A 115,343-nucleotide genomic window follows, 5' to 3' on the forward strand; every position below is an offset into this window, starting at 1 on the left:
AAACCGAAAACTATCCAAATCGATTAGTGATGCGAGCTGGTCGATGTTCACGTCTATGCTCGAATACAAAGCAGAATGGTACGGAAAACAATTGATACCCGTATCGAAAATTTTTGCGAGTTCGCAACTGTGTTCCTGTTGTGGATACCAAAACGGTGAGGTGAAGAATCTCGCTGTTCGAACGTGGGATTGCCCGAATTGTGGCAGCCACCACAACCGCGATCTAAATGCGAGCTTCAATATATTGAAGGAGATTCAAAGGATCCTTCCCACCGTCGGTGCAACGGGGCTAGCCTAATCATTTGAACGAACCGTTAGGTTCGTGCTCTTAGGAATCCCCCAACTTCAAGGAGCGTCAGCGAGTAAGTGGGGTAGTTCAAGAAATCTCAAACTCGCTTGAAGCAAGAAATATTGTTAAACTTATTAATGGTATTTTTTGCTGCAAGCATGATCGATGTTTTTTGCCAGAGCTTTTATCCCCAATTCCGACCTTCACTCGTGAGCGGTTTTAAGGGAATACGATTACATCCATTTTAGATTTTAATATGTCCATCTTAGGAGGAAACTGTACGTGATTATTGCTATTATCTTTTTGTTATTTGTCTCACTCTTCTTTTCGGGGAGCGAAACAGCTTTAACAGCTGCTAATAAAATGAAATTACAATCAAGAGCAAATAATAATGACAAGAAAGCAGAAAATCTGCTCCAGCTAATCTCAAGACCGAGTGAGTTCATTACCACTATTTTAATCGGGAATAACATTGCGAACATTTTATTGCCCACTCTTGTTACAACCCTTGCGATTCAATATGGGTTCAGTGTAGGGTTAGCTTCAGCTATTCTGACGGTGACGATTATCATCTTTTCCGAAGTCATTCCGAAATCTATAGCAGCTGCATTTCCTGATCGTATTTCTTTACTGGTGTCACCTGTGATTCGTTTTTTTGTATTTGTATTTAAACCAATTACCATTGTACTTAATAAACTGACAGGTGTGATCACTAAGGCACTTGATAAAGGTCAATCTAATGAAGTTTCCATCTCTAAGGAAGAGTTGAGAACTATGGTTGATATTGCAGACTCTGAAGGAACCTTTAACGAAGAAGAATCTCTTCGTATCAAAGGTGTATTGGATTTTTATAACCTGAATGTAAAAGACGTCCTGAAGACCCCGAGAGTAGACATGATTGCTCTTCCCGCAGATGCTTCTTTTGAAGAAGTCAGAGATATCGTAATTCAGAACCCTTACACACGATATCCTGTGTATAGAAAAGACATGGATGACATCATAGCTGTTTTCCACTCGAAGTATTTGACCTCCTGGTCCATGGATCCTGAAAAACCATTGGAGACTTTTACTTACAAGGAACCATTAATCATTTACGAGTTCCAGAAAATTGAGTGGGTATTTAAAAAGATGACGAGAGAACAAAAGCACATGGCTATTGTGCTCGATGAATATGGCGGAACCGAAGGAATTTTAACACACGAAGATGTTATTGAAGCTATGATTGGGCTGGAAATTGAAGATGAGATGGACACCCAAACGGATACGATTATTGAGAAAGTTTCAGAAAATGAGGTTATCTGTGATGGAAAAATAACTCTGCGCCGATTGAATTCTATCTTCGATACTGAGATACCTGAGGAAGAAGATGTACTAGCAGGATACTTATTAGAGGAGTTTAACGTGTTTCCAGAAGAAGGAGCTGTATTGGAGAGAAACGGCATTTCATTTAAAATACTTGAGATTCAAGGCAGGAAGATCAAAAAAGTTCAGGTAGTTAAATAACTTTGTGAACCAGGGAGTTCAGAAGATACTGCACAATGATAAACTTGCCCGCTTACAATGGTGGTCTCTAAGATTTAGAGGAGCGATCTTATAAGGTCGCTCCTTTTTGTTTGCTTAACCCAGCTTTCTTTAGGCCATTCTTGGATTCATTGGCATAAGATGAATCTTTTTATGCAAACTAAGGGAATCAAGAATTCTTTGGAGGTGTCTGCGTATGAATATAGCAATTATGGGAGCCGGTTTAGCAGGACTTTCGTGTGCATTAACCCTTGAAAAATATGGATATCAAGCGGATATTTTTGAACGACGGGAAGAGGTAGGGGATCGATTTGTCATAGCGGAAGCCATGTTTTCCATGTTTCACACTCCTTATGATGATGCGATTAAGTTTCTTTCGGAAACACATGATATTCACTTAAAGCCTTCAAGCAACCTGCAAAAAGTCCATTTTTATTCAAAGAATGAGTCTTCCTTTATCGATGGACATCTTGGTTTCACCAACATGAGAGGGAAGCACCCGGATTCTTATGAAAAGCAAATGGAAAGTCAGCTGAAAGGAAAAATTAAATATAACCAGAATGTTACTTATGAGGAACTCTCAAAGGAATACACGCATATCGTTTTAGCCACAGGTGATCCACTGGATACTAAAAAAATCCAGGCCTATGACGTTGCTTTTAAAGCAAGTTTTAAAGGAGCAGTCGTCAGGGGTGATTTTAATCAGACAGAGGCCTATGTGTTTTTTAATCACGATTATGCTCCTAAAGGAATGGGTTATTTACTGCCCCATTCTGATTGTGAAGCTTCGCTTGTACTGGTTTACCCGCAATATCCTGAGAATGAGCATCTGGATAAGGAAAAGTTATGGAAGATGTGTCTGGCAGATTGTTGTAAACGATTGGATCAAGAATTTGCAATTATCAATGAGTATTCCATAAAGGATTATCGCATTGGAAAGTCAGAAACCGATCGAATTGGAAATACATTTTTTATCGGAAATTGCTGGGGATCAATTACGCCTGTATTTGGCTTTGGGCAATTTGAATCGATCCTAACGGGGATTTATGCCGCACATGATATCGCAGGTGTAGGGAATTACACTAAGCTCGTTAAGCCGCTTTCTCAGAGTTACCACGACTCCCTCACTTTGCGTAGAACTATGGAGAAATTTGATAATAATAAACTGGATCTGATTACGAAGTCGATCAACATTCAGTTAATCGAAAGTATGATTACGAATAAAAACTTAAATTTAATGAAGATCTTGAGCCGCATCATTCATCCATTTAGTCGAAAAGCATAGCACACCGCTGAACCATGCCCCTCGTCTTAGTAACTAAAAGTATCGGACGACTCCAGTTCTCCTGGAACAAAGGAGCCGATGCTTTGGCATTTGTGTGAGCGGATTGAATAAATGATCATTCCCCTGAGACAAAGTTGAATGTGATAAGCTATGAATAACAGAGGAGGGGAATAAGAATGAGTGAACGAACAGCTGCAACCGTGCAATCTGTAGACCGGGCTTTAACTATTCTTCAGCTTTTACAGGAGAATTCCGAGGGGCTTGGAGTTACAGAAATTGCTCACCGTTTAGATGTGGCGAAAAGCACGGTTCATAGACTACTGGCTTCATTAAAGCAAAAAGGGTATGTAAGACAAGATGACATGCTTGAGAAGTATCGTCTAGGATTAAAATTGCTTGAACTTGGCGAGACAGTCTCGGAAAACCTGGATATACGAACAACGGCAAATCCTTTTTTAGTGAAGCTTGCCCAGGAGACAGGTGAGACCATTCATTTAGGAATTAGAGAGGAGGCAGAAGTCATCTACGTCGATAAAGTAGAGCGATATGCACCGATTCGTATGTACTCTTCCATTGGAAAGCGGGCCCCGCTATATTGCACAGGGATCGGAAAAGCACTGCTCGCATTTGTCTCTAGTGAAGTACAAGATCATTTAATGAGTATCCTTAAATTAAAGGAGTACACACCCCATACAATTACGGATAAAGACGAGCTAAAGAGTCACTTGGAGTACATACGTAAACAGGGTTATTCGATAGATAATGAAGAACATGAAAGGGGAATGCGTTGTACGGCAGCACCGATTTGGAATCATCGCGGTGAAGCGATAGCGGCCATTAGTGTGGCAGGTTCCACTTCAAGGATGACAGAAGAAAAGGTTGAAGCTTGTACGGACAGTCTCTTGCGTACATCCCTTGAGATTTCCCGTATGCTTGGGTATTGAAGGAGAGACATACAGTTGACAAAAACAGCTGGAATACTTTAGGTTTTTAGTAGTTGAACTTTTTTTATAATTAAAAAGTGGAACAACGTTCCGTAATAAGGAACATTGTGGAGGGGAGATTTTGATGACAGTACTGGAAATGATCGAAAAAGAAAAGCTGGTAGCCATTCTGCGGCTTCAAGATACGCAAACTCTCGAGTCTATAGTGAAAAGCTTATATGACGGTGGGATTCGTATTCTTGAAATAACGATGAACACACCACATGCACTCGAAACCATTCAACAAGTGAAAGAGCAGTATCCTGATATGATCGTTGGAGCAGGGACTGTACTTGATGGCAGCTCGGCCCGCGACGCCATTCATTCAGGTGCTGACTTCATGCTTGCACCCACTTTAAAGGAAGAAACCATTCAAACTGGAAACCGTTACGGCGTACCAGTTATACCAGGAGTTTTTACACCAACTGAGGTATTAACCGCTTACGAGTACGGAGCATCCCTGGTAAAGGTTTTCCCGGCAACTCAGGTGAATACTGGTTATATTAAGGATCTTAAAGGCCCTATGCCATTTATTAACGGAATGGCTGTCGGAGGAATTTCTACATCGAATTTGGAAGATTACCTAAAAAGCGGGTGGCACTCCGTAGGCCTTGGAAGTTCGCTGGTTCATCCAAAATGGGTGGAGCAGAAGGAATTTCATAAAATTGAAGCAGCGGCGAGAGAGCTGGTCTCCATTCGAGATCAAGTCTTTGAAGATTGAGGAGGGGACTTTATGGCTAAGATAATCATCGATTGTGGAACGACTAACTCTCGTCTGCGACTGGCAGCCGGGGAAAACGATAAGATGACAGATGTTCTGAAAATAGAAGCCGGTATTCGAAATACAGCGATGGATGGAAATACGGATCGTTTAAAATCCTATTTACAAGAGGGGATTCGGAAGCTAATCGAACGAAATGAATTAGAACTATCTGATGTCGATTATATGGCGGCTTCAGGCATGATTACATCGAATATCGGTCTCTTCGAAGTTCCGCATGTAAAGGGTCCTGCTGGAGTGAAGGACTTAGCTGCTCATGTGAAAGTGGTAAGGCTTGAAGAATTTTTTCATATTCCCTGTCTGTTTATCCCTGGTATGAAGAGCACCAGCCTGGAAGGAATGGCAGAAAGTAGTTTCATAGATAAATATGATGTGATGCGCGGAGAAGAGGTGGAATCCATCGGGCTTTGGAACCAGCAGAGGCCAGAAGGGGAAGGACTAATGGTTCTGCCCGGATCTCATACGAAATTTGTTTTTGTTGAAGCGGACGGTACCCTAAAGAGAAGCTATACTACGCTTACCGGTGAACTTTTGAAAGCGGTTCAATCGGAAACGATTTTATCCGGTTCACTTCAGGAGGAGCTGATCGAATCCTTCGCTCCTGACTCTTTTAATAAAGGGTTTGAAGCCTGTGAGAAAGTGGGGGTGACACGTGCCTTGTTCCACGTGAGGCTCCTGGATCTCCAGGGAGAATTGGATGCTAATGGACGAGCCAACTATTTGGCTGGCGTTCTTTTTCATGAAGATTGGAAAGCTATAAAACTCGAACTCTCTAAATTGAAAAGACTTTCCTGGGTAATGGTTGGAGGTTCCAGTCCACTTAAAGAGCTGTTTCTCTATTTACTACAGAAGCTTGAGCAGGACTGGAAAATCCATGAACTGGATGAGAAAAGCAGTGATATGGCCGCGTTTCATGGAGCGTTGGAAATTATAAAAGCTTATGAGGAGGAACAGAAATGAAAATTAGAAGCTATGAACTATTTCAAGTACCGCCAAGGTGGTTGTTCTTAAAGATTGAAACGGATGAAGGGATTGCCGGATGGGGAGAACCGGTGATTGAAGGAAGAGCCCACACAGTAAAGGCAGCCGTTGAAGAATTGATGGAGAATTTAATTGGAAAAGATCCTTTCCGAATTGAGGACCACTGGAATATGCTTTACCGCTCAGGCTTTTATCGGGGCGGACCGATTCTGATGAGTGCTCTTTCCGGAATCGATCAGGCATTATGGGATATTAAAGGGAAGTATTACAATGCCCCCATCTATCAATTGCTCGGAGGAGCCTGCCGTGACTCTATTAAAATTTACTCCTGGATTGGCGGCGACCGTCCTTCTGATGTAGGACAGGCTGCCAAAGAAGCGGTAAATACAGGATTTCAGGCGATTAAGATGAACGGAACAGAGGAAGTACAGTATCTGGATTCCTATGAAAAAATCGATGAAACAGTGGAGCGGGTAGCATCCGTACGGGAAGCGGTTGGCAAAGGAGTAGGAATAGGAATCGATTTTCACGGACGAGTGCATAAGCCAATGGCTAAAGTACTGGCTAAAGAGTTGGAACCCTACCGCCCTATGTTCCTGGAAGAACCTGTTCTTGCCGAAAATAATGAAGGGCTCAGGGAAATTGCGCAGCATACTCATATTCCGATCGCTACTGGTGAACGGATGTTTTCCCGCTGGGACTTTAAGAATCTCTTATCAGATGGATATGTTGATGTAATCCAGCCGGATATCTCTCATGCCGGAGGAATCACAGAAACCAAGAAAATTGCTTCGATGGCCGAGGCGTATGATGTAGCGTTGGCTCCGCACTGTCCACTTGGTCCGATCGCTCTTGCTTCCTGTCTGCACGTGGACGCGACTGCTCATAATGCGACCATCCAGGAGCAGAGTCTTGGTATTCATTACAATAAAGATAATGACCTGCTGGATTATATTAAAGACCGCAGCGTTTTTGATTATGAAAATGGGTTTGTGAAAATTCCTCAAGGTCCAGGACTTGGTATAGAGATTGATGAAGAATACGTACGTGAGCGAGCCAAGGAAGGGCATGATTGGCACAACCCGATCTGGCGCCACGATGACAACAGCATTGCTGAATGGTAAGGCGAAGAGGAAAGCTCAATTAAATTAGAGCTTTCCTCTTTTTATGAAAATTTTTTTATTCCTGCTGGTAATGGGTGAAAATCCTTATTATGGGAGTGAAAGCAGGAGATCAAGGGAGATTTTATGAAAATTAGTTTCACAAACAGGGTTGAATTGAAAAAAATTTTATGTATAATCATTAGTGAAAGAAAAAAATTTCGTTAGTAAATTCAACTTAATTAATATAATTTTTTCTGCGAATTGAAAGCGTTTACCGGTTAAACATATGAATCTAGGATATGTCGTGGAGGAAAATGATATGAAAAGAGAACTTATCGTAGCCATCGATATTGGTACGACCAGTACAAAAACATTAGCTTACGATCAGGAAGGTCGTATTTATGCGGAAGTGGAAAAAGAATATCCGCTCTATTCTCCTGAAGCCGATCGTAAAGAACAGGACCCTGATGAAATCTATGAGGCTGTTATTTATACGCTGACAGAAGTGTCACGTACGGTTAAGCAGAAAAACAGAGAGATTGCAGCAGTCAGCTTCAGCTCAGCGATGCACAGTCTTCTGGCTTTAGACGCAGACGGCCAACTGTTGACCAACGCTCTTACCTGGGCAGACCAACGTTCAGTTAAAGAAGCGGAAGAGCTGAAAGCAGGCAGAGGGCATGAGATTTACTTGCGGACTGGAACTCCGGTTCACCCGATGTCTCCACTTACAAAATTGATTTGGATGCAACGGCATGAACCTGAACTCTTCGCAAAGACAGCTAAGTGGATTTCCCTCAAGGAATACGTTTTCTACAAGTTATTTAACCGTTTTGTTATCGATCATTCCATTGCTTCCGCTACAGGCCTCTTTAACTTAAAGGAGTTGACCTGGGACAAAGAAGCTCTGGAAACAGCCGGAGTATCGGCGGAGCAGCTGTCTGAACCTGTTCCTACGACAGAAATCATTCGCGGACTTTCTAGTGAACATGCTGAGGCACTAGGCCTCGACTCTGGAACACCTTTTGTAATAGGAGCAAGTGATGGAGTGCTCGCAAATATTGGGGTGGGTGCTATTACTCCAGGATCAATCGCATGTACAGTCGGAACGAGCGGAGCGATTCGAACAGTGGTATCCGAACCGGCCGTTGATCCTAAGGGCAGAACTTTCTGCTATGCGCTCACGGAAGACCAGTGGGTAATTGGTGGACCGATTAATAACGGGGGAATTTCATTCCGCTGGGTACGCGACCAATTGTTTCCGGATTTACAGGAAAAAGCAGCCGCAAATGGTGAGAGTGCTTACGATGAATTAACAAGACGCGCTTCCAGTGTGAGTGCCGGTTCAGGCGGATTGTTGTTCTTACCTTATTTAACTGGAGAACGTGCTCCGTTCTGGGACGCAGACACGAAAGGTGTTTTCTTCGGATTGACGCTTGATCATGGAAGAGACCATATGATTCGCAGTGTTCTTGAAGGTGTCATGTTCCAAATGTATTCTGTAGCCCTTGCACTGACAGAAGCAGGTGTGGAACCGGTAGAATACCGCGCAGGCGGCGGGTTTGCACGTTCTGAACTGTGGCGCCAGATCATGACGGATATGTTCGAAACGGACATGATTATTCCGGAGAGTCATCAGGGCTCATGCTTAGGAGCCGCCTGGCTTGCTATGAAGTCTCTGAACTGGATTGATGATCTCTCAAGTATCCAGAACATACTCCAGACGACAGTGAAGCACACGCCGATTGAAGAGAATGTTCACACGTATCGCCTAATGAAACCGATTTATTTAAGATTAGCTCGAAAGCTGCCTGATGAATTCAGTGCTATTTCAGACGTGCAGCGTGAGCTTATGGAACACCATAAATAAACATTAATAAAGAGAGGAGAAGATTTAAATGGAATCGACAGCGGGGTTAGTGATTGTAGCCGTATTAGCGGTTGTAGCCTTATTATTTCTAGTTATGAAAACCAAGCTTCAAGCCTTTGTAGCGTTGCTTACCGTCAGTATTTTAGTTGGTTTGGCCGTGGGAATGAATCCTGGGGATATTATTACAACCATTGAAGATGGAATGGGAGGTACCCTTGGTTACGTAGCCGTGATTATCGGTCTTGGTGCGATGTTCGGTGAAATCCTGCGAGTTTCAGGAGGAGCAGAACGTCTTGCTCTTACACTAATTGATAAATTTGGAGAAAAGAACATTAGCTGGGCTCTGGGTCTGACGGGTTTTATTGTTTCTATCCCGGTTTTCCTTGATGTCGCGCTCGTGATCTTAGTTCCAATGCTTTACAGCTTGACACAGCGTACGAAAAAGTCATTATTATATTTTGGTATTCCATTACTTGCGGGTCTTGCGGTTACGCATAGTTTCATCCCGCCGACTCCTGGTCCGATCGCCGTAGCCTCCTTGCTTGGCGCAGACCTGGGCTGGGTCATCCTATTTGGTTTCTTGGCTGGTATTCCTGCCATGATTCTTGCTGGACCTGTTTTCGGAAAGTATATTTCTAATAAAATTCACGTTGGGGTTCCAGACTACATGCTCGAACAAGTGAAGAATGTGGATTACGACCAGAAGAACCTTCCGAGCTTCAAGAGTGTTGTAGCGATCATTACCCTCCCTCTGGTGTTGATTTTAATCAATACGTTGTCTGGTCTTGTGCTGCCCGATGATAGCACGGCACAGAGCATTCTTACATTTGTGGGTCACCCATTTGTGGCATTAACGATAGCGGCATTGCTGACGTTCTACATCTTTGGAATTAAACGCGGCTATTCTAAAGAACAAGTACAGGAAATTACGACGAAAGCCCTTGAGCCTGCAGGTATTATTATTCTAGTAACGGGTGCCGGTGGTGTGTTCGGTGAAATGCTGATTCAATCAGGAATCGGAGATATTCTTGCCAATGCCATGGAGCAGACGCAGATGCCAATTCTCGTATTCGCCTTCCTAACCGCTACTGTTGTTCGTATCGCGCAGGGTTCTGCTACCGTTTCAATGATCACAGCAGCTGGACTTGTTTCTCCACTGCTTGAGACATTTGATGTAAGTGAACCTATGCTTGGGCTACTGGTAATTGCTATAGCATCCGGTGCTACCGTCGTTTCTCACGTCAACGATTCAGGTTTCTGGCTAGTAAACCGTTATTTCGGATTGACGGAAAAAGAAACCCTTCAATCCTGGACGGTTATGGAAACCATTATCGGTCTTGTAGGATTCGGAGTTGCATTGATCCTGAGCATCTTTGTATAAACCAATGAAGAGGCTTCCGTTATAGGGAGTCTCTTTTTTTGTGTTTTGGCTCTTTTTTAATCTCCATATTGATTTATTACAGTTAAGCTCCCTTAACTGGAAGACTCAGTTTCAAGACTTTTGTGAGAATTAGGTGCTGCGGGGGACGATTTCGCTTTCCGGCCCGTTAGTTAGAGTCTTCTTGGGTGAAAGATCAACCATAACTTTTAACATAGCCTTGTATATTTAATAGACTCCGGTCATGTTAAACGAATTCTATGAACAATCCATTGAATTTTCAGAAAACTATAGATATAGTAAAAGTATTGAAGCTGTTTCACTAAAAAGGAATGGCTTTTTTATTAGCAAACCACATACTATCCAGTTAGTATGTGAATAAATTTCGGAGGTGAATGGGGAAATGGGAATGGTAGAAACTGTCCTTGGATCGTTGGATACAGAGGAATTAGGGAAAACATTGATACATGAGCATTTCTATTTTGGCTATCCAGGGTTTCAGGGTGACCTTACACTCGGAAGATTTGATTTTGAAGAAAAAAGGCGTGAGGGTATAGAAATTGCTAAAATGATCCAGCAGCAAGGTGTCAAAACAGTAGTGGACCCGACGCCCAATGAATGTGGGCGTGACGTTCGGCTGCTTCAAGCTGTATCGGAAGACACCGGGCTGAATATTATTTGTGCGACCGGCTTCTATTACGAAGGAGAAGGGGCAACGCCTTACTTTAAGTTTCGTCAGCAGCTGGGAACGGCAGAAGAAGAAATCTATGAAATGTTCATGGAAGAGATTACTCGTGGAATTGAAGGAACGGGCATCAAACCAGGAATTATTAAACTTGCCTCCAGCAAAGATGAAATTACATCTTATGAAAGCATGTTTTTTCGAGCAGCAGTAAGGGCGCAAAAAGAAACAGGGATTGTACTTTTAACCCATACGCAGGAGGGGACAATGGGACCTGAGCAGGCGGCATTCCTGATTGAAGAGGGAGCGGATCCTTCAAAGATCGTTATTGGACATATGTGCGGAGCAACTGATATGAACCAGCACTTGCAGGTACTTAGACAGGGTGTTTATATGGCGATGGACCGATGGGGATTACAGGGGATTGTGGGAGCACCGATGGACGAAGAGAGAAAGGCTGTACTCGCCGGTTTGCTTGCTTTAGGCTATGAGAAACAACTGTTCCTTTCGCACGATACGGTCAATGTATGGTGGGGGCGCCCTCCTGTTTTACCTGATCCACTGGTGGATCTGCTTCAAAATTGGCAGCCGGACCATTTGTTTAAGCGCATTCTTCCAGAACTTAAAGAGCAAAGGACCATCACAGAAGAACAGGTGAACCAAATCTTTACTTCAAACAGCAAACGTTTATTTTCTTAAATAATAGAAAGAGGGAAAGTTTACTTAGAAACATATCATCCTGCTGAGCACATCCGATGGACCTCGAGCATTGGGGGCACTCTCGTATTTCACAGGGATCTCATGCTACCTGCTAGTTTAATTTTTTGAATTCAATAGGATATGGGTGTTACATTGACATTGTACCAACCGGTTGGTTTTGGTTTGTTGTATTGGGGAATAGAGATAAGTGATACGAACGTCTTGGCTTTTTCTAGCTTAGCACTCAGAAAATAATTACCTTTGTGCTCCTTTTGTGAAATAGAAGAGTAGAGGTGTGACCGCGTTTCAATGCCGGCCAGTAGGTGTAATAATGCTGAGTGGGTGATTTTGTGAGCGAAAAGAGAAGAGAAATTATAAACACTACAGCCGAATTAATTCATACCAAAGGCTATGAGGCTACCAAACTAAGTGATATTTTGAAGGCTTCCGATATAGGAAAAGGTCAATTCTATCATTACTTCGCTTCTAAAAGAGAGTTGGGATTAGCGATTGTCGATCATTACGTTGCCATGTGGAACCACGAATTGATCCAGGGGGTTTTCCTGTCTCCTATTTCATCTAAAGAAAAAATGGATAAAATGCTGGAGTGGGCTGTGAACTACCACGAGAGCATTCCAAGGATTAGTGGTTGTCCTTTTGGAAACTTAGCTATTGAAATGAGCGAACACGACGAAGAGTTTCGCAGTAAAATTAATGGTCTGATTGATCAATGGATCCTGAATCTTGCTGAAGTGATGAAAGATTTACGCGGAGAAGCTCAAGCATTACAACAGGCCCGCGCTATTGTGGCACAGATTGAAGGTGGAATCCTGTTAATGAAGAGTTATCAGGACATTTCAATTTTGAAAGATATTATAGAGGCGATTCGATTAAATTATTTAAATGAAGGAGAATGATTGAAATGGCTAAAATGAATGAAAAAATTTCAGCAGTTTCTAAAGGAATGAAAACGGATAGTACTGCTCGTGAGCATCAGGTAGTTATTGACGAGCCAGAGAAAATGGGCGGAACTGACGAAGGTGCCAATCCTCTGGAAACCTTGCTTGCTTCACTAGCGGGTTGCGAAAATGCCGTAGCCAACTTTGTGGCTAAAGAAATGGATTTCGATCTTCAAGGCATCGACTTTGAAATCAATGGGGAACTGGATTCCAGAGGAATGATGGGAGAAGAAGGCGTACGTCCTTACTTCCAGAAAGTTACGGTAAATGCAACAGTTCACACTAGTGAATCAGAAGATCGCGTGAAAGAATTACAGGAAACAGTAGATTCTCGCTGCCCTGTTTACACTACGCTTAAAGCAGCAGATGTGGAACTTACACCGAATTGGGTTAAAGCATAATTGCAATAAAAAAAGCTGGAGCAGTAAGGTATTTTCTTACTGCCCCAGCTTTTTTAGTGTATTTAATTTTAATGCTCTGCTAAAAAAATTCTGTCCCGAGATGTAGCACTTTAACAATTAATGGTTCCACTTAAACAGCGCAGCGGTTTGGACCTACTTCCATCTCGCGTTTTTCGTCTTGGTCTGGATCTTTTTTGCCCATGTTAATTTGACGGATTTCTTCATGACTGTTTGGCTGTGGAGGAAGTCCATCTGTGACAAGGTGTCTGAACTCCTCATCGTCTTCTACGTTTAAACGGTCATTATGCTCATACAGCTCGGCAAGCTTCGCCTGAACGGTACCGTTTTGATTAATTTCTTTCATAGCACCGAAGTGAGCCGGCAGCACCGTTAAGTCCTGGGAAAGAAGCTGATAACGCTCATATAGAGTTTTGCGAAGATCCTCTACCCAGTCATCTGCTTTTCCAGCCAGATCAGGACGTCCGATAGAGTCTAAGAACAGAATATCGCCTGTGAGCAAGAATTGATTATCTACAACAAAGCTTGTACTTCCTATGGTGTGCCCAGGTGAATAAAAGGAAGAGATTTTTGCGGCATTTCCCACCGTGATCTCGGTGCCGTCCTCAAGTTTGTTATATTTAAACGTTAAGCCTTCATCATCTTTAGGTGGGAAGTAATAGTCAGCTTCGGTTTGGTCAGCTAATGTTTTTCCACCTGAGATGTGGTCGGCGTGAAGGTGAGTATCCAGTACATATTGAATGGATACGCCTTTTTCATCCGCAAAATTCTTATAAATGTCTGTCATGCGGACAGCATCCACTATGGCAGCTTCACCATCAGAAATAATCATATAGGAGAGGCAGCCTTTACCTAGACGAAGGAATTGATAAAGTTCTCCTCCTCCAGAAAGATCCCCGATTTTCATAGGCTCCAGGTGCTCACTCCATGCTGTCATTCCGCCTTCCACGTAAGTGGTGTCTGTAACTCCTGCCTCTTCCAGCATTTCCACGCCTTTTTGGGAGGAGATTCCTCTTGCACAAACCACATAGATGGTCTGGTCTTCAGGAAGTTGTTCTTTTACGGAAGATGGATCGTTTTCCAATTGTTTATAAGGAATGTTGAGATTTTGGACGCTTTCGCCTTCAATGGTCCAATCGTTAAAATCTTCTTCTTTTCTGATATCAAGAATGAATACTTCTTCGTTTGAGAGAATTTTTTGTGCCAGCTGCTTAGTTGTTAACGGTTGTAATGACATTAATTACCCCTCCAATTCAAAATCGTTAGAATAAAATATCTGACCATACTTTAATGGCTGTTCCTGCAATTAATAACGCTAAAATCCATTGCAATACTTTCGTGTTCATTTTTTGTCCTGCTTTAGCCCCAAGCTGGGAAGTGAGAATACTTGCAACGGCAATGACGGCGGCAGGCAGGAGTGGAACATCTCCAGAAAAAAGTTTACCTGTCACCGCTCCTACTGAGGAGATGAAAGTAATTGCCAGGGAAGAAGCAATCGTGACCCTCGTAGGGATTCGAAGCATGACGAGCATGATAGGGACAAGTAGGAATGCTCCTCCTGCTCCCACAATACCGGCCCCTATTCCGACCATGAAGGCGGAACCAGAGGCGAGCCATTTATTAAATGAGATATCTTCTTGCTGTTCATTGCTGGCTTTAGCAGGTACAAACATCATAACGACAGCTATCAAAGCTAATATAGCATAGATCAAGTTAATGATGTGTTCGGATAGAAACTTGGCTCCGAAACCGCCGATCAGACTGCCGATTAGAACGGCAATTCCCATATATAAAATCAGCGGCTTATAAAGATGGTTTCCCTTCCGGTACCCGAGCACTCCTCCAAAAGATGCGGCTAATACCTGTACAGCTACGACACCTGCTGCCGCATGGGCACTGAATCCACTAAACCCAAGTAAGGGCGGGATGTAGAGAAGCATCGGATAATTGACGATGGCGCCTCCTATCCCAACGAGTCCAGATAAGAAGGATCCCGCCAGACCAATTATAAATATTGTGAATAAAAAAGCCGCACTCATAGCAAACATCACCTCGCCAGCAGCATATCTTACATTGGTTAATTTACTTATCCCCTCACATAATATGGGTACCACCATAGGTATGTAGTTAAACGAAAAAATTAAATTGAATTCAGCAGGTGATGGTAGCTCCTTTTTTTTGTCACCTCAGGTCATCCATAAAATGGAGATTAATTTAAGTACTTTTCTAATGGTCTTATTTATTCTTCACCCTCTTTTAAATTATCCATCTTTTTAGAATCAAAATTTCGTACTTAATCATTCTCGCTATTTTAATGCGCAGTGCCTTATTTTAGCTATACTACCAGCCGAACACCGCCCTGATCTCTGAATATGATATAGTTGAACGCCTTCGCGCGTTTCCTATAAGATCCTAAAAGGTGGGAAGATCCCATGAAAAGAGATGCCTTTCAAACAGCCCGAGCGTTTATTGATTCATATTTTCCGGATTGCAAGATTGCTGTACTATCAGGAAGCGTCGTTCGTGGCGAGGAGACTCCTTCATCAGATCTGGATATCGTAGTTATTGATCAGGAACCCTTTCGAAAGTCGTATTATTATTGCGAATGGCCGATTGAAGCGTTTGTCCATAATGAAGATTCCCTGGAAGATGCGTTGTTTATAGAAACTCAGCATGGAGTACCTTTGACGACCCGCATGTGTGCGGAGGGGACGGTCCTCAAAGGGGGCAGTGAAGCTGAAAAGATTAAGGAACAAGCTAAAAGAAGCTTAATAGAAGGGCCTAGTGCTTTATCTCTGAGTAAACTGGATGAATTACGGTACGCGATTTCCGACAAGCTGGATGATCTGGAAGGATCCACCATTCCGGAAGAAGATGTTTATTCGGTCAGTGCTTTGATAGAAAGTCTGCATCAGTTTATTTTAAGATCCAACAAAAGGTGGGTAGGAGAGGGGAAGTGGATGTATCGTTCTCTGAAAAACTATGATGAAGCGTTGGCTGGAAGGTTAACGAAATGTCTTCAATCCTTTTATACTCGTCAGGAAAAAGGGGAATTAATCAGGTTCGTGGATGAAATTCTGGCTCCTTATGGGGGCAGGCTTTTTCATGATTATTATGCCAGGTTTTAATGCAGTAAGAGTGGCTGAAGCAGGTAAGACTTAGACAGCTCAACATACTGTGCTGTTTAAGTTTTTTTAACGGAAGAATACAAGCTTTTACTTACATAAAAATTGATAGCTAGATTTTCATAATAAGATCGGCAAACTAAAATTAATAAAAAATACTTTTAATTCGAAATAAGTTTAAATCTGTATATAAATGGGGAAAAGTTAATAAATTGGAAAATATGCCATGGGCTGTCCGTAAAATTGCCTGCTTTACGTACATAAAGGAGTGGTATTCCCAAACCTTATTTATCATGGATCGACTGTTATTTTTTTGTATTTATATGAAAGCGCTTTACAGAAGTTCTGAATAATAGAGGAGGCTGTAATGATGGGAACCAATAATCGTGCGGTGGCTTACACAGGTAATGGCGGAGTAACGGTAAAGGACATTGATTTTCCGGAATTAGTTTTAAGGGACGGACCAGGAGTAAATCCTCGAAATGTTGGGAGAAAGTGTGAACATGGGGTAATTTTAAAAATAGTGTCTACCAACATTTGCGGAAGTGATCAGCACATGGTACGTGGGAGAACCACAGCACCTGAAGGATTGGTCCTTGGACATGAGATCACCGGGGAAGTCATTGAGACAGGACGGGACGTAGAGTTTGTAAATAAAGGCGATCTGGTTTCGGTGCCATTTAATATAGCGTGTGGACGGTGTAGAAATTGTATCGAAGGAGATACACATATTTGCCTGAACGTAAACCCTGATCGACCTGGTTCCGCATATGGATACGTAGATATGGGAGGATGGGTCGGCGGCCAGGCCGAATATGTTATGGTCCCGTACGCAGATTTTCAAGTATTAAAATTCCCGGATAAGGATCAGGCTATGGAAAAAATGCTTGATTTAACTATGCTTTCTGATATATTTCCAACAGGTTTTCATGGAGCTTACACAGCCGGAGTGAAAATGGGATCAACGGTTTATATTGCTGGCGCTGGACCTGTAGGGCTTGCAGCGGCACATTCAGCACAACTGCTGGGAGCCTCTGTAGTTATTGTTGGGGATCTTATTGAGGAAAGGTTAAAACAAGCGGAAAGTTTTGGGTGTGAAACGATCAATATTAGCAAGCATGATAATATATCTGAACAAATTGAGCAGATTCTGGGAGTGCCTGAAGTTGATGCAGCAGTGGACTGTGTTGGCTTTGAAGCTCATGGCCATAATCATCAGGAGGCTCCTGCTACAGTGCTCAATTCCATTATGGAAGCGACGCGTGCTGGTGGCGGCTTAGGTATTCCGGGCCTCTATGTCACAGAGGATCCGGGGGCTTCCGATGAGGATGCCAGACGAGGTGCCTTAAAACTCGATTTTGGTCTGGGGTGGGCGAAAGCTCAAACCTTTGTAACAGGGCAGACCCCCGTGATGCGTTACCATAGAGGGCTAATGCACTCCATATTAAAAGGTAAAGCGGATATAGCTAAAGCTGTAAATGCAACTGTAATTGGACTCGAAGATGCACCGCGCGGATATGACGAGTTTGACAATGGAGTAGCTAAGAAATTTGTGTTGGATCCCCATGGACTGCTAAAAAGCTAAAGGGATGATAAAACGCAGCCGGCTGGCTGCGTTTTTAATTTTGACGAAAACGTGCATAGCAGGCTCTTTTCAATTATTAAATTATGCGGTACGATACTCTATAATCTTTAGCGTTGTGATAGAATGACACTGCAACGGATGAAAGTGATAAAGTGATGTGGAAGGAGTGGTTGAATGAGCACTGGAATGGGCTCTGGACTATGGAAAGACTGGAGGCTTCATGTTCTTGTATTAATAACTGTGTTAGTAACGGAAGCAATCGGCACGTACAGTTTTACTATTGGCCCGGGTGTGGTTCTACTGCTGCCGATGCTGTATGCGTTAATTATTGGTCTGATCTTGTATTTTACTCCTATTGTGAAGGAAAGGCAGTCTAAGAACGCTGAGCCGATTATCGTTCTCGGTGTAGCCCTTCTTTTGGCTAAGATTGGCGTTATCATTGGTCCGTCCCTGCCTCAGCTGATTGAAGCAGGTCCAGCTTTATTACTGCAGGAGTTAGGGAACCTGGGTACGATTCTTCTCGCTTTACCTGTAGCCGTATGGCTTGGATTAAAACGTGAGTCGATTGGAATGACGCACTCTGTAGCAAGGGAACCAAACGTAGGACTGATTATGGACAAGTACGGCATCAGTTCAGCTGAAGGTCAGGGTGTCATGGCGGTTTACATTTTCGGGACGGTTTTTGGAGCGGTATTTATGGGGCTGATTTCTGGCTTTCTGGCTACAGTGACTCCGCTTCATCCTCTTTCTTTTGCAATGGCCTCCGGAATCGGGAGCGGCAGTATGATGGCAGCAGCAAGCGGGTCGCTCATTGAAGCTTTTCCTGATTTAGAAAACCAGATTGTAGCATTTGCGGGAGCAAGTAATCTATTGTCTCTATCGACAGGACTTTATATTAGTATTTTTATAGGGCTGCCCCTGACTGAAAAGCTGTATAGCGTCATGACTAGAAATCAGAAAGGGTAAAGGAGGAAGCTTGCCATGTTAAAAAATATTCAGGAATGGTCTTTATTATTAATTATTTTTGGCGTAACGTCATTGCTTGGCAACTGGCTTGGATATGACATTATGCCTCTGGCTGCAGCCCCAGGCATGCTTGTTCTGGTGCTTGTCTGTCTGGCAGGATTTATCCTGCACAGGCTTCTCCCCATTGAATTCCCTAGTGTCGCCTACATAGCGATTATCGGTGTACTCATTTCCATGCCATGGATGCCTGGCTCGGATTATATTGTTGCCTGGACGAATGAAGTTCAACTGCTGGCTCTTACCACACCTATACTTGCCTACGCGGGAATCGCGATCGGCCGGTCATGGACAGATTTTGTGCGACTGGGCTGGAGAACTATCGTAGTTGCCAGCCTTGTACTGCTTGGTACTTTTCTTGGATCTGCGTTAATTTCTGAGTTGATTTTAAGTCTTCAAGGTATTATTTAAGAGGGTAATTTAATTATTCTTTAGAATGACACGTTACTGGTCCGAAGATTACGGTCCTTAGAAAATAAAGATAGAATTGTTATGGTTATGAAAGAAGGAAAGTTAAATAAAAATACATTGGAAGGCGAGTGATCGTGTGAGTTCGGAATGGGATTTACATCAAGAACTGATCAAGGATTACGATCATCATAATGATTATAATGGCGTAAGCGGAGAACGTTTGGCCAGGCGCCTGCATCTACTGTCTGAGATCGGATTAACAGATGATGGAGGAAGCATGCGCATTGGCTTCTCTCAAGAAGAAAAACAGGCTAAAGATCTGGCCATCGAGTGGATGAAGGAAGCGGGGCTTGCGATATCTAAGGACGGAGCTGGGAATATATTCGGTCGTTTAGAAGGTAAAGATCCTGAGAAATCCGCCGTTTTAAGTGGTTCACACCTGGATAGTGTACCTAACGGCGGCCACTTTGACGGACCCCTTGGAGTACTTTCAGCTCTTGAGGTTGTTGAGGCGTGGAAAGCAAATGGTTATCAGCCTGACGCCCCTTACGAAGTGGTTATCTTTTCAGATGAAGAAGGAGCGCGCTTCAATAGTGGTCTCACAGGGAGCCGTGCCATGACAGGGACAGCTGATATTGAACTGCAAGGAGAACTTAAGGATCAGGATGGGAAAAGCTTTGAGGAAGTTATGAATGGAATTGGATTGTCTACTGACACTTTTGCCAAGGCTGTTCGGAACTTGGAAGAGATAGAGACGTTTGTTGAAGTCCATATTGAACAGGGAAAGAGACTTGAGCAGAATAATCTGCCGGTCGGCATCGTGGAAGGCGTTGCTGGTCCGAGTTGGCTTGAATTTGAGTTCATCGGAACAGCTGGACATGCGGGCAATACGCCTATGACGGAGCGTCAAGATGCGTTAGTGGCCGCTGGAGAATTCATTCGGAATGTCCACGGCTTTCCACGGGAGTTCAGTGATTCTGCTGTAGCAACGGTAGGGAAGCTGAATGTATATCCGAACGGAATTAATGTAATCCCTGGAAAAGTTGCTTTAAATGTCGATGTTCGTGATATTTACGAAGAAACTAGAAATCAATTGATCGAACGAATTGAGAAAGAAGCGGCAAGGATATCCGAAGAGTTTGGGGTAGAATACCGCTTTCGTCAGACTTTGAAAGTGAATCCTGTTCCGATTCCTGATCACTTAAAGAAAAAGCTGAGGCAGGCTTTGAAGGAGCACGGTATTGAGCCGATGGAACTGCCAAGTGGAGCCGGGCACGATGCATTAATCGTTGGTCACTATCTGCCTGTCGCTATGCTGTTTGTTAATAGTAAAGACGGCGTCAGTCATAATCCCGACGAATGGTCTTCGCTGAATGATTGTGTTCAGGGAGTTCATGTGTTGAAATCGTATATCGAATCATTTTCTTAATCATGTAAACTATGGAAGTTCCCTGAGGGGGACTTCCATTTTTAAAATACAAAATAAAAGCCCCCGTTGGTTGAATCATATACTTTTATTTTTTAACAATCGGTATATAAATGTCAAAGTGCGGATCATTTGGGTCACGATCAACAGGATAATACTCATGTTTGATGGGCATATAAGGATCGTAGTAATCTACACCAGCTTCTCTAAATGCGGTATATTCACTATCCATCAGCCATTGTTGTAAATCCGCATATGTCTTTTGTACATCTTTTCCTTTGTGATGGGTAGTCTTTACATACGTCCATTCAGGAATCCGTATTTCAATCATCCCATCAGGAATCTCCTGCTTCTCACTCACTTCGTAGACAGCGTAATGTACAAACCCATTTTCGATTACATGATAAGATAGCCCTAATTGAACCATGGGATTCACCTTATACTCTAACTCATTTGCTCGCTCTTCACTTTGTTTAATGACGTTTTTTAAATCCGGTATGATTTCAGAAAATGTTCCCTCCCATTTTAATCCTACTGCCCTGTAGGCTGGTAAAGTTAAAATTTCATAACTCACCTTACTCCCTCCCAAATCCATATAGTTTCATAGAATACATTCGCTATCTATGTATGAAACACCTTCTCCAAATGTATTTATACAATAATGTCATCGCGACTTCATTTCTTTAGTGGTGATGGCTCTCTAACACTTGAAAACAGGTGAGGTATTATTCTGTGTTTAACACGATTGCGAATTCAGTTGGTACAAGCAACAGGGAAATTTAATAGAAACAACAATAATAATTTAAACTAAAGTAGATTCAAAATATAGGACAAAAATTCCAATTGATAGGTTGGGATTCCTACGTTATCGTCAGAATTTTGATATAATATCTACTATTAAGATGGAATTTGTCCTATTTTGTCTAGAAGGAGGCAGCTATTGATGAAGTGGCTTAAGGTAATCATTTTTTCCCTTGCATTCATAGGTCTTGCAGGCTGTTCTGAACAGCCGAGTCCGGAAGAAACATTCAAGGCGTATATGGCAGCTTGGGAAAATCAAGAATATGGAACAATGTACGGACTGCTGGGAGAGAATTCAAAAGAGAAGATGAGCGAAGCAGAGTTTACAGAGAGGTACGAAGAAATTTATAAAGATATTAATATGAGTGACTTAGCAGTTACATATAGTCTGCCTGAAGAAGAACAGGAGTATGACCAGGAAGAAGCTCAAACGTTTGCCTATGAGGCAAGCATGGAATCCATGGCTGGAACGATTAATTTTTCGCATGAAGCTGAACTTGTATTTGAAGAAGATGATGATAATGTGTCGTGGGCGATAAAATGGAATCCTTCCATGATCTTTGCTGGAATGGAAGAAGGAGATACGGTTTATCCAGAAACTCTCTCTCCTGAACGCGGAGAGATCGTCGACCAGAATGGAGAAGGACTTGCGGTAAATGGCACCATTCAAGAAGTGGGGCTCGTTCCTGCAAGAATGGAAGGCGAAGAAGAGAAAGCCAAAGAAGGCTTGGCAGAGATCTTGAACGTCTCGGTGGAAAGCATTGATCAGAAGCTAAATCAGTCCTGGGTGCAGGCTGACTCCTATGTACCCATAGGGGCGGTTGCCGATGATGATGAAAGAATTGCTGCGATTAAAGAATTAGCCGGCACGCAGTTTAATGAAATTGATGATGCCCGTGTATATCCTCTGGGCAAAGCTGCCGCTCACCTGACTGGTTACGTGGATGATATCACAGCGGAACAGCTGAAGGAGCGGGAAGGTGAAGGCTATACTTCAAACGATCAGATTGGACAAACGGGACTGGAAAGAGTGAAGGAGCAACAACTGAGAGGTACACCGGGCGGGAAAGTTTCGATATTAAATGAAAATAACGAGGTAAAAGAGGTACTCGCTGAACGGCCTGCTGCAGATGGTGAGGATGTTACTCTTACTATCCAGACCGATGTGCAGACGGCGGTGTACGATCAACTGAAAGGAGACTCCGGTTCTGCTACCGCGATTAACCCTTCCACCGGAGAGGTGAAGGCCCTTGTGAGTGCTCCCTCCTATGACCCCAACCAATTTGTCTTAGGTATGAGCCAGGAGCGTAGAAAAGAGTTGACGGAAAACCCGGATCGTCCTTTTGTAAATAAATTTACTAAAACCTATTCTCCGGGCTCGACGTTTAAACCGATTACGGCATCGATCGGTCTTGAAGCAGGAGCAATTAATCCAGTAACAGAAATGTCGATCCCTGAGAGAACTTATAGCGAGGAAGGCTGGGGCGGATATTCGGTGACGAGGGTTCCAGGAGCTAATGAAGAGAAGCAGGTGAATCTGCGTGATGCGCTTATACGTTCAGATAATATTTATTTTGCGCGTTCTATTCTAGATATCGGCGGTGAAACCTTTTTAAAGCAAGCGAAGGATTTTGGTTTTGGAGAAGACATCCCGTTAGCCTATCCAATAAGTTCTTCACAGATTCTGAATGAAGAATCGTTTGGAAACAATGAACCGCTGCTTGCAGATACAGGATATGGCCAGGGGGAAGTTCAAATGAGCACCCTGCATTTGGCTATGACTTACACTCCGTTTATAAATGAAGGTACGATACTAAAGCCCGTTCTAATGAAGAATGAAGAGAATAGTCAGGCCTGGCATGAAAATATCATGAGTCCGGAAACGGCATCTACCGTACGCGAATCCCTGCAAGCAGTAGTGGAAAATGAAAACGGTACAGGGTACGAGCCGCAGGTGGAAGGGCTTGAACTCGCAGGAAAAACCGGAACGGCCGAGTTAAAACAATCTCTTGATCAGGAAAATGCTCAGGAGAACGGATGGTTTATTGCGTGGGATACCGAGAATCCTGATTTGTTGGTTTCTATGATGATAGAGGACGTCGAGGGCGGCAGCCACTACGTCGTTCCAAAAGTGAAAAATGTATTTAAGGAAATGCGCTAATTTCGGCTGTTTTTTACCTAAGATTCCCTCAAGCTTCAATGTTGAGGGGATCTTTTTTTATTATTAAGAAGCTAGCCAGCAATTAGTCATCGCCGCCACCTGAATCCCCGCCTATTTCAAATTCACCATCCATATCGAAGGAGTCTCCTCCATGAGAAGAAGGGTAGTATTTAGCATTCGGGTTTCCCAGTACCTGGTTTTTTTCTTTGTTCATATGTACGAACGAATCGTAATACAGAGAAACCGATTCCTCCTAATAAAGTGGTCATAATCAGTAAGTCAATTTGAATAAACAAGGAGATGATGAGAGAGATTATGGCTGTAATCAATAAGAGAATCTCTATAATTTTCATAGATTCAATCCTTCCAATCTATCTGCTATCAAACATACGATTAGTAAGTAATTTTGTTTCAGAATTTACAAGTTGTTTAAGGGAAACATTAAATAATTTACGTTCATTAGCTAAAGTGAAGAGAAAAATGTGGTAAATTTATAGTATAGAAAGAAAAAGGCACTGCAGGTCTTTTTACCTTTTTTATGAAATAATAAGGCCTTGAAGTGTATATTACAATGGAGGGCTGGATATGTGGTTATCCAATGCGGATAAGGAACTGCGTGAGGAAGAATGGAATACCACTCTTATGGATTTGGAAAATGACCGGTTTGTTGGTCGCGGTAGAGAACTGCAGCATTTTCGTGACTTTATTGAAAGCAGTAAGGAAACTAAACGAATATTACACATTTATGGGATGGGCGGAATTGGTAAAACCTTCTTGATCCGCGCATTTCAACGGCTGGCAGAATCTCTGGATGGAATGGTTTTCCTGGTGTTAGACAGTGAGGATTTTACTCAGTCCCCTTCAATGCTGGCCGAGCAATTGTTAATTCTATTAGATTCCAAGTTGTCCCTGGAGGTCTCGAGCCAATCTCATGAAACCCCTCTAAACCAGTGCTTGCATGTGTTGAATGAATTTTCTAAAAATCATCGGATTATAATAGCTGTAGATACTTATGAAAAGATAGGTTCACTCGATCGCTGGTTCCGTGAAGTATTTCTCAGATCTCTCCCTCAATCGATTTCGATTATCCTTGCCGGCCGCCATCCGCTCACAGAAGGATGGATGGAGTCACCAGCCTGGCGCTCCCTCATAACACAAATAAAATTAACAGCCTTCACTTATGATCAAACTCGTCTGTATTTGACTAAGGCAGGGGTAACGAAACATTCGGAGATCCAGGACTATTGGCATTTTACGAGTGGGCACCCGCTTACCTTATCACTATCGGCTATGGCCTACGGCAATAAAGAAGAAACAACTCATCATCCCCATAAAAAACAAGAAATTCTCACCTATCTCACCTCTAAATGGCTGAGTGAAGTGAACGACCCAGAGCTTCAGCGCCTGTTAGAAGCTGCCGCCGTGCTGCGTCACTTTGACCAAGCTACCCTTAATTTCATTTTAGATGAAAGAACGACCACCACCGCTTTTACTAGACTCACTTCACTTTCCTTTATTAATCGAACCAATCATGGATGGGGGATCCATGAAATTATCAGATCAGCTATTATATTAAATATTCAGGAGCGGACCCCTGAACACTATCAGTCTTTAAAAAGGCGGAGTGCTTCCTATTATCTCCAGCAAATTAATCGAAATCAGAGTTCTACCTGGGAGATTGCCGAATATTTTTACCATCTTGGTGAAGAGGTGATCCGATCTGCATTTTTTCAGGAAACAGACCAGAAGAAAAAGTATATTGAACATGTTGGGGCTCATAACTTTAAAGAAGTAGAAGAATACTTCAAGAAAAGAAACCGCTACGAACAGGACAGTGTAGCTAATTACTATAACCGGGAGACAGACACCACCCACCACTACTATGTTTCCGCTGAGCATAATAAGAAGGAAAATGATCTGATTGGACCGGAGTATGTAAGAAAACTGGGATTCAATGTAAGCCGGCTCGTAAAGGATGAGGATGGAGAGACGATTGGACTTTCGATTATAGTTCCAATCAATAAGAAAACCATCAAACACTTAAAAAAAGAACCTGTTTCGCGTGCTTATTTCAGGCAGTTATCCAAGGAAGAGGAAGAAGAATACTGTGTAAGTGAAGATTCTTATTCGGGGTGGTTTATTCGAATGCTGGACTGTTTAAATCCGGAAGATAGCCATACACGCTCTTTTCTATTGTACAACTTATTTCCGCTTTTATTGTCCGGGGGCAGAATCATCACTTCTACCCCCATCCCTTTCTTTCAGCAATTAACTCAGGCCTTCGGGTTCGAAAAGCTGCCGGATGCCACTCATTATGATTTTGGCCCTGATCAGCCTTCGCCAACATTTCTGCTTGATGTCAGAGGCCCGCGTTTAATTCAGTATTTAAAACAATTTTCTCAGACCGTTTCTCATGAGAAAGCTCACGTGCTTCATGTGGCTGACCGTCACCGTTTAACGAAACGGGAAAAAGAAATTCTTCTTGGTATTCACGAAGAACTTTCTAATAAAGCCATAGCTGAGCAGCTTCATATTACTGAAATTACAGTTAAAAAACATGTCGGCAGTATTTTGAAAAAGTTTCAGGTTAAAAACCGGACCCAGCTTATGAAAAGAATTATGGAAATGTCTCCTTATCTTTAATGTTTACAACGCTCTGGATTAATGAGATTCCGGAGGCTTGATAATTGTATATTTTCCTATAACAGGAAGGGGTTTTTCTTCCCCTTTAGAGGCATTGATAATTCCCATGATCAAAAGAGCTAGGATTAAGAGGTTTCCAATAGGGAGAATGATAAGCCAGCCGAGGATAGGGACCACGGTTCCCACTGTATTAACGGCTAAAAGCAACAGAAACAAAAGAAAACCCTGGTTTCCATGATACATGGCAAATCTTGATTCTTTAGCGGCTAGAAGGGGGAGGAAAAACACAAGATAAGCCAGGATAGCAATGACCTTATTGTCTTCCACGTCCTTTGCAAATCCGCTGTTATTTTTTACGTTTTGCGAATCCATCATTTCGCCCGCCTTTCAGTTTAATGTAAGTACCGTACTTTTAAAGTAATACGAATGTGAACCAAAAGGAATTATACTTAGGTATAATTTTTTCAGCTGATCCATAGAAACTATACTGGAGTATAATTACTCTTCCTTTCTCTGCCTGGTATGCTGAATGGGAAACAGACCGACTGGTAAATGCAATTAAAAGGAGGGCGTTTTATGAGGGTGTCGTTACTCATCCGTTTTATTTCCATCGCCATGATGTTTATGGTGGTACTCGCTGGATGCGGCGGTTCGGACAGTACAAATGAGCAGGAAAGCAATGATCAAGCCGTAGAAGAAGCCAGTGGTGAAGGTATGGATGAAGAAAACAGTACGGAGGAAGTAAGTGAAGTGTCAGCCACCGACACGGACACCAGTGAAAGCGAAGGTACGGAAACCGAAGCCGAGTGGGATGTAAGCAAACTCCAGCAAATCGAAGGGTTTACAGATATCATGGATAAATTCTCACTTATATCCTATTCCTTTGATTCACCTGGCAGCAGTTTAAAGATTACCATGCAAAGAATTGGCGAAGAAGAAGTGAATGGGGAATTGGCCAACCATATTAAAGTCAACATGGAAGAAGACGGCGGCTCAGGAGAAGTAATAGAGCTGTGGGTAACCAGTGCAGGTGAAACGAAACGCATGGTTGCCGGAGGAGAAAAGATGGAAGGCGAAGTGCTTCAAATGGCGGGGCAGTCTTATGTAATGATGCTCTTAATGCCGTTTAACCTGACAGATCGCACGGAGGTTACGGATATCCTGCAAAACCAGACCCAGTATCCGGGGGTAAAGGTCTCGAAACTCGGCAAGGATCAGAAGACAATTGGCGAGGTTAAAATGAAGACTTACACATATGAAGTGACAAGTGAAGGAGAAAAATCAACCTGGGAAGTCGGTGATTTAGGAGACTATCAAGTTATGACCAGCTGGAAGGTACAACAGGATCAGGGAGAAGCCAGTTTTCAGATTTCAGATTTGGAACTGCGTAAATAAAGAAAATGATCTCCAGAGATGGTGTTAAACCTTCTGAAGAGCTTTTCATGACTGCGAGGTTTCTCAGTGCAGAATTAAAACCGTTCGTACTCTTTAATGCAATGGCTCTGTTAAAGTTTATTCTTGGTTATTCATAAGAGACTTATTACACTATCGGACCGCTTACTGTAAGACTCAGTTTCGAGATATTTTATGAGAAGAAAGGTCCTGTGGGGGACAATTCGCTTTCCGTGGGCATGTGGTAAGCTTCAGCTTCGCATTCCGGGATCTTACCGATCATGTTCATCTCACAGGAGTCTTCATCGTCCCCCTCCGGACCTTGCCAAATCAGCAACTCGAAACCACTTAAGATATCTTCTTGATCCACAAAATGAGCATGTGAATATGAGGCTATTTTCATGCTATAAAGATCTGGAATAGCCTGTCATAGAAGCATTTAAGGCCAGTTAAGAAGGCGAGGATTCTCTCTTCTGGAAGGGTCCGTTATTCTCCCGTGGCTGGGGTGGTGGGGAAATGGCGAGACTCCCATGGGAGAAGGGACTAGGTGAGATCCCGCAGGGAGTGAAACGAGCGAGGAAGCTCACCGTTCCCCCATAGGAAAGTGTTCAAATGTGCAATCGCCCCGAAAGACACGACCAGCATAAGCCGATCATCAAAAGGATGGTGGTTTTTCCGTCCGTTGATGAACGGCTTATGTCTCGAGTGTCTGGGTGATGGAACAAGACGAGTTATTTCCCCACCAACTCTTTTCCATCTAGAGTAACGGGACCATTTATCTCGAAATCAAGCCTTCAAGTAATAGGAGCTTTACCTTTAAATCAACACGGAAGTTTAACAGAACTTAATATAATAAAAACAATATTGTATGAGAAAGAGACTTCCTTCATCAAAAAAGGAAGTCTCTTTTTTTAAGAGCACAAAGACTTATAATTTTAGAATTTAATGAAATCCAATAATAGGTGTTCATATTTTATATAGAAATACGGTGAAAAACGTCCCCGTAACTATTTAAGCCCTTTTTATCAAATTTATATAATTTTTTAAAAATAGTTCTAATAGACTAGATCCCTTGTGTATCAAGGGGTTTCCATTACGTTTTTTTAAAAAACAGAGGATAAGGACTTATGTGGACCTTTGTTAAAGCAATCGACCTAAAAATTACCATTCAGTACGTGTCATCACCTCATTGCTTAATAAACCGCTATTGAGCGGCTTTGACTTATTTACGATCCTTTATTAGTGTCTAATTGTGCACTTGCCAGAACTTTCAGAAAAAATAAGTTTCTTGAGGTGATTTTATTCCAACAACTACAAAGGAAGTAAAAAAATATCAATTTTGTAAACCAGAAAAATCAGATGGAGCAGAAGTGTATGAAATGATTGAGAACATTCCCATTCTTGACTTGAATTCCTCATACAGCTACCTGCTGTGGTGTGAATTTTTCAGCGATACCTCAGTAGTAGTGAAGGATGATGGGGACACGGTTGGGTTTATTTCAGGATTTATCCACCCGGCTTCACCAGATACCTTATTTATTTGGCAGGTAGCGGTAGCTGAAACCGAGCGGGGGCAAGGACTCGCAACAAGGATGATTGATCATATCGTAGATCGTCACGAAGATGTTAGATATATAGAAGCGACAGTTTCCCCTTCAAACAAACCTTCCCAAAAATTATTTAAGGGTTTTGCCAAGAAGAAAGAAGTTCCTTGTGACATCAGTGTTTGTTTTGAGGAAGACGATTTCCCAGGGGAGGACCATGAGCAAGAGAACACATTCAAAATCGGACCACTAAAAAACTAGGAGGACCTACTCTTAATGACTAATTCTAACCAAAACATGGACATGAGTATTTTTGAAAATCTTGAATCAGAAGTTCGCAGTTACAGCCGCAGTTTTCCGACTACTTTTGAAAAAGCCAAGGGCTATCAAATGTGGGACGGGAATGGCAATACCTACATTGACTTTTTCGCGGGTGCAGGGGCCCTGAACTACGGCCATAACGACGATGCTATGCAGCAAAAGCTGATTGAATATATACAAAGTGATGGATTGCTTCACAGTCTTGATATGGCAACAAATGCCCGGGCTGAATTTCTGAAAAAGTTTAACGAAGTTATTCTTGAGCCTAGAAACATGAGTTATAAAATTATGTTTCCTGGTCCTACAGGAACCAATACCGTTGAAAGTGCGCTTAAAATTGCTAGAAAAGTAACCGGCCGTGAAAAGGTGGTTACGTTTACGAATGCATTCCATGGTATGACGATCGGTGCACTTTCTGTTACAGGAAACTCCTTTAAACGTCACGGAGCTGGAATTCCACTAACCTACAGCATGGCGATGCCATACGATGATTACATGGATGGATATGATTCCCTGGATTACCTCGAAAAAATGATTCAGGACGGCGGAAGCGGTATTGATCTTCCAGCTGCTATTATCCTGGAAACCGTTCAGGGAGAAGGCGGAATCAATGCAGCAAGCTTTGAGTGGCTGAAAAAAGTAGAAGAACTATGCCACCGTCTCGATATTATGCTGATTGTAGATGATGTGCAGGCAGGATGTGGGCGCACAGGTACATTCTTCAGTTTTGAAAAAGCAGGAATTTCACCAGATGTAGTGTGCCTGTCCAAGTCGATCAGTGGAAGCGGACTGCCTATGGCCATTACCTTGATCAAGCCTGAGTATGACCAGTGGGGACCAGGTGAACACAATGGTACATTCCGTGGGAACAATCTGGCCTTTGTTACAGCAGCAGAGGCGCTGAATTATTGGAAAACGAATGACTTCAGCGAATCTATTGAAGAGAAGAGTGAACTTTTCCAAAAACGCCTGCATCAGTTCGTGAAGGATTATCCTGAGCTGGAAGGTGAGGTTCGCGGGCGTGGATTAATGCTCGGAATTGCCAGTAAGAAGGAAGGATTGGCGGAGCAAATTGCCGGTGAAGCCTTTAAGAAAGGTCTAATTATTGAAACATCAGGACCGGACGATGAAGTTCTTAAGATGCTACCTCCTTTAGTAATCGACAAAGAAGGTATCTCTAAAGGTTTAGATATTATTGAAGAAAGCATAAAAGCCGTGCTAGGCAAGGAGGAAGCAAAAGTATGAATGTAGTAAAACTCGAAGATCTAATCGGAACAGAACGCGAAGTAAAAGATGATAACTGGAAAAGCAGAAGATTTCTTCTGAAGGATGATAATGTTGGTTTCAGCCTTCATGATACGGTTCTTTATGCGGGTACAGAAACGTATATCTGGTATAAGAATCACATTGAAGCGGTGTACTGCATTGAAGGGGAAGCCGAGATCGAAACATTGAAAGACGGGAAGAAGTATCAGATAAAACCTGGAACGATGTATTGCCTGGATGGGCATGAGAAACATTATTTGCGTGCGAAAACGGATTTCCGAGTTGTTTGTGTATTCAATCCTGCGCTGGTGGGAAATGAAGTACATGATGAAGAAGGCGTTTATCGCCTGCCGGAAGAAAGTAAATAAAACAAAGAGCGCTTGGAAGTTATTTTTACTTCCAAGCGCTCTTTTTTATGGGATTCATACTATTTTCATTAAGAGCAAACTGGTTCACCAATTTTATCCTTGAGCAGATCGTATTCACTTTCCAAGTTTTGCAGGGGCATATTTAAAAGATTGTCTCGTTTATATTTGTAATTACGGGTTTGACTTAATTGCCCGATAAGATAGTTCCTGCGCTTTATCACGGCATCTCGAAGTCTGGACATTGATGATTCCTCCTCTTATTAACTAAATTAATTTAAAATCACTAAATCTATAAACTCTCTAAGATATATCAACAAAATAAAACCTCTTCCAAGTGAGAAGAGGTTGTAAGTTCGGCGTCCTCTCCTTATCTTTCAGACAATTGCCTGCTGGAATGAGCACCTTCTATGACTTAATAGAGGTTGCTGCGGGATCAAAAGACCAGTTTCCTCCCCCGGCTCGTTATAAGGAATTCGGTTTTAAAGTCTACAATTACCTATACCACATAACAGAATCTGTTAATCATATTTTTGAAAAAGAACACCAGCCAATATGCGAAAGATGCCGAATTTATACGATTTATAATGAATAACTTCGAAATAGAATAATGATCACGAATATTTAGCAAATCATATCCAGAATTTATGCAATAAGTGTTGTATTTTCCGAAAATTTAAAATAATATAAAACTAAACATACTAACCAGTAGGTATGTTATTTGTCCATCTTTTTAAAATAACAAAGATTGGGGATAGTGATATGCATTTGCGATTAACGGAAGAACAAGAAATGGTTAAAAAGACCATTCGTAAATTTGTAGAAAAGGAATTAATTCCTTTAGAGAATGATGTGCTCCGCAACGAGCGGGAAGGAAAGCCAAGCCTGCCCGAAGGTAAAATGAAAGAGCTTCAGATGAAGGCGAAAGAAGCTGGATTTTGGGGAATCAATACGCCGGAGGAATATGGCGGCGCTGATCTTGGACAGATGATGCTTGCCATTGTACAGATGGAAGTAGCGAGGACATTCGTTCCTTTCCAGTTTGGAGGTTCAGCTGACAATATTTTGTACTATGGCAATGAGGAGCAGAAGCAGAAGTACCTGATCCCTACCATTAATGACGAGTTAAAATCCTGCTTTGCGATGACAGAGCCCGGAGCAGGGTCTGATACGCGTAATATCCGTATGACTGCTGTGAAAGACGGAAATGAGTGGGTATTAAATGGGGAGAAAACATTTATCACCGGCGGAAATGAAGCGGACTTTGTAATGGTCATTGCGGTCACCGACAAGGAACTTCACCAATCGTCAGCTGGAAGAGAAGGGGTTACCTGCTTTATTGCAGACCGTTCGATGGGATGGAAGTCTGAATACATCCATACGATGGGTGAATGGGGGCCGGCAGCGCTCGTCTTCGATAACGTGCGGGTACCGGAAGAAAATATTTTAGGTGAGATAAACCGTGGGTATGAACTTGGACTTGAATGGATCGGTTTTGCCCGGTGGGTTGTTGGAGCAAGGGCTGTGGGAGCAGCAGAACGGTTATTAAATATGGCGATTGATTATGCCAATGAGCGCGAGACTTTCGGAAAGCCGATTGGGACTCGACAGGCCATTCAGTGGCAGATTGCTGATTCAGCAGTAGAAATCGAAGCAGCCAAATGGCTCGTATTGAATGCAGCGTTCACACTCGATAACGGAGAAGATAACCGTCACTACGCTTCAATGGCAAAGCTGTACGGCGCAACCATGGGGAACAACGTCGTAGACCGCGTACTTCAAATTCACGGAGGTATGGGCTACACAAGAGAACTTCCGATCGAACGCTGGTACCGTGAAGCGAGGTTATGGAGGATTTATGACGGTACAGACGAAATCCAGCGATTAATTATTTCCAGGAATCTATTAAAAGGTCATGTGAAAATCGGCTAGATAACTAAGGGAGGATAATGGATATGGGAACTCAGTTTGAAGGAAGAACCGCATTTGTAACCGGAGGAAGCCGTGGAATCGGGAAAGGAATTGCCCGTCGTTTTGCAGAGGAAGGAGCAAATGTAGCGGTTATTGATGTGAATGAAGAAGCTTTACAGGAAGTAGAGAGTGAATTTAAGGAAGCAGGTTTTGATATTTATTGCAAGACAGCTAACGTTGTAGACTTCAGTCAAGTCGAAGCGGCGGTCCAGGAGGTACATGAGAAATTCGGATCAGTTGATATTCTGGTGAATAATGCCGGGGTCATTCGGGACAACATGCTGTTCAAAATGTCGGATTCCGATTGGGATACGGTGATGGACGTCCATTTAAAAGGGTCGTTTAACGCAGCACGGGCCGTGCAAAAATATATGGTTGAAAATAAGTATGGACGGATCATCAATATTTCTTCGACGTCGGCACTCGGGAATCGCGGACAGGCGAACTATGCAACAGCAAAAGCCGGTTTGCAGGGCTTCACCAAAACTCTTGCGATTGAGTTAGGCAAATTCGGAATTACGGCAAATGCTGTAGCTCCCGGGTTTATCGAGACCGAAATGACGAAGGAAACTGCTGCTCGTATCGGTATTTCATTCGAGGACCTTGTACAGGCAAGCGTGGAGAAAATCCCGGCAGGACGGAGCGGGAAACCAGAGGATATCGCGAACGCTGTTGCTTTTTATGCTGAGGAGCGTTCGTCGTTTGTAAACGGCCAGGTTATTTATGTTGCCGGCGGTCCTAAAGACTAATAGGGGAGGAGGAAACTGACTATGTTTGAGCACACGATTGGCAAAAGGTCCGAAAAAGTAAAAAACAGAGTAGAGCGGGGCGCCGTGAAAAAGTTTGCGGAAGCTATCGGGGACTTGCATCCGATTTATACGGATGAAGAAAATTATTCCCGGAATATAGCGCCGCCGACGTTTCCGAGAGTATTTGACTACGGAGACATTGAAGAGTTGAACCTGCCGAATAAAGGATTGATTCACGGTGAACAAAACTATCATTACGAGCGTCCGCTTTTTGTAGAGGAAGAAATACTTTGCTACGCCGAAGTAGAAGATTACTATGAACGCAGCGGTAAAAGCGGAAATATGGGATTTTTAAAAGTGAAAAGGTACGGCGAAGATCCGGAAGGCAGACTTATTTTTTCAGAAGAACAGGTGGTTATTATTACGGAAGCGGTTCGAAAGGAGATGAAGGTATGACTGGATTGAAAGACTTGCAAGTGGGCGAGTCGCTGGAAGAGATTACACTCCCTCCTGTATCCAGGCTTGACCTTATTAAATATGCGGGTGCTTCAGGAGACTATAATCCGATTCATACGATTGATGAGGAAGCTGAGAAGGCTGGGCTGCCTGGAATTATTGCTCATGGAATGTGGACAATGGGAAATTTAGCGAAGCTGATTTCTCCGTATTTTGAAGAAGGATTTATTCAGGACTACTCCATTCGCTTCAAAGGGATGGTTTTCCTGAACGATGTTATTACTCTGCACGCAGTTCTTGATGAACAAAGTGAAGAAGAGCTGACGTTCTCCGTCCGTGCAGCCAATCAGGATGGTAAGGATGTCATCAAAGGAAATGTTGTGTTTTGTAAGCGTTCTATCACAGCAGCTACATAAAACGGGGTAACGGAGGGACAATTTCATGGATTTTGAGTACTCAAATAAAGTGAAAAATCTTCAGGAAAAACTTAATGCATTTATGGATGACTATATTTATCCCAATGAAGCGGTTTATGAGGACCAGTTGAACCAGAAAGACCGCTTTGCTGAGGTGCCGCCGATTATGGAGGAGCTGAAAGAAAAGGCTAAGGAATCAGGGTTGTGGAATTTGTTTTTACCGGACAGTGAACTCGGAGCGGGTCTATCCAACTTAGAGTACGCTCCTCTCTGCGAAATTATGGGACGATCGAGCATCGCGCCGGAAGCCTTCAACTGTGCTGCTCCAGACACGGGAAACATGGAAGTGCTAGAACGATATGGAACGAAGGAGCAGAAGGAACAGTGGCTGCGACCTTTATTGGATGGAGAAATCCGCTCCTGCTTTTCCATGACGGAGCCGGACGCCGCCTCCTCTGATGCGACTAATATTCAAACGAGTATAGAACGAGTCGGGGATGAATACGTAATCAATGGAACGAAATGGTGGTCATCTGGAGCGGGAGATCCTCGCTGCAAGATCAGTATCGTTATGGGAAAGAACGACCCGGATGCTCCTAAGTATGATCAACAGTCGATGATACTGGTTCCTCTTGATACCCGGGGAGTGACGATAAAACGGACGCTTCCGGTGTTTGGCTACGATCATGCCCCGCACGGACACGCGGAGATTGAGTTTTCAGATGTTCGAGTTCCTGCTTCCAATTTGATTTGGGGAGAAGGGAAAGGATTTGCTATTGCTCAAGGAAGACTGGGTCCCGGAAGAATTCATCACTGTATGAGAACAATTGGCGCGGCGGAACGAGCACTGGAAGAAATGTGTGAACGGGTACAGGAGCGCGAAACGTTTGGTAAAAAGCTTGCGGATCAGGGAGTGATTCGTGAATGGATTGCGGACTCGAGGATCGAGATTGAACAGGCAAGACTACTTACATTAAAAGCAGCACATATGATGGATACGGTCGGAAACAAAGAAGCGAAGGCAGAGATTGCGATGATAAAAGTGGTCGCTCCGAATATGGCACTGAAAGTCATTGACCGAGCCATTCAGGCGTTTGGCGCTGCAGGCGTCAGCCAGGATACGATTCTGGCATCGCAGTGGGCAAATATCCGGACGCTGCGATTGGCAGACGGACCCGATGAAGTTCACCGCCGCGCGGTTGCTAAATATGAACTTAAGAAAACGCAGGATCGGAGTGGCGAATATGCACGCTAAACAGCTATTTGATCTTACCGATAAGGTGGCAATTGTGACCGGAGGCGGGCGGGGCCTTGGTAAACAGATCGCCGAGGGTTTTGCGGAATCCGGAGCCCATGTGGTGGTTTGCTCACGAAAGCTTGATGCGTGCGAAGAGGTGAGCAGCCAGTTAAAAGAGCTTGGCGTAGATTCTCTTGCTTTTGAATGTGATGTAACCAATCCTGATAGTATGCAGAGGGTCGTGGACGAAACCGTCAACCATTTTGGACGCATTGATATATTAGTGAATAATAGCGGCGCAACCTGGGGAGCCCCGGCCGAGGATATGCCGCTTGAAGCCTGGCAGAAAGTGTTCAACGTAAATGTGACCGGTACTTTTCTCATGTCGCAAATGGCAGGGAAAGTTATGCTTGAACAGGGGTCCGGCAAAATCATTAACATATCGTCTGTGGCCGGCTTGAAGGGCTCGGATCCAAAATATATGGACACGATCGGCTATAACTCCAGTAAAGGAGCTGTTCTCACCTTCACCAAGGATCTGGCGGTGAAGTGGGGACCGCGAGGCATTTGTGTGAATGCTATTGCTCCAGGGTTTTTCCCGACAAAAATGTCCAAAGTACTTATGGAAAGAGGCGGGGATGCCTTTCTTGAAGGCACACCTTTACGGAAGTTTGGCAGTGAGGATGATTTAAAAGGAGCGGCTATTTTCTTAAGTTCAGCGGCTTCTGATCATATTACAGGTGACGTCATCATCGTTGATGGCGGCACACATGCAATGTAAAAAAAGCTCTGTTAAGTGTTGATTTTTCATGAAAAGACTTATTAAGCAATAGGGCCGTTTACTGTAAGACTCAGTTTCAAGGTATTTTGTGGAGAAAGGGGCTACAGGGAACGACTCGCTTTCCGCGGCCCTGCACGAAGCAACGTCGATCGACCCTACGTCGTGTAGGGCCACAGGAAAGCTAGTTATTTCCCAACCAACCCTTTTCCATCTAAAGCACCGGACCTATTTATCTTGAAACTGAGTCTTCCACAAACGGGAGCTTAACTTTAAAATCATCTCGGAACTTTAAGAGAGACAAAAAATAGAGGAGTGAAATTATGACAGAACGTGATGCGGTAATTGTATCTGCAGTACGAACAGCGATAGGCAAGCAGGGAGGGACATTGGCAAGAGTACCAGCTCATGTCCTTGGAGCAGAAGTAATTAAAGAAGCAGTCAAACGAGCCGGTGTGGATGTGGATATGATCGAAGATGTGATTATGGGCAACGTATTAAGCGGTGGCGGCAACGTGGCGCGTCTATCGGCTTTACAGTCTGGTTTGTCTATTAACCTTCCTGGTTTAACGGTAGACAGGCAATGCGGATCTGGACTTAATGCCATTTATCTTGCTGCCCAGGCCATTCGCGCAGGCAGTGGAGATGTGTATGTGGCCGGTGGCACGGAGAGTATGAGTCAGGCGCCTTACTTGATGGAGCGCCCTGAAAAAGCATTCAGCCCTGTTCCTCCAAAGTTTAAGAAATCACAGCTTGCACCAAAAGAAATTGGCGATCCTCCTATGGGAATTACGGCTGAAAATCTGGCAGAGAAATACAAGATTCCAAGAGAAGATCAGGATCAATTCGCTCAACAGAGCCAGCAGAGAATGGGGATGGCAATAGAGGAAGGACGGTTTGAGGAACAGATCGTACCGCTTGAGATTCCGATTCGAAAAGGAGCTCCGATGGAATTTAAAGTAGATGAGCATCCTAGACCGGATTCTACTGTAGAAGGTATGGCCAAATTGCGTCCGGCTTTTCTTGAAGGAGGAACCGTAACAGCTGGAAACAGCTCAGGTTTAAATGATGCTGCTTCGGCGTTGATGGTTATGTCGAGAGCAAAAGCAGAAGAATCAGGGATAACTCCGTTAGCCACCGTGAAAGCTTGTGCTGTGGCAGGGGTAGACCCAAATATCATGGGTATCGGTCCTGTGCCTGCCACCCAGAAAGTGTTGGAGCAGGCGGGTCTTGGTTTGGAAGAAATGGACATTATCGAGATTAACGAAGCATTTGCTGCGCAGGTACTGGCTTGTAATGAAGAAATGAAGATGGATCTTGAGAAAGTGAATGTCAACGGAGGGGCGATTGCTCACGGCCACCCTCTTGGAGCGACGGGGGCCATTCTTGCTACTAAAGCCATTTATGAACTGAAGCGCAGGGACGGCCGGTATGCTCTGGTTACAGCTTGCATCGGCGGAGGTCAAGGAATTGCGATGATTCTAGAACGTGGATGAAATCCATCGTTTTCGCGTGATTTAGGAATGTTATAATAACGTATCATCCCTAAACGAGAGGACAATGCAGTGATGAAAGAGAAAATGATTGATGTAAGCATCCATCTATTTGACAAAAAAGGCTTCACAGAAACGTCGATTCAGGAAATAGTGGACGAACTGGGAGTAACCAAAGGTACATTTTATTATTACTTTACCAATAAACAGGAATTGTTAACGACGATTCACTTGAATTTCATTGAATTTCTACTTAAAAAGCAGGACGAAATTCTTCAGAACGAAGCAAAGGATTCAAGGGAAAAGCTGCGCGCAATGATTTACATGGTCATACAAAGTATTAACGAGCGGAAAAAAAGCGCAAGGATCTTTTTCCGTGAAATGCGCAATCTTGGACCGAAGTACCTGGAGCAGAACGTTGAAAAAAGAGATCAGTTCCGCAAGAATCTGCAGAAACTTGTGGAAGAAGGCATTCATAAAGGAGAATTTCAAGAAGGTCTTCACGCCGACATGGTTACGCGTGGAATTCTTGGAATGACAAACTGGAGTTACTACTGGTATAACCCCGAGGGAGATGTATCAGCGGAAGAGCTGACTGACATTTATGTAGAGATATTGTTAAATGGCATAAATAAGAGCGATTAACGGATCGCTTCCCTTTTAAGAGGGGTTTATCTCCAGAATACTAACCGGTCAGAATGGGAGGGTGAGAATTGAATCATGAAATACGAGTTAGGGTCAGATTTTGTGAAACGGACATGGCAGGGCACGTGAACAATACGAGCTATTTCATTTATTTGGAGGAAGCACGAGGGAAATTTTTTCAAGAAGTTATGCCAGATGACCTCGGCTCCGCGGGACAATTCATTTTGGCTTCCACGAAGTGCGATTTTGTCAGTCAGGCCTATTTTGGTCAGGAATTAAAAGTGTCTTCCGGAGTGTCTCATATTGGAAACAGCAGCTTCAGTTTTACTCACAGTATTGAGGCTGCTGATACGGGAGAACGGATTGCAGAATCAGAAGCCGTAGTTGTTCATTTTAATTATGATGCGCAGAAAAGTGAAGCTATCCCTCGCCGCTTACGTGATGCACTAGAAAGTCACCTCGTCCCGAATTTATAAGGGAGAAAGGAGAGATTATTATTCCTAGATTTGAAGGTACCATAGCTGTCGTTACGGGCGCTGGAAGCGGAATTGGTGAACAGGCAGCTGCCCGGCTTGCTTCCGAGGGTTCCCAAGTTATTCTGGTGGGACGGACCGTATCTAAACTTGAGCGAGCAGCTCAGCAGATTAATGAAGGACGGACTGAATCCGCAGCCGATATTTTTCAGGCGGATGTGACGAAAGAAGAGGAAGTCCAGCAGCTGGCTGACTATATTGAGAAGAAAGCAGGAGGTCTCCACATTCTTGTAAACAATGCGGGAACCTCAGGGAATTCTACCATACTTAATATGGAGGAATCGGAGTGGGACAGGATTCAGAACACGAATTTAAAAAGCGTGTATCTGGTTTCGAAAGCACTCGGACGTCTCATGATCAATAGTAAGGAGCAGGATGAGGGAGAAGTCAATCGGTCGATTGTAAATGTCGCTTCCTTATCTGGACATAAAGCAGGGGCCAAGATCCCTCACTACAGCTCTTCCAAAGCGGCGGTTATCAATTTTACTAAGTCACTGGCGTTAGAGTTTGCCCCTTATGGGATCCGGGTGAATTCGGTTTCCCCTGGTTTTGCGGAAACACCATTGACTGAAGAAGGATTAAAAAATAAGCGATTTGAGGAAGCGATTCAGCGCAATACGGCACTCGGGCGGGTGGGACGACCTGAGGAAATTGCAAAGGTGATTACTTTTGCTGCCTCAGACGAAGCTTCCTACATGACGGGGTCAGATTTATTAGTAGATGGCGGATGGATGATTACTTAATTTTTTTATGAAAAGGAAAGCGCTTACAGAAATTCTTTTGATCTGAACTTGAAAAAGGAGAGGTATTCATGAAAACGAAGCACTATGATTTCTGGCCGAAATTAACGAAAACACTTACCGTGCCAGAAACATCTATTTATGACAATCTGAAAGTATCTGCAGCGCGTTACCCCGAGCACGAAGCGATCTATTATTACGGGGCTACGATAACATACCGTGAGCTGTTGGCAGAGGTCGATGATCTGGCTGGTTATTTGCAGCAATACTTAGAAGTGACCAAGGGGGAGAAAATTCTATTATTCATGCAGAACTCTCCCCAATTCATTATTGCCTATTATGCCATCTTAAGAGCTGGGGCAGTAGTTGTCCCGATTAATCCTATGCTGAAAACAAATGAACTCGAATTTTACATTAAGGATGGCTCGATAAGAAATGCATTGATCGGACAGGAATTTCTGGAAGTGGTCGAGCCATTAGTGGAAAGTACATCGCTTGAACACCTGATTGTGGCTGCTTATTCCGATTATAAAGGAAACGAACTGGAAGATTATCTTCCGCCAGAAGTTTCTGCAGCAAGAACGTCTTTAACAGGAGATTATCTGCATATATGGGCAGAGGCTCTGAAGAACAAAGCAAAACCGCAGGAACAATCGGTGGCAGCGGATGACTTAGCCGTACTTCCTTATACCTCAGGAACGACGGGACTCCCCAAAGGGTGTATGCATACCAACCGCACCGTACAGGCGAACACCATTGGAGCTTATCACTGGGCTCGCGCGACTTCAGATTCAAGTACATTAGCTACTCTGCCGTTATTTCACGTGACCGGAATGATTCACAGCATGCTGATGCCGATTTTCAGCGGGAATAAGATAGTTCTTATGACAAGATGGAATCGTGAAGCTGCAAGGCAGCTGATTCGCGGTCAGCAATGCACACACTGGGTAACGATCAGTACGATGCTCGTTGACTTCCTTGCTAATCCTGCTGTTGAAGCAGAGGATCTGCGTTCACTTTACGCGATTTCAGGCGGGGGAGCCTCTTTTCCAAAAGCCCTTGGTGAAAAGCTATACAATCTGACAGAGCTTGAATTTGTGGAAGGTTACGGCTTATCTGAGACCATTGCTCAAACCCATTTCAATCCGCCTGACCGGCCAAAGCTTCAATGTCTCGGCATCCCGTCCTTTAATGTAGATTCGCGTATCATTGATCCGGCGACCAATGAAGAAGTTCCAACGGGTGAGATCGGAGAAATTATTGTAAACGGACCTCAAGTCATGCTCGGCTATTACAATCGTGAGGACGAAAATGAAAACGCTTTTATAGATATAGACGGCAAGTCCTTTTTCCGGACCGGAGATATTGGACGCTGTGATGAGGAAGGCTATTTCTTTATCGTCGATCGATTGAAGCGGATGATCAATGCATCCGGGTTTAACGTATGGCCGACAGAGGTGGAGTCAGCTCTGTATGACCATCCCGCCGTTCAGCAGGCTTGTGTAGTTGGCGTGCCGGATCCGCGAAAAGGTGAAAATATCAAAGCTTTCGTCATTTTAAATGATGGATACGAAGGAGAAGTGACGGAAGAAGAGATTGTGGCCTGGTCCAAAGAGCGGATGGCTGCCTATAAGTATCCAAGATTGGTGGAGTTCAGAAAAGAATTTCCTACGACCAATAGTGGAAAAATCTTGTGGCGTAAGCTGCAGGAGCAGGAGCGTGAGAAGGTGCAGGGCAGTTAAGGATTGATTGAATTGGTCAGGGAGTCCCAGGGACGATCTTCCGCTGTGTCACCTGGGTCCCGGACTTCAAAATCTGGTTAAAGGGGAAGTTCAATGGATATTTTAACTCAGCAGCTATTCAATGGGCTGACAATTGGTAGTGTTTATAGTCTGGTTGCTTTAGGACTGACACTCGTTTACGGCATCCTTCACATTCCTAACTTTGCCCACGGTGCTTTATACATGCTTGGTGCTTATATCACTCTGACCATGATGCTGTTATGGGGAATTCATTATTGGATAGCCATGGCGGTTTCTGTTCTTGTGGTGGGACTGCTTGGAGTTCTTATGGACCGGCTGGTTTTTCACCCGCTTCGAAATGCTCCTCCGATCCACGATAAAATTGCGGCTATCGGAATGCTGTTGTTTCTCGAGGCGTTTGCCCAGTTGATATGGGGTGCCGACTATCGGACCATGACTACGCCTTACGGGCAAGTCATTAATCTTTTTGGCACCACAGCTACGATGCAGCGTGTGCTCATCAATGTGGGAGCAATAGCGGCCATGGTTCTGCTTTATCTGTTTTTGAAAAAGACGTACATCGGATCCACCATCATTGCCATGGCGCAAAACCGGGAAGGAGCACATTTGGTCGGAATTAATACAAATAAAGTCGCGATGCTTACCTTTATGATTTCCGGTGGGCTGGCAGCCATTGCCGCCTCGTTATCGGCTCCGATCAATCTTGTTTTTCCGGGAATGGGGCACCTTGTCATCCTGAAAGCCTTTGTCATTATCATCCTTGGTGGAATGGGCAGCATTCCTGGAGCAATCCTTGGTGGTTATATCCTTGGCTTTACGGAAAGTCTAGGCGCCACCTATATTTCTAACGATTATAAAGACCTGATTGCTTTTCTACTGCTTGTGATTATTCTATCCATTCGTCCTAAAGGACTTTTTTCCAGGGAGGGTTTTTAAATGGGAGCATTTCTCAGGAAAAGAGGCTGGCTTATCGGGTTTGTCTTACTGACGGTTGTGTTTCCTTTTCTCTCGCAAAATGATTACTTTCTGCATGTGCTAACCCTTGCCTTCATCTGGATGATTGCAGTTTATGGACTGAATCTTCTGGCAGGCTATACGGGTTACCTATCCCTTGCCCATGCTGGTTTTTTTGCCATTGGAGCTTACGCCTTAGGACTGCTGACAGTTAAAGCGGGTTTAAACTACTGGGTGGCTCTTGTGCTTGCCTGTGTAATTACGAGTGCCATCGGCTTTGTCGTAGGGTTAGTTTCTTTGCGGACCCGGGAACACTTTTTTGCCATTTATACGCTTTGTGTCGGATATATCATCTACTTAGTGATCGATAAATGGGACAGCCTGACCGGCGGTGTACGCGGATTGATAGGAATTCCTGCGCCCGCAGCCATCGGGCCGATCTCGTTTGAAACCCCGCTCTCTCAATATTACCTGATTCTTTTTTTCTTGCTGGCTACGATTCTAGTTATGTACAGGATTGTCCATTCTCTTACAGGGCGTACGTTTATAGCGATTCGGAACAGTGAAGACCTGGCTCAGACGATTGGAATCTCTACGATGAAAAATAAGCTGCTCGTCTTTGTCCTCTCTACGTTTTTCGCGGGTCTGGCGGGAGCTTTGTATGCTTCTTTTATCAGGTTTATCGGTCCTGACATTGGATACATTACGATCATTTTTGATTTTCTTACCTACTTGCTTGTCGGAGGTCTCGGAACTCTTGCTGGTCCAATTGTAGGAACCTTTCTTATTGTGAGCGTCTCTCAATCTTTGCAATTTTTACAAGACTATCGGATGCTTATTTTCGGTCCACTCTTAACCTTACTGATTATTTTTTATCCAAGGGGAATCGCGGGTGCGTATCTTGACTTTCGAATGAAGAGAAAAGCGAAGAAAAAGAAAGCCGTTCAGCCTAAGCAGCCTTCCTATGTTCGTCAGCCACAGGAAGATACAGAGAAAAAGGTGAAGGAGGGGTAAAGAATGTTTATTGAAACCAGAAAGCTCACGAAGAAATTTGGAGGACTAATCGCCGTTAACGAGGTAGATTTCACAATTGAAAAGGGGAAGATCAACGCGATTATCGGTCCAAATGGGGCCGGGAAGTCTACGTTCTTTAACCTGGTAAGCGGGTCATACACACCAAGTTCTGGGCAGGTTTTTTATAAAGGGAAGGATATTACGAAGCTGCCTCCTAATAAAATTGCTACTTTAGGGGTAGCACGCACATTCCAGACCACCAATCTTTTTGAACAATCTACCGTTCTTGACAATGTAATCGTTGGACACCGGCTCAGAACGCGCTCCAACCTCCTCGATGCAGTACTCCGAACCAAACGTTATAAAGAGGAAGAGAAAAAGTGCCGGGACAAAGCGATGGAGGTTCTTGATTTCGTTGAATTAACGCATGTAAGGGACGAACTTGCCGTGAATATATCCCAGGAAGAGAAGAAACGGGTTGCTTTCGCACTCGCGCTGGCTACGGATCCGGAAGTTGTTTTTCTCGATGAACCAACTGCAGGGATCAATCCAGGAGAAACCGAAGGCCTGGCAGCTTTGATGGAAAAAATGGTCAAGCAGGGCATCACCGTATGCTTGATTGAACACAAAATGAAAATGATTATGAAGCTTGCCGACAAGATCATGGTCTTAAATTACGGGGAAAAAATTGCAGAGGGAACATCTGAGGAAATCATGAACAACCAGGCTGTTATTGAAGCATATCTAGGTGGTGACGCGAGTGCTTGAGTTATCGAATGTGTCGGTGAAATATGGCAGCTTTGCGGCAGTTAAAGATATTGATATTCAAGTGGGAGAGGGAGAGCTTGTCGTTTTACTTGGTTCAAATGGAGCGGGAAAAAGTACAACGTTTAACGCTATCAGCGGACTTCAGAAACCAAGCGCTGGAGACATTATTTTTGAAGGAAAATCGATCACGGGTTTATCACCAGATAAGATTGTCCAGGCAGGAATTGTGCAGTGTGCGGAGGACCGCAAGCTGTTTCCACAAATGTCGGTCCATCAGAATTTAATTATGGGAGCCTATGTTCATCGGAAAAAGCGAAAACAAGTGAAAGAATCCATCTCTGAGGTCTATGAACTTTTCCCGATTTTACAAGAGAAAAAAGAAAATGCTGCCGGCTCGTTGAGTGGAGGTCAGCAGCAGATGCTTGCAATTGGAAGAGCCCTAATGTCCCGCCCGAAAATGATGCTTCTTGATGAGCCTTCCATTGGCCTTGCTCCTCTTATTGTAGAGCAGATGTTTGAGGTCATTCAGAAGATCAATAAGGATGGTACAACCGTTTTGCTAGCTGAACAGAATGCTTTTGCTGCACTAAAAATTGCGAACCGGGGCTACGTGTTTGAAAGTGGATCCATGGTTGTGCAGGGATCATCCGAAGAATTGTTAGCCAATGATACGGTTCGCAGGGCTTATATTGGAGCCTGATGATAAATGATTAGAAGACAGTGGAGCAGCGTTCGGTCAAAGAGAAAACACCTATCCTTAAGGAGGAGATCTAATGAAGGTTTTCAGATTATCTGCTTTTCTGGTGATGCTTGCGGTTCTGTTTATGTTAGGGGGATGTATTGATAACCCGTCCAATTCAGCGTCTGGTGATGGAAGCGGAGAAAGTCAAACGGAAACAACAGAAGCGGAAGAGGGGGAAGAACTGGTCAACATTGGTTATACGGGACCTTTGAGCGGTCCGGCAGCCTATTATGGAGAGCGATCGTTGAACGGGCTGAAAATGGCTGTCGAAGAAATCAACAATAACGGCGGGTTTGAGATTGATGGACAAACGTATAAGTATAATCTCGTGTCATTGGACGATAAATATCTTCCGAATGAGACAGCGGCTAATGCCAAACGTCTGCTTCAGGAAAATAACACGCCTATTATTTATACGCCGCACAGCGGAGGCGTAAAGGCAATGCAAGTGTTCAATGAAAAGGAAAACTTTCTTATTGGAGCCTATACGAGTGAGCCGGCAGTGACGGCTGAGGGTAACGAACTTACGGTCCGAATCCCACCGAGTTATGATGGATATATCGAACCTTTCACTACTTATACTATGGATAACTTTGGTAAGAAAATTGCGGCTCTGCCAACGTCTTCTCAGTACGGAAAAGATTGGACAGAAGCCCTGCTGCCACATTGGAAAGAGCAAGGCGGTGAAGTGGTCTATAATTCTTCCATCGATTTCTCTAAGGATACAGACTTCTTCACATTGGTTACAAATGCCTTAGAAGGCGATCCAGACGTGCTGTTTATTGGCGGTCCATCCGAGCCGACGGCTAAGGTAGCGAAGCAGGCAAGAGAATTAGGCTTTGAAGGCGGGTTTATCGTGATGGACCAGGCCAAGCTGAATGAAATGAAAACCGTCACGGGTTCATATGAGATGCTGAATGGTGCAGTAGGTGTAACACCGCTTATAAATTCAGATTATCCAGGAACCGATGAATTTATTGAAAAATATAAAGAGAAATATGGAGAAGAACCAGGATCTGAAGCTGGTTATCATTACGTATCGATATATGCCTTTATGGAAGCTATGAAAGCTGCGGGAACGGTAGAAGACCCATCAGCCATCCGCTCTCATATGCAGGAGGGACTGGATGCGATTCCTGAAGAGAAAGAAGTTTACACCATTAAGCGAATTGAGGAGGATGGAGGATTCACTACTGGTTTACGGATTGCGGCTGTCGAAAACGGTGAAATAGTCACCATTAACGTGAACGAGTAAGTCTGATTGAGCCAGTTGTATGAAGAGACTACACCATATAGCTGGCTTTTTATACATAGACCTCACCTGGAAAGGAAGGTTGTAATAGACGTTGTGGTTCATTACCGGGTTATTACACTAAAGGGCCGGATTGTGGAAGACTCCGATTCGAGATATTGTGTGGAGAAAGGGGCGGAAGGGAACGGCTCGCTTTCCGCGGGCATGAGGTGAGCTTCCTCAGGCTCCGCCTTCCGGGATCTCACCGATCATGTTCATCCCGCAGGAGTCTTCGCCGTTCCCTTCCGCCCCTTTGCGATTATTGAGAGCTCAAAATTTTCTGCATAAACGCCTTCCCATGAACAAGGATCATCTATGATTCCCACTGGTCTTTACTTGTGTTTAATTGTAGAAACCCTGTTATATAAGCATTTGAGGCAAATGCAGCATGGCTTCTTTCTCCTATAGCAGGGGCCGTTCACTAGATATCGTTGGGTTGGTGGGGAAATGATGAGAGTCCCATGGGAGAAGGAACTAGGTGAGATCCCGCAGGGAGTGAAACGAGCGAGGAAGCTCACCGTTCCCCCATAGGAAAGCGAGTTATTTCCCCGCCAGCCCTATTCCAAATAGAGTAACGGGCCCCAGTTATCTCGAAACTGAGTCTTCCAGTAACGGGAGCTTATCTTTAAGAATCGACACTGAGAGTATAACAGAGCTAAAAGAAAAGGTAACATAATTTTTCATAGTGCAATCTACATTAAAATGAATATCTTTATAAAACGTTTTACCTTCAATTATAAAGCGAAATGTTCCTGTTGAGTTAGACGGTGTTATTAATAAATTAAGGAGGAGATTTTAATGATGAATTTTGAATTAACAGAAGAACAGGAAATGGTTAGAAAAGTGGTTCGTAAATTCGTAGATCAAGAAATCAATCCCTATATTCAGGAATGGGATGAAAAGGGTCATTTTGAATCCTCTATTATGAAACGTCTCGCAGACCTTGACCTGATGGGAGTGTGTATTCCTGAACAGTACGGGGGTAGCGGAATGGATTACAATACGCTCGCGATCGTTTGTGAAGAATTAGAGCGGGGAGATACTGCTTTCCGTACGGCTGTTTCCGTTCATACAGGTCTGAATAGTATGACACTGCTGCAATGGGGCAATGAAGTCCAGAAACAGAAATACCTCATTCCGCAGGCAAAAGGAGAAAAAGTAGGGGCGTTTGGATTAACGGAGCCCAATGCTGGATCCGATGTTGCCTCTTTAAAAACGACAGCCACAAAAGAAGGAGACTTCTATATTTTAAATGGGCAGAAAACGTGGATTTCCTTATGCGACCATGCCGATCATTTCCTCGTTTTTGCCTATACAGATAAAAGTCAGAAGCATAAAGGGATATCGGCTTTTATCGTGGAACGGACTATGCCGGGATTCTCATCCCAGGCTATTAAAGGCAAGCTTGGTATCCGGGCAGGGAACACGGGAGAGTTATTTTTTGATCATGTAAAGGTGCCGAAAGAAAATCTGCTTGGAGAAGAAGGGGAAGGATTTAAGATCGCTATGGCCGCTCTCGATAATGGCCGCTTTACGGTGGCCGCCGGTGCATGCGGGCAGATTCTTGCGTGCCTTGAGGAAAGCGTGAAGTATTGCCACGAAAGAGAAACGTTTGGTAAAGAAATCGGCAAGCATCAGCTGGTCCAGCAAATGCTCGCTAAGATGGAAGCAGGCTATCAAATGTCCCGTCTCCTTGTTTTCCGCGCGGGAGAATTAAAAAACCAGGGCAGGAGGAACACGCGGGAAACTTCCCTTGCCAAATGGCAGGCCTGTGATTTTGCCAATGAAGCAGCGAATGACGCTGTTCAAATCCACGGGGCTTATGGCTATTCACATGAATACCCGGTAGAGCGATTTTTAAGAAACTCGAAAGCACCTGTCATTTATGAAGGTACACGGGAAATCCATACGGTCATGCAGGCGGAATACGTGCTTGGTTACCGGTCTGATAAGACTTTATCACGTTCGCTGCCGGCATGGCCTTATGATGAGGTGAAGGAAGAAGTGTAAAGAAGGGGGGACTGTATGTGACGGATTTAAAAAAACGCCCATGGTATCCATCGTATTCTCCGGAAATGAAGACAGAAATAAACCTTCCAGAAAGGTCTCTCTATACACTACTTAAAGAATCGGCTCATGAATTCGGCGATAGAACGGCAATCGTGTATGAAGATTGCCAGATCACTTATCAGCAATTGAAAGAGAATGTAGACCGGCTGGCCGGAGCGTGGAATGAACTTGGATTAACAAAAGGCGAACGAATCGGCCTGATGATTTCCAATCACCCGGACTATATCACGGCCTATTATGCTGCTCAGAGGCTCGGTCTGACCGTCGTTCAAATCAATCCGCGCTATACAAAAAGGGAACTGCTTCATATCATTGAAGACTCCGGTATGAACTATCTGGTGGCTGAGGAATACAATCGATTACTTGTTAATCAAGTAAAGGAAGAAAGCGGTATTACTCTTGTCTTTGTCTCAAAAGCAGAGCGGGATCTTCCCGAGTCGCTAGAAAATCTTATAAACAAAGCATATCCTCTGGAAAATGATATTCCTATCTCAGTTAAAGAAGATGTAGCTGTGATTCAATACACAGGCGGAACGACCGGTAAAATTAAAGGAGCTATGCTGACTCATTACAACTTAGTGGCTAATGTTGTTCAGAGCCATGCGATGTATGGAAAGTTAATGGATAAGGGGAAGGAAATTGTCCTTACTGCTACCCCACTTTATCACGTGTATGCAATGACAAGTGCTATGAATCTCGGTATCTATCTTGGCGCCACGATTCTGTTAATTCCTGAGTTCAAAGTGGATGATGTAGCAGAAAAAATTAAAAAGTATCAGCCTACCTTTTTTCCGGGTGTTCCAAAGATGTACAGTGCTTTTGTCCAGTATCCAAATATAGAATCCTATCGACTCGATTCGCTGAAGTTTTGTTCAAGTGGATCCGCTCCACTTCCTGTAGAGATTATCAGACGGTTTGAAAGTTTAACGGGAGCCATAATTGGAGAGGGGTTCGGTCTTTCAGAAGCGTCGCCTTCTACCCATCGGAACCCTGCCGGCGGAATAAGAAAGATAGGAAGTATAGGTCTGCCTTTTCCTGGGACGGATTGCCGGATTGTAGATGAACACGATGAGACTCTTCCGGTCAATAGTGTAGGAGAGCTCATCATTAAAGGCCCACAGGTTATGAAAGGTTATTGGAATCAGCCAGAAGAGACAAGCCACTCGTTAAGGAATGGCTGGTTATATACGGGAGATCTGGCCATGTGTGACGAAGATGGATACTTTTATATAGTAGGAAGAAAAAAAGAAATGATGATCAATGGCGGGTTTAATATTTATCCGCAGGAAATTGAAAGCGTTTTATATGAACATTCAGCTGTAAAAGATGCAGCGGTGGTGGGGATTCCAGACAGGGAGAAGGGGGAAATCGTAAAAGCCTATGTGGTTTTGAAAGAACAGCACAAGGTGGAGGTGAATGAGTTAAAAGAATACTGTTCAACCCGTTTAGCCCGTTATAAAGTGCCGAAGCAATACGAGATTCGTGAAGAACTTCCCAGAAATACAGTGGGAAAATTATTAAAGCGAAAACTGATAGAGGAAGAGAAAGCTAAAATCAGCGAAGTAAGTCCTCCCCATGCCCGTAAACACTGATTCACCTGGGGAAGGTAGATTCTTAAAATTTGTAATCCAGGGAGTGCTGACGATGGATTTTAATTTTGATGAAGATATTCAAATGTTGAAGAGCAGCGTGCGCGATTTTATCCAAACAGAAGTAGAAGCGGTAGCCATGGAGATTGAGAGAGAGGATAGAATTCCCGAACATATCATCGAGATGTCTAAAGAAATGGGGTTGTTTGGTCTAAGCATTCCAGAAGAATACGGCGGTCTTGGTATAGGGATGGTAGGAAAGTGTGCTTTATATGAAGAAATTGGAGCCACTCATAATGGTTACACCACGCTGGTCGGCGGTCATACGGGGATAGGCACGGTCGGCATTGTAGAAATGGGCAATGAAGCTCAGAAACAAAAATATCTGCCGAAGCTCGCGCGAGGAGAGTCGATTGGAGCTTTCGCCCTTACTGAACCAAGTGCTGGTTCGAATGCCACTAATTTAAAGACCACCGCAGTTAAACAAGAAGATAAGTATATTCTTAATGGGACGAAACACTATATTACGAATGCCACAGAAGCAGATATTTTCACTGTAATGGCTGTCACAGATGCAAGTAAAGGGGCAAAAGGGATCACTTCATTTATTGTGGAAAAAGATTTTCCGGGTTTCCAGGTCGGAGCTGTGGAACCTAAAATGGGGCTCCATGGATCTCAATCAGCTGAAATTATTTTAGAAGACTGTGAAGTTCCACTCGAAAATGTACTGGGGCAAGAGGGCGAGGGGTATGTTAATGCCCTTAAAATTCTTGCGAACGGTCGGGCAGGACTGGCCGCAAGAAACTTAGGATCCTGCCAGAAGCTGCTGGATTTATCGATGCAGTTTACCCAGGAACGAGAACAATTTGGTGTGCCCATTATCGAACACCAGGCCGTTGCCCATATGGTGTCTGAAATGGCGGTAGAAATCGAAGCGCTTCGCTCCTTTACGTACCGGATTGCCTGGATGGTCGATCAAGGTCAAAAAGTAATTAAAGAAGCGGCTATGCTTAAATTATATGGCTCGGAAGTGTACAACCGGGTAGCCGATAAAGCTGTTCAAGTTCACGGCGGCATTGGTTACATAGCCGACTATCCGATTGAACGATTCTTCCGAGATGCACGAATTACGAGAATTTATGAAGGAACTTCGGAAATTCAGAAAAACATTATTTCCAGCCAATTGAAAAAGGAGTACAGCCTGTGAGCGGGAGATGGGAGTATAAATGATGGAACCGGTTGTGATTGTAAGTGCAGTCCGAACACCGATAGGAAAATACGGAGGAGCCTTTAAAAATCTATCCTCAGCCGATTTAGCTTCCACCGCCATAAAGGAAGCTGTTTCAAGGGCAGGTCTTTCCCCGGAGCAGGTGGACGAAGCGATTATGGGAGAAGTCCGGCAGACTACTCAGTCTTCTAATGTTGCGAGAGTTGCAGCGTTACGGGCTGGTATTCCTGAAGCTTCTCCCGCTTTTACAATTAACCGGCTTTGCGCTTCTGGTATGCAGGCTGTTGCCTCGGGGGTCCAGCAAGTTGCTTTTGACCAAGCAGAGGTTATTGTAGCTGGAGGAACAGAAAGTATGAGTCAATCTCCTATCTACTTAAGAAATTCAAGATTCGGGGGAGATCAGCCAATTTTAGTCGATTCAAATAAAGAAGCTGGTCAACAGCCGAAGGAAATCTATGGAAATGAACTCGGGATGGGAATAACGGCAGAAAATGTTGCCGAACGCTATTCTATTTCAAGAGAAGACCAGGATGCTTTTGCTCTTGAAAGCCAAAGGCGGGCAGCTATGGCTTTGGATGCTTCAACGTTCAAAGATGAAATTGTTCCAGTCGAAGTAGTCGAGCGAAGAAAGTCTTTGATTGTAGATCGTGATGAGCATCCCAGGCCTCAAACGTCGTTAGATAAGCTCGCAAGCTTGCGGCCCGCTTTCAAGGAGAATGGAACTGTAACAGCGGGGAATGCCTGCGGCAGGAATGACGGAGCAGCTGCTCTCGTGATCATGCAGGAATCAAAAGCCAAATCATTAGGTCTGAAGCCTATGGCCAGGATTACAGACTGGGCTGTATCGGGAGTTTCTCCCGAAGTGATGGGAATTGGACCTATTCCTGCCGTTAAGAAACTGCTTGAGAAGACGTCTACCAGGATAGCAGATGTCGGTCTTATAGAACTGAACGAAGCTTTTGCTTCTCAATCACTGGCGGTCATTCGGGAACTCGGCCTGGATGAGGTCCGAGTCAACATTCACGGTGGGGCGATTGCTCTTGGACACCCAGTTGGAGCAAGCGGGGCGAGAATTTTGACGACGCTTTTACATGCGATGATAAGAAGAGACGAACAAAAAGGAATTGCCACCTTATGTGCCGGTGGCGGACAAGGAATGGCCATTATGGTTGAAATAATATAGGGAGGGGATTTCAGAGTGAGAGATCAATCTTCTTTTTTTGAGCACATAGGTTGCTCCAAACATAGAGGGGAAGAGGGGGAGATCCTTCTCACTCTCCCTGTTAAGCCCGAAATCTTATCGGCTGAAGGCACTATGCCTCCTGGTATATTCTCAAGCATGCTCGATATCGTTATTGGTTCAACCATAGGGGAATTGATCCAGAAGCCAACTACAACAGTAAATCTAAACATCAACTATTTTGACTTTGCGAATCGTGGACCATTTACCGCAGTGGGTAAAATAATCTGGAGAAATGGAAAAATGATTGCAGGTGAAGGAAGCGTACTGGACCGTGATGGAAATCTGGCAGCTAAAGCGGCTGGAACTTTTAAAGTAATGAGCCGGTCTATGGAGTAGGGAGGAAAAGGCGTGACAAAGACAATTGATGAAGTACGCGAAAGTTTTGAATCCAGTCCATTCTTTTCCCATATTGGGTTTGAGATTATTCATTTTGAACAGGGAAATGTTCTTCTGGAACTACCTGTTCAGGAAAAGTTGTTCAACGTAAATGGCACACTGCATGGAGGCGTTCATGCGACCATGCTTGATTTAATTATAGGAATGGCCATTCGCTCTACGACTAAAACCCGGTGTACAACGATGAATTTAAATATTAACTACTTGGCACCTTCGGCAGGCGGCAGCATAACGGCGAAGGGGAGGATCCTGCAGCAAGGTTACCGGATTGTAACGGCAGAAGGAGAATTATATGATTCTGAAGGAACAATGGTGGCAAAAGGAGTAGGCACGTATAAATTAATAAGGGATAAATAAAGCTCAGTCCAGGACTGAGCTTTATTTATCTTCTATTATTTCTTTTAGCACGACCGCGTGATTATGTTCTTTATCTTTAGCTCCGAATAGGAGGATTAGACGTTTATCCGCTGCCACTGCCTTCAATTCTTGAATTTTGGATTGTGCTTCAGAGTTATCCTTAATTTCTTTACGATAAGCTTCTTTAAACGTATTAAATTTAGCGGGGTCATGGTCGAACCATTTTCTAAGATCCGGGCTTGGGGCAATTTCCTTCAGCCATTCGTCAAGTTCTGCATCTTCTTTAGAAATTCCTCTTGGCCAGACACGATCAACGAGTACCCGATGGCCTCCTAAAGTTTTATTTTCATCATAGATTCGCCTTAGTAAAATTGACAAAAAAATAACCTCCCCGGTGGGCTGATTTTCTAAGGTCAGTTTTTCAATCTTCTATTAACCAGTTCCACGCTTCTTCCAACTGGTTCGGTTTATAATCCTTTGCCTGTAAACCTGGTAAATAATCTGCTGCCTGTGTACCTAGCTCTATCAGTGCTCTTTCAGTAACTACTGCGAATTTTGAAAACTGTCTCCATCGTTTTAAATTAACCTTTGTACCTTCCCAGAAGCCTTCAAGAGTGGTCCCGTCAAGTTCAGGAACAAAGGCCAAAACTTTAAAATTTTGATCATCATCAAAATAGCCTTGTATATAATCATCAAGCATTCTCGCGTCATGGCCAGTTAATTTCTCTCTAACGTCTATTACGATAGTGGATGCGTCTCGACTTGAAAGAAATGTGAACATATAAGACACCTGCTTTCTAAAGGAGATTAGGACATGTGTTTACCTGTTCCCATTGAATCACTGGATAAACATGGTCAAACTTTGTGTGGATCGATTTTTTATAAGGGAAAGGCTGGAGTAAAGGCGAAAAATTGGTATTTATATCGCATTGTGAAGTGGGATGGATTATTTAAGAAACCAACTAAACGATTAGGTAATCTTATAAAATTCAACAAAAGCAATAAAAAGAAAGCCTGCCTTTTAAAAAGACAGACTTTCTATAAATCCGATTATTGATTAATATACATATCTACGCCAGGACCGAATGGAATGCCAAGCAATGCAAAGGCAACTAACAGTACGACCCAGATGGCGAAGAAAATAATGCTGTACGGCAGCATGAGGGAAATCAATGTCCCTAAGCCAGCTTTCTTATTATACTCCCGCATAAAGGCCAGAACCACGATGATATATGGGTTCATTGGGGTGATAATGTTTGTGGAGGAATCGGCAATACGATAAGCTGCTTGAATGAATGCCGGGTGATAGTCCAATAGATAGAACATCTGCAGGAAGATCGGTGCTTCAAGCGCCCATTGGGCAGATCCACTGAAGATCAACAGGTTCATCAGTGCGGTCAGCATGGAGAAGCCGACAACAACCGGCAAGCCTGTCATATTCATAGCTTCAAGTGCATTTGCACCACTGACAGCGACCCACGTACCAATGTTGGTCCAGTCAAAGTAAGCAATAAACTGAGCGGCCGCAAAAATCAGTACAATAAATCCGGACATATCCTTCATCGCTTCACTCATAAACCCGGAAATGTCGCGAGTAGATTCGATCTTTTTAACCGTCACACCATAGGTAATACCGATGGTGATGAAGAAGAATAGAATAATTGGAACAATGCCATCTAAGAATGGAGACGGAATAATACCGCCTTCTTCGTTTCTTAAAGCGGACCCAGGCCATGCAAGAGCAATAATAAGAATAGCGATAAAGACTAAGCCTGATATAACAGCATTTCTAAAACCTTTTTTCTCTAACGTTGTACTGGCCTCCAGTTCATTTTCAGAACCTTCACCTTCGTATTTTCCTAAGCGGGGTTCAATGATTTTTTCGGTAATAAGAGCCCCTGTAATAGAGAGAACAACAACAGATGCAATCATGAAGTACCAGTTATCGACAGGTGTAACCACGATATCAGAACCAATGCTTTGCATAACCTCTGTTGAAATTCCGGAAAGCAGGGCATCAGTACCAGCAATAATAATGTTAGCTGTAAAACCGGAACCGACTCCTGCGAAACCTGCGGCTAAACCAGCCAGCGGGTGGCGTCCGATTGTATAGAAAACCATAGCAGCAAGAGGAGGCACAATAACGAAAGCGGCATCGGAAGCCAGGTTTCCTAATATTCCGACAAATATAACCGCATAAGTGATCAGTGATTTTGGTGCTTTCAAGATGGTACTCTTAATAGCTGTTTCCAATAAGCCGACTTTATCGGCAAGACCAATACCTAACATCATAGCCAATACCAGGCCAAGCGGCGCGAATCCAGTGAAATTATCAAGCATGGACGTTAAGATATACTCAAGACCGTCACCTGAAACGAGACTCTGGATCGCGACTTCTTCCCCCGTACCGGGTTCTTCCACGGTGACTCCAAATAGGGAAACGACCCAGGAGAAGAGAATCGTAAATCCGGCCAAGTACACAAATAGCATGAATGGTTCTGGCAGCTTGTTACCGACTCGTTCAATAAAGTTTAAAAACCTTGCCATACCTTTGCTCGTTTGTTCATTGTTGTTACTCATGTGCTTCACCCTTCCAATTAATTTGGGAAATTTTCCTTAATCCTTCCGTTTTTAGCCAAAAACTGTGTAAACGTCATGAGTCTAGTTGCAAGAAGGGCTCTTCCTCCCTAAAAAGGGAGGAACTGAAAGACCTTCCTCGGCCGGCCTCGTTCACCGGATTGTGTTTCACCGGCTTGCTCAACAATGCCGACTCGTTCCATTTCGGATAAAATTCTTCTTCCGTTTCGTTCTGTGCTTTTTAGCCACCTGGACAGATCCTGAGACGAAAATTGTTCACGTCCGTAATGTTTTACATAGGAGACTATCTTAGAGACGACACCTGGGCTGAGGTTCGCATCTTTCAGCTTCTCTTTCCAGGCTTGCCCTACATCGGTCGTCTGATAATCAATCTGTTCTTTCTGCTGTTTGAGCGAAATTGATTGATCGTCATCGACCACCAGGATGACGGGTTCTTCGTACTCTTTAACGTGACGGAATCCGATTCTTACGTGCTGCTCTGCCTGAAGGACAGTTTCGCCAAACCCAATTGATACTTTAGCTTGAAGGCTTGTCTGAAGACGGATGTCCTGAATCAGTTTAAACAAATCGGCTTCTGATTCATGGCTTAGTTCTCCTCGTGTTGTGAAAATGAAGAATAATCCATCGCCCATCTGCATAACTGAGCCATTTGTTTTTTCAGCAATGGAGTAAAGCTCACGGCGGACATCAAGTTCCTGGTACCTCGTTTTGAAGGAGTAATAGAGTTCTTCTAAATGTTCAGGATCCAGATTAATTCGAAAACCGATGACAGCTACTTGTGAATTACGATAGAGGTTCGTCTGGGCTCGTTCTTCGAGGAACTGGATAATCATCTTGATTGATAAATAAGAGGGAGTCACACGAAAAACGGGAATACCCTTATCTTTTAATTTCCGAAAGACATCTTTGATGGAAGTAATCACGACTTCCGTTTTTCCTTCTTCATATAATCGAGTATGATAATCTACGAGTTCATCAGAGCTTTGTCCACTTTTAAAAGGATGATTATAATAGGTTAGATCCTCGAGCTGATAGTAAGAGAGGATCTTTTCAAACTCTTCACTTTCAATCGTATCAATGCCAACTCTTCGGTAAACTTGGTTGGATGCCAGTTGAGCCTCAAGGAGGATGCCGAAGAAGCTTGCACCGTGCAGTGGGGGATAGGCTCCTTCATTTTCAGTGATTAATTCATTTTCGATTGCGTACGTATAATTCAATACGCCGGAGAAAAACCATTGATCGACTTCATAACGATGACGAGTTAAAATGTCGCTCACTTCAGTCAAATGGTCATAGGAATAAGGTACAAAAGTGATGGTCTCGAATTCCTTGGCTACATACATAATCTGCTGCAAGGAGTCGTGAGGCGCAATGACTCCTATTGTTGTTTTCATGGCAGTTCACCTGTTTCAATTTTTAAATATTCAGCCATTACTTTTGTACCTTTGGCCAGATCTTCAACGGAGGCGTACTCTTTCGGATGATGGCTGAGTCCTTCCTCGCACGGAATGAAGAGAAGACCGGATGGCCATTTTTCAGCCATATTCATGACGTCATGACCTGCGCCGCTATCCATTTCCAGGTAGTTAAAATCCAGTTGATCTGCTACTTGCGCGAGTTTACCTTGAAGGTTCGGATCTAAAAAAACAGAGTTGTTATTCACAAGTGTGTGGACATGAACCTGTATCTTACGTTTGTCTTCAATTTTCTTGCAAAATGATTCTATTCGTTCAGCCAGTTCTCTTTTTAAGGAGTCGTCCACGCTGCGGATATCGATTCCTAGTTCCACCTGGCCTGGAATGACGTTCATCACATTTGGATGAAGGTGAACAGTGCTTACTGTTGCAACCAGAGGCACGTCCTGCTCTTCATTCATTTGGTTGGCTTGTTCTTCCACAAACGTGATAAGCGGCGCAATTGCTGCGAAAGCATCGGATCTTCGGTGCATCGGTGTGGTCCCTGTATGATTCGACATTCCTTCAGCCGTAATCTGCAGGCGGATCGGACAGGCGACTCCGCGTACGATCCCAATATCTGCTCCGTTATTTTCAATCTGAGTGCCTTGTTCAATATGAAGCTCTAAAAAGCTTTCTAATTCTTTCTCACCTTTTTCAGCCTGGTCAATCGTATCCCAGTATAAGCCGAATGATTCCACTGCTTCCTTAATGGTTACGCCTTCTGCGTCCTCAACGTCAGCAACATCGTCTTTATCAAGCAGACCGCTGACAGCTTTACTGCCGATCGTGGATACGCCGAATCTGGCTGATTCTTCTGAAGCAAAACAAACGACGCTTATATTTTTCTGCGGGGCGTAATGTTCATCCTTTAGAAGTTTAATCGCGGCAAGGGCTGTCAGCACACCAGCGACGCCGTCATAACCTCCGCCGGAACTCACGGTATCAACGTGAGAACCGAGAGCTACAACCGGAGCATCTGAAGCTGCTCTCCAGTCTGCCCAAATATTGCCTGCCTGATCGGTATGAACATCGAGTTCAAGGCTTTCAGCAATTCGACGGAAGGCCTGGTGAGCTTGTTTTTCTTCCTTCGTGTAGCTTAGTCGTGTAAATCCATTTTCGTAATCCATCTCTTCAGTGAGATTTAACTCAAGTAGATGGCGATTCAGCCATTCCTGTATATTAGTCAAGCAAGTGGCCCCCTTTTATGATGTGAATATAAGTATCTAGTGCTGTGGTTAAGACCTCTTCTTCAAAATCGAAGGAAGGGGCGTGATGATTATCTGGTAAATGAGTGCCAAAAAGCATATAAGTCGCCTGGCCACCTTGAGATTGAACTTCATTCATCATGAAACTTGCATCCTCTGAGCCTAATACGCGAGCCACCGGAATAACCTTCTGAATATACTCACTAGGTTCGCAGACTTTTGAAATGTAGGAAGCAAGGGCATCGTCACAAATCATCTGCTCCGTTTCACCTACAAAATCTATATCTACATCGACCTGATGCATATCTGCCGCAGCCTGAATCATACGTTTCGCTTCCTTTTGCATATAAGCGTTGATGGCTTTCGTTTCCCCGCGCGTTTCAATTTCCAGAAAGCCGCGGTCCGAAATGATATTTCGTCCATTGCCGGCAACCAGTTTACCTGCGTTCACCCGGCTGATACCTTCACTGTGCCGGGGAATGGAATGCAACTGGGTCGCTGCTGTGGCTGCTGCGAGCAAGGCGTTACGCCCTTCTTCCGGCTTCATACCTGCATGGGAGGACTGACCGTTGAAATAAGCGTCCAATTTTGCCGAAGCAAGAAACCCTTTTGTAGTGGCTGCCACCGTTCCGACAGGCAGATCTTGAATACCTATATGTCCGGAATAAAAGAAATCAACGTCATTGAGCCAGCCTTTGTCTGTCATCGCTCTTGCGCCTCGCCCGCCTTCTTCGGCCGGCTGGAACAGGAGGGTAAACTTCCCGTTTAAGTCTGAACTATTCTCCGCAATGAAATGGGCGAGTCCAAGGCCGATGGTGGTGTGTCCGTCGTGCCCGCACGCATGCATCACACCTTTATGCTTGGATACAAAAGAGTGTTTAAAAGGAAAGTGCTGTTCATCTTCAGCTTCTGTAATCGGCAAAGCATCGATATCAAAGCGGAAGGCAAGGTGGTCGCCGGCTTGTTCTGTATCCCAAACCGCGACTAATCCGGTGTGACCGCCTTTCATGTCTGCAAGCCATCGGTCATCTACTGACGCGGAAGCTACCATTTCCTTTTCCCGAAGCGTTTCTTCATCAGGAACACCGTATCTGGAGTCGCTTTGTAAAGCTTCCTTTCCTACATAGAGACGAAATCCTAATTTTTCTAATTCTTGTCCAATGGTATAGGTGGTGCAGTATTCCATAAATCCAAGTTCTGGATACTTATGAAAGTGCCGGCGCCATTCGGTCAATTTAGGCTGAATGGTCTTAATGAATGAATCATTTGCATTACGAGGCATTTCGGTCACCTTCTTTACTTTCCGCCAGGGTCTCGAGCGTATCGAGCGTCACCTGGACTAAATAACGGCTTCCAATCGGCAAGGCTTTTTCATTCAATTGAAAACCGGAATCGTGAAGAGGTTTCTGGTTATCGGAGTCTTCAATTTGGGTGCCGAGCCAAATAAAAGCACCTGGATAGTGAAGCAGGAACCTGGAGAAATCCTCTCCAGCTAACGCCGGGTCGAGTGCAGGTGTGGATTCTTCACCTAAAAGACGCTGGGCTGACCCGCGGGCTGTACGTGCCCATTCTGGTGTATTAATGGTCGCCGGATAACCGTCATAATAATTTATTTCTGCTTCTCCCTCGAATGCTACGGCCGTCTGCTGAATGATCGTATGAAAACGTTGTTTTACTTTTTCCTTCACTTCTGGTTTAAAGGTGCGTACGGTACCTTCGAAAACCACCTGCTCCGGAATGACATTGTAACCGTAACCGCCTTCAATCCGCCCGACGGTTACAACCGCTGAGTCAAGAGGGTTTACGTTTCGACTGATAATCGTCTGAAGGCTCGAGATGATCTGGTTCGTTATTATTAGAGCATCATTGCCGTCATGAGGCATGCTTGCATGTCCGCCTTTTCCTTTAACGGTCACTTTAAACCGGTCGGACGCTCCCATCATCTCTTTATCCCGGATGCCTACTTGACCGACAGGGAGGCTCGGCCATACATGCTGTCCGTAAATGACGTCCGGTGTGTATTCATTAAACACTCCATCGTCAAGCATAGGCTGGGAACCACCGTAAGGAGATGTTTCTTCCGCAGGCTGAAAGACGAGTAAAACGGTGCCATGAAGGTCTTCTTTCTGCTGTTGAAGAGCGTAGCCGGCACCAAGCAGCATGGCTGTATGGGCGTCATGTCCGCATGCGTGCATCTTTCCGTCGTTTTCAGATGCGAATTCATGCTGGTTTGCTTCCTGGATCGGAAGAGCATCCATATCGGCTCTGAGTGCTACTGTCCCTCCCGGTTGCGCTCCTTTGATAATTCCGAGAATCCCGGTATTAGCAAATCCGGATTGGAATTCAATGCCGTATTCCGTAAGTTTCTCTTTTACTAAAGCGGAAGTCTGATATTCTTCGTTGCTCAGCTCTGGATGCTGATGAAGCGTCCGGCGAATATTTAGAATATCGCTTTCAATAAATGAAATGAGTTTATTTATATTCTTCAAAAATGTTCCTCCTTCAAATTAAGGACATTTTCCTTAAATGTTCCGTTATTAAGTAGTATAACAAAAAATAATTATATTTCATCCTTTTTCGACAAAAAATTTAGAAAATTCTTATTCAATCCGGTTTAATCTTAAGTTGAGACCGGTCTATAGTAGAAGATTGGATGACTGATTTCATAATGCAATAAGTGACCGTTCTACTAATAGTGCAGGAAATTAGGTCTACATTGGTATTTCTATTTATTGTAAATCACTATGATGTACATGAACTGTTCGTGAGTTTGTGATGAAAGCGGATACATAGTCGGAATTGCCAGTGCTACAATTATTTTTGAAGGGAGGGCTTCCGGTTGTCTCTTGATGAAAGAAGTAAGAATATTCTGGATGAACTCGTAAGCAACCCAAGTATTACAAGCACCACACTTGAGAATAAGTATTCACTTACTCGCAGGCAGCTTGGTTACAGCTTTAGTAAGATTAACGACTGGCTGACTTCCAAAAACCTGCCTGCTATTGAGCGGACAAGAAAAGGCTATTTCATTATCGATCAATCGGTGTTTACTAACTTGAATAGTGAAGATGAGCATGCCTTCGTTGAAATGACAGTACTCACCGAGACCCAAAGAATTTATCTGCTGATGATGATGCTTGTCAGCAGTAAGGAAGAGCTTTCTCTTAACCATTTCACGGTTGAACTTGAGATAAGTAAAAATACGGTTCTGAATGATTTAAAGCAAGCCCAAAGTTATTTGAATGAGTATGATTTAACGATTCGCTACTCACGAAGATCCGGCTATATTTTAGAGGGGAAAGAGTTTCAAATTCGTAAGCTGCTCATTAATGTAACTTACCAGCTTCTTCAAATGAATGTAACAGATCGCAAGCTTATGAAAGTGGCAAGCATTGAAGCAGAAGAGATTGATGAATTTAATCAGCGGATCTTTACTCTTGAAAATAAGCTCAATATTAAATTCACGGATGAAAAAATGGCCACGATGCCGTATATCCTGATTTTGATATTAAGAAGAATCGAGCAGGGGCACGATCTTCAGATTTTCTCTATTAAATATGAAGAGTTGTCCCATACGAAAGAGTATCTGGCAACAGAAACTATTTTTCAGGATAAGACACAAATCCCCGTTCAGGAACGTTTATTCTTTACCTTACACTTGCTAACCACCAATGTGTACTGGTCAGAGTATTTAACAGAAGATGAGGCTACTCAGCAATTGATTCCTGTCATTGATAACATGCTTCGTTTGTTTGAGAAGAGCGCGTGTGTTTATCTGCAGGATCGTGAACAACTTGTGAATAAACTCTTACAACATATTAAACCGGCCTATTATCGGATCAAATATCAGCTGACTGAGACTATTGATATCCAGGGAGCATTGAATAAGGAAATAAAAGAATTACAGCATTTGGTGAAACGATCAGTCGGACCTCTCAAAGATTTTATAGGAACAGACATACCTGAGAGTGAGATTATCTATATTACGATGCTGATTGGCGGATGGATGAGAAGGCAGGGCGAAAGCCTCGATAAAAAAACGAAAGCCATTGTTGTCTGTCCTCAGGGAGTATCCGTATCAAGACTTATGTTCAGTGAGCTGAGTGAGTTGTTTCCTGGGTTTGTGTTTATGGACTCGCTGTCCGTCCGGGAATTCCTGAATTATGAATTAGAATATGACATTGTGTTTTCTCCTACCTATTTAGAAACAGAGAAGAAGTTGTTTCTATCTAAACCGTTTTTAAGTGAAGAGGAGAAATACCGGCTGCGAAAGCAAGTCATGCTTGAACTGCATGGATATATCCCCAATCATCTGAATGCTCAGCATCTAATCGATATCGTAAAAAATCATGCAGACATCCAAAATGAGGCAGCGTTATCTGAGGAACTGCAGCGATACATTGAGAGAGACGAAGAAAGCTCAGTGAGCCAGGCAGTCAGGAGCAAGGATATTAATTTGGATGAATTAATTACCCCTGGCAATATTAAGCTTCGTGATTCCGTTCCCTCATGGGAAGAAGCGGTTCGATTAAGTGCTAGGCCACTTCTCGAACAAGGCAAGGTCGAACGCGAATATGTAGAATCGATGATTCGTCGTTCAAATGAAGATCCTTATATTGTTATCGGCTCAAGCATCGCCATTCCACATGCCGCTCCAGATGAAGGAGTTAATGAAGTAAGTATGAGCATGCTGCGTTTGAAGAAAGGCGTGAATTTTACAGCGGATTATCGGATCAATTTAATCATCGTTATTGCAGCGGTGGACAAGCAGCAGCATATCCACGCTCTAATGCAATTAATGAAGCTTGCCAGTTCTGAAAAAGGCAAACAGCGAATAATCAACGCTGGAACGGTGCAAGAAATCTATGAAATATTAAAGCTCTATTCCAATGAGAAAGAATTGGAGAATACCAAGTAGATCGTGAGGTTTAGTCAATGAGTAATATCTATTGCGATGAGTCTATTATCCTTTTGGATGTAGAAGCAGAAACGAGAGACGAAGTCCTGACAACCATGGGGAATAATTTAGTAAATAAAAGTCTAGTTCAGCCAAGCTTTGTACCGGCCATTATTGAAAGGGAAAATGAATTTCCTACTGGACTTCCTACGGCCGGAGTATCGGTAGCTATACCTCACACGGATGTCGAGCACGTGATTCAGAAAAATATAAGTGTAGCCATCCTTAAAAGCGAAGTGGGTTTTGGTGTGATGGGAGATGATAGTGAGCAAGTGCCCGTGAAAATTGTGTTCATGCTGGCGATGGATGAAGCTCACTCACAATTATCACTGTTACAAAAACTCATGCAGATTTTTCAAGATGAGAATGAATTACTAAATATGGTCAAGCAAACGGAACCAAAGGCAATAAAAGAAATATTGGAAGAAAAATTAAACTTTCAAGAATTTAAAGGAGGACATAAATAATGAAAAAGAAGCAGGTACTCGTCGCATGTGGAGCAGGAATCGCAACTTCAACGGTAGTCAACGGGGCAATTGAAGACATGATCAAAGAAAACAACATTAAAGCTGATTTAGTGCAGATTAAAATTTCCGAAGTCGGCAGCTATGAAGATACGGCTGATCTTTTAGTAACGACGGCCATGACGAAAAAGGAATATCCATTTCCTGTTGTTAATGCCCGCTCATTTTTAACAGGTATTGGTACAGAAGCCACAAAAAAAGAAATTCTGGAAGAGCTTAAAAAATAAATTTTCTAAATTAAGGAGCGGATCAGTTATGAAAAAGAAACAAGTGCTCATCGCATGTGGAGCAGGAATCGCAACTTCAACAGTAGTCAACGGGGCAATAGAAGACATGATTAAAGAAAACAACATCAAAGCCGATTTAGTGCAGATTAAAATTTCTGAAGTCGGCAGTTATGAAGATACGGCCGATATGCTGGTCACTACGGCTATGACGAAAAAAGAATACCCGTTTCCTGTCATTAATGCCCGCTCATTCCTAACTGGCATTGGAACCGATGCAACGAAGCAGGAAATACTGGAGGAACTGAAAAAATAAAATCAGCCGGTTTCCCCTGGTAAAGGGGAGGCCCGGGCTATAGTTAAAACAGTAGGGGAGGACAAGTTGTATGCAAGGTTTTGTAGATGTAATTCAAGGGTTTTTAGACTTAGGCGCTACCGTTATTTTACCTGTAGCCATCTTCTTATTAGGACTGTTATTTGGACAAAAACCAGGAAAGGCTTTTCGTTCAGGGCTGACCATAGGGGTAGCTTTTGTCGGAATTTTCCTAGTTGTTGACTTGCTAGTAAATAATTTAGGCCCGGCCGCCCAAGGCATGGTAGACCGTCTAGGTGTAGAGTTAAATGTTATTGATGTAGGCTGGCCGGCTTCATCCTCTATTGCGTGGGCCTCAGTAGTCGCCGCATTTATCATTCCTCTCGGTTTGGTTGTTAACGTACTTATGCTCGTAACAAAAACTACTAAAACCATGAACGTGGATATTTGGAACTTCTGGCACTATACGTTTATGGCCGCCATGATCTATGCGATTTCAGGAAGTATCGTCCAAGGTTTAATCGGTGCTGTCATTTTCCAGATCATCTGTCTGAAAGTAGCTGACTGGACAGCTCCAATGGTCAGTGAGTTTTATGAACTTCCTGGTGTTTCTATAGCTACAGGCAGTACGGTTTCTTATGCGCCTGGAATTTTCCTCGTGCAATTGCTTCAAAAAATACCTGGGGTAAAGAACTGGAATGCTGATCCAGATACTATTCAAAAACGGTTTGGCGTATTTGGTGAATCAATCTTTATCGGTTTATTCCTGGGTGCTGCGATCGGGATATTAGCAGGTTACGGTGTCGGAGAAGTCATCGATATCGGAATGTCTATGGCCGCTGTTATGGTACTGATGCCTCGTATGGTAAAGATTCTTATGGAAGGGTTAATGCCGGTTTCTGAATCCGCTCGCGAGTGGTTATCTAAGCGGTTTGGCGACAGAGAGATTTATATTGGGCTGGATGCTGCTGTGCTGTTAGGTCATCCCTCCGTCATCTCTACTGCGTTGATTCTTGTTCCTATTACAGTTGTTCTGGCTGTTATCCTGCCTGGAAATTCCTTGCTTCCATTTGGGGATTTAGCCACAATTCCATTTGTCGTTGCCTTTATTGTAGGTGCAGCACGAGGAAATATCGTTCATTCCGTTATTGTAGGGACCGTCATGATTGCTATGTCACTATATTTCGCGACAGATGTAGCCCCTATATTTACAACAATGGCTGAGAACGCAGACTTCGAGATGCCGGAAGGCTCCGCTCAAATTTCAAGTATTGACCAGGGCGGTAATTTAATTAACTGGGTAATTTATAAAATCTTCAGCTTGTTCAACTAACGAGTATTTAGGAGGTCCTTAAAATGAAAGCTTTAGTAAAAAAAGAACTTGGATTCGGTCATCTCGAACTTCAGGATAAAGAGATACCTGAAGTTGGGCGTGGTGAAGTAAAGATTGAAGTGAAGTATGCAGGAGTTTGCGGGTCGGATATTCATACCTATGAAGGACATTATAAGGTAGCGGCGCCGGTAACCCTGGGCCATGAATTTTCTGGTGTAGTAGTGGAAGTTGGGGAAGGGGTCTCCGAGTTTAAGCCAGGCGACCGGGTTACCTCAGAAACCACGTTCTATATTTGTGGAGAATGCAGCTATTGTCTAAATGGAGATTATAATCTATGTAACTATCGAAAAGGTCTTGGAACTCAGCAGGACGGCGGTTTTGCTAAGTATCTAGTAGCTAGAGAAGGAAGCGTCCATCACCTTCCTGTGAACGTGGATTATAAGTCCGCAGCCATGACAGAACCTTTAGCTTGTACCCATCATGCCGTTGAAAAAACAGATATTCGCAAGGGCGATGTTGTTGTCGTGATCGGTCCTGGTCCCATTGGTCTGTTTACAGCTCAGGTAGCTAAAAGCCGTGGGGCGACTGTCCTTATCACTGGACTGTCGAATGATCAGATCCGTTTGAATAAAGCAAAAGAACTGGGAATTGATTATGCCATTGATACTCAAAAAGAAGATATAAAGGAATTGGTTGCCCGTCTTACTGAAGGGTATGGAGCAGACGTTGTATTTGAATGTTCAGGTGCAGCTCCAGCCGCTAAGCAGGGACTCGACCTCCTTCGGAAAAAAGGGCAGTACGGACAGGTCGGTATCTTTGCAAAGCCAGAAGTAGAATTTGACCTTGAAAAAGTGATTCAGAAAGAGATCCGTGTTATTGGCAGCCGCAGCCAAAGGCCGGCTGACTGGGAGCCTTCTCTTGAATTGATGAATAGCGGAAGTGTAAATGCGAAAGCGATGATTACTCATGAGTTTACCATCGCTCAGTGGAACGAAGCTTATGATGCCATCAAAAAAGGTGAAGCGATCAAAGTCTTACTTACTCCTCTAGATGATTAAAAGATATTATTGCAAATCTTAACTTTAGTTATTTCCCGCGTTAATTCATCAAATTATGGAAATTTAGCAGAGTTAATTTATAAAGGAGTTGAAGAGTTTATGGTGGATGTATTACTAGATTTTATGCTGGGTCCTTTTAGAGGGATCGGGGAGTTTTATTACGAACATCAAATGATTTTTAATCCAATCGTTATTTTGGCCGCCTTCGGTAAAATGTGGGTTGCCAAGAAGAACAGGCAAGAGGTAGAGACGAGTTAGAAAGGCGTGGTATTGTGAAGTCTTTGAACCTATATACTCAAAGGGACATTCGCTTTGAGGAAACGGATGCTCCTGTGCTCGAGCATCCGGATGAGATAGTTATTAAGGTGAAAGCTGTAGGAATTTGCGGCTCTGATATTTCTCGTTACAAAAAATTGGGTCCTTATGAAGAAGGGATGACGTTCGGGCACGAATTCGCCGGCGAAGTATTAGAAATCGGCTCAGAAGTTTCTCACGTAAAGGCAGGGGATCGTGTGGCCGGTTGCCCCGCGTTTCATTGCGGGGAGTGCATTCCCTGTCAGAAAGGGGAAATATCACGGTGTGAACGACTTACGGTTATTGGAGCAAAACGCCCGGGGGCTTACGCAGAGTATGTAAAGTTACCAGCTGATCATGTTTTACTTCTGCCCGCCCGTGTTGATTATATGACTGGAGCAATGGTCGAGCCATCCTCAGTGGTAGCACACGGGTTTTACCGCACGAGTATTCGGCCTGGAGCCGAAGTTGCCATTATGGGATGTGGAAGTATCGGGTTACTTGCTGTTCAGTGGGCGAGAATCTTTGGAGCCAAACGAGTATATGCGATTGATATCGATGATTCCAAGCTTAAAGTAGCTAAAGAAGTGGGGGCGGACGTAGTGATTAACGCGAAGGAGAGTCCGGCGCATGAACAATTGGACGATTGGACGAATGGCCATGGTGTGGATCTAGCAGTGGAATCAGCCGGATCGCCTATTACCTCTGAGCAAGTGCTTGCCTTACCTAGAAAAGGCGGGGAAGTCATCTATATGGGAATCCCTTATGCCGATATTCAGATTGACCGTTTTTATTTTGAAAAGATCGTACGGAATGAACTGAGGATTTTAGGGTCATGGAATGCTATTTCTCCGCCGTTTCCTGGTGAGGAATGGTATGCATCCCTTCACTATATGAACCTGGGTCAAATCAATGTCAGACCAATGATCTCCCATGAGCTCAGTCTGGAAAAAGGGCCCGAGGTTTTTGAGAATCTGATTCATCAACGGGGAGATTACGTGAAAGTGATTTTTAATCCTGAAAAGAAAAGAGAATAGAATGAAAGTATAAAGAGCTGGATCCTTGGGAGAGAAAATCACGGATCCAGCTTTTTTTTACCTGTCCCGTTACTATGCCTAATGGTAAAATATAAGAACAAAAGAATTATTGAGGTGTAGCATGTGGACCAGCGCAAAGTTTTCATATCCTTATTACTGTTGCATATGCTTGTTATTCTCGGAATTATTGGATATATGGTTACTGAACAGCTCTCGTTTTTTGATGCTGTGTGGCTGGCTGTTGTTTCTGTGTTAACCATTGGTTATGGGGATATTTCTCCAGAGACGATGGCAGGCAAGCTGCTAACCCTTTTTCTCATTCCAATGGCAATCGGGTTGACAACATATATATTAGCTCAAGCGGCTGGTGCAATTATCAGCGGTGAATTTTCCCGTGAAATGAGGAAGCGGAAGATGAATCAAAAGATTAAAAACTTAAAGGATCACATTATTATCTGTGGGTTTGGCAGAGTGGGACAGCAAGTCCTTCATCAATTACATAAAGAAAATCACTCACTTGTAGTTATTGAAGCAGATGAAGATGTGATTGCTCGTCTGCCGGAGGGAACGTTATTCGTTGAGGGAAACGCTACCGAGGATGAGATTCTACTGCAGGCAGGATTGGAGAGGGCGAGAGGGGTAGTTGTGACTCTTCCTGATGATGCTGATAATGTATTTATCACTGTTACGGTAAAAGGGGTTAACCCTGACATCTACACGGTGGTAAGAGCTGAAAGGAACTTTTCAGAAGAAAAGCTGTACCGAGCTGGAGCGGATAAAGTGATTAATACCTCAAATATAGGTGGTAAGCGAATGGCGACCGCGATCACTAAACCGATCAGCGTCGAATATGTGGAGACCGTGCTTCATGACCAAAGCAACGACTACAATATTGAAGAAATCCAAATCACCCCCCCTTCTTTACTTATTGGGCAAACTTTAAAGGAAGCCAGAATAAGAGAAGAGTATGGAGTGAACATTGTGGCTATCAAACGAGGACCTGAGATCATTAACAACCCAGATGCAGACAATGCGATGCTGGAAGGCGATCTGGTTATTGTTTTCGGTACTTCCGACCAGTTGAGGCGGTTTGAAGAGGCATCCATGTAAGTCCTGCCTAAAATTTTTTGGAGAAACTTGACGAGGGATCAATCAGGTGCTATGATAGAAATTAATTATTCTTGTTCGTTTATGAGTGAAAGAAAAAGTAACCTAGTAAGTCACTTTCGTCTAGAATGAATATGCAGAGCAATAATAGTAATACAATGTGGAGAAATTCCACGCAGGAGGTAACAATTATGTTACAAGGTAATGTTAAATGGTTCAACGCAGAAAAAGGTTTCGGTTTTATTGAAGTAGAAGGTCAAGACGATGTATTCGTTCATTTCTCTGCTATTCAAGGCGAAGGTTTCAAAACACTAGAAGAAAACGAAACAGTTTCTTTCGAAATCGTTGAAGGAAACCGTGGACCACAAGCAGCTAACGTTCAAAGATAAAACGTTAAACGAAAGACTCCCTTTTGCGAGGGAGTCTTTTTTTATGCAAATGGAGATTTGGGGCGGCACGGTCTGATGATATGGGACATTGGTTACTCAGGCTTATTTGTCTTTATAGTGATGAATGGTATTTGGTTATCAAAAAACAAAAAGCAGGTCTGCTTCGAAGCAGACCTGCTTTTTATCGAGTTATTTTAATTACTGTGCAATTCATCCTTTAACGTTTGCAGCATAAACACATTCTGATCGTAAGTGCCATGATAGTTATTTATATCAAAGCTGTCTGCAATTTCTCCACGGAAGGAAAAATCTGCTTTGTAGCCGTTAGATTTTAGGTAATCTACGACACTTCCTTTATGCCATCCGCCCATAGGAATTGCATAGTCCATGCCGTCTTGTTCTTTCCAAGTCATCTCCCCATCATGGTCTTCGTCTTTGCCGTCCAAGTTATGCCCCATGGCAGCTGCCATTTTTTTCGGCAAGTCAGTATTATTTACCAGCCCGGAAAACTGATCAGAAGCTGGACCGTATGCATAAATAGGTACATCGACTCCAGTGTGGGCGGAAGTTGTCCAACCGACAAGAGCGCGGTCACTAACAATATCGTTAATTGCTTCGTTCGGAGCTTCAGAAGAACGGATAGTTTCCACTTCTTCATCGCTCAAATCGAGACCAGTATATTCACTAACTACTTTTTTAACATTGGATTTATCGTCATTCAGCTGCTCCGCCATGTGATCACCGGTGGCAGTAACATCCCGGACGACATCCTGTTTCACATCATATTCACCGTTAGAACCTACACTCATACCACCTGTTTCATGGTCACCTGCGATAACAACTAAGGTATTTTTATCTTGTTTAGCATATTCCAATGCCTCTGTCACAGCTTTTTCAAAAGCTTGAGTATCGTTCATAGCCCAGGCAGCATCGTGAGCATGACCGGCCCAATCAATTTGACTGCCTTCAACCATAAGAAAGAACCCATCTTCATCTTGAGAAAGAGCATCGATAGCAGAAGAAGTCATATCAGAGAGACTTGGTTGATCTGTTTCATCTCTATCAAGTTCTGAGGCCAGAGGGCCATCTGCGAATAGGCCGAGAATTTTCTCGTCGTTTTCAAGAGCCATCATTTCATCTTTGTTTTCCACGTAAGAATATCCGTCTTCCTGAGCCTGCTCAACAAGGTTATCGTCTTTTTGTTTTCCTCCTTCTGATTCAGGAAGGAAGTATTCTTTACCGCCGCCCATTAAAACATCTACATCATTTTCTAAGTACTGAGGAGCAATTTTCGCTTGATCATCACGATCTTGTACAGAGGCTCCAAAGGTAGCTGGAGTAGCGTGGGTAATTGTTGAAGTTGCTACCAGCCCGGTTGATTTGCCTGCCTTTTCAGAGACATCGAGAATACTTTCTACATCTTCACCGTCAGGATTTACCCCAACCATGCCATTGTTCGTTTTTGTACCTGTAGCCATAGCCGTTCCAGCCGCTGCTGAATCGGTCACTTCAGAATCCTCTGAGTAGGTTTTCATCATTCCTTTTAAGTAAGGATCGAAAGCAGAATCTTCTCCTTTAAACCATCGATAGTTCGTTGCGTAGGCAGTTGAGTAACCATCTGGAATTAAGTAAATAACATTTTTCACTTCGGGATTGTCATCCTGCCCTCCCGCTTGAACATCTGGACCTCCTCCGAAAGCAGCTCCAGCGAACAACAGGGTCGAACTTGCCAATACAGCAGCAGATTTTTTAAGCATACTGTTTCTCCTCTCTCCAATGTAATGATGTTTCATGGATAACTATAGTATCCAATTGTTAGTGTAACTTTAATGTAATGTTAATTTGTAGAAAATTAAGAAAAATGAGGAAAAATTACCGAATATAGTCGAGAGATATGAAAATCTAGTGGTACTTTTATACTACTAGAAAAATAAAAAAATACCTGTTCCAAAGGAAGCCTGAAAATCAGGCTGTTTCTCCTTCAAGATCAGGTTTTGCAGCGTCCAGCATAAGGAAAATGGCTGATAGGATATGCATGGTAATCCCTACAAAAGGAATCCATCCTACACAAGAGGTTATAATCCCCAGGATACTTCCCGTGGAGGCGCCGTTATCTTTTTTCGTTAATACCAGGGTGATAATGTGTAAGATTAACATGAGTGCTAGAGGTGTCCAGAAAAGACTGAGGATAATCGTTGCCCCGAGAAAGGGTACAGCTAGAATGGCTTCAAGTCCGCCTGTCACCCATTTCAAAATACGAGATGCTGACATATGTTTCCCCCTTTATAAAAATTGATTTGTAAGCCGACGATTAAGTATATCCTTTTAATTGGTCTAATATTCTTAAGTAAATGCAATCTAAAACAGGCATGATCCTAAGATGTAAAAAACCCGCGCTCTTTTTTGGAGCGCGGGTTTATTTAAATTAACGTACTTCTCCATTCCAGGCTTTCATGCCGCCTTCCATGTTATGAGCATTTAAGCCCCGATCATTCATAATGTCCGCAGCCATATCGCTTCGTCTGCCGGAGCGGCAAACCGTAATATACTCCTTATTAGGATCAAGCTCTCCAACTCGTTCTTCAATTTCATCCAGTGGGATGTGAAGTGCTTCGGGGATTTTACCTTCAGCAACTTCTTCATTGGTCCGCACATCAAGAACCTGGATATGGGTTTCCTTTCGTTTACTTTCAACTTCTTCAGGCTGTATCGCTTTAGCCATGTTATGAACCTCCTTGTTCTTAGCAAGTGTTAGAATTTTTCAGACGTAAACTTTGATACCTGTACTTCAGTGTTTATGATTCCATAAATTTATTGGACCTTAAAAAAAGTATTCCCGGTACAATTGTATATAAACGAATTATGAATGGATACAAATTATCAAATATTGTTAGGGTATTTTCGAGTTAAATATAGTATAATAGACTTAATTAGACAAAATATTCAGTTTTTATGTAACTGGTCATCTTCACATTAAGGATTTACAAAAACTTAATAAGAGGTGAATGTAATGGGAGAGAAGTTTCTGAAATACAGTGTGATCTTCCTTCTGTTTATGGGCAGTTTTCTATCTTTTTCTATTCCTGTAGAAGCATCTGCTTCAAAGTTTGTTACCAAAGGAAATACCTCTAGCAAACGTGTAGCTTTAACATTTGATGACGGCTCCGATGGAACAAACATCTCTAAGATCCTGCAAACGCTCTCCACAGAAAATATCCACTCTACCTTCTTCTTAACAGGCTCCGGAACAAAAGATCATCCAGATTCTATTAGAGATATTAAAGCAGCCGGTCACGAATTAGCCAATCACTCTTATACCCATGCTGATTTTACTAAACTATCAAGCGCTGAGATAAAAAGGGAATTAGACCGGACTGAAGCTACGGTGAAAAGTACAACAGGCATATCCACTAAGCCGTTATTCCGGGCACCTTTTGGCGCCGTGAATTCCGCGGTACTTACAGCCGTAGGGAATGCGGGCTATACTCATACCATTCACTGGAACATTGATACTCTGGATTGGAAAGGTCTATCAGAAACAGAGGTCTATAACCGGGTGGTAGATAACATCGTTCCGGGTTCGATTGTGCTGATGCATACGGGAGCCGGTGCATCGGGTACTCCAGGGGCGCTGCCGGATATCATACGCTCTTTGAAAGCCAAAGGCTATCAATTTGTTACAGTTTCAGAGATCTTACAGTTACAGCCTGGTTCCGAGACCATTCATAGGGTAAAAGCGGGGGACACACTTTATAGTCTCGCTGGCAAATATGAGGTGACCGTTAATCAGATCGTAAAAGAAAATAACCTGGTGAATGCCAATGTGATCCGGGTCGGTCAACTGCTTGTAATTCCCGGAGAAACCCCAAATTCCCCTCCTGCTGAAGGAGACAGCTATACGGTGAAAGCCGGGGACACCCTTTACAGCATCGCTAAAAGATATAACGTATCCTTAAATGACCTTGTTGAAGCAAATCAAATCTCAAATCCTGCCTACCTCCGAATCGGACAAACTCTGGTCATTCCTAAGGACATGAATATGTACACCATTAAAGCCGGGGATACGCTATACAGTATTGCTCGCAGAAATGGAACAACCGTACAAAAAATAGCAGAGGTTAATGGTATTTCAAATACGAGCTTGATCTATCCAGGAAGGGAACTAATGATTCCGTGATATAGGACGCGAGTCAGGGGGCTTTTATCCTTTTAGGATGCCTTAGTGTAAGACAAAGCGTAAAAAGACGGAAAAGGACTCAGTTTGTGTCAAGCCTTTAAGTGGAACATTTAGGTATGTACACAAGGAGGTATAATGATGAAACTGATTCGTTCAATCATTCATACAATTGTTGATATCCTTCTCTTTATTCCTCGCGCTATTGGAAGGTTAATCAAGAAAATCGTATAATCCTGAAAATAGGAAGCTGAAAGGACACTCTCTGAAATATGGAGGTGTCTTTTTTTTGTGGACATAAAAATGAACGTACTAGTAAAAAATAAATGAGTTCAATCATTACTGTTGACCTTTGTTATAGCACCATGTATTCTCAAATAGTACATTAAACCGATTAATTTAGTTGGGATTATAAAGGAGAGAGATATATAATGAAGAAATTAACCTGGATAACCATCACGGCATTATTTTTTATTATACTTTCAGCATGCGGCTCAGACGTAGAAGAACAACAGTCTGCATCCGACAGTGGCGAAAGCAGCGACAAGAGTCTTTATGAAGAAATTCAAGAAAAAGGTGTGCTGACGGTGGGCACAGAAGGAACCTACGCACCTTATACGTTTCATGACGAAAACGATAAACTGACAGGGTATGATGTAGAAGTAGCAAAGGAAATTGGTAAGCGTTTGGATCTTGAAATTGAATTCAAGGAAACGAAATGGGATTCCATGTTTGCGGGGTTGAATAGCAATCGTTTTGATATGATTGCGAATCAGGTAGGGATAAAGCCGGACCGTGAAGAGAAATACAGTTTTTCGGTCCCATACACTTACACTTCAGCTGTTCTGGTAGCAAGAAAAGATAACAATGACATCCAAAGTTTTGAAGACTTAGATGGCGCTGTGTCTGCTCAATCATTGACGAGTAACTATGCGGATATCGCGAAGGAATACGGTGCTGAAATTCAAAGTGTAGAAGGGTTCAATCCTGCTATGGAACTGTTGAATAATGGTCGTGTCGATGCTACTGTAAATGACCGCCTCTCTGTTCTGGATTATCTGAAGGAAAAAGGCGATCAGTCTCAGGTTGAGATTGTTGCTAAAGAGGATAATGCCTCAGAAACGGCTATGATGTTCCGTCAGGATAATCCTGAACTTGTGGAGGCCGTAAATGGAGCACTAAAAGAAATGAAAGAGGACGGTACGCTAGAGGAAATTTCTAACGAATGGTTTAATGAAGATGTTTCTACTCAGTAGCTTTCTTAGCTCAGAGGATGTGACGATCTTACAAGACTCCTTTCTTCCTTTGTTGAAAGGAGTTCTTTCTTATACGATCCCCCTTACGCTCATCTCTTTTGCGATCGGGCTAATATTGGCGATTACGACGGCTTTATTTAGAATTTCAGGCATTAAAATTTTGTCTGGCATCGCCAGAGTTTACGTCTCGATCATACGGGGCACACCTCTGCTTGTGCAATTGTTCATTGTCTTTTACGGATTGGGGAATTTAGGGGTCGAAGCTTTAAAATTTGAACCTTTTGTGGGAGCGATTATCGCTTTTTCTTTAAATACCGGGGCGTACGCTTCTGAAACAATACGGGCATCTATTTTATCGATTGAAAAGGGGCAGTGGGAAGCTTCTTCTTCTATCGGTATGTCTTATCTTCAATCTTTAAGGCGAGTTATCCTTCCACAAGCTACGAGGGTTTCGGTTCCGCCTTTATCCAATTCATTTATTGGATTAGTCAAAGAAACATCGCTGGCTTCTACGATCCTGGTCAGCGAAATGTTTAGAAAAGCTCAAGAAATTGTGGCGACGACCTACACACCTTTACTGGTGTACGTAGAAGCTGCTGCTATTTATTGGGTGATATGCTTTCTATTATCGGTTCTCCAAGGCAGAATTGAGAAACGTATGAACCGGTATGTGAAAACGTAAGGAGAATGCTCATGATTACTATGAACAATATTTCGAAACAATTTGGCGACTTAGTCGTCTTAAAAGATATAAGTTTACAAGTAGAACAAGGAAAGGTCGTCGTCATCATCGGTCCTTCGGGGTCTGGTAAAACGACTCTTCTCCGTTGTTTAAATGTCCTCGAACAACCGGAAGAAGGGTCAATTACCATTGATCAGCAGACCCTCAAATTTTCTAAAAAGGTTTCCAAAAAAGAAATCAGGGAGTTCAGAAAGCAAACAGGTATGGTTTTTCAAACGTATAATTTGTTTCCTCACTTTACGGCCGTTGAAAATGTGATGGAAGGACTTATAACCGTTCAAAAAGTCGCTAAGGCAAAAGCGCGTGAAAAAGCGGTGGATATTCTGACAAAGGTAGGACTGCATGAGAAGATGGAAGTGTACCCTTATCAACTCTCGGGAGGGCAGCAGCAGAGAGTAGGGATTGCAAGGGCTATGGCTATTGATCCTAAAGTCATGTTGTTTGACGAACCTACTTCAGCACTGGACCCAGAATTAGTCGGGGAGGTTCTGCAGGTCATGAAGAAACTGGCTGCGGAAGGTCGTACGATGGTGGTCGTTACCCACGAGATGAGTTTCGCTAAAGAAGTAGCTGATGAAGTGCTCTTTATGGATAATGGAATGATTGTTGAAAGGGGCGAACCATCTGTTCTGTTTGAGCAGCCTAAGGAAGAGCGAACAAAGCAATTTCTAAATTTAATAAATCAATAATTGATAAAAAAGAACTTCCGGAAATGGAAGTTCTTTTTTTAATATATTAAACGTTGCTGGCCTAGTTTAAAAAAGTCTTTGATATTACTTATTCATTTGATAATTTTTTTAGTGGCTTCGTCGCTGGCCCTTCTATAACTTCACCGTCAGGCGTGAAGCGGGATCCATGGCAGGGACAGTCCCAAGAACGTTCACCATTGTTCCACTCCAAATCGCAGCCCATATGGGTACATGTCGTATCGACTACTTTGACAGTCCCATCTACTGCTTTGTAAACGCCGGCTTTCTTTCCGTCCTTAGTAATGAGTGATCCTTCATCCGGGGCCAGATCGTCTATTGTCTGGTCGCCTTTATTTAGTTTACCCTTTACGAATTCCTTAGCGACATCAGCGTTTTCTTTCGTGAAATTCTTTACATCTTCTTGAGCATGAAAACGGGAAGGGTTAAAAAGGTCTGCGTAAGGACTGCTGTTTTGAGTGATCAAGTCCGTAATTACCATTGCGGCTGCGGTTCCGTTTGTCATGCCCCATTTAGCAAAACCGGTCGCAACATGAATATTTGTATGCTTTTCTGTAATCGGCCCTATATAGGGAATCATATCCAGGGTAGTCATGTCCTGAGAAGACCAGCGGTAGGGTACTTCTTTAACATTAAAATGTTTTTCGGTGAAACCACGCAGTCTCTCATAATTTCCTTCTGTATTTTTGTCTTGACCGCTCGGATGTCCTTCACCGCCGATAAGCAGATAACGGTCTCCATTTTCATCAATCGTATGGCGCAGCGAGCGCTTTGGAGACTCTGCGTTTAAATACATACCATCCGGGATATCGGTTGTTTTAACGGCGAGAGTATAAGATCGATCAACATGGAGTCTTGCAAAATATAACCCTTTAAAGTCTTTAAAGGGAAAGTGAGAGGCCATTACCACATGGTCGGAGCGTATACGCTGACCGTTCCTTGTGATAACTTCAGGTCTTTTGCCTTCTTTAATATCAACTGCCCGTGTGTCTTCGTAAATAGATGTGCCGTTTTCTCTTAAGTAGTCAATAAGAGGGAGGAGAAATTTGACCGGGTTAAAATGGGCCTGGTTTTTCATTTTTACAGAAGCTGTCACGGAAAACGGGAGCTCTGTCTGATCGGTAAGTTCTCCATCAATCCCAAGTTGCTGATAGGCTTTAGCTTCTTTTTCAATGCTTTTTTTTGATTCTGCAGTCGTGCTGTAAACATAAGCGTCCTGATAAGCAAAATCACAGTCAATCTGGTGTTCCTGTCTAATTTGATCAATCAGCTGCAGTGCCTCTAGGTTCGCGTCATAGTAGAGTTTTGCTTTTTCTTTGCCGAACGTTTGAATAAGGTGGTCATAAATTAATCCGTGCTGAGAACTGATTTTTGCCGTAGTATAGCCGGTGGTGCCTTCCACAAGCCTCCCTGCTTCAAGGATTACCACGCTGTATCCTTTTTTAACGAGAAGATAAGCCGTCATAATACCAGTGATGCCGGATCCTATGACGGTCACATCGGCCTCGGTATTCTCGGTCAGAGCGGGGAATGATTCAAATGACTGGTCTCTCCATAAGGGTAAAGATCTTTCAGGAAGTTGGTGCGCCATATTTTTTCTCCTTCCTAGGTAGTTTGATAGGAAACTAAAATTTCTTCTTGCGTAAGAATAGATTCGATTGCGAGACGTGCTTCTTTTAGTACGGATTGTCGCCATTCTCCTTCGTCCGGGTAGAACATATTTTTGAATTCTTCAAGTATCCATTGTCGATCCTCTTCCTTTTCAGCTCCCTCCCAGTAAAGCTGGTTTTCAAGAATGATCGTTGTAAATTCTCTTAGTTCTGCTTTTCGGCTGGTGCCGAATGTACCAAATTCAAATAAAGCCGAGAACAGATACGTCTCCGGGTTTTCTTCATTTTTTAATTTATGAAAGTAATTGGTAGAGTCTCCTTTTACCTTTTTGGGAGTGAACTTCTGGATATTCTCCATTCCATACTCTTCTTTCATTTGCTCTTCTTCCCTGTCATCATGCTCTGAGACTACCATTGTAACCTCGTTGGTTGGTCCAAGGGCTGTGTGCCAGTCCATATGGATGACACGTGGGTAGGTAGAAAGTAGCTTTCTATGCCAGGTTTTTAAAAAGCTGGCTGATTCCTCTTCTTTGGAACCTCCATAATACACCCCGCGCGGGAATTCAAATTGTCCCATGCTTTTTGCTTTCTTTATGCCACTGTAACCTTCTCTCATCATTCCTTTGCTCAATTGTTCAAAAAGCTCGGTTTTTTCTTTGGTAACGTCTTTAACAGTACCGTTAGGCTGGAAGATGTGACTCTCTTCGGAATAATTCTCATTTATATTTTCAGGAACTGAATTTGGTTCGAATAAATAATTACGGTTTAAATCCACGTTGTTTTCGGTTACACGCCTGAAATTCCGCATTCCCCAGGGATTGATGGCGTGTACAAGGCATATGCCAGTAGTTTGCGGATCGATTTGATCAAGGTATTCCTCGACAAACAGATGAGTTACTGCTGCTCCGGCGTAACCTTCAATTCCATGCTCCCCCGTAGTGAAAAAAACGACTTGCTCGTTCGAGGTAAGCGCTTCGGAATAAATAACATCAATGGTATTGTCAGGATCCTCTCCGATGGTTTCAGTAGATAAAGAAGCCTGCGACCACTTTTCTTTAATGGTTGTTAAATGTTCTTGGAAAGTTTCTCGGGATTGTTCATAGTCTCTCTTGAAATATTTTTCAGTTGCTGGCATCAGATTTACTTCCTTTCGAATGCTTTTTGTAATAAATTCCACAAATATAAAATACTAAACAGTTATTTCTTATATTAAAATAATATAATTTCAGATATAGGTTTACTTACATATTTTAGGAGGTAGTTAATAGGTGAGTATTATCGCTGATTTTGTTTTAGTTTTTTAAGTAAAAAATTGAAAGGTGGTAGATTGATTTGTTTTCTCACAAAAAAGAACTTCAGTTTCATTCAAAGCCTGAAAGACCGGATCCGATGTATGCCAAGAAGCTCCAGGAAATCCTGGGAGGTCAATTTGGAGAAATCTCTGTCGCCATGCAATACGTATTTCAAGGATGGAATGCCAGGGGAGATGCTAAGTACAAGGATTTAATTATGGATACAGGAACAGAAGAACTTGGTCACGTAGAGATGATTGCCACGATGATCGCTCGGCTGCTGGATGATGCCCCGGTGAATCAACAGGAAAAAGCAGCAGAAGATCCTGTGATTGGTGCTATTATGGGGGGGATGAACCCTCATCATGCGATTGTTTCAGGGTTAGGAGCTATGCCGGAAAATAGTACAGGGGTGCCCTGGAGCGCTGGATACATTGTCGCAAGTGGTAATTTAATTACAGATATGCGCGCTAATTTAAATGCTGAGTCCCAAGGGCGTCTTCAAGTCGCTCGCTTATACGAAATGACGGACGATCGCGGTGTGAAAGAGATGCTGTCCTTCCTACTGGCCCGTGACACCATGCACCAGAATCAGTGGATTGCAGCGTTAAAAGAATTGGAAGAAACACACGGCGTAACGGTGCCGGGAACGGTTCCTAGAGAGTGGGAAGCTACCGATTTCTCTTATGATTTAATCAATTTCTCTGAAGGCGAAGAAAGTAAAGAGGGAAGCTGGACAAGCGGTAAAACGCCTGATGGTAAGGGAGAGTTTGGGTATGTGCAAACTCCAGAAGCGCATGGTGGTAAGCAGGATTTAAAACCTGCACCAAGCTATATGCATGGTACTCCACCGAGTGAAGGAAAATAAATGAAAGCCCTGACCTTTTAAAAGGTCAGGGCTTTTTAAGATATAGGAAAAGCTGAATCAATGTGTCGCTTCTTACAGATAACCTCCCGTTTGTTTAAGACTCAGTGTCGAGATAAATGGGTCCGTTACTCTAGATGGTAAAGGGTGGGTTGGGAAATAACTCGCTTTCCTGTGGGGGAACTGGCAAGCCTCCTCGTTCGTTATCACTCCCTGTGGGGTCTCGCTTAGCTCCTTCTCCCACGGGAGTCTCATCATTTCCCCACCCACCCAGCGATATTTGGCGAACGGACCCTTCTATAGGAATAAGGAGACACGTTGAATCTGCCTCAAACGCTTCTATAGCAGGATTCCTGCAATTTAATCATTTGAAGACCCGTGTGAATCATAGATGATCCTTGTTCATTGGGAGGCGGTTATGCAGAGAATTTTGAACTCTCAATGATCGCAAAGGGGGCGGAAGGGAACGACGAAGACTCCTGCGGGATGAACATGATCGGTGAGATCCCGGAAGGCGAAGCCTGAGGAAGCTCACCACAAGGGATGTTCGACTAAGATCGCCACGTCCTGTGGCAACGTCGATCGAACCTACTTCGTGTAGGGCCGCAGGAAAGCGAGTTGTTCCCGTAGCCAGCCCACTTTCTTTATTAGCAACGGACCTGGAATACCTCGAATTCGAGTTTTACAGTAAACGGTCCTATTGTTTAATAGCTTTGTTATTAGATCAATAACTTTTCACATAACCAATATATAAGAAAAGACCGGATCCAGGTCTCCCTTTGATCCGGTCTTACTTACGTGCGTTTTTTAGGAAGTTTTTACCCAGTGGGCAGCTTCATTACTTGAAGGAGAAGGGGGGAACTGTTCACCTTTTTCCACTTTCACTTCAGTATTGTCCTGACTTGAAGAACCTCCACTGACTAGACTTTGTACCTTGTAAGTGCCTGATTCTGGTGCTTTTTCGCCTGTCTTATAAGTGTTTTGTGCCATGTTGCTCCACCTCCTGAATAGATTTGAAAAGGAATAAATTAGGTTGTCCTTTTCTTATATAACGTATGTACCATTGATTGACTGGGTTAAAACGTAATTAATTGATAAAAGTGGAAAATAGTAGATTTGTCAGAGATGGATGAGTGGTAAAGTGGGAAGAATTCAGGAGAGATAGTTCGAACCGCATGAGATCATTAATAAAGCCTCTATAAATTGACATTTACTTTTATTCATATTATATTTATCTTGAAACTGAGATAAATTAATATAAGTGGACGGAGGGTATGAAATGAACGAATTGAAGGGCTTGCACCATGTGACCGCCATTACCAGTAGTGCGGAAAAGAACTATGAATTTTTTACCTACGTACTAGGCATGCGGCTGGTGAAGAAAACGGTCAATCAGGATGACATTCAGACATACCATTTGTTTTTCGCGGATGATAAAGGCAGCCCGGGTACAGACATGACTTTTTTTGATTTTCCGGGCATCCCAAAAGGTCAACACGGAACGAACGAAATTTCTAAGACTTCCTTCCGTGTACCTAGTGATGAAGCGCTCGAATACTGGGTCAAGCGGTTTAACCGTTTGGAAATACAGAACGAGGGAATCAAAGAGAAGTTCGGAAAGAAAGTTCTGCCGTTTACAGACTTTGATGAACAAGCGTATGAGCTGGTCTCTGATGAGAATAACAAAGGGGTAGCTGCAGGGACTCCGTGGCAAAATGGTCCTATTCCACTTGAATATGGAATCACTGGTCTTGGACCGCTGCATGTACGGATTGCTGACTTTGATTATTTTAAAGAAATGCTGGAAAAAGTACTCTTGTTCCGGGAAATTGCGGATGAAGGTCCTTTTCATCTATTCGAAGTAGGGGAAGGTGGAAATGGAGCTCAAGTAGTGGTGGAGCATAACGACCAAATACCTTCCTCTCGTCAGGGGTATGGTACCGTTCACCATGCGGCTTTCCGTGTCGAAGATCGGGATGCACTTAATGAATGGATTGATCGCATGCCTCGCTTCGGATTCAGAACCTCAGGTTACGTGAACCGCCATTATTTTGAATCATTATATGCCGGCGTGGCTCCGCAAATTTTGTTTGAATTTGCGACCGATGGCCCAGGGTTTATGGGAGATGAACCTTATGAGACGCTGGGGGAAATACTCTCTCTTCCTCCAATGTTAGAACCTAAGCGAGAAGAAATTGAACAAGCGGTACGTTCAATTGATACTGTTAGAAGTACGAAGGACATTAAGAAAGAGTATAACTAAGAAACTAAGCCCCCTCCAAGTTGGCGAAACTTGGAGGGGGCTTTTGTATGGATTCATTATACAAATCCTTCCACCTCAGGTCATCCATATTTTAGTACCTCAGGTCATACAAATATTGTAAACAATTTGTGTCTTTATTAAATTGTGTGTTCATCATATTTTCACAGAAATAAGGTATGATGAAATTCAATCTATTAATAGAAGAGGTATGGACGATGACCATTCAACCTGTAACGATTATTCGAGTCGTCTCATTATTCATTGCTGCCCTGGTCATGTGGTGGGTGGTGTCGAGGGAAACCAGTCACAAGAAAAGGGCATTGGATCAGTTCAGCTCTCTGCTGGTGACGTGGGCTTTGTGGTTTATTGGGGTGAAGTTTCTTACGACCTGGCCTCTTCTGCTGGATTATCCCCTTTCAGTAGTAGCGTATCCAAGCGGAACTCTTGAATTTTACTTAGCTTCGCTGCTTACGATCAGCACAGAGTTTCGCAGGAAAGAGAAGCATCAGGCTTTCATTTATGAGTATATTCTTCTGCTCGCTTGCAGTTTTTTCTTTTTCAATTTACTTTCACAGCTGCTGCTCGAGCGAGGAGGAGTGATCGAGCTTGTTCTGTTTTTTGTGTACCTGGCAGCGGTGCTGCTGTTCAGGCAAGCCCTTATCATAAGCGCTCTTGTTTCTATTAGTGCTGCAGCTTCTGCGTGGGTCGGCGGTCCACCGGGGTTAATGGGCTATCGTATAGATTCGTGGTTTTATGTACTTATTTGCTTGGCGATGATTGTGTTATGGAATTTAGAAAAGAGGAGAGAAATATCATGTCGGTCGATGTAACGATATGGCTTGCTTTCGGAGCCGGAGTCATTTCATTTTTATCTCCATGTACACTCCCTTTATTTCCGGCGTATTTATCCTACATAACCGGAATGAGTGTAAAAGAGATTAAAGAAGACCAGAGTACAAAGGTGAAAAGTAAGCTGCTTCTGCATTCTGTCTTTTTTCTGTTGGGTGTATCTACCGTATTTTTAACTCTGGGAATCGGAGCTTCATTTTTAGGAAACCTGATCCAAGGGTTTTTATCAGGTGAATCAGGTCTTTTACTGCAGCGGATTGCAGGTGTATTTATTATTCTGATGGGTTTTTTTGTAGGGGGGTGGCTTAAAATTAGTTGGTTCATGAGTGAGAAACGAATGAGCTTTAAACCACGCCGTTCGTTTAGTTACGCAGGCACCTGGTTTGCTGGGATGGGATTTGCGGCAGGGTGGACGCCGTGTATCGGGCCGATTTTCGCCTCTATTCTTATGCTTGCCGCAAGCCAGCCTGCGCAGGGAGTGTTGTACACAGTTGTGTACGTGCTTGGATTTATTCTGCCTTTTCTTGCTTTTTCCTTTTTCCTGGGATCCACACGGGTCATTCTGAAGTACAGCGGTCAGATTATGAAAGCTGGAGGAGCCATGATGATTGTGGCAGGAGCGTTTTTATATACCGGGTATATGACCAGGATTTCGACCTTTCTGTTGAACCTTGTCCAAGATACCTGGCTTTCCAATTTAGGAATTATTTTTTAATATGAAAGGAGACAGGTCATGAAACGCTGGATAATTATATTGGCAGTGACGGCTTTGTTTGGCTGGGCGATCTATGATTTTGCTTATCAGGGAAACGCGGAGTCTGATCCTGAAAAAGAGGGAACTACGGTCACCACAGGAGAAACGGATGAATTTTCAAGTGGAGAAGAGAATGGGACTACGGGACTTGAAAAAGGTCAGCAGGCCCCTGACTTTACTCTTCAGACGCTCGAAGGAGAAAAGGTTTCTTTATCAGATTATCGGGGCAAAAAAGTGATGATTAACTTTTGGGCCACCTGGTGTCCCCCTTGCCGGGCGGAAATGCCTGATATGGAAAAATTTTATCAGAACGAAGATATTGTCATTTTAGCTGTAAATCTAACGGAAACGGAATCCAGTCAACAAGAAGTGCAGCAATTTAGAGACGAATTTAACTTGTCTTTTCCTATTTTATTAGATAAAAATGTGGAAGTAGCCAACAAGTACCAGATTAATCCTGTTCCTACTTCGGTGTTTGTAGACGAAGATGGAAAAATTGATTCCGTCATGCTTGGAGCGATGAACTATGACATGATGCTTCAGCGCCTGGAGGAATTGTAGGAGAGAGTGCATCGTATGAAACCAGAAATTTTAATTGTAGAAGATGATCCAAAGATTTCAAACCTTGTTGCTTTATATGTGAAAAACAGCGGTTATACAGCGCTTCAGGCTTATGATGGTGAAGAAGCGATGCGTCTATATAATGAAAGGAAACCATGCTTGATCATTCTCGATTTGATGCTCCCGAAAATCAGCGGGGAAGAATTCTGTCAGTGGGTGAAGGAAGGACGGGAAGATGATCCTGGGGTTATCATGCTTTCAGCGAAAGCAAAAACGGATGATAAGATCAGCGGTTTCAAGCTGGGCGCAGATGACTACGTAACGAAACCATTCAGCCCTGAGGAATTAATGGCTCATGTGGAAGCCGTACTTCGTCGAACGGGTCGGCTTTGTCAAAAAATTGTTTCCAATGGGCTTGAAATAAAACCTCGAAAAGGAGAGGTTTGGCTGCACGATCAACTGCTCGAATTAACCCATTATGAGTTCAACTTGCTTTATTTTTTAATGGAGAATGCCGACCACGTATTTACAAGAGAACAACTAGTTCAGCAAATTCATCCTTATGGAGAAGCGGAGATTATGGGGCGTACGATTGATGCCCATATCAAGAAACTGCGCAGAAAAATCGAGCGGAATCCAGCTCAGCCTGAACGAATACTCACCGTTAGAGGAATGGGGTATAAATTTGTTCAAAATTAGAAGGAGTTTGACTCAGAAGCTGTGGGTTAAACTCACAGTGGCCAATATAGCCATGCTTGCCGCGGTTGTTATCCTGACAGGTTTCACCCTCTACCGAACTGCCTGTTTCTTAGCATCGAACGTAGCCGGGGTCGAGGGACAGACTCAGACTTCCTTTAATTCCTCTATGTCTTCCTATGTATGGGTCATTACGCTGCTTCTCATTGTAATAGGCGCTTTCTTTTATTCAATAATTACTAAACGAATGCTTGAGCCTGTCAATGAACTCTCGCGCGCTATTCAAACGATGAAAAAAGGGGAGTACCCTACTCGGCTGACGCCCAGGTCCCAGGACGAAATTGGAGAATTGGTGCATCATGTGAATCATTTAAATTTCCTGCTTGAACAGCAGGAGAGCAGCAGAAATCAAATGCTTCATGATCTCTCCCACGAACTCAGAACCCCGCTTTCAAATTTACAAGGTTATTTGGAAGCACTTAATAAAGGCGTAATTCAGGGTGATCAGGATATTTATAAGTCTTTGGCTGAAGAAACTGAACGGGTGACTCAGCTGGTTCAAGGGCTGGATGAAGTGAAGAAATGGGGCAGGAACGACGAAGAACGTCCCATGACTCAACAATATACAGCCATGGACAAGTTTATTCTGCAAGTTGTACAGCTGTTCGAAATCGAATATGAGCGAAGGGGAATTGATTTGATCGTAAATTCTTCTCCTGGAGCGGCAAGTATTAATCAGCAGGGTATTCAGCAAGTGTTAACCAATCTATTAAATAACGCATTGCATTATTATGAAGGACAATCCCCTGTAGAAGTAAAAGGGGAATCAGATGATTCGTTCTATACGTTAACCGTCTCAGGTCCGGGCAGACCAATTCCTTCTGCAGACCAGAATAAAATTTTTGAGCGATTCTATCAGGTAGATCCTTCTCGAACTCGTACCGATGGAGGATCAGGTCTCGGATTAGCCATCAGCAAGGAAATTGTGGAGAAGCACGACGGGAAGATATGGCTGGAAACAAACGGGAGATGTCATTCTTTTCATGTACAGCTTCCTTTAAATACAAAAAAGCATAAAGACAATTAAGAAAGCCCCTGGTAGCAGGGGCTTTCTTATATAGGGTAAGACCTATTCACTAATTTCACCGCATGCAATTCTTGCACCCGCATCGCCGGAAGGCTGGGATTCTAGATCATCAGCGTCTGCATGAATAACGAGGGCCGTTCCGCCTTCCTTGAGGAGAGAATTTTCCTGGCCTTTTTCCAGAGTAACTCTTTCGGCCGTCAGCTCTTCCTGAATAGAACCTTCTTCGGACACTTCAAGGTTAGGAAGGTCCCCTGCATGAGGGCCGTCTTCTGATTCTGTCCCGTGACTGACGTTGGTCGGGTTAAAGTGACCACCTGCAGATTTGAAATCTGGACCTTCGCACGTTCCTTTTTCATGAATGTGGAATCCGTGGGTTCCAGGTGGAATATCGGATGCGCTGAAATCAATTTTTACAGCGTTATCGGCCTGTGTGAGCTCGGCCGTACCCATTTCCTTACCTTCCGTGTTCATCATCTGCACGGAGATGGTGGTATTTGATTCGTTTTCTGTTTGGGAGTCGCCGTTATTTTCAGATTCACTATTTTCACTAGATTCGTTTTCCTCCGAGCTTTCCCCGTTTCCGTCTGCATTCGTTTCGACGGATTCGTCTCCATCATTTCCGGAATTTCTGGCACTGTCCTCATTTTCTGTGCAGGCAGAAAGGAAAAGGGCGGCTAAGCATATTACCAGTAAAGGCAGCAAGCGTCTCATATGATCTCTCCTCCATTAATTTTAGGTTAGTTTAAAAAGATAGTTATCATTTACATGAATGATTTAGAAAAAGCAGCAAGTGTTGGACTTGCTGCTTTTCATATTATGGTTTAAGGACAACCTTAATGTTGTCGTCTGATTTCTTATCAAAAATATCATAAGCTTTCGGTGCATCTTTCAGATCCATTTTGTGCGTAATGATGTCAGTAGGGTCAAATTCGTTATTTTCAATCATGTTGTAAAGTTCCGGCATTAGGTGAATGACGGGAGCCTGTCCCATTTTCAGGGAAACGTTACGGCCGAACAAGTCCCCGATTGGGAAGTTATCCGCATTGATTCCATATACACCGGTTAATTGAATGGTTCCAAATTTCCGGACGGACTCGGAAGCTGTAATAATCGGGCTGATATTCTGTTCATCACTAGGGCCGTGGTCGTTTGAAGCCACGGTACCGTCCATACCTACGCAGTCAATGACCACATCGGCTCCTCCTTGTGTGGATTGGTGAAGGAAACCGCCAATTTCATCGTGTTCTTTAAAGTTGTAAGTTTCTACGTTGTTGGTTCTCTTCGCATGCTCCAGCCGATGAGGAACATGATCGATGGAAATCACTCGCTTGGCTCCTTTTTTCCAAGCGAATTTCTGTGCCATTAGACCAATTGGTCCGGCGCCAAGAATAACTACGGTGTCATCTTGCTTCACACCACTGTGTTCCACGCTCCAATATGCAGTCGGTACTACATCCGACAAGAAGAGAACACTTTCATCCTCCAGTTCACTGGATTCTGGAACGACAAAGGAAGTGAAATCAGCGTAGGGAACGCGAAGATATTCAGCCTGGCCGCCGGGATAGTTCCCGAATTGCTCGGAATAGCCGAATAGAGATCCGTTATCGCTGTGTGGATTAGAGTTATCACATTGGCTTTCCATCTGGTTGTTACAATAGAAGCAGTCACCGCAGCCTACGTTAAACGGGATAACTACACGGTCTCCCTTTTTAACGTTTTTCACTTCAGGGCCGACTTCCTCTACAATTCCCATAGGTTCATGGCCAATTATATAGTCTTCTGATAAAGGAATTCCGTTTTTATAAAGGTGTAGATCGGAGCCGCATATACCTGTTGCTGTTATGCGGACGATCATATCATCGCCTCTTTGAATTTTAGGAGCCTCAACGTCTTTTACTTCAACATGGTCTTTTCCTTGATAGGTCAGTGCTTGCATGAAAAGTCACGCCTTTCTGTGGAATTGATTTCTTCTTATATACGTTCACGCTGCCAAAGCAGTTGAAACTATAAAAAGGTTAATATGGTATATTTTACCTAATAATATTCTCTTCTATGGGCAGGTTATCTAAAGCTTTGAAAAGAGAAACTTTTTTTCAATAAGACTTTGTTAAAGTTTATTGTTGAATTTTCATAAGAGGCTTATTACACAATAGGGCCGTATATTGGAAGGCTCGAATTCGAGATATCTTATGAAAGGAAGGGTCTTGCGGGGGATGATTCGCTTTCCGCGGGCATGTGCTGAGCCTCCTCGAGCTCCGCTCTCCGGGGTCTCACCGATCATGTTTATCCCGCAGGAGTCTTCATCATCCCCCTCAGGACCTTACCTAATCATAAGCTCAAAGCCATTTCAAACATCACCTGCGTGATGAGAATTAGACCATGCGGTATTCTATCTATTTTCAGGATATAACTACCCGCAATAGCCTGTCATAAAAGCATTTAATCCAAATTAAACAGGAGAATCTTTCTCTTCTAGAAGGGACTAGGTGAGATCCCGCAGGGAGTGAAACGAGCGAGGAAGCTTACCGTTCCCCCATAGGAAAGCGAGTTATTTCCCCACCAACCCTTTTCCTTCTAGAGTAACGGGCCCATTTATCTCGAAACTGAGTCTTCCAGTATCTTGAGCTTACCCTTAAGATCAACATGGAAGTTTAATAGAGCCTTCAAAAAAACCGTCAGGCAGACGGGCTTCACGTTATAGTATAAATACCGGTGTACATCACAGAGGAGGGTATAAGTTGTCAAAAGAGATTTTAAAACAAAATAAGGAAAGCTGGGAGGTCGTTGCGCCCATTTTAATGGCGTTGATGCTTTGCCAGACTATGGTCCATTCGCTCAGAGCGAAGAAGAATTAGAGCTTTTCGAAGATATTCAAGGTAAAAAAGTGCTTGAAATTGGTTATGGAAGCGGGCACTCCTTGCGTTATATGGCTTCTAAAGGGGCGAGTGAACTGTGGGGAGTCGATATATCCAATACGCAAAAGGAAGCGGCCGCTCACTTACTCCAAGGATTAAAACCTCAATTATTCTGCGGAGCGATGGAAACTGACGTTGGACTGCCGAGGGAGTATTTTGATTATGTTTACTCAATTTATGCGATTGGGTGGACGACTGATTTACAGGCAACTTTTGATCTCATTTATTCCTATTTAAAGAAAGACGGCTTTTTCATTTTCAGCTGGGACCATCCTTTATACGCTCACGTCTCTGGTGAAAATGGCAAGTTGTTTTTAGAGGGATCCTATCAGGGAGAAGGGCCTAAAGTAATGAAAAACTTTAAAGGGGAAGAGGTTGATATGACGATCTTTACACGTAAAATGTCTAGTTATATTAATCAGTTGATTCAAGCAGGTTTTCAAATAGAGAGAGTTATAGAGAGTGAACCTGGGCAGAAGTACCACGGAATGGAGGCGGAAGTATCTGACCGCTATTATTCATTGTACAAAGCCCGGAAATTCCCCGCGACCATGATGATAAAAGCGAGTAAACGCTAAGCGTGAGGCTGTATAAATACAGAGAAGGGAGTTAACGTTATGTCTATTAAAGGATTAAATCATTTTCTGTTTTCCGTATCCGATTTACATAAGTCTATAGATTTTTACCGTGAGGTCTTTGGTGCAGAATTATTGGTGAAAGGGGAAAAGACGGCTTATTTTGATTTAAATGGAATGTGGCTTGCGCTAAATGTAGAGAAGGATATTCCCCGCAATGAAATCAGTCAGTCTTATACGCATATCGCTTTTTCTATTGAATCATCTGAGTATGAAGAAATGTATAACAAACTCGAAGCGTTGAATGTAAATATACTTTTCGGACGGCCGCGGAGTGAGCGAGATAAACAGTCGATCTACTTTACCGATCCGGATGGCCATAAATTTGAGTTTCATACAGGGACTTTGGAAGACAGACTCAACTATTATAAACAAGAAAAACCACATATGAAATTCTACGATCGCACATAGCACCCAAATATTGTCACCTCAGGTCATCTATAAAATGTAATTTAATCCATTAAATGTAATAAATTCTATGAACGCAATTTAGTTCATGGCATCTAGTCCAATTAAGGAAAGATAAAGAAAAACCCGTCATGGACGGGTTTTTGAATTTAGAATATGCCAAACGACATAAGAGATAAGGTTACGGTAATGATGAATATTAGCCAGCCGGCTATATTGATCCAGATGGGATTGACGTAGCCGTGCAGTGTTTTTTTATTATTCATGGCAAACATTAAGAATAAAACGATAATCGGCAGAATTAATCCATTGGCGTATTGAGAAAAAACAATGAGCTGAATAGGGTCATAGCCAAGGCTTGAAAAGATGACACCCACGAGCAGCACGACCATCCAAACCACTCGGAATTTCGCTGAACGCAGGTTCTTTTCCCATCCTAGAGCTCCGGCTGTGGCATAGGCAGCAGCCAGAGGAGCTGTCATGGATGAAGAAATTCCGGCAGCAAAAATACCGATAGCAAAGACATATTTAGCCCACGAGCCAAGCAGCGGTTGTAACTGGTCCGCCATGGAGGAAGGGTCTTGAATGGACGTTCCTAAAGGAAAAGCTGCAGCTGCCGTAATAATGATGGAAACAGAAATAATTCCGCATATCGCCATGGTCAAAATTACATCGAAGCGGCTGTCACTTAATTGCTCTTCCCCCTTAAAACGTTCCTGAACGGTGGAAGATTGCAAAAAGAGAGTATAGGGTACAATGGTTGTCCCGATTAAAGAAATGACATATAACGTATTTCCGGCAGAAACCTTAGGAACAAATCCTTTGGTGAATATGGCTGAGAGGTCAGGCTGAACCACGATAGCGGTGATCACAAAGCTGAGTGTCATAATTAAGATAAGTCCGACAAACACTCGCTCAATCATTTTATAATGACCTATCCAAAGAAGAATTCCAGCCAGGATTCCAATTAAAATAGCAATCGATCTAGTGGGAAGCCCGGTGATTGCAACCATACCCAGGGCTCCGCCTACGATATTACCAGCTTCATAGGCGGCGCTTCCGATCACGATTGCAGAAATAATTAATAATATCGTCAGCCATTTTAATATGGGGTTGGAAAACTGCTCTCTTAAAATTGTGCTTAAATCCTTCCGAGTAATTACACCAAGCCTTGTTACCATTTCTTGAAGAAACATGGTGGCTATAACTGAAAAAACGAGCGCCCAGATCAGAGCGTAGCCAAATTCAGCCCCCACATTACTGGCGGTCGTGACCGTTCCTGGTCCGATGATGGCTGCAGCTACAATGGCTCCTGGTCCGATATTTTTCAGCCGTCTTTTAAAAGTACTGTCCTTAGGCATATCGTTCCCTCTCTTTCTATTATTTTGGCTCTTTTAAAGTTTATTGTTAATTATTCATAAGAGCCTTATTAAGCAATAGGGCCGGATAGTTGAAGACTCAGTTTCGAGCTATCTTGGGTCCGTTGCCAAAAATAGATAAGGGTGGCTACGGAAACAACTCGCTTTCCTGCGGGGGAACTGGCAAGCCTCCTCGTTCGTTTCACTCCCTGTGGGGTCTCGCCTAGATCCTTCTCCCGCGGGAGTCTCGTCATTTCCTTCGCCACCCAGCCAATATTTGATAAAACGGCCCCTCTTATAAGAGAAGTAAGCGTCCTGCATCAGCCTTAAATGCTTATATAGCGGGGGTTTACACTTAAATACATTGGAATGCTCCTGGATTACCTATCTATATTTAAAAGGTAACTTCGTAGAGTATAGAGCTCCCTATTTGGCCAGGTCCGGAGGGGGACGGGGAGACTCCTGTGGGATAAACATGATCGGTGAGACCCCGGAAAGCTTTAGCTTGAGGAGGCTCAGCACAGAAGAGGAGGTTCGACTAAGAACGCCACGTCGTGTGGCAACGTCGAACGGCCCTGCGTCGTGCAGGGCCGGAAAGCGAGTCGTTCCCCGCAGGACCTAACTCTCTCACGAGATATCTCGAAACTGAGTCTTCCACAAACGGGAGCTTTTCTTTAAGACTCAACACGGAGATTTAACAGAACTATTAGTTTAGTAATAAATGCTGGAATTTGAGTGAATACTCCGTACAGGCCAAAATAGATGGGCAAAAATAAAATATTTTCAATTTTTAAACATTTCCCTGTATCATCTCACATTAATCGTTGTATTTAAAATATAAATCAGCTGTTATAGGTGCCCTGAAGACTTGGATAAAGTCTGAGATAACGCTGGTATTGAAGTTTATAAATGTCCTGCTGTTCTTGGTCAGGGGTGAAAACTTCAGCTTCCTGTGATGCGATATGCTTTTCTATAAATTCGTTGTAATTCTTTACCCAGCCCATCCAGATAAAAGCGGTCGATGCAGCTCCCAGTGCAGTTGAGTATTCACTTTCTTTTAGAACTCTGACCGGTCTATTTATAATAGTAGCCAGTGTTTGGATCCAGACACGGCTTCTGCCTCCACCTCCAATGATGGTAATTATTCCTTCTTGTTTTTCGGATAGTGATTCAATCACCTGACAAAAGGAAAAACAGAGCCCTTCGACTACTGCACGTATAAAATCGGCTTTCTGGACCTCTGGGTGAAGCCCGACGAAGGCGCCAGAAGCTTCCGGGTCCATAATCGGGAACCGTTCCCCGTGCATATAGGGTAAAAAAAGAACACCATTTGCACCCGCCGGGGAGGCAGCTGCCAAATTTTCGAAGTTCTCAAAAGGTGATTCGCTTTGGTCTGCCCAGGTATGGACAGCCCATTGATAAACATTTCCTGCGTTTAATAGCGGGACGATGGAAATGTTCATTGCTTCCGGCAGATGCGAAAGGGTAAATGCCCCGTCTATTTTATTCGCGTTCCTTTTTATTGGAGCAGCTACCCAGCCTGTGGTTCCTAAATATAAATACTGGTCACCCTCCTGAATAGCTCCTGCCCCCATTGTGCCAGCCCCTGCATCCCCGCTGCCGCATAAGACAGGGGTCTGCTTAGGAAATCCCGTCCACTCAGATACTTGATCCGTTATTTTTCCTGCTGCTTTTTCCGGGGCCAGAAGGATGGGGAGTTTCCTTTCATCTATTGCAAAATCAGAAAGAATTTCCCGGCTCCATTTTCGTTCATGAAGATCCATTAAACCTGATGTAGCCGCGGTTACAGTGTCGGTTACTGCTTCTCTTGTCAGTTTATAGATGAGATAATCCTTCGCGCTGAATAGAAAAGCTTCAACAGAGTCATATTGTTCGGGCTGATGCTTCTTCATCCATAGTAATTTCGCAAGAGGAGTAGAAGGGCGGACTGAGTTCCCCGTTATATCTGAAATCAGGGGCTTCTTTGATTGTACAAGTTGTGCTTCTTGATCAGCTCTTGTATCGGAATAAAGAATGGCTGTAGAAGCAGTTTCAGAAGCATCTATTGGAATAACATCTTCCATTTGGCCGCTAAACGTAATTGCCCTGATTGCTTCCATATGTTCGGGATGGGTGTTCTGCCAATTAGAAAGGATAATTTGAAACGCCTCCCACCATTCTTCAGGCTCTTGTTCAACTTCACCATTTGAGCCATATTTCGTTTCAATCTCTATCGATTGTTCACTTGCCCGTTGTCCTAGTCTATCTAAAAGAACTCCTTTAAGAGCAGATGTTCCTAAATCGAATACGGCTATGTAATTCATTCCGATCCCTCCAGCTTGAATAGTGAGTCATTTATCTCTTCAAATTGTACATGATTCTCTCTTTATAATGAATGTGTTAGATTCAGAGAATATAAAAACGATAAGCGAGTTAAATCCTGCATGTATGATGTGAAGCGCTTGCTTTGGGCGGGATTGAAAAAAGATATGTATTTATCTGTAAAATGATAGGCATAGAGGTATATTTATGGTATCTTTAATTCAAGCCATCTTAATTAAAGAGAATTATAAAAAGAGACGATGGTTTGTATAGTTATAGGATTAGATGGTGCAATTCTGGTCAAATAGGCCAGGGAATCCAGTGGCAGTAAAGTCATATGGAGTAAAAAAGTGGGAATCCTCATAAAGGATTTCCACTTTTTTATATTCTACTAAGTTAATTCAACGTATTTCTTATTACAGAAAAGCTCCCGTTTGTGGAAGACTCAGTTTCGAGATATCTAGTGAGAGAGTTAGGTCCTGCGGGGAACGACTCGCTTTCCGGCCCTGCACGACGCAGGGTTGTTCGACGTTGCCACACGACGTGGCGTTCTTAGTCGAACCTCCTCTTCTGTGCTGAGCCTCCTCATGCTAAAGCTTTCCGGGGTCTCACCGATCATGTTTATCCCACAGGAGCCTCCCCGTTCCCCTCCGGACCTGGGCCGAATCAGAAACTCGAAACGGCTTCATCCTTCACCCAATTGAGAAGAAATAATCACATGGGCGTATATACTTTTCCAGTTTGAAACTGTGCGGGATCGCCTGTTATATAAGCAGTCAGGCGGGATAAGGAGGATAGGATACTCTCTTTTCAGAGGGTCCGTTATTCTCCCGTGGCTGGGTTGGTTGGCAAATGCCGAGACTCCCCGGTTAAAAGCGGAAGCACCTTGGTCAGCGGCGTATGGACTGGACTGAACTGGCGGAGATAAAGGAAACACGAAGAGCGTAGCGATTCGATGTTGACTTATCGTACAGAAGTGAGGGGAGTCTCACTAGACGCTAGGTGCTGGAGCTGGATAGCTCTCTTCAACGTTTAGGCACTCATTTATGCTTACGTCTCTAAGAAGTGTAAGAGTGGGAGAAGGGACTAGGTGAGATCCCGCAGGGAGTGAAACGAGCGAGGAAGCTGATGGTAAAAGGAGGATCGACTAAGGTCGCCACGTCCTGTGGCAACGTCGATCGACCCTACGTCGTGTAGGGCCATAGGAAAGTGTTCAAATGTGGAATCACCCCGATAGACACGACCAGCATAAGCCGCTCATCAAAAGGATGGCGGTTTTCCCATCCGTTGATGAGCGGCTTATGACTCGAGTGTCTGGGTAATGGAACAAGCCGAGTTATTTCCCCACCAGCCCTTCTCCAAATATCGTAACGGACCCAAATTGTCTCGAAACTGAGTCTTAAAGTAAACGGTCCTTTAGTTTAATAGATCCTGATTTTTACAAATTCTTAATGTTAATGAAATCCCGATAACCAGGGAGATTTTATAGATAGGAACAATTACATATTTTGTCCCGAGTCTCTGGATGTAGTATAGTTAGAATGAGCGTGAGAATTCTGACAATAGTGTAATAGGAAGAGAGGGGTACACCTAATGAATCAGCAAACATTTTTATATCAGCCAAAGATTTCTGATGTGATGAAAAATATTAATAAGGTGATGATTGGGAAAGAAGAAGCGGCTTTACTGAGCATTGTGGCATTGCTTGCTAAAGGGCATGTCCTACTTGAGGACGTCCCGGGCGTAGGAAAGACGATGCTCGTAAAAACCCTTGCTAAATCCTTAGATTGTGAGTTTAAACGAATTCAGTTCACCCCAGATTTGCTGCCATCTGACGTTACAGGTGTTTCTATATATAATCCGAAAGAAATGGAATTTGAATTTAAGCCTGGTCCTATTTTAGGGAATATTGTGCTGGCCGATGAAATTAACCGTACTTCTCCGAAAACACAATCCGCATTACTTGAAGGGATGGAAGAAACGAGTATTACGGTGGACGGAAACGCCGTGCCTCTTAAAGATCCTTTCTTTGTCATGGCTACCCAGAACCCTATTGAATACGAGGGAACATATCCACTGCCTGAAGCTCAACTGGACCGGTTTTTGTTAAAAATGAAAATGGGATACCCTACCGCGAGTCAGGAGATGGAGATGCTGAGCCGGACCTCAGGCGGCCATCCGATCCACGAGATATCGTCTGTAATTACTCGCGATGAGCTCGTAGGATTGCAGAAAGAAGTTGAAGAAGTGTATGTAGACACAACCGTAAACCGCTACATTATTGATTTAGTTACAGGCACTCGGAATCATGAAGGTGTGTATCTGGGTGTGAGTCCCCGTGGATCAATTTCCCTCATGAAAGCCGCCAAAGCCTATGCTTTTGTTCACGACCGTGATTATGTGGTGCCTGATGATGTCCAGTACCTCGCCCCTTATGTATTGTCACACCGTATGATTCTTACTTCTGAAGCGAATTTTGAGGGAGCAACGCCTGAAAGTATTATCGAAGAGCTGCTCTCTGCGACTTCCATCCCTGTTAAGAGGAATATTAGTGAATGAGACAAACCCTCCAATTCACTGCTAAGCTCCTCGTTGTTTTGACATTGTTTGCTGTTTTATTTTCATATGCAATGTTTCAGGGAGGCTTTGTCAGCTGGTTTCTCTTCTATGCGTTTCTTCCTTTTCTTATTTACATGACAGGGGTACTGCTGTATCCAATAAACGATTGGAAGGTAGAACGTAAACTCTCAAAAAGGGTCGCCACAGGAGGCGAAAGTGTAGAGGTTGATGTGACACTGACAAGAAGAATCCCTTTTCCCATTTATTATTGCGTCATTGAAGAATATCTCCCGGAGTCCCTTAAGAAACAAGACCGGCATTTAGAGAAATTCAGAGACATGGATAAGCCGAATGAATTTCAGCAGGACAGGATTGTTAAAAAGGTCATGTTCCCCTGGTTCAAGAAGTCTTTACGCTACCATTATGAACTCGACAAGCTTCCGCGCGGAGAGCACCAGTTCCAGGCATTCCGCATTAAAACCGGAGATTTTTTCGGATTTGTTAAAAAAGAACACGTATATCGGGAAGAAGATAAACTTCTTGTCTTTCCTTATAAACGTCCCGTGAAAATGCGTGAGCGTGTGTACAGCTTTGAGCAGGGAGCTAGCCCCTCTTTCAAACTTAATGAAAAAAACACGAATGTAGTGACAGGGGTTCGAGAGTATATGCAAGGCGACCGCTTTGCGTGGGTGGATTGGAAAACCACAGCCAAGAAGAATCAAATGATGACGAAAGAATTTGAGCAGGAAAAAAGTGTGGATATGCTCATTATTCTGAATGCAGTCTATCATCCATCTATGAACCCTGTGAGCTTTGAAGGCTCCGTTGAGTTCACCGCATCTTTATTAGAGGAACTTCATAAAAAATCCTCTCAGCTTGCTTTCATGACACTTGGAGATGGAAGGGCGTATTTTCCGTTTCATCAAAATCGTTCACAGACCCACAAAATACAGGGGCACCTGGCTAAAATAAGGCCGCTCGGCCGCATGCCTTTTTCACAGCAGCTGGATCGTGAACGGGCTCAAATCCCTTCAGGTACGATCGCTTTAGTAACCAGTCATTACTTAGATGAGAATACCGAACAATCCCTCGTGAAATTGGCGAAAAAGAGTAAGCGTCTCGTCTTTTTTTACGTGCGCCCGCGCGAGCAGGTGAGCTTTCAAGATCACCAGCACATTAAGCTGTTAAAAAACCAGGGGGTCGTTGTTCAAGTATTATCAGAGGAGCAATTGACACAACAAGAATTTGAGGTGAGCACCTGATGCCTAATCCTAATACAACCAATGACCAGCGCTCAGCTATTTTTAAGCTTATGATTTATGTGACTGGTTTCTTATTGTTCTGTGAATGGCTGCGGCCTCTGGAAGTCATTACGGAAACGAATGACGTGACGATCTTCTTTATCTATGCGACGTTTTGTTTTTTTGTTTCCTTTATTCAGGTTCCTTGGTACCTTTCTATGCCTCTCAAACTGCTGGGATTAGCCTTTATTTTGGACGGTCTTTATATTGCAGAAACGATTTTCAGCCGCAATTGGTTCTCTGTCCTGTATGAGCAAATCGTCTTTAATATTCAGGTGATTCAGGCACAGGAATGGTGGCAGATGACTCCTCTATTCCGGAGTCTGCTTTTCCTTATCCTGTTGTGGCTTATGAGCTACTTGCTTTATTACTGGATTGTTGTAGCTAACCGCATGTTTGTGTTCGTGCTGTTGACGCTTATTTACGTCACAGTGGTAGATACGTTTACCGTCTATGATGGAAAATGGGCGATCATCCGTACGTTTGTGCTGGCTATGGCCGCGCTTGGAATTACCAGCTTTTACAAAGAGATGGATAAAGAATCGATTGGTTTGCGCGGGTTTAAAAAAGGTCACCTATGGGTGCTGCCTTTGCTTGCGATCATCCTGTTTTCAACGGTAGCGGCTTATGCTTCTCCAAAACTTTCTCCGCAGTGGCCGGATCCAGTTCCTTATATCCAAAGTGCTACAGGAGGTGCTGGCCCCGGAGGAAGCGGCGTCGTTCAGAAGGTCGGCTACGGTGAAAATGATAGTCGTCTCGGAGGATCGTTTATTCAGGACGATACCCGTGTCTTTACGGCTATGGCCGATGGAGAAAGATACTGGAGAATTGAATCGAAAGATACGTACACCGGAAAAGGCTGGGAGGATACATTGGAAGAACCGGTGCAAACTGTGTCCCCCGACAATATTCCTTTTCAAACCTTTACGGATGAAGTCGAAGTAGAAGAACAGCAGTCCCTTATCGAGTTAACTAGTGAAGCTGATTTTCGAAAACTGGTGTATCCATATGGCGTCACTTCGGTTGACTCCAGGGACGGATATAGGCTTCGAGTTCATGAGAATACCGGTGAAATGGATACACTCAAAGGAGATTCCCCAGCTAAGCTGAACAGATACGTTATCAACTATGATTTTCCTTCTTTTGAATATGATCAGCTGCGTGAATCGAGTACCGAAGACCCGGAAGAGATCAAGGAGAACTACTTGCAGCTTCCTGATTCCCTGCCGGGGCGAGTGCGCAACCTCGCCAGTCAAATCGTAGAAGACGAAGACAATCGGTACGATAAAGCGAAAGCGGTAGAGTCGTACTTTTCATCGAATGGCTTTGAATATTCTACGACTGATGTACCGGTACCTGATGAAAATGAGGATTATGTGAACCAGTTCTTATTCGAATCTCAAATCGGATACTGTGATAACTTCTCCACCTCCATGGTGGTTATGCTAAGGTCAGAAGGCATTCCGGCCCGCTGGGTAAAAGGGTTCACGGGTGGAGAGCGAATCGATGCCACGGATGTTACGTACAACGATGAACTTCAGAATAAATATGAAATCACAAGCGGCAATGCGCATTCGTGGGTGGAAGTCTATTTTCCAGATGTGGGCTGGGTTCCTTTTGAACCAACGAAAGGGTTCACAAACAACGCGGACTTCTATACGGATGTAGAAACCGATGATAGTGATTCAGCGGCTTCAGGTGCTGATTCGGAAATGCCAGAAGACAATATGGGTAACCCGCAGCAGATGGAAGACCAGGAAGCAGCTTCTGATTCTGAGTCCGTTAACATCGACTCTGAACAGAGCTACGTATGGGTCTATGTTCTGGCTGGATTTCTACTCCTGGCTTTACTTGTTCTGTATGTGACTCGTTACAAGTGGATATCCGCTTTTCTTATCCGTCGCTATCGAGGAAAAGAGGATGAGGAAACGTATGAAAAAGCCTACCAATATTTACTAAAAGTGCTGGATCATAAAGGGTTCAAGCGTAAACCCGAACAGACGCTCAGGGACTATGCCTTCGTCGTCGATCGCCACTTCCAGTCCAATGACATGCGGCGTTTGACGAATGATTACGAGCGGGTTCTGTACAGAAATGAGAGCCACCGTTCCCATTGGCCGAAAGTCACTGAATTATGGGAAAATTTAATTAAAAAAGCATTGTCTTGATTCCTGTCATAACCGTTGATAGAATGAATGGAAATTAGACGCATTCTTCCTTCGTATATCCTCGAGAATATGGCTCGAGAGTCTCTACCGGGGCACCGTAAATGTCCTGACTATGAAGGTGGGGATCACGTGACGAGATATGCACGGATGGATTTCTGCCTTCGCCTGAATTATTTTAACGGGAAGGTGGGAATCCTTTTTTTATAGGCCCCTGGTCGTGCGTTTTTTCTAATGAAAAGGAGTGGAAAGATATGGAGCAGGTCCAAGGTATGATCCTGGTACTGGATTTCGGAAGTCAATATAACCAATTAATTACCCGCCGTATACGTGAGTTCGGGGTTTATAGTGAACTTCACTCTCATAAAATGACGGTCGAAGAGATCAAAGAACTGAACCCAAGCGGTATTATTCTTTCTGGCGGACCTAACAGTGTGTACGGAGAGAATAGTTTCCGTTGTGATGAAGGTCTGTTTGAGTTAGGGATTCCAGTGCTTGGCATTTGCTATGGCATGCAGCTCATGACTCATCATTTCAAAGGAAAAGTGGAGCGGGCGAATGAGCGTGAATACGGAAAAGCGGACATTAACATAGCCGAAGACCCGGCAATTTTTAAGAAAACTCCTCGGAATCAGACGGTCTGGATGAGCCATAGTGACAAAGTCATAGATCCGCCGCCAGGTTTCGTTGTGGATGCGACCAGTCCTTCCTGTCCGGTAGCCGCTATGAGCAATGGTGAAATCAATATGTACGGCGTGCAATTTCACCCGGAAGTACGTCATTCGGAGTATGGCAACGATATCCTGCGCAGCTTCGTGTTTGATGTATGTGATGCGAAGGATGACTGGACGATGGAGCACGTAGTTGAAATGGAAGTAGAGAAGATCCGCGAACAAGTCGGAGACCGTAAAGTATTGTGTGCGCTAAGCGGCGGGGTAGATTCCTCTGTTGTAGCGGCGCTGATCCACCGTGCGATCGGTGACCAGCTCACTTGTATTTTCGTAGATCATGGTCTGCTTAGAAAAAATGAAGCGGATGACGTAATGCGCACGCTTGGTGATGGATTCAATATGAACATTATTAAAGTAGACGCTAAGGACCGTTTCCTAAGCAAGCTTGAAGGCGTATCCGATCCTGAACAGAAGCGGAAAATCATCGGTAATGAGTTCATTTACGTCTTCGATGACGAAGCAGAAAAGCTGACGGAAATTGATTATCTGGCTCAAGGAACTCTTTATACCGATATTATTGAGAGTGGTACGGAAACGGCTCAAACGATTAAATCCCACCATAATGTCGGCGGTCTGCCGGAGGAAATGGAATTAAAGCTGATCGAGCCTTTGAACACACTCTTTAAAGATGAAGTGCGTGCGCTTGGAACTGAGCTTGGTGTGCCTGAACATATCGTTTGGCGCCAGCCTTTCCCAGGACCTGGACTTGCGATTCGCGTATTAGGTGCGATTACGGAAGAGAAGCTTAAAATCGTTCGTGAATCCGATGCTATTTTGCGTGAAGAAATTAAAGAAGCTGGGCTGGACAGGGATATTTGGCAGTATTTCACCGTGCTTCCGGATATTCGTTCCGTAGGAGTTATGGGGGATGAGCGTACGTATGACTATACGATCGGCATTCGTGCCGTGACATCGATCGATGGTATGACGTCCGATTGGGCTCGCATTCCCTGGGATGTACTGGAGAAAATCTCCACCCGCATCGTGAATCAGGTCGATCACATCAACCGAGTGGTTTATGATGTGACAAGTAAGCCGCCGGCTACCATTGAATGGGAATAAACGAATATTAAAGGTCATAAATTGTTTTAATGTTCGTGATTAGGGTTGACGAATGAGATTAGTCCTAGTAAGATAGAGAAAAATCATGAAAAAGTAACACCGTCGTATAATTTTGGGGATAAGGCCCATGAGTTTCTACCGGACCGCCGTAAACTGGTCTGACTACGCTGGTGATTAGTTGACGCCTTGCACGTGGTTTGTGCCTGGCTCATCTATTGCCTCCGTATATAGGTAGACACTCTTGATCATTCAAGAGTGTTTTTTATTTGGGCTTTAACATAGAGACAACTCTTCAGAAGGAGCGGCTGGTGACTGTGAGGGAGGAAATAGAAATGAGTAAATTTTTTAAGTTTAAGGAGCTGGGCACGAACTACCGCACAGAATTTATGGCTGGACTTACCACATTTTTGGCGATGGCCTACATTCTGTTTGTTAATCCGTCCACGCTTGCTCTTGATGGGATTGAGCAGCTTCCTGAAGGAGTCACGCGTATTGATAAAGGTGCGGTATTTACAGCGACGGCGATTGCGGCTGCTGTTGGTACATTAATTATGGGGGTTTTCGCCAAGTATCCAATTGCGCTTGCACCTGGTATGGGATTGAATGCGTTTTTTGCTTATACAGTAGTTCTTGGGTATGGAATTCCTTGGGAAACGGCACTGGCAGGTGTATTAGCATCCGGACTTATTTTTATTGTATTAACGGTAACCGGCCTGCGCCAAAAGATCATTGATGCGATTCCTGGGAACTTGAAACTGGCTGTTGGAGCAGGAATTGGGTTGTTTATCGCTTTTATCGGCTTTCAAAATGCCGGAATTGTTCAGAACAGTGATGCGACGCTTGTACAGCTCGGGGACTTAACGGCTGGACCAACGATGCTTGCGATTTTCGGTATTATTGTATCGGTAGTATTCCTGTCTCTGGGCGTTAAAGGCGGAATTTTCTACGGCATGGTCCTGACATCTATCGCTGGAATGGTTACTGGATTGATTGCACCGCCGACAGCAGTGAATGATGTCGTGGGGGCTGCGCCGAGCGTGGCACCGACTTTTGGAGCAGCATTCACTCACTTTGGTGAAATCTTTACAATTGAAATGCTGGTCGTTATTCTCACCTTCTTGTTTGTCGACTTTTTCGATACAGCGGGAACATTAGTAGCAGTGGCTACTCAAGCTGGTTTCATGAAAAATAATAAATTGCCTCGTGCCGGCCGTGCTCTATTTGCGGATTCCGCAGCGACCGTAGTCGGATCCGTAGTAGGTACATCAACGACTACCTCTTATATTGAATCCACGGCAGGTGTAGGGGCCGGGGGTCGAACAGGCTTTGCTTCTGTCGTAACAGCCGCCTTTTTCTTATTGGCGTTATTGTTTTCACCATTGTTATCAGTTGTAACCGCGCAGGTGACTGCGCCTGCATTGATTATTGTCGGTGTGCTGATGGCGTCTACCTTGAAAAATATCGATTGGGATCAATTTGAAATCGGTGTTCCGGCTTTCTTTACCATTGCCGCTATGCCGCTTACGTACAGCATTGCTACAGGAATTGCGATCGGATTCATCTTTTATCCAATTACCATGCTGTTAAAAGGACGTTCCAGAGAAATTCATCCAATTATGTACTTCTTGTTCATCATCTTTATTTTGTACTTTGTCTTCTTAGCTTAATGGAGTTATCTCAGAGTGTGGTTTATTCCATATAAGCTCCCGTTACTGTAAGACTTGATTTCGAGACTTTTGAAAGAATTAGGTCCTGCGGGGGACGATTTCGCTTTCCGGCCCTGCACGACGCAGGGTCGTTCGACGTTGCCACAGGACGTGGCGATCTTAGTCGAACACCCCTTGTGGTAAGCTTCCTCGGGCTTAACAGCCCTGCGGGATCTTACCGATCATGTTCATCCCACAGGAGTCTTCATCGTCCCCCTCCGGACCTTGCGAAATATAGAGCTCGAAATCATGTTTGAAAAACTCTGGTCTATGGTGGAGATAAACTTCTAACGATGAGTGTGTGCGGTGGATAATTCCCGTTATATAAGTATTTGAGGCGGGTCAAGCACCTTCTAACGACTATAGAAGGGTCCGTTCGCTTTTCAAGCATAGGCTGGCGAAGGGAACGACGAGACCCCACAAGGAGTGGTAACGACTGAGGAGGCTTGCCAGTTCCCCCGCAGGAAAGCGAGTTGTTCCCGTAGCCATCCGCTCTCTTTATTAGCAACGGACCTGGAATATCTCGGAATCGAGTCTTCAACTATACGGCCCGTTAGCTTAATAAGTCTTTTATAAAAAACACGGCAGTCGTGGTGACTGTCGTGTTTATTCTTCTTCCAGATGACGGATGCTGAGTGGCTTTTGATGCGTATGGTTCGTAACTTGGCGATGAAGCTGGATGACGAGCAGGCCGTGCTTATAGGTGGCTTCCATTTTGTCGTTCCGGACAGGGAAAGGCAGATCGATACTCCGTTCAAAAGTTCCGTCCGCGATTTCAGACATTAGCTGATGACCACCGCGGTGGTTAATCTCAATTTTTCCTTTAATTGTGAGGGTGGTGTGATCGACGAGTACCTCTACATTTTTCGGATGGCTCATTCCAGGGATGCTCACGTAGCATAAAAGTTCATTATCATATTGATACATATTTATATAAGGAATGGATGGCTTCATCATTCCCTCGAAGTCGCCCCAGAATTCATTTCCGAAAAAGCGGTCTAAATTGGATTTCCAGTCTTTAAATTGGTTCACGTCATCACCCTCCATAATTTGTCAGTATTTGCGATAGAAAAAGATTGTGTCACAGACTTCTCATAGTTTATAGTGTATGCAAGAAAGAGTCCATGGGTGAATATCCTGAATAGTAAGAGGGACAGAGGTAGGAGGGTGTTGAATGTTTGAAAATCCTTTATTGCTGATCGGAATTATTTTAGCTGTCAATATTGTTTATGTATCTTTTTTAACGATGCGTATGATTTTTACGTTAAAAGGCCGACGTTATACGGCAGCTTTTCTCAGCATGTTTGAGATTGTTACCTATATATATGGTCTTGGAATTGTACTTGAGCGTTTAGACCAGATTGAAAATGTTATTGCTTACGCCATTGGTTATGGTCTTGGTGTGATTGTCGGGATGAAGATTGAAGAGAAGCTTGCTTTAGGGTATATTACGGTTAATGTTATTTCTTCAGACCCGGATATTGATTTTACCCGCAGACTCCGTGAAAAAGGATACGGAGTTACGAGCTGGTATGCTTATGGGATGGAAGGTGATCGGCTGGCGATGCAGATCTTAACTCCGCGAAAATATGAGCTCGCTTTGTATGAAACCATTCGCACCATTGATCCAAAAGCATTTATTATAGCTTATGAACCTAAGCAGATTCATGGCGGATTCTGGGTTAAATCCGTTAAGAAAGGAAAGATCCGCGAAGATGCCGAAAAACAACAACAAGAAGCGCTTTGAAGTGCAAGAGCATGAAACCATTGGCCAATGCCTGGATCGTATGAAGAAGGAAGGTTACCTTCCTGTACGACGGGCGGAAGAACCAGTATTTCGTGAAGAGACAAAAAATGGTGAAAAAGTCATGGAACCCGTGAGTAAACGAATTGTTTTTCATGCGGTAAAGGAATAAACACGAACAATCATTAGTTTATAATTTTAAAATGTTCGTTATTTACGTTGACATTTCTTTGTGGCTATTGATATGATGGAAGCAGAAATTGCATAAAAGGAACCTCATATAGGACGGGAATACGGCCCGTTCGTCTCTACCTGGGAACCATAAATTCCCGGACTATGAGGGGAGTCCAAGCATTCTATATCAATCAACAGTCGACACGTATGCCTGTTCAACTCCTCTCATTTTTGAGGGAGTTTGAGCAGGCTTTTTTAATGAAAGAAGGGATAAACATGGCTGAAGTTGGTGTTATCATGGGTAGTATCTCCGATTGGGAGACGATGAAGAATACCTGTGATGTATTAGATGAGTTACAAATCTCGTATGAAAAAGAAATCATTTCTGCCCATCGCACCCCGGAGGATATGTTTACCTATGCGGAACAGGCGAGGGGAAAAGGATTAAAAGTCATTATTGCCGGAGCTGGAGGAGCGGCCCACTTACCAGGGATGGTGGCTGCAAAAACCACTCTCCCGGTCATTGGAGTTCCAGTAGAATCAAAATCTCTTCAGGGACTCGATTCGCTGTTGTCTATTGTGCAAATGCCAGGCGGTGTGCCTGTGGCGACGGTGGCTATTGGAAAATCGGGAGCTAAAAATGCAGGGATTCTGGCGGCGGAAATGATCGGAGCTTTTGAAACGGATACCGCGGAGCGTCTGGATGCGTACCGCAAGCAAATGAAAGATAAAGTCGAAGATATGAGGAGCGATTTACGTGGATCCTAATGTAGTTAGACCAGGTCAGACAATTGGGATACTAGGCGGAGGTCAGCTCGGAAGAATGATGGCCGTAGCTGCAAAACATATGGGGTACCGGATTGCCGTTCTTGATCCTGCCGAAGACTGCCCTTGTGCCCAGGTTGCTGATGAACACATCGTGGGTGCTTATGATGATATGGAAGCCGCTGAACAGCTAAGCGAGCGGAGCGATGTCATTACGTATGAGTTTGAAAATGTAGATTTAGAAGTGGCACGTCTATTTGAAAGCAACGGAAAATTACCTCAAGGCGCTTACTCTTTGGAAGTGACCCAGAATCGATCCAAGGAGAAACAGGAAGCTGTAGCAGCTGGTTTGTCGGTTCCTTTTTACGAAATCGTCGATAGTTATGATCAGTTTCTAGAGGCTCTTGATAAGACTGGTTACCCGGCGGTAATTAAAACGACCAGCGGCGGTTATGACGGTAAAGGTCAGTTGAAGATCGAATATGAAGATGAAGCAGCTAAGGCACGCCAATTTATAAAAGAAGGGCGTACTTATATTGTGGAGCAGTGGGTCGAATTCGATATGGAAATCTCGCAAGTATTTACGCGTGCAGCTGATGGTGAGATTGCGTATTTCCCTATCCCTGAAAATATTCACAAGAATCATATTTTACATGAATCGAGAGTGCCGGCTGAATTGAGCGAGACACTGGTTGACAATGTGCAAGATGCGGTGAAGCGCCTATCGGAGCAGATGGAAATTGTAGGTACTTTTGCCGTCGAAATGTTCGTGAGCGGAGAAGACATTTATATTAATGAAATGGCTCCGCGGCCGCATAACTCCGGCCATTTTACCATTGAAGCCTGTAACGTATCTCAGTTTGAACAGCATGTACGGGCGATCTGCGGGCTCCCGCTGTTACCGGTCCATTCCTTTCCATCAGCCGTGATGGTGAATGTACTGGGTAAACACCGGCAGATCCTGATTGATAAGCTGGAATACTATCGGAATGTTCATTTTCACGATTATGGTAAGAAGGATGCCCGAACACACCGCAAGATGGGACATCTCACATTTATAGGTACTAGTTTAGAAGAGATTGATGAGAGAATCCAAGACAATCAAATACATTTATGGTAGAGACCGAGGAGGAAGACGATGATTGAACGATACACAAGGCCTGAAATGGGGGCTATCTGGACAGAAGAGAACCGCTACGCGGCGTGGCTTGAAGTAGAATTGCTGGCGTGTGAAGCGTGGAGTGAGCTTGGGAATATTCCAAAGGATGACGTGAAGAAATTGAGAGAGAAAGCTTCTTTTGACGTGGAGCGTATTCATGAAATTGAAGCAGAAACTCGTCATGATGTTGTAGCTTTTACCCGCGCCGTTTCCGAAACAGTCGGTGAAGAGCGGAAATGGGTCCATTACGGACTTACATCTACAGATGTCGTGGACACAGCGCTTTCCTATCAATTAAAGCAGGCGAACGCTATTATCCGTAAAGATCTAGTAAACTTTATCGAAATTTTAGGCGATAAGGCACGCGAACATAAGCACACCGTAATGATGGGGCGTACACACGGGGTGCACGCAGAACCTACAACATTCGGCCTGAAGCTGGCTCTATATTATGAAGAAATGAAGCGTAATCTAGAACGCCTGGATCTAGCGATCAAGCACATTGAAGTAGGAAAGCTATCCGGAGCCGTTGGAACGTACGCGAATATTGATCCTTTTGTAGAAGAGTATGTGTGCGAAAAGCTGGGCATAGCACCGGCGCCGGTATCCACACAGACGCTGCAGCGTGACCGTCACGCCCATTACGTATCTACACTGGCTTTAATTGCGACGTCCATTGAGAAAATTGCCGTAGAAATCCGTGGCCTCCAAAAGACAGAAACGCGGGAAGTAGAAGAATTCTTCGCGAAAGGTCAGAAAGGCTCCTCTGCAATGCCGCATAAACGAAACCCAATTGGTTCTGAGAATATGACCGGCATGGCCCGCGTGCTGCGCGGAGAAATGGTGACCGCTTTTGAAAACGTGCCTCTTTGGCATGAACGGGATATCTCTCATTCATCAGCCGAGCGCGTGATTCTGCCGGATGCAACGATGGCCATTAATTACATGCTGAATCGCTTCGCTTCGATCGTTAAAAACTTGACGGTCTTCCCGGGACGGATGCAGGAGAATATGGAGAAAACTTACGGATTGATCTTCTCTCAAAGAGTTCTGCTAACTCTGATTGACGAGGGCATGGTCCGAGAAGAAGCTTATGATCTGGTACAGCCGAAAGCCATGGAATCCTGGGAACGAGGTGTTCCTTTCCGTGAATTAGTAGAAGCGGACGAGCAGATCACAGCAACTCTGTCCGAGTCGCAGCTGGATGCCTGCTTCGATTATAAGCACCACCTGAAAAACGTCGACCGCATTTTCGATCGCATCGGTCTGTAAACTACCAAAAACTGTATGACCTGGTCCTCCATTCATTTACAGACCAGGTCATACATAAATTACCAAATTACCAATCTGTTATTTCTATAATTAAGTGAGGTGTCTATTGATGAAGGGTTCGCTGTTATATGAAGGAAAAGCCAAGAAAGTTTATCACGTGACGGATCAACCGGAACGTTTAATTTTATCTTATAAGAACGACGCCACTGCCTTTAACGGCAAGAAAAAAGATCAATTTGAAGGCAAAGGTCGGCTGAACAACTTGATTACCTCCCGAGTATTTGACTATTTAAAGCTGCATCACATTCCATCCCACTTTATTGAAGCGTTGACCGATACGGAACAATTAGTTGAGAAAACGACCATCATTCCTCTGGAAGTGGTAGTCCGCAATGTCGCTGCCGGAAGCATTACGCGCAGGCTTGGTATCGAAGAAAAAACAACCTTCACCCCGCCGATTGTCGAATTATTTTATAAAAAAGATGAACTGGATGATCCGATCATTAATGACGTTCATGCTTATCATCTGACGGATGTCAGCGAACGTGAATTAACCCGCATCAAAGAAATGGCCCTTACCATCAATGAACACCTGATCGAACTTTTTAAAGAGGCTGGACTTCAGCTTGTTGATTTCAAACTGGAATTCGGACGGCTCGCTGATGGAACGATCGTGCTGGCTGATGAAATTTCACCAGATACATGCCGTCTTTGGGATTTGGAGAGCGGACAGAAACTGGACAAGGATGTATTCCGCGAGGGTATTGGAAACCTGATCGAGACGTACGAACTAATATTACAGCGACTGGAGGAAAACACATGCGCAAAGTAAAGATCTACATCACATTAAAAGAAGGGGTTCTTGATCCCCAGGGGAAAGCGGTACAGAACTCCCTGCATTCTCTTGAGTATAAAAACGTCAGCGAGGTCCGTGTTGGCAAGTATATGGAAGTTATGATGGAAGACACGAACGATATTGAAGAGCAGGTAGACAAGATGTGCGATCAATTGCTTGCGAACCCAGTCATTGAAAATTACACCTACACGATCGAGGAGGTTGTCTAAGTGAAATTTGCTGTCGTCGTATTTCCAGGCTCTAACTGTGATCGTGATATGTACTTCGCTGTTAAAGACGCCCTCGGAGAAGAAGCAGATCTCGTCTGGTACCAGGAAGCGGATTTGAGTTCGTATGATGCAGTCCTGCTGCCGGGCGGATTCTCTTATGGAGATTATTTGCGCTCAGGAGCCATCGCGTCTACTTCGGATGTGATCAGTCAGATCCGTGCAGCAGCGGAAGCGGGCAAACCGGTACTTGGTGTATGTAACGGATTCCAGATTCTGCTTGAGATGGGGCTTTTGCCAGGAGCTATGTTATCCAATAAGCATCTGAAATTCATGTGCCATTTTGAAACATTAAACGTGGAAAATGCAGAGACCATGTTCACACGTGACTATGAAGCGCAGGAAAAAATCAGCATCCCGATCGCCCATGGCGATGGAAACTATTATTGTGATGAAGCCACTTACCAGGAACTGAAAGAGAACCGTCAGATTGCTTTCACGTATGAAAACAATCCCAACGGCTCTGTAGGTAATATTGCTGGAATTACGAATAAAGCAGGTAACGTGCTCGGCATGATGCCTCACCCGGAACGAGCAGTGGAAGCTCTCGTTGGAAATGAAGACGGACTGCGTTTGTTCCAGTCTATTTTGACACATTGGAGGAATAACCATGCCATCAAAGCTTGAAATCAGCCCGGAGCAGATTGAACAGCAAAAGCTTTACAGTGAAATGGGACTGAGGGACGAAGAGTATGCTTCGATTAAAGGCATTCTCGGCCGCCGCCCGAATTATACAGAAACCGGTCTATTCTCCGTTATGTGGTCGGAGCATTGCAGTTATAAAAACTCCAAACCGCTTCTAAGAAAATTTCCAACTGAAGGACCGCAAGTACTGCAAGGCCCGGGTGAGGGAGCGGGAATCATTGATATCGGCGATGAACAGGCAGTGGTTTTCAAAATTGAAAGTCATAACCACCCTTCTGCTGTTGAGCCTTACCAGGGTGCAGCGACCGGCGTCGGCGGTATTTTAAGAGACGTCTTTTCGATGGGGGCACGTCCAATTGCCTTACTCAATTCGCTTCGCTTTGGATCACTGGAACAGCCTCGCGTTAAATACCTGTTCGAAGAGGTAGTTCGCGGAATCGCAGGCTACGGCAACTGTGTCGGTGTTCCGACAGTAGGCGGAGAGGTTCAGTTCGATAATGCCTACAACGGTAATCCGCTTGTAAACGCTATGTGTGTCGGGTTGATCGAACACAAGGATATTCAAAAAGGAATTGCTGCCGGGATTGGCAATACGGTTATGTACGTCGGAGCTAAAACCGGAAGAGATGGCATTCACGGGGCTACGTTTGCCTCCGAAGAGCTTTCCGAAGAATCCGAAGAGAAGCGTCCTTCGGTACAAGTCGGCGATCCATTCATGGAAAAACTACTTATTGAAGCTTGTCTGGATGTTATTCAGCACGAAGCTCTTGTAGGTATTCAGGATATGGGCGCGGCAGGTCTTACTTCATCGGCCAGTGAAATGGCCAGTAAAGCCGGGACGGGCATGACGATGAACCTTGATCTGATCCCGCAGCGTGAACTGAACATGACGCCATATGAAATGATGCTGTCTGAGTCTCAGGAACGTATGCTGCTTGTCGTCGAAAAAGGACGCGAGGAAGAAATTGCCCAAGTGTTCCGTAAATACGACCTGGAAGCCGTAGCGGTCGGAGAGGTTACCGATACGAAACGCTTCCGTCTGGAACATCAAGGAGAGGTAGTGGCAGATGTACCGGTGGACAGTCTGGCAGAGGATGCACCTGTCTATCATCAACCATCTGCAATTCCGGCTTACTATAATGATTTCCAGGCAATGGAGCCTTATGTGCCAACCGTAACGGATTATCAATATACGCTTCATAACCTCCTTCGCCAGCCAACAATCGCCAGTAAAGAATGGGTTTACGACCAGTATGATTCCATGGTCCAGACGAACACGGTCGTATCTCCAGGATCAGATGCAGCCGTGTTACGCGTGCGGGGTACTGATAAAGCCCTCGCCATGACGACCGACTGTAACTCCCGCTACATTTATGTAGATCCGGAAGCAGGCGGAAAAATTGCTGTCGCAGAAGCAGCCAGAAATATTGTCTGCTCCGGTGGACGACCGCTTGGACTGACAGACGGTTTGAACTTCGGCTCTCCGGAAAATCCAGAAATCTTCTGGCAGATGGAAAAGAGTGTGGACGGGATGAGTGCAGCCTGCAATGAACTGAGTACACCCGTCATCAGCGGCAATGTTTCCTTGTATAACGAATCCTTTGGAGGTCAGGCCATCTATCCGACACCGATTGTCGGCATGGTCGGTCTCATTGAACAGACGGCCCACATCACTACGTCGTATATGAAGCAAGCCGGCGATGTGATTTATATCGTTGGAGAAACGAAGGCGGAATTCGGAGGAAGCGAACTGCAGGGGCTGCTCGAAGCACGCCATTTCGGCCCGGCACCAGTCATCGATTTACAAATAGAAGCTCAGCGTCAGAACCAGGTGTTGACTGCGATCCGTTCCGGTCTCGTTCAGTCAGCCCACGATCTTGCAGAAGGCGGACTAGGAGTAGCGCTTGCAGAAAGCCTGTTTGATAAAGAATTAGGCTGTGAGGTGACCATCGAAGGTGATCCAACCACTGCTTTATTTTCAGAAACTCAATCCCGCTTTCTACTGTCGGTAAAACCGGAAGATAAGGAAGCTTTTGAAAAATTGATTCCTGAAGCCCGTGCGATCGGAAATGTAACAGAAGACGGGGTGTATCGTATCCTGTCAAACGATCAAGTCATTTTGGAAGATCAGACAACGAAGCTTAAACAAACGTGGAAAGGAGCGATCCCATGCCTGGTGAAATCAAAGGTTTAAACGAAGAGTGTGGTATTTTCGGGGTGTGGGGGCATCCTGATTCTGCTCAGCTGACGTATTATGGTCTGCATGCTTTGCAGCACCGCGGTCAAGAGGGTGCTGGGATTGTCACGACAGACGGGGAACAAATGAAGCTCCATAAAGGACATGGACTCATTAATGAGGTCTTCTCCCAGAATCAGCTCCAGGAATTAAAAGGCCATGCTTCTGCCGGACATGTCCGCTATGCGACAGCAGGCGACGGCGGCTACGAAAATATTCAGCCGCTGGTCTTCCGGTCTCAGACGGGCACTCTCGCTCTTGCTCATAACGGGAATTTGGTCAACGCGCAGGCACTCAAAAGCCAGCTCGAAGGACAGGGAAGTATTCTCCAGACTACGTCTGATACTGAGGTGGTCGCTCACTTAATTAAAAGATCACGCCACCTTCCTCTCGATGAAGCCATTATGGAGGCTTTGTCTATGATTAAAGGAGCCTACGCTTTCTTATTAATGACAGAGGATCAAATGTTTGTCGCGAATGACCCACGGGGTCTGCGTCCGATCAGCCTTGGACAAATGGGCGATGCCTGGGTGGTCTCTTCCGAAACATGCGGGTTCGATGTGATCGGAGCCACACACGAACGTGAAGTGAAGCCTGGCGAACTTGTGGTCATCTCGAATGAGGGAGTAGAAGCAAAACGCTACGCTTCGCCGATTCAGCGGACACTTTGCTCGATGGAATATGTCTACTTCTCAAGACCTGACAGCAACCTGGACGGAAAAAACGTGCATGCCTCACGTAAACGAATGGGGAAGGCGCTTGCTAAAGAAGCCCCGATAGAAGCGGATGTAGTTACTGGAGTACCAGATTCAAGTATTTCAGCAGCGATCGGCTATGCGGAGGAATCCGGCATTCCTTATGAGCTCGGACTCATTAAAAACCGTTACGTAGGCCGTACCTTTATCCAGCCTTCTCAAGAGCTCCGTGAGCAAGGGGTCAAGATGAAGCTGTCAGCGGTACGCGGCATTGTGGAAGGGAAGCGGGTAGTTATGGTCGATGACTCCATTGTGCGAGGAACGACCAGCCGGCGCATTGTCAAAATGCTGAAGGAAGCTGGAGCCAGCGAAGTTCACGTGCGCATCGCTTCTCCGCCGATTAAAAACCCTTGCTATTATGGCATTGATACGGCGAACAGTGGTGAATTAATTGCCTCTAACCGTTCGGTAGAAGAAATTGAAGAGCAAATTGGCGCTGATAGTCTGACTTTCCTTAGTCCTGATGGTCTGAACGAAGCCATCTATCAAGGAGAGGAATCGATCGAACACGGAGGGTGTATGGCCTGCTTCACGGGTAATTACCCGACAGAGATTTATCCGAATACCGCACATCCGTATGAAAAGCTGTAGAGAAATGGGGGAACCTCGATGAGTGAATCATATAAACAGGCCGGTGTAGATGTGGAAGCTGGCTACGAATCCGTCGAGCGCATGAAAAAGCATGTGCAGCGAACGATGCGTAAAGAAGTGATGGGTGGTCTTGGTGCTTTTGCCGGACTGTTCGATATTAGTGAAATGAATTATGAGCATCCGGTTCTCGTCACTGGAACGGATGGCGTAGGAACGAAGCTGAAACTCGCCTTTGACATGAACAAACATGATACGATCGGGGTGGATGTTGTTGCGATGTGCGTCAACGATATTGCGGCTCAGGGAGCAGACCCCCTTTTATTCTTAGATTACATTGCCTGTGGAAAAAATGAACCGGCGCGTATCGAACAGATCGTCAAAGGAATCGCAGATGGCTGTGAACAATCAGGCGCGGCTCTGATCGGCGGGGAAACGGCCGAAATGCCTGGCATGTACGAGCAGGATGAATACGATCTTGCCGGTTTTGTCGTTGGTATGGCCGATAAAAAGCAGCTGGTAACCGGCGAAGCGATTCAAGCAGGTGACGTGCTTATCGGTCTTTCTTCGTCAGGTGTGCACTCTAACGGTTTTTCACTTGTACGAAAAATTATCGAATCAAGTGAGCTTTATCTGAACGAAGTCTATCCCGAATTCGGGCGCCCGCTTGGAGAAGAGCTTCTCACCCCGACACGGATTTATGTCCCGGCGCTCGGGAGGTTAAAACAGGCGGTCACCATCAAGGGCATTGCTCATATTACAGGTGGCGGTTTTTATGAAAATATTCCGCGCGCACTGCCTGAGGGACTTGGAGTTCAGGTCGACCGGACTAGTTGGTCGGCGCCTTCCATCTTCACTTTCTTGCAGAAATATGGACAGCTAACCGAGGAAGACATGTTCGGTGTGTTTAACATGGGCATTGGTAT

General features: G+C 43.9%; 107 protein-coding genes, 1 pseudogene and 4 riboswitches (1 of these 112 running past the window's edge). Of the genes and pseudogenes, 84 read left to right on the plus strand and 24 right to left on the minus strand.

Going from position 1 to position 115,343, the window contains the following annotated elements:
• The 12 genes from ACTWPM_RS08375 to ACTWPM_RS08430 all read left to right on the plus strand — a co-directional run.
• On the plus strand, positions 1-298 hold a 298-nt coding region (locus ACTWPM_RS08375; protein ID WP_443132609.1), incomplete at its 5' end, for an RNA-guided endonuclease TnpB family protein.
• A gap of 273 nt (positions 299-571) precedes the next feature.
• On the plus strand, positions 572-1,792 hold the full coding sequence (locus tag ACTWPM_RS08380; RefSeq protein WP_443132610.1) for a hemolysin family protein: 1,221 nt from the start codon (positions 572-574) through the stop codon (positions 1,790-1,792).
• Positions 1,793-2,006: 214 nt separating this feature from the next.
• On the plus strand, positions 2,007-3,095 hold the full coding sequence (locus ACTWPM_RS08385; protein ID WP_443132611.1) for an FAD-dependent oxidoreductase: 1,089 nt from the start codon (positions 2,007-2,009) through the stop codon (positions 3,093-3,095).
• Between the two features lie 176 nt (positions 3,096-3,271).
• Positions 3,272-4,039, plus strand: coding sequence for an IclR family transcriptional regulator (locus tag ACTWPM_RS08390; protein ID WP_443132612.1), 768 nt, complete (start codon positions 3,272-3,274; stop codon positions 4,037-4,039).
• Positions 4,040-4,163: 124 nt separating this feature from the next.
• Positions 4,164-4,799 carry a bifunctional 4-hydroxy-2-oxoglutarate aldolase/2-dehydro-3-deoxy-phosphogluconate aldolase gene (locus ACTWPM_RS08395; RefSeq protein ID WP_443132722.1) on the plus strand — a complete coding sequence of 212 codons (636 nt, stop codon included), beginning with the start codon at positions 4,164-4,166 and terminating at the stop codon, positions 4,797-4,799.
• Between the two features lie 12 nt (positions 4,800-4,811).
• Positions 4,812-5,819 carry a 2-dehydro-3-deoxygalactonokinase gene (locus ACTWPM_RS08400; RefSeq protein ID WP_443132613.1) on the plus strand — a complete coding sequence of 336 codons (1,008 nt, stop codon included), beginning with the start codon at positions 4,812-4,814 and terminating at the stop codon, positions 5,817-5,819.
• A complete protein-coding gene (dgoD, locus tag ACTWPM_RS08405; protein ID WP_443132614.1) occupies positions 5,816-6,964 on the plus strand; it encodes a galactonate dehydratase in 1,149 nt (382 codons plus the stop codon). Before ACTWPM_RS08400 ends, dgoD begins: the two co-directional genes overlap by 4 nt.
• Positions 6,965-7,262: 298 nt before the next feature.
• Positions 7,263-8,810: a gluconokinase gene (gene gntK / locus ACTWPM_RS08410; protein WP_443132615.1), complete on the plus strand. Its 1,548-nt coding sequence runs from the start codon at positions 7,263-7,265 to the stop codon at positions 8,808-8,810.
• A 28-nt stretch (positions 8,811-8,838) separates the two neighbouring features.
• A complete protein-coding gene (locus ACTWPM_RS08415; protein ID WP_443132616.1) occupies positions 8,839-10,191 on the plus strand; it encodes a GntP family permease in 1,353 nt (450 codons plus the stop codon).
• A gap of 400 nt (positions 10,192-10,591) precedes the next feature.
• Entirely contained in the window at positions 10,592-11,569 is a 978-nt protein-coding gene (locus ACTWPM_RS08420) for a phosphotriesterase family protein (RefSeq protein WP_443132617.1), read from the plus strand.
• A 350-nt stretch (positions 11,570-11,919) separates the two neighbouring features.
• Complete coding sequence (locus ACTWPM_RS08425) at positions 11,920-12,486, plus strand: TetR/AcrR family transcriptional regulator (RefSeq protein ID WP_443132618.1); 567 nt, start codon at positions 11,920-11,922, stop codon at positions 12,484-12,486.
• A gap of 5 nt (positions 12,487-12,491) precedes the next feature.
• Complete coding sequence (locus ACTWPM_RS08430; RefSeq protein ID WP_443132619.1) at positions 12,492-12,929, plus strand: OsmC family protein; 438 nt, start codon at positions 12,492-12,494, stop codon at positions 12,927-12,929.
• 130 nt (positions 12,930-13,059) lie between these two features.
• Here ACTWPM_RS08430 and ACTWPM_RS08435 read toward each other — a convergent pair whose 3' ends face one another.
• Both ACTWPM_RS08435 and ACTWPM_RS08440 read right to left on the minus strand, forming a co-directional pair.
• Positions 13,060-14,184, minus strand: coding sequence for an MBL fold metallo-hydrolase (locus tag ACTWPM_RS08435; RefSeq protein ID WP_443132620.1), 1,125 nt, complete (start codon positions 14,182-14,184; stop codon positions 13,060-13,062).
• Positions 14,185-14,209: 25 nt separating this feature from the next.
• Complete coding sequence (locus ACTWPM_RS08440) at positions 14,210-14,986, minus strand: sulfite exporter TauE/SafE family protein (protein WP_443132621.1); 777 nt, start codon at positions 14,984-14,986, stop codon at positions 14,210-14,212.
• 393 nt (positions 14,987-15,379) lie between these two features.
• On the opposite strand from ACTWPM_RS08440, the gene ACTWPM_RS08445 reads away from it, so the two are divergent.
• The 5 genes from ACTWPM_RS08445 (at position 15,380) to ACTWPM_RS08465 (ending at position 20,520) form a co-directional block, all read left to right on the plus strand.
• Positions 15,380-16,075 carry a nucleotidyltransferase domain-containing protein gene (locus ACTWPM_RS08445; protein WP_443132622.1) on the plus strand — a complete coding sequence of 232 codons (696 nt, stop codon included), beginning with the start codon at positions 15,380-15,382 and terminating at the stop codon, positions 16,073-16,075.
• Positions 16,076-16,439: 364 nt separating this feature from the next.
• Positions 16,440-17,657 (plus strand): formaldehyde dehydrogenase, glutathione-independent, encoded by a 1,218-nt coding sequence (gene fdhA / locus ACTWPM_RS08450; protein ID WP_443132623.1) that lies wholly within the window; start codon positions 16,440-16,442, stop codon positions 17,655-17,657.
• Between the two features lie 174 nt (positions 17,658-17,831).
• The gene (locus tag ACTWPM_RS08455; RefSeq protein ID WP_443132624.1) at positions 17,832-18,623 is read left to right on the plus strand and encodes a DUF3100 domain-containing protein; all 792 of its coding nucleotides are present in this window, start codon (positions 17,832-17,834) and stop codon (positions 18,621-18,623) included.
• Between the two features lie 15 nt (positions 18,624-18,638).
• A complete protein-coding gene (locus tag ACTWPM_RS08460; protein ID WP_443132625.1) occupies positions 18,639-19,091 on the plus strand; it encodes a hypothetical protein in 453 nt (150 codons plus the stop codon).
• Positions 19,092-19,227: 136 nt separating this feature from the next.
• Positions 19,228-20,520 carry a M20 family metallo-hydrolase gene (locus ACTWPM_RS08465; protein WP_443132626.1) on the plus strand — a complete coding sequence of 431 codons (1,293 nt, stop codon included), beginning with the start codon at positions 19,228-19,230 and terminating at the stop codon, positions 20,518-20,520.
• 85 nt (positions 20,521-20,605) lie between these two features.
• Here ACTWPM_RS08465 and ACTWPM_RS08470 read toward each other — a convergent pair whose 3' ends face one another.
• A complete protein-coding gene (locus ACTWPM_RS08470; protein ID WP_443132627.1) occupies positions 20,606-21,091 on the minus strand; it encodes a GyrI-like domain-containing protein in 486 nt (161 codons plus the stop codon).
• Positions 21,092-21,460: 369 nt separating this feature from the next.
• On the opposite strand from ACTWPM_RS08470, the gene ACTWPM_RS08475 reads away from it, so the two are divergent.
• Positions 21,461-23,479: a penicillin-binding transpeptidase domain-containing protein gene (locus ACTWPM_RS08475; RefSeq protein WP_443132628.1), complete on the plus strand. Its 2,019-nt coding sequence runs from the start codon at positions 21,461-21,463 to the stop codon at positions 23,477-23,479.
• A gap of 170 nt (positions 23,480-23,649) precedes the next feature.
• On the opposite strand, the gene ACTWPM_RS08480 is transcribed toward ACTWPM_RS08475, so the two are convergent.
• Entirely contained in the window at positions 23,650-23,832 is a 183-nt protein-coding gene (locus tag ACTWPM_RS08480) for a hypothetical protein (RefSeq protein WP_443132629.1), read from the minus strand.
• 232 nt (positions 23,833-24,064) lie between these two features.
• On the opposite strand from ACTWPM_RS08480, the gene ACTWPM_RS08485 reads away from it, so the two are divergent.
• Entirely contained in the window at positions 24,065-26,122 is a 2,058-nt protein-coding gene (locus ACTWPM_RS08485; RefSeq protein WP_443132630.1) for a LuxR C-terminal-related transcriptional regulator, read from the plus strand.
• A gap of 18 nt (positions 26,123-26,140) precedes the next feature.
• On the opposite strand, the gene ACTWPM_RS08490 is transcribed toward ACTWPM_RS08485, so the two are convergent.
• Positions 26,141-26,497, minus strand: a complete 357-nt coding sequence (locus ACTWPM_RS08490) for a DUF4870 domain-containing protein (RefSeq protein WP_443132631.1) — start codon at positions 26,495-26,497, stop codon at positions 26,141-26,143.
• 201 nt (positions 26,498-26,698) lie between these two features.
• Here ACTWPM_RS08490 and ACTWPM_RS08495 point away from each other — a divergent pair, with 201 nt between their 5' ends.
• From ACTWPM_RS08495 to ACTWPM_RS08510, 4 genes are all read left to right on the plus strand, one after another.
• Positions 26,699-27,517, plus strand: a complete 819-nt coding sequence (locus ACTWPM_RS08495; RefSeq protein WP_443132632.1) for a hypothetical protein — start codon at positions 26,699-26,701, stop codon at positions 27,515-27,517.
• A 1,298-nt stretch (positions 27,518-28,815) separates the two neighbouring features.
• Positions 28,816-29,319, plus strand: coding sequence for a diaminobutyrate acetyltransferase (ectA, locus tag ACTWPM_RS08500; RefSeq protein WP_443132723.1), 504 nt, complete (start codon positions 28,816-28,818; stop codon positions 29,317-29,319).
• A gap of 15 nt (positions 29,320-29,334) precedes the next feature.
• The gene (gene ectB / locus ACTWPM_RS08505) at positions 29,335-30,624 is read left to right on the plus strand and encodes a diaminobutyrate--2-oxoglutarate transaminase (RefSeq protein ID WP_443132633.1); all 1,290 of its coding nucleotides are present in this window, start codon (positions 29,335-29,337) and stop codon (positions 30,622-30,624) included.
• Positions 30,621-31,013 carry an ectoine synthase gene (locus ACTWPM_RS08510; RefSeq protein ID WP_443132634.1) on the plus strand — a complete coding sequence of 131 codons (393 nt, stop codon included), beginning with the start codon at positions 30,621-30,623 and terminating at the stop codon, positions 31,011-31,013. The genes ectB and ACTWPM_RS08510 overlap by 4 nt, the downstream gene beginning before the upstream one ends.
• Positions 31,014-31,081: 68 nt before the next feature.
• Here ACTWPM_RS08510 and ACTWPM_RS08515 read toward each other — a convergent pair whose 3' ends face one another.
• On the minus strand, positions 31,082-31,255 hold the full coding sequence (locus ACTWPM_RS08515; RefSeq protein ID WP_443132635.1) for a hypothetical protein: 174 nt from the start codon (positions 31,253-31,255) through the stop codon (positions 31,082-31,084).
• Between the two features lie 122 nt (positions 31,256-31,377).
• Positions 31,378-31,484, minus strand: a riboswitch (SAM riboswitch).
• 288 nt (positions 31,485-31,772) lie between these two features.
• Here ACTWPM_RS08515 and ACTWPM_RS08520 point away from each other — a divergent pair.
• The 22 genes from ACTWPM_RS08520 to ACTWPM_RS08625 all read left to right on the plus strand — a co-directional run bounded on the left by ACTWPM_RS08520 (position 31,773) and on the right by ACTWPM_RS08625 (position 53,443).
• Positions 31,773-32,942, plus strand: coding sequence for an acyl-CoA dehydrogenase family protein (locus ACTWPM_RS08520; RefSeq protein WP_443132636.1), 1,170 nt, complete (start codon positions 31,773-31,775; stop codon positions 32,940-32,942).
• 23 nt (positions 32,943-32,965) lie between these two features.
• A complete protein-coding gene (locus tag ACTWPM_RS08525; RefSeq protein ID WP_443132637.1) occupies positions 32,966-33,730 on the plus strand; it encodes a beta-ketoacyl-ACP reductase in 765 nt (254 codons plus the stop codon).
• A gap of 21 nt (positions 33,731-33,751) precedes the next feature.
• Positions 33,752-34,186, plus strand: coding sequence for a MaoC family dehydratase N-terminal domain-containing protein (locus tag ACTWPM_RS08530; protein ID WP_443132638.1), 435 nt, complete (start codon positions 33,752-33,754; stop codon positions 34,184-34,186).
• Positions 34,183-34,602, plus strand: a complete 420-nt coding sequence (locus tag ACTWPM_RS08535; RefSeq protein WP_443132639.1) for a MaoC/PaaZ C-terminal domain-containing protein — start codon at positions 34,183-34,185, stop codon at positions 34,600-34,602. Before ACTWPM_RS08530 ends, ACTWPM_RS08535 begins: the two co-directional genes overlap by 4 nt.
• Positions 34,603-34,627: 25 nt before the next feature.
• Positions 34,628-35,857 (plus strand): acyl-CoA dehydrogenase, encoded by a 1,230-nt coding sequence (locus ACTWPM_RS08540; protein WP_443132640.1) that lies wholly within the window; start codon positions 34,628-34,630, stop codon positions 35,855-35,857.
• Entirely contained in the window at positions 35,847-36,620 is a 774-nt protein-coding gene (locus ACTWPM_RS08545) for an SDR family oxidoreductase (protein WP_443132641.1), read from the plus strand. The genes ACTWPM_RS08540 and ACTWPM_RS08545 overlap by 11 nt, the downstream gene beginning before the upstream one ends.
• 320 nt (positions 36,621-36,940) lie before the next feature.
• Positions 36,941-38,113: a thiolase family protein gene (locus ACTWPM_RS08550; protein WP_443132642.1), complete on the plus strand. Its 1,173-nt coding sequence runs from the start codon at positions 36,941-36,943 to the stop codon at positions 38,111-38,113.
• A gap of 72 nt (positions 38,114-38,185) precedes the next feature.
• The gene (locus ACTWPM_RS08555; RefSeq protein WP_443132724.1) at positions 38,186-38,755 is read left to right on the plus strand and encodes a TetR/AcrR family transcriptional regulator; all 570 of its coding nucleotides are present in this window, start codon (positions 38,186-38,188) and stop codon (positions 38,753-38,755) included.
• 68 nt (positions 38,756-38,823) lie between these two features.
• On the plus strand, positions 38,824-39,231 hold the full coding sequence (locus ACTWPM_RS08560) for an acyl-CoA thioesterase (RefSeq protein ID WP_443132643.1): 408 nt from the start codon (positions 38,824-38,826) through the stop codon (positions 39,229-39,231).
• 20 nt (positions 39,232-39,251) lie between these two features.
• Positions 39,252-40,031, plus strand: a complete 780-nt coding sequence (locus ACTWPM_RS08565) for an SDR family NAD(P)-dependent oxidoreductase (protein WP_443132725.1) — start codon at positions 39,252-39,254, stop codon at positions 40,029-40,031.
• A gap of 68 nt (positions 40,032-40,099) precedes the next feature.
• Positions 40,100-41,770 carry a long-chain fatty acid--CoA ligase gene (locus tag ACTWPM_RS08570; protein WP_443132644.1) on the plus strand — a complete coding sequence of 557 codons (1,671 nt, stop codon included), beginning with the start codon at positions 40,100-40,102 and terminating at the stop codon, positions 41,768-41,770.
• Between the two features lie 93 nt (positions 41,771-41,863).
• The gene (locus tag ACTWPM_RS08575) at positions 41,864-42,727 is read left to right on the plus strand and encodes a branched-chain amino acid ABC transporter permease (RefSeq protein ID WP_014641812.1); all 864 of its coding nucleotides are present in this window, start codon (positions 41,864-41,866) and stop codon (positions 42,725-42,727) included.
• Entirely contained in the window at positions 42,728-43,759 is a 1,032-nt protein-coding gene (locus tag ACTWPM_RS08580; RefSeq protein ID WP_443132645.1) for a branched-chain amino acid ABC transporter permease, read from the plus strand. It begins immediately after the preceding gene.
• A 3-nt stretch (positions 43,760-43,762) separates the two neighbouring features.
• Positions 43,763-44,527, plus strand: coding sequence for an ABC transporter ATP-binding protein (locus ACTWPM_RS08585; RefSeq protein ID WP_443132646.1), 765 nt, complete (start codon positions 43,763-43,765; stop codon positions 44,525-44,527).
• A complete protein-coding gene (locus ACTWPM_RS08590) occupies positions 44,520-45,227 on the plus strand; it encodes an ABC transporter ATP-binding protein (RefSeq protein WP_443123579.1) in 708 nt (235 codons plus the stop codon). The genes ACTWPM_RS08585 and ACTWPM_RS08590 overlap by 8 nt, the downstream gene beginning before the upstream one ends.
• A gap of 73 nt (positions 45,228-45,300) precedes the next feature.
• Positions 45,301-46,524 carry an ABC transporter substrate-binding protein gene (locus ACTWPM_RS08595; RefSeq protein WP_443132647.1) on the plus strand — a complete coding sequence of 408 codons (1,224 nt, stop codon included), beginning with the start codon at positions 45,301-45,303 and terminating at the stop codon, positions 46,522-46,524.
• Positions 46,525-47,361: 837 nt separating this feature from the next.
• Positions 47,362-48,570: an acyl-CoA dehydrogenase family protein gene (locus ACTWPM_RS08600; RefSeq protein WP_443132726.1), complete on the plus strand. Its 1,209-nt coding sequence runs from the start codon at positions 47,362-47,364 to the stop codon at positions 48,568-48,570.
• A gap of 17 nt (positions 48,571-48,587) precedes the next feature.
• Entirely contained in the window at positions 48,588-50,222 is a 1,635-nt protein-coding gene (locus ACTWPM_RS08605) for a long-chain-fatty-acid--CoA ligase (RefSeq protein WP_443132648.1), read from the plus strand.
• Positions 50,223-50,274: 52 nt separating this feature from the next.
• Entirely contained in the window at positions 50,275-51,426 is a 1,152-nt protein-coding gene (locus ACTWPM_RS08610; RefSeq protein ID WP_443132649.1) for an acyl-CoA dehydrogenase family protein, read from the plus strand.
• 19 nt (positions 51,427-51,445) lie between these two features.
• Positions 51,446-52,630 carry a thiolase family protein gene (locus ACTWPM_RS08615; RefSeq protein ID WP_443132650.1) on the plus strand — a complete coding sequence of 395 codons (1,185 nt, stop codon included), beginning with the start codon at positions 51,446-51,448 and terminating at the stop codon, positions 52,628-52,630.
• 15 nt (positions 52,631-52,645) lie between these two features.
• On the plus strand, positions 52,646-53,026 hold the full coding sequence (locus tag ACTWPM_RS08620) for a PaaI family thioesterase (RefSeq protein WP_443132651.1): 381 nt from the start codon (positions 52,646-52,648) through the stop codon (positions 53,024-53,026).
• Between the two features lie 12 nt (positions 53,027-53,038).
• Positions 53,039-53,443: a PaaI family thioesterase gene (locus tag ACTWPM_RS08625; protein WP_443132652.1), complete on the plus strand. Its 405-nt coding sequence runs from the start codon at positions 53,039-53,041 to the stop codon at positions 53,441-53,443.
• Positions 53,444-53,464: 21 nt separating this feature from the next.
• Here ACTWPM_RS08625 and ACTWPM_RS08630 read toward each other — a convergent pair whose 3' ends face one another.
• The 7 genes from ACTWPM_RS08630 to ACTWPM_RS08660 all read right to left on the minus strand — a co-directional run bounded on the left by ACTWPM_RS08630 (position 53,465) and on the right by ACTWPM_RS08660 (position 61,192).
• Positions 53,465-53,821 (minus strand): DUF488 domain-containing protein, encoded by a 357-nt coding sequence (locus ACTWPM_RS08630; RefSeq protein ID WP_443132653.1) that lies wholly within the window; start codon positions 53,819-53,821, stop codon positions 53,465-53,467.
• A gap of 43 nt (positions 53,822-53,864) precedes the next feature.
• Complete coding sequence (locus tag ACTWPM_RS08635) at positions 53,865-54,224, minus strand: STAS/SEC14 domain-containing protein (RefSeq protein WP_443132654.1); 360 nt, start codon at positions 54,222-54,224, stop codon at positions 53,865-53,867.
• Between the two features lie 269 nt (positions 54,225-54,493).
• Positions 54,494-56,023, minus strand: coding sequence for an AbgT family transporter (locus ACTWPM_RS08640; protein WP_443132655.1), 1,530 nt, complete (start codon positions 56,021-56,023; stop codon positions 54,494-54,496).
• A gap of 107 nt (positions 56,024-56,130) precedes the next feature.
• On the minus strand, positions 56,131-57,435 hold the full coding sequence (locus tag ACTWPM_RS08645; RefSeq protein WP_443132656.1) for a hypothetical protein: 1,305 nt from the start codon (positions 57,433-57,435) through the stop codon (positions 56,131-56,133).
• Entirely contained in the window at positions 57,432-58,685 is a 1,254-nt protein-coding gene (locus ACTWPM_RS08650; RefSeq protein ID WP_443132657.1) for a M20 family metallo-hydrolase, read from the minus strand. The genes ACTWPM_RS08645 and ACTWPM_RS08650 overlap by 4 nt, the downstream gene beginning before the upstream one ends.
• Positions 58,678-59,985, minus strand: a complete 1,308-nt coding sequence (locus ACTWPM_RS08655; RefSeq protein WP_443132658.1) for an amidohydrolase — start codon at positions 59,983-59,985, stop codon at positions 58,678-58,680. Before ACTWPM_RS08655 ends, ACTWPM_RS08650 begins: the two co-directional genes overlap by 8 nt.
• On the minus strand, positions 59,975-61,192 hold the full coding sequence (locus ACTWPM_RS08660) for a M20 metallopeptidase family protein (RefSeq protein ID WP_443132659.1): 1,218 nt from the start codon (positions 61,190-61,192) through the stop codon (positions 59,975-59,977). The genes ACTWPM_RS08655 and ACTWPM_RS08660 overlap by 11 nt, the downstream gene beginning before the upstream one ends.
• A 350-nt stretch (positions 61,193-61,542) precedes the next feature.
• Here ACTWPM_RS08660 and ACTWPM_RS08665 point away from each other — a divergent pair, with 350 nt between their 5' ends.
• From ACTWPM_RS08665 to ACTWPM_RS08710, 10 genes are all read left to right on the plus strand, one after another.
• Complete coding sequence (locus ACTWPM_RS08665; protein WP_443132660.1) at positions 61,543-63,621, plus strand: BglG family transcription antiterminator; 2,079 nt, start codon at positions 61,543-61,545, stop codon at positions 63,619-63,621.
• A 17-nt stretch (positions 63,622-63,638) separates the two neighbouring features.
• Positions 63,639-64,127, plus strand: coding sequence for a PTS sugar transporter subunit IIA (locus ACTWPM_RS08670; RefSeq protein ID WP_443132661.1), 489 nt, complete (start codon positions 63,639-63,641; stop codon positions 64,125-64,127).
• On the plus strand, positions 64,127-64,411 hold the full coding sequence (locus tag ACTWPM_RS08675; protein ID WP_443132662.1) for a PTS sugar transporter subunit IIB: 285 nt from the start codon (positions 64,127-64,129) through the stop codon (positions 64,409-64,411). Before ACTWPM_RS08670 ends, ACTWPM_RS08675 begins: the two co-directional genes overlap by 1 nt.
• A gap of 28 nt (positions 64,412-64,439) precedes the next feature.
• On the plus strand, positions 64,440-64,724 hold the full coding sequence (locus ACTWPM_RS08680; protein ID WP_443132663.1) for a PTS sugar transporter subunit IIB: 285 nt from the start codon (positions 64,440-64,442) through the stop codon (positions 64,722-64,724).
• Between the two features lie 70 nt (positions 64,725-64,794).
• Positions 64,795-66,054: a galactitol-specific PTS transporter subunit IIC gene (locus ACTWPM_RS08685; RefSeq protein ID WP_443132664.1), complete on the plus strand. Its 1,260-nt coding sequence runs from the start codon at positions 64,795-64,797 to the stop codon at positions 66,052-66,054.
• Positions 66,055-66,077: 23 nt separating this feature from the next.
• Positions 66,078-67,112 (plus strand): zinc-binding dehydrogenase, encoded by a 1,035-nt coding sequence (locus ACTWPM_RS08690; RefSeq protein WP_443132665.1) that lies wholly within the window; start codon positions 66,078-66,080, stop codon positions 67,110-67,112.
• A 99-nt stretch (positions 67,113-67,211) separates the two neighbouring features.
• The gene (locus ACTWPM_RS08695) at positions 67,212-67,370 is read left to right on the plus strand and encodes a hypothetical protein (protein ID WP_443132666.1); all 159 of its coding nucleotides are present in this window, start codon (positions 67,212-67,214) and stop codon (positions 67,368-67,370) included.
• 14 nt (positions 67,371-67,384) lie between these two features.
• Positions 67,385-68,443, plus strand: coding sequence for a galactitol-1-phosphate 5-dehydrogenase (locus tag ACTWPM_RS08700; protein WP_443132667.1), 1,059 nt, complete (start codon positions 67,385-67,387; stop codon positions 68,441-68,443).
• Positions 68,444-68,566: 123 nt separating this feature from the next.
• Positions 68,567-69,553, plus strand: a complete 987-nt coding sequence (locus ACTWPM_RS08705; protein ID WP_443132668.1) for a potassium channel family protein — start codon at positions 68,567-68,569, stop codon at positions 69,551-69,553.
• Positions 69,554-69,741: 188 nt separating this feature from the next.
• Positions 69,742-69,939, plus strand: coding sequence for a cold-shock protein (locus ACTWPM_RS08710; RefSeq protein ID WP_014641831.1), 198 nt, complete (start codon positions 69,742-69,744; stop codon positions 69,937-69,939).
• A gap of 194 nt (positions 69,940-70,133) precedes the next feature.
• On the opposite strand, the gene ACTWPM_RS08715 is transcribed toward ACTWPM_RS08710, so the two are convergent.
• The 3 genes from ACTWPM_RS08715 to ACTWPM_RS08725 all read right to left on the minus strand — a co-directional run bounded on the left by ACTWPM_RS08715 (position 70,134) and on the right by ACTWPM_RS08725 (position 72,661).
• Positions 70,134-71,696, minus strand: a complete 1,563-nt coding sequence (locus ACTWPM_RS08715) for an alkaline phosphatase (protein WP_443132669.1) — start codon at positions 71,694-71,696, stop codon at positions 70,134-70,136.
• A 208-nt stretch (positions 71,697-71,904) separates the two neighbouring features.
• Positions 71,905-72,210, minus strand: a complete 306-nt coding sequence (locus ACTWPM_RS08720; RefSeq protein WP_443132670.1) for a hypothetical protein — start codon at positions 72,208-72,210, stop codon at positions 71,905-71,907.
• A 154-nt stretch (positions 72,211-72,364) separates the two neighbouring features.
• Entirely contained in the window at positions 72,365-72,661 is a 297-nt protein-coding gene (locus tag ACTWPM_RS08725; protein ID WP_443132671.1) for a rhodanese-like domain-containing protein, read from the minus strand.
• Positions 72,662-72,949: 288 nt separating this feature from the next.
• Here ACTWPM_RS08725 and ACTWPM_RS08730 point away from each other — a divergent pair, with 288 nt between their 5' ends.
• The 4 genes from ACTWPM_RS08730 (at position 72,950) to ACTWPM_RS08745 (ending at position 76,800) form a co-directional block, all read left to right on the plus strand.
• Positions 72,950-74,116: a LysM peptidoglycan-binding domain-containing protein gene (locus tag ACTWPM_RS08730; RefSeq protein WP_443132672.1), complete on the plus strand. Its 1,167-nt coding sequence runs from the start codon at positions 72,950-72,952 to the stop codon at positions 74,114-74,116.
• 428 nt (positions 74,117-74,544) lie between these two features.
• Positions 74,545-75,369: an amino acid ABC transporter substrate-binding protein gene (locus tag ACTWPM_RS08735; RefSeq protein WP_443132673.1), complete on the plus strand. Its 825-nt coding sequence runs from the start codon at positions 74,545-74,547 to the stop codon at positions 75,367-75,369.
• Positions 75,347-76,051, plus strand: a complete 705-nt coding sequence (locus ACTWPM_RS08740) for an amino acid ABC transporter permease (RefSeq protein WP_443132674.1) — start codon at positions 75,347-75,349, stop codon at positions 76,049-76,051. Before ACTWPM_RS08735 ends, ACTWPM_RS08740 begins: the two co-directional genes overlap by 23 nt.
• 11 nt (positions 76,052-76,062) lie before the next feature.
• Positions 76,063-76,800 (plus strand): amino acid ABC transporter ATP-binding protein, encoded by a 738-nt coding sequence (locus tag ACTWPM_RS08745; protein ID WP_443132675.1) that lies wholly within the window; start codon positions 76,063-76,065, stop codon positions 76,798-76,800.
• A gap of 88 nt (positions 76,801-76,888) precedes the next feature.
• Here the strand turns inward: ACTWPM_RS08745 and ACTWPM_RS08750 are convergent, their stop codons facing one another.
• Complete coding sequence (locus tag ACTWPM_RS08750; RefSeq protein ID WP_443132676.1) at positions 76,889-78,409, minus strand: FAD-dependent oxidoreductase; 1,521 nt, start codon at positions 78,407-78,409, stop codon at positions 76,889-76,891.
• A 14-nt stretch (positions 78,410-78,423) separates the two neighbouring features.
• Complete coding sequence (locus ACTWPM_RS08755; protein ID WP_443132677.1) at positions 78,424-79,563, minus strand: M14 family metallopeptidase; 1,140 nt, start codon at positions 79,561-79,563, stop codon at positions 78,424-78,426.
• Between the two features lie 197 nt (positions 79,564-79,760).
• Between ACTWPM_RS08755 and ACTWPM_RS08760 the strand changes: the two genes are divergently transcribed.
• On the plus strand, positions 79,761-80,588 hold the full coding sequence (locus ACTWPM_RS08760) for a manganese catalase family protein (RefSeq protein ID WP_443132678.1): 828 nt from the start codon (positions 79,761-79,763) through the stop codon (positions 80,586-80,588).
• A gap of 804 nt (positions 80,589-81,392) precedes the next feature.
• Here the strand turns inward: ACTWPM_RS08760 and ACTWPM_RS08765 are convergent.
• The gene (locus ACTWPM_RS08765) at positions 81,393-81,575 is read right to left on the minus strand and encodes a YjzC family protein (RefSeq protein ID WP_443132679.1); all 183 of its coding nucleotides are present in this window, start codon (positions 81,573-81,575) and stop codon (positions 81,393-81,395) included.
• Positions 81,576-81,864: 289 nt separating this feature from the next.
• Here ACTWPM_RS08765 and ACTWPM_RS08770 point away from each other — a divergent pair, with 289 nt between their 5' ends.
• From ACTWPM_RS08770 to ACTWPM_RS08795, 6 genes are all read left to right on the plus strand, one after another.
• Positions 81,865-82,848: a ring-cleaving dioxygenase gene (locus ACTWPM_RS08770; RefSeq protein ID WP_443132680.1), complete on the plus strand. Its 984-nt coding sequence runs from the start codon at positions 81,865-81,867 to the stop codon at positions 82,846-82,848.
• Positions 82,849-83,063: 215 nt separating this feature from the next.
• Positions 83,064-83,678: a hypothetical protein gene (locus tag ACTWPM_RS08775; protein ID WP_443132681.1), complete on the plus strand. Its 615-nt coding sequence runs from the start codon at positions 83,064-83,066 to the stop codon at positions 83,676-83,678.
• Positions 83,663-84,412: a cytochrome c biogenesis CcdA family protein gene (locus ACTWPM_RS08780; protein WP_443132682.1), complete on the plus strand. Its 750-nt coding sequence runs from the start codon at positions 83,663-83,665 to the stop codon at positions 84,410-84,412. Before ACTWPM_RS08775 ends, ACTWPM_RS08780 begins: the two co-directional genes overlap by 16 nt.
• An 18-nt stretch (positions 84,413-84,430) precedes the next feature.
• Positions 84,431-85,012, plus strand: coding sequence for a redoxin domain-containing protein (locus tag ACTWPM_RS08785; protein ID WP_443132683.1), 582 nt, complete (start codon positions 84,431-84,433; stop codon positions 85,010-85,012).
• Positions 85,013-85,027: 15 nt separating this feature from the next.
• Positions 85,028-85,711 (plus strand): response regulator transcription factor, encoded by a 684-nt coding sequence (locus ACTWPM_RS08790; protein ID WP_443132684.1) that lies wholly within the window; start codon positions 85,028-85,030, stop codon positions 85,709-85,711.
• 7 nt (positions 85,712-85,718) lie between these two features.
• Complete coding sequence (locus ACTWPM_RS08795; protein WP_443132685.1) at positions 85,719-86,795, plus strand: sensor histidine kinase; 1,077 nt, start codon at positions 85,719-85,721, stop codon at positions 86,793-86,795.
• Positions 86,796-86,837: 42 nt separating this feature from the next.
• Here ACTWPM_RS08795 and ACTWPM_RS08800 read toward each other — a convergent pair whose 3' ends face one another.
• Together ACTWPM_RS08800 and ACTWPM_RS08805 are read right to left on the minus strand one after the other, a co-directional pair.
• Positions 86,838-87,506: a superoxide dismutase family protein gene (locus tag ACTWPM_RS08800; RefSeq protein ID WP_443132686.1), complete on the minus strand. Its 669-nt coding sequence runs from the start codon at positions 87,504-87,506 to the stop codon at positions 86,838-86,840.
• A 103-nt stretch (positions 87,507-87,609) separates the two neighbouring features.
• Positions 87,610-88,731, minus strand: a complete 1,122-nt coding sequence (locus ACTWPM_RS08805) for a zinc-dependent alcohol dehydrogenase (protein ID WP_443132687.1) — start codon at positions 88,729-88,731, stop codon at positions 87,610-87,612.
• 802 nt (positions 88,732-89,533) lie between these two features.
• Between ACTWPM_RS08805 and ACTWPM_RS08810 the strand changes: the two are divergent.
• A pseudogene (locus tag ACTWPM_RS08810) lies at positions 89,534-90,288 on the plus strand (class I SAM-dependent methyltransferase).
• A gap of 39 nt (positions 90,289-90,327) precedes the next feature.
• Positions 90,328-90,756, plus strand: coding sequence for a FosM family fosfomycin resistance protein (gene fosM, locus ACTWPM_RS08815; RefSeq protein ID WP_443132688.1), 429 nt, complete (start codon positions 90,328-90,330; stop codon positions 90,754-90,756).
• A gap of 146 nt (positions 90,757-90,902) precedes the next feature.
• Here fosM and ACTWPM_RS08820 read toward each other — a convergent pair whose 3' ends face one another.
• A complete protein-coding gene (locus ACTWPM_RS08820; RefSeq protein ID WP_443132689.1) occupies positions 90,903-92,114 on the minus strand; it encodes an Nramp family divalent metal transporter in 1,212 nt (403 codons plus the stop codon).
• Positions 92,115-92,953: 839 nt separating this feature from the next.
• Positions 92,954-94,435 (minus strand): xylulokinase, encoded by a 1,482-nt coding sequence (locus ACTWPM_RS08825; protein ID WP_443132690.1) that lies wholly within the window; start codon positions 94,433-94,435, stop codon positions 92,954-92,956.
• 1,591 nt (positions 94,436-96,026) lie between these two features.
• Here ACTWPM_RS08825 and ACTWPM_RS08830 point away from each other — a divergent pair.
• From ACTWPM_RS08830 to ACTWPM_RS08850, 5 genes are all read left to right on the plus strand, one after another.
• A complete protein-coding gene (locus tag ACTWPM_RS08830) occupies positions 96,027-96,992 on the plus strand; it encodes an AAA family ATPase (RefSeq protein ID WP_443132691.1) in 966 nt (321 codons plus the stop codon).
• A complete protein-coding gene (locus ACTWPM_RS08835; RefSeq protein ID WP_443132692.1) occupies positions 96,989-98,254 on the plus strand; it encodes a DUF58 domain-containing protein in 1,266 nt (421 codons plus the stop codon). The genes ACTWPM_RS08830 and ACTWPM_RS08835 overlap by 4 nt, the downstream gene beginning before the upstream one ends.
• Entirely contained in the window at positions 98,254-100,461 is a 2,208-nt protein-coding gene (locus ACTWPM_RS08840; protein ID WP_443132693.1) for a transglutaminaseTgpA domain-containing protein, read from the plus strand. Before ACTWPM_RS08835 ends, ACTWPM_RS08840 begins: the two co-directional genes overlap by 1 nt.
• A 31-nt stretch (positions 100,462-100,492) precedes the next feature.
• A riboswitch (purine riboswitch) is annotated at positions 100,493-100,594 on the plus strand.
• A gap of 118 nt (positions 100,595-100,712) precedes the next feature.
• A complete protein-coding gene (gene guaA, locus ACTWPM_RS08845; protein ID WP_443132694.1) occupies positions 100,713-102,251 on the plus strand; it encodes a glutamine-hydrolyzing GMP synthase in 1,539 nt (512 codons plus the stop codon).
• 82 nt (positions 102,252-102,333) lie between these two features.
• A riboswitch (purine riboswitch) is annotated at positions 102,334-102,436 on the plus strand.
• Positions 102,437-102,583: 147 nt separating this feature from the next.
• A complete protein-coding gene (locus tag ACTWPM_RS08850; RefSeq protein WP_443132695.1) occupies positions 102,584-103,918 on the plus strand; it encodes an NCS2 family permease in 1,335 nt (444 codons plus the stop codon).
• Between the two features lie 645 nt (positions 103,919-104,563).
• Here the strand turns inward: ACTWPM_RS08850 and ACTWPM_RS08855 are convergent.
• Positions 104,564-104,989: an Hsp20/alpha crystallin family protein gene (locus tag ACTWPM_RS08855; protein ID WP_443132696.1), complete on the minus strand. Its 426-nt coding sequence runs from the start codon at positions 104,987-104,989 to the stop codon at positions 104,564-104,566.
• A gap of 142 nt (positions 104,990-105,131) precedes the next feature.
• On the opposite strand from ACTWPM_RS08855, the gene ACTWPM_RS08860 reads away from it, so the two are divergent.
• From ACTWPM_RS08860 to purM, 11 genes are all read left to right on the plus strand, one after another.
• On the plus strand, positions 105,132-105,704 hold the full coding sequence (locus ACTWPM_RS08860; protein ID WP_443132697.1) for a DUF2179 domain-containing protein: 573 nt from the start codon (positions 105,132-105,134) through the stop codon (positions 105,702-105,704).
• Positions 105,673-105,873 (plus strand): NETI motif-containing protein, encoded by a 201-nt coding sequence (locus ACTWPM_RS08865; protein WP_443132698.1) that lies wholly within the window; start codon positions 105,673-105,675, stop codon positions 105,871-105,873. The genes ACTWPM_RS08860 and ACTWPM_RS08865 overlap by 32 nt, the downstream gene beginning before the upstream one ends.
• Positions 105,874-105,957: 84 nt before the next feature.
• Positions 105,958-106,058: riboswitch (purine riboswitch) on the plus strand.
• Positions 106,059-106,151: 93 nt separating this feature from the next.
• Positions 106,152-106,643 (plus strand): 5-(carboxyamino)imidazole ribonucleotide mutase, encoded by a 492-nt coding sequence (gene purE, locus ACTWPM_RS08870; RefSeq protein WP_443132699.1) that lies wholly within the window; start codon positions 106,152-106,154, stop codon positions 106,641-106,643.
• The gene (purK, locus tag ACTWPM_RS08875; RefSeq protein ID WP_443132700.1) at positions 106,633-107,760 is read left to right on the plus strand and encodes a 5-(carboxyamino)imidazole ribonucleotide synthase; all 1,128 of its coding nucleotides are present in this window, start codon (positions 106,633-106,635) and stop codon (positions 107,758-107,760) included. The genes purE and purK overlap by 11 nt, the downstream gene beginning before the upstream one ends.
• A gap of 18 nt (positions 107,761-107,778) precedes the next feature.
• Positions 107,779-109,071, plus strand: coding sequence for an adenylosuccinate lyase (gene purB / locus ACTWPM_RS08880; protein WP_443132701.1), 1,293 nt, complete (start codon positions 107,779-107,781; stop codon positions 109,069-109,071).
• A gap of 109 nt (positions 109,072-109,180) precedes the next feature.
• Complete coding sequence (purC, locus tag ACTWPM_RS08885) at positions 109,181-109,903, plus strand: phosphoribosylaminoimidazolesuccinocarboxamide synthase (RefSeq protein ID WP_443132702.1); 723 nt, start codon at positions 109,181-109,183, stop codon at positions 109,901-109,903.
• Positions 109,891-110,136, plus strand: a complete 246-nt coding sequence (gene purS / locus ACTWPM_RS08890) for a phosphoribosylformylglycinamidine synthase subunit PurS (RefSeq protein ID WP_089754368.1) — start codon at positions 109,891-109,893, stop codon at positions 110,134-110,136. Before purC ends, purS begins: the two co-directional genes overlap by 13 nt.
• Positions 110,137-110,820 (plus strand): phosphoribosylformylglycinamidine synthase subunit PurQ, encoded by a 684-nt coding sequence (gene purQ, locus ACTWPM_RS08895; RefSeq protein WP_443132703.1) that lies wholly within the window; start codon positions 110,137-110,139, stop codon positions 110,818-110,820. It abuts the gene before it with no gap.
• The gene (purL, locus tag ACTWPM_RS08900) at positions 110,804-113,032 is read left to right on the plus strand and encodes a phosphoribosylformylglycinamidine synthase subunit PurL (protein ID WP_443132704.1); all 2,229 of its coding nucleotides are present in this window, start codon (positions 110,804-110,806) and stop codon (positions 113,030-113,032) included. The genes purQ and purL overlap by 17 nt, the downstream gene beginning before the upstream one ends.
• Positions 113,008-114,420: an amidophosphoribosyltransferase gene (gene purF, locus ACTWPM_RS08905; protein ID WP_443132705.1), complete on the plus strand. Its 1,413-nt coding sequence runs from the start codon at positions 113,008-113,010 to the stop codon at positions 114,418-114,420. The genes purL and purF overlap by 25 nt, the downstream gene beginning before the upstream one ends.
• A gap of 18 nt (positions 114,421-114,438) precedes the next feature.
• Positions 114,439-115,343, plus strand: partial view of a phosphoribosylformylglycinamidine cyclo-ligase gene (gene purM, locus ACTWPM_RS08910; protein ID WP_443132706.1) — the 5' portion only. 118 nt of this gene lie beyond the right edge of the window; only the first 905 of its 1,023 coding nucleotides appear in the window; the start codon lies at positions 114,439-114,441; the stop codon falls past the right edge of the window.

The sequence above is a fragment of the Halobacillus sp. K22 genome, assembly GCF_052246795.1.
In the GTDB taxonomy this organism is placed as follows: Bacteria; Bacillota; Bacilli; order Bacillales; family Halobacillaceae; genus Halobacillus.

What these genes read in the sequence shown, in the direction of transcription:
- ACTWPM_RS08385 (WP_443132611.1), top strand. Translation starts at nt 2,007, where the DNA reads ATGAATATAGCAATTATGGGAGCCGGTTTAGCAGGACTTTCGTGTGCA.
- ACTWPM_RS08390 (WP_443132612.1), top strand. Translation starts at nt 3,272, where the DNA reads ATGAGTGAACGAACAGCTGCAACCGTGCAATCTGTAGACCGGGCTTTA.
- ACTWPM_RS08395 (WP_443132722.1), top strand. Translation starts at nt 4,164, where the DNA reads ATGACAGTACTGGAAATGATCGAAAAAGAAAAGCTGGTAGCCATTCTG.
- ACTWPM_RS08400 (WP_443132613.1), top strand. Translation starts at nt 4,812, where the DNA reads ATGGCTAAGATAATCATCGATTGTGGAACGACTAACTCTCGTCTGCGA.
- dgoD (WP_443132614.1), top strand. Translation starts at nt 5,816, where the DNA reads ATGAAAATTAGAAGCTATGAACTATTTCAAGTACCGCCAAGGTGGTTG.
- gntK (WP_443132615.1), top strand. Translation starts at nt 7,263, where the DNA reads ATGAAAAGAGAACTTATCGTAGCCATCGATATTGGTACGACCAGTACA.
- ACTWPM_RS08415 (WP_443132616.1), top strand. Translation starts at nt 8,839, where the DNA reads ATGGAATCGACAGCGGGGTTAGTGATTGTAGCCGTATTAGCGGTTGTA.
- ACTWPM_RS08420 (WP_443132617.1), top strand. Translation starts at nt 10,592, where the DNA reads ATGGGAATGGTAGAAACTGTCCTTGGATCGTTGGATACAGAGGAATTA.
- ACTWPM_RS08430 (WP_443132619.1), top strand. Translation starts at nt 12,492, where the DNA reads ATGGCTAAAATGAATGAAAAAATTTCAGCAGTTTCTAAAGGAATGAAA.
- ACTWPM_RS08435 (WP_443132620.1), bottom strand. Translation starts at nt 14,184, where the DNA reads ATGTCATTACAACCGTTAACAACTAAGCAGCTGGCACAAAAAATTCTC.
- ACTWPM_RS08440 (WP_443132621.1), bottom strand. Translation starts at nt 14,986, where the DNA reads ATGAGTGCGGCTTTTTTATTCACAATATTTATAATTGGTCTGGCGGGA.
- ACTWPM_RS08445 (WP_443132622.1), top strand. Translation starts at nt 15,380, where the DNA reads ATGAAAAGAGATGCCTTTCAAACAGCCCGAGCGTTTATTGATTCATAT.
- fdhA (WP_443132623.1), top strand. Translation starts at nt 16,440, where the DNA reads ATGATGGGAACCAATAATCGTGCGGTGGCTTACACAGGTAATGGCGGA.
- ACTWPM_RS08455 (WP_443132624.1), top strand. Translation starts at nt 17,832, where the DNA reads ATGAGCACTGGAATGGGCTCTGGACTATGGAAAGACTGGAGGCTTCAT.
- ACTWPM_RS08460 (WP_443132625.1), top strand. Translation starts at nt 18,639, where the DNA reads ATGTTAAAAAATATTCAGGAATGGTCTTTATTATTAATTATTTTTGGC.
- ACTWPM_RS08475 (WP_443132628.1), top strand. Translation starts at nt 21,461, where the DNA reads ATGAAGTGGCTTAAGGTAATCATTTTTTCCCTTGCATTCATAGGTCTT.
- ACTWPM_RS08480 (WP_443132629.1), bottom strand. Translation starts at nt 23,832, where the DNA reads ATGAAAATTATAGAGATTCTCTTATTGATTACAGCCATAATCTCTCTC.
- ACTWPM_RS08485 (WP_443132630.1), top strand. Translation starts at nt 24,065, where the DNA reads ATGTGGTTATCCAATGCGGATAAGGAACTGCGTGAGGAAGAATGGAAT.
- ACTWPM_RS08490 (WP_443132631.1), bottom strand. Translation starts at nt 26,497, where the DNA reads ATGATGGATTCGCAAAACGTAAAAAATAACAGCGGATTTGCAAAGGAC.
- ACTWPM_RS08495 (WP_443132632.1), top strand. Translation starts at nt 26,699, where the DNA reads ATGAGGGTGTCGTTACTCATCCGTTTTATTTCCATCGCCATGATGTTT.
- ectB (WP_443132633.1), top strand. Translation starts at nt 29,335, where the DNA reads ATGACTAATTCTAACCAAAACATGGACATGAGTATTTTTGAAAATCTT.
- ACTWPM_RS08510 (WP_443132634.1), top strand. Translation starts at nt 30,621, where the DNA reads ATGAATGTAGTAAAACTCGAAGATCTAATCGGAACAGAACGCGAAGTA.
- ACTWPM_RS08515 (WP_443132635.1), bottom strand. Translation starts at nt 31,255, where the DNA reads ATGTCCAGACTTCGAGATGCCGTGATAAAGCGCAGGAACTATCTTATC.
- ACTWPM_RS08520 (WP_443132636.1), top strand. Translation starts at nt 31,773, where the DNA reads ATGCATTTGCGATTAACGGAAGAACAAGAAATGGTTAAAAAGACCATT.
- ACTWPM_RS08525 (WP_443132637.1), top strand. Translation starts at nt 32,966, where the DNA reads ATGGGAACTCAGTTTGAAGGAAGAACCGCATTTGTAACCGGAGGAAGC.
- ACTWPM_RS08530 (WP_443132638.1), top strand. Translation starts at nt 33,752, where the DNA reads ATGTTTGAGCACACGATTGGCAAAAGGTCCGAAAAAGTAAAAAACAGA.
- ACTWPM_RS08535 (WP_443132639.1), top strand. Translation starts at nt 34,183, where the DNA reads ATGACTGGATTGAAAGACTTGCAAGTGGGCGAGTCGCTGGAAGAGATT.
- ACTWPM_RS08540 (WP_443132640.1), top strand. Translation starts at nt 34,628, where the DNA reads ATGGATTTTGAGTACTCAAATAAAGTGAAAAATCTTCAGGAAAAACTT.
- ACTWPM_RS08545 (WP_443132641.1), top strand. Translation starts at nt 35,847, where the DNA reads ATGCACGCTAAACAGCTATTTGATCTTACCGATAAGGTGGCAATTGTG.
- ACTWPM_RS08550 (WP_443132642.1), top strand. Translation starts at nt 36,941, where the DNA reads ATGACAGAACGTGATGCGGTAATTGTATCTGCAGTACGAACAGCGATA.
- ACTWPM_RS08555 (WP_443132724.1), top strand. Translation starts at nt 38,186, where the DNA reads ATGAAAGAGAAAATGATTGATGTAAGCATCCATCTATTTGACAAAAAA.
- ACTWPM_RS08570 (WP_443132644.1), top strand. Translation starts at nt 40,100, where the DNA reads ATGAAAACGAAGCACTATGATTTCTGGCCGAAATTAACGAAAACACTT.
- ACTWPM_RS08575 (WP_014641812.1), top strand. Translation starts at nt 41,864, where the DNA reads ATGGATATTTTAACTCAGCAGCTATTCAATGGGCTGACAATTGGTAGT.
- ACTWPM_RS08580 (WP_443132645.1), top strand. Translation starts at nt 42,728, where the DNA reads ATGGGAGCATTTCTCAGGAAAAGAGGCTGGCTTATCGGGTTTGTCTTA.
- ACTWPM_RS08585 (WP_443132646.1), top strand. Translation starts at nt 43,763, where the DNA reads ATGTTTATTGAAACCAGAAAGCTCACGAAGAAATTTGGAGGACTAATC.
- ACTWPM_RS08595 (WP_443132647.1), top strand. Translation starts at nt 45,301, where the DNA reads ATGAAGGTTTTCAGATTATCTGCTTTTCTGGTGATGCTTGCGGTTCTG.
- ACTWPM_RS08600 (WP_443132726.1), top strand. Translation starts at nt 47,362, where the DNA reads ATGAATTTTGAATTAACAGAAGAACAGGAAATGGTTAGAAAAGTGGTT.
- ACTWPM_RS08610 (WP_443132649.1), top strand. Translation starts at nt 50,275, where the DNA reads ATGGATTTTAATTTTGATGAAGATATTCAAATGTTGAAGAGCAGCGTG.
- ACTWPM_RS08615 (WP_443132650.1), top strand. Translation starts at nt 51,446, where the DNA reads ATGATGGAACCGGTTGTGATTGTAAGTGCAGTCCGAACACCGATAGGA.
- ACTWPM_RS08635 (WP_443132654.1), bottom strand. Translation starts at nt 54,224, where the DNA reads ATGTTCACATTTCTTTCAAGTCGAGACGCATCCACTATCGTAATAGAC.
- ACTWPM_RS08640 (WP_443132655.1), bottom strand. Translation starts at nt 56,023, where the DNA reads ATGAGTAACAACAATGAACAAACGAGCAAAGGTATGGCAAGGTTTTTA.
- ACTWPM_RS08645 (WP_443132656.1), bottom strand. Translation starts at nt 57,435, where the DNA reads ATGAAAACAACAATAGGAGTCATTGCGCCTCACGACTCCTTGCAGCAG.
- ACTWPM_RS08655 (WP_443132658.1), bottom strand. Translation starts at nt 59,985, where the DNA reads ATGCCTCGTAATGCAAATGATTCATTCATTAAGACCATTCAGCCTAAA.
- ACTWPM_RS08670 (WP_443132661.1), top strand. Translation starts at nt 63,639, where the DNA reads ATGAGTAATATCTATTGCGATGAGTCTATTATCCTTTTGGATGTAGAA.
- ACTWPM_RS08675 (WP_443132662.1), top strand. Translation starts at nt 64,127, where the DNA reads ATGAAAAAGAAGCAGGTACTCGTCGCATGTGGAGCAGGAATCGCAACT.
- ACTWPM_RS08680 (WP_443132663.1), top strand. Translation starts at nt 64,440, where the DNA reads ATGAAAAAGAAACAAGTGCTCATCGCATGTGGAGCAGGAATCGCAACT.
- ACTWPM_RS08685 (WP_443132664.1), top strand. Translation starts at nt 64,795, where the DNA reads ATGCAAGGTTTTGTAGATGTAATTCAAGGGTTTTTAGACTTAGGCGCT.
- ACTWPM_RS08690 (WP_443132665.1), top strand. Translation starts at nt 66,078, where the DNA reads ATGAAAGCTTTAGTAAAAAAAGAACTTGGATTCGGTCATCTCGAACTT.
- ACTWPM_RS08695 (WP_443132666.1), top strand. Translation starts at nt 67,212, where the DNA reads ATGGTGGATGTATTACTAGATTTTATGCTGGGTCCTTTTAGAGGGATC.
- ACTWPM_RS08710 (WP_014641831.1), top strand. Translation starts at nt 69,742, where the DNA reads ATGTTACAAGGTAATGTTAAATGGTTCAACGCAGAAAAAGGTTTCGGT.
- ACTWPM_RS08715 (WP_443132669.1), bottom strand. Translation starts at nt 71,696, where the DNA reads ATGCTTAAAAAATCTGCTGCTGTATTGGCAAGTTCGACCCTGTTGTTC.
- ACTWPM_RS08720 (WP_443132670.1), bottom strand. Translation starts at nt 72,210, where the DNA reads ATGTCAGCATCTCGTATTTTGAAATGGGTGACAGGCGGACTTGAAGCC.
- ACTWPM_RS08725 (WP_443132671.1), bottom strand. Translation starts at nt 72,661, where the DNA reads ATGGCTAAAGCGATACAGCCTGAAGAAGTTGAAAGTAAACGAAAGGAA.
- ACTWPM_RS08730 (WP_443132672.1), top strand. Translation starts at nt 72,950, where the DNA reads ATGGGAGAGAAGTTTCTGAAATACAGTGTGATCTTCCTTCTGTTTATG.
- ACTWPM_RS08735 (WP_443132673.1), top strand. Translation starts at nt 74,545, where the DNA reads ATGAAGAAATTAACCTGGATAACCATCACGGCATTATTTTTTATTATA.
- ACTWPM_RS08740 (WP_443132674.1), top strand. Translation starts at nt 75,347, where the DNA reads ATGAAGATGTTTCTACTCAGTAGCTTTCTTAGCTCAGAGGATGTGACG.
- ACTWPM_RS08745 (WP_443132675.1), top strand. Translation starts at nt 76,063, where the DNA reads ATGATTACTATGAACAATATTTCGAAACAATTTGGCGACTTAGTCGTC.
- ACTWPM_RS08750 (WP_443132676.1), bottom strand. Translation starts at nt 78,409, where the DNA reads ATGGCGCACCAACTTCCTGAAAGATCTTTACCCTTATGGAGAGACCAG.
- ACTWPM_RS08755 (WP_443132677.1), bottom strand. Translation starts at nt 79,563, where the DNA reads ATGCCAGCAACTGAAAAATATTTCAAGAGAGACTATGAACAATCCCGA.
- ACTWPM_RS08765 (WP_443132679.1), bottom strand. Translation starts at nt 81,575, where the DNA reads ATGGCACAAAACACTTATAAGACAGGCGAAAAAGCACCAGAATCAGGC.
- ACTWPM_RS08770 (WP_443132680.1), top strand. Translation starts at nt 81,865, where the DNA reads ATGAACGAATTGAAGGGCTTGCACCATGTGACCGCCATTACCAGTAGT.
- ACTWPM_RS08775 (WP_443132681.1), top strand. Translation starts at nt 83,064, where the DNA reads ATGACCATTCAACCTGTAACGATTATTCGAGTCGTCTCATTATTCATT.
- ACTWPM_RS08780 (WP_443132682.1), top strand. Translation starts at nt 83,663, where the DNA reads ATGTCGGTCGATGTAACGATATGGCTTGCTTTCGGAGCCGGAGTCATT.
- ACTWPM_RS08785 (WP_443132683.1), top strand. Translation starts at nt 84,431, where the DNA reads ATGAAACGCTGGATAATTATATTGGCAGTGACGGCTTTGTTTGGCTGG.
- ACTWPM_RS08790 (WP_443132684.1), top strand. Translation starts at nt 85,028, where the DNA reads ATGAAACCAGAAATTTTAATTGTAGAAGATGATCCAAAGATTTCAAAC.
- ACTWPM_RS08800 (WP_443132686.1), bottom strand. Translation starts at nt 87,506, where the DNA reads ATGAGACGCTTGCTGCCTTTACTGGTAATATGCTTAGCCGCCCTTTTC.
- ACTWPM_RS08805 (WP_443132687.1), bottom strand. Translation starts at nt 88,731, where the DNA reads ATGCAAGCACTGACCTATCAAGGAAAAGACCATGTTGAAGTAAAAGAC.
- fosM (WP_443132688.1), top strand. Translation starts at nt 90,328, where the DNA reads ATGTCTATTAAAGGATTAAATCATTTTCTGTTTTCCGTATCCGATTTA.
- ACTWPM_RS08820 (WP_443132689.1), bottom strand. Translation starts at nt 92,114, where the DNA reads ATGCCTAAGGACAGTACTTTTAAAAGACGGCTGAAAAATATCGGACCA.
- ACTWPM_RS08825 (WP_443132690.1), bottom strand. Translation starts at nt 94,435, where the DNA reads ATGAATTACATAGCCGTATTCGATTTAGGAACATCTGCTCTTAAAGGA.
- ACTWPM_RS08830 (WP_443132691.1), top strand. Translation starts at nt 96,027, where the DNA reads ATGAATCAGCAAACATTTTTATATCAGCCAAAGATTTCTGATGTGATG.
- ACTWPM_RS08835 (WP_443132692.1), top strand. Translation starts at nt 96,989, where the DNA reads ATGAGACAAACCCTCCAATTCACTGCTAAGCTCCTCGTTGTTTTGACA.
- ACTWPM_RS08840 (WP_443132693.1), top strand. Translation starts at nt 98,254, where the DNA reads ATGCCTAATCCTAATACAACCAATGACCAGCGCTCAGCTATTTTTAAG.
- guaA (WP_443132694.1), top strand. Translation starts at nt 100,713, where the DNA reads ATGGAGCAGGTCCAAGGTATGATCCTGGTACTGGATTTCGGAAGTCAA.
- ACTWPM_RS08850 (WP_443132695.1), top strand. Translation starts at nt 102,584, where the DNA reads ATGAGTAAATTTTTTAAGTTTAAGGAGCTGGGCACGAACTACCGCACA.
- ACTWPM_RS08860 (WP_443132697.1), top strand. Translation starts at nt 105,132, where the DNA reads ATGTTTGAAAATCCTTTATTGCTGATCGGAATTATTTTAGCTGTCAAT.
- ACTWPM_RS08865 (WP_443132698.1), top strand. Translation starts at nt 105,673, where the DNA reads ATGCCGAAAAACAACAACAAGAAGCGCTTTGAAGTGCAAGAGCATGAA.
- purE (WP_443132699.1), top strand. Translation starts at nt 106,152, where the DNA reads ATGGCTGAAGTTGGTGTTATCATGGGTAGTATCTCCGATTGGGAGACG.
- purB (WP_443132701.1), top strand. Translation starts at nt 107,779, where the DNA reads ATGATTGAACGATACACAAGGCCTGAAATGGGGGCTATCTGGACAGAA.
- purC (WP_443132702.1), top strand. Translation starts at nt 109,181, where the DNA reads ATGAAGGGTTCGCTGTTATATGAAGGAAAAGCCAAGAAAGTTTATCAC.
- purS (WP_089754368.1), top strand. Translation starts at nt 109,891, where the DNA reads ATGCGCAAAGTAAAGATCTACATCACATTAAAAGAAGGGGTTCTTGAT.
- purL (WP_443132704.1), top strand. Translation starts at nt 110,804, where the DNA reads ATGCCATCAAAGCTTGAAATCAGCCCGGAGCAGATTGAACAGCAAAAG.
- purF (WP_443132705.1), top strand. Translation starts at nt 113,008, where the DNA reads ATGCCTGGTGAAATCAAAGGTTTAAACGAAGAGTGTGGTATTTTCGGG.